Source organism: Magnetococcales bacterium (assembly GCA_015231755.1).
Lineage (GTDB): Bacteria > Pseudomonadota > Magnetococcia > Magnetococcales > Magnetaquicoccaceae > Magnetaquiglobus.
Genome location: JADGAZ010000015.1, coordinates 1 through 115343 on the forward strand (window position 1 = coordinate 1; position 115343 = coordinate 115343).

Annotated in this window: 105 protein-coding genes, 2 tRNA genes and 1 pseudogene (1 of these 108 running past the window's edge); 54 read left to right on the forward strand and 54 right to left on the reverse strand. The window is 59.3% G+C overall.

Annotated elements, in window-relative coordinates:
• Positions 1-333: 333 nt before the first annotated feature.
• The gene (locus HQL98_10750; GenBank protein ID MBF0272528.1) at positions 334-2739 is read right to left on the reverse strand and encodes a type IV pili methyl-accepting chemotaxis transducer N-terminal domain-containing protein; all 2406 of its coding nucleotides are present in this window, start codon (positions 2737-2739) and stop codon (positions 334-336) included.
• Positions 2740-2875: 136 nt separating this feature from the next.
• Here HQL98_10750 and HQL98_10755 point away from each other — a divergent pair, with 136 nt between their 5' ends.
• From HQL98_10755 to HQL98_10765, 3 genes are read left to right on the forward strand one after another with little or no spacing between them, the layout of a single operon-like run.
• Positions 2876-4168 (forward strand): paraquat-inducible protein A, encoded by a 1293-nt coding sequence (locus tag HQL98_10755; protein MBF0272529.1) that lies wholly within the window; start codon positions 2876-2878, stop codon positions 4166-4168.
• Positions 4158-5984: an MCE family protein gene (locus HQL98_10760; protein ID MBF0272530.1), complete on the forward strand. Its 1827-nt coding sequence runs from the start codon at positions 4158-4160 to the stop codon at positions 5982-5984. Before HQL98_10755 ends, HQL98_10760 begins: the two co-directional genes overlap by 11 nt.
• Positions 5984-6622, forward strand: coding sequence for a membrane integrity-associated transporter subunit PqiC (locus tag HQL98_10765; protein ID MBF0272531.1), 639 nt, complete (start codon positions 5984-5986; stop codon positions 6620-6622). Before HQL98_10760 ends, HQL98_10765 begins: the two co-directional genes overlap by 1 nt.
• A 28-nt stretch (positions 6623-6650) precedes the next feature.
• On the opposite strand, the gene HQL98_10770 is transcribed toward HQL98_10765, so the two are convergent.
• On the reverse strand, positions 6651-7940 hold the full coding sequence (locus HQL98_10770) for a DUF4910 domain-containing protein (protein ID MBF0272532.1): 1290 nt from the start codon (positions 7938-7940) through the stop codon (positions 6651-6653).
• A 41-nt stretch (positions 7941-7981) separates the two neighbouring features.
• Entirely contained in the window at positions 7982-8884 is a 903-nt protein-coding gene (locus tag HQL98_10775) for a class I SAM-dependent methyltransferase (protein MBF0272533.1), read from the reverse strand.
• 145 nt (positions 8885-9029) lie between these two features.
• On the opposite strand from HQL98_10775, the gene HQL98_10780 reads away from it, so the two are divergent.
• On the forward strand, positions 9030-9716 hold the full coding sequence (locus HQL98_10780; GenBank protein ID MBF0272534.1) for an N-acetylneuraminate synthase family protein: 687 nt from the start codon (positions 9030-9032) through the stop codon (positions 9714-9716).
• A gap of 60 nt (positions 9717-9776) precedes the next feature.
• Here the strand turns inward: HQL98_10780 and HQL98_10785 are convergent, their stop codons facing one another.
• The 4 genes from HQL98_10785 to HQL98_10800 all read right to left on the reverse strand — a co-directional run bounded on the left by HQL98_10785 (position 9777) and on the right by HQL98_10800 (position 15429).
• Positions 9777-10484, reverse strand: coding sequence for a glycosyltransferase family 2 protein (locus HQL98_10785; protein MBF0272535.1), 708 nt, complete (start codon positions 10482-10484; stop codon positions 9777-9779).
• Positions 10463-12223: a cytidylyltransferase gene (locus tag HQL98_10790; GenBank protein ID MBF0272536.1), complete on the reverse strand. Its 1761-nt coding sequence runs from the start codon at positions 12221-12223 to the stop codon at positions 10463-10465. The genes HQL98_10785 and HQL98_10790 overlap by 22 nt, the downstream gene beginning before the upstream one ends.
• A gap of 145 nt (positions 12224-12368) precedes the next feature.
• Positions 12369-13625 (reverse strand): class I SAM-dependent methyltransferase, encoded by a 1257-nt coding sequence (locus HQL98_10795; protein ID MBF0272537.1) that lies wholly within the window; start codon positions 13623-13625, stop codon positions 12369-12371.
• Positions 13618-15429: a carbamoyltransferase gene (locus tag HQL98_10800; GenBank protein ID MBF0272538.1), complete on the reverse strand. Its 1812-nt coding sequence runs from the start codon at positions 15427-15429 to the stop codon at positions 13618-13620. Before HQL98_10800 ends, HQL98_10795 begins: the two co-directional genes overlap by 8 nt.
• 360 nt (positions 15430-15789) lie before the next feature.
• On the opposite strand from HQL98_10800, the gene HQL98_10805 reads away from it, so the two are divergent.
• Genes HQL98_10805 through HQL98_10815 form a run of 3 tightly spaced genes read left to right on the forward strand, consistent with a single transcriptional unit; the run spans position 15790 to position 19262 of the window.
• Entirely contained in the window at positions 15790-16659 is an 870-nt protein-coding gene (locus HQL98_10805) for an ABC transporter permease (GenBank protein ID MBF0272539.1), read from the forward strand.
• Positions 16656-17897 carry an ABC transporter ATP-binding protein gene (locus HQL98_10810; protein ID MBF0272540.1) on the forward strand — a complete coding sequence of 414 codons (1242 nt, stop codon included), beginning with the start codon at positions 16656-16658 and terminating at the stop codon, positions 17895-17897. The genes HQL98_10805 and HQL98_10810 overlap by 4 nt, the downstream gene beginning before the upstream one ends.
• A gap of 39 nt (positions 17898-17936) precedes the next feature.
• Positions 17937-19262, forward strand: a complete 1326-nt coding sequence (locus HQL98_10815) for a hypothetical protein (protein MBF0272541.1) — start codon at positions 17937-17939, stop codon at positions 19260-19262.
• On the opposite strand, the gene mutM is transcribed toward HQL98_10815, so the two are convergent.
• From mutM to HQL98_10840, 5 genes are all read right to left on the reverse strand, one after another.
• Positions 19253-20095 carry a bifunctional DNA-formamidopyrimidine glycosylase/DNA-(apurinic or apyrimidinic site) lyase gene (mutM, locus tag HQL98_10820; GenBank protein MBF0272542.1) on the reverse strand — a complete coding sequence of 281 codons (843 nt, stop codon included), beginning with the start codon at positions 20093-20095 and terminating at the stop codon, positions 19253-19255. The two genes, HQL98_10815 and mutM, sit on opposite strands and share 10 nt — an antisense overlap.
• Positions 20096-20108: 13 nt before the next feature.
• Positions 20109-20585 carry a peroxiredoxin gene (locus tag HQL98_10825; GenBank protein ID MBF0272543.1) on the reverse strand — a complete coding sequence of 159 codons (477 nt, stop codon included), beginning with the start codon at positions 20583-20585 and terminating at the stop codon, positions 20109-20111.
• 63 nt (positions 20586-20648) lie between these two features.
• Positions 20649-21659 (reverse strand): Rpn family recombination-promoting nuclease/putative transposase, encoded by a 1011-nt coding sequence (locus tag HQL98_10830; GenBank protein MBF0272544.1) that lies wholly within the window; start codon positions 21657-21659, stop codon positions 20649-20651.
• A 297-nt stretch (positions 21660-21956) separates the two neighbouring features.
• Positions 21957-22032: transfer RNA gene (locus tag HQL98_10835), tRNA-Arg, on the reverse strand.
• 37 nt (positions 22033-22069) lie between these two features.
• Positions 22070-22146, reverse strand: a tRNA-Pro gene (locus HQL98_10840).
• Between the two features lie 199 nt (positions 22147-22345).
• Here HQL98_10840 and HQL98_10845 point away from each other — a divergent pair.
• Genes HQL98_10845 through hemL form a run of 4 tightly spaced genes read left to right on the forward strand, consistent with a single transcriptional unit; the run spans position 22346 to position 26572 of the window.
• On the forward strand, positions 22346-23611 hold the full coding sequence (locus tag HQL98_10845) for a glutamyl-tRNA reductase (GenBank protein MBF0272545.1): 1266 nt from the start codon (positions 22346-22348) through the stop codon (positions 23609-23611).
• Between the two features lie 4 nt (positions 23612-23615).
• The gene (gene prfA, locus HQL98_10850; protein ID MBF0272546.1) at positions 23616-24707 is read left to right on the forward strand and encodes a peptide chain release factor 1; all 1092 of its coding nucleotides are present in this window, start codon (positions 23616-23618) and stop codon (positions 24705-24707) included.
• 7 nt (positions 24708-24714) lie between these two features.
• Positions 24715-25242: a hypothetical protein gene (locus tag HQL98_10855; protein MBF0272547.1), complete on the forward strand. Its 528-nt coding sequence runs from the start codon at positions 24715-24717 to the stop codon at positions 25240-25242.
• Positions 25243-25285: 43 nt separating this feature from the next.
• The gene (gene hemL / locus HQL98_10860) at positions 25286-26572 is read left to right on the forward strand and encodes a glutamate-1-semialdehyde 2,1-aminomutase (protein MBF0272548.1); all 1287 of its coding nucleotides are present in this window, start codon (positions 25286-25288) and stop codon (positions 26570-26572) included.
• A 231-nt stretch (positions 26573-26803) separates the two neighbouring features.
• On the opposite strand, the gene HQL98_10865 is transcribed toward hemL, so the two are convergent.
• Positions 26804-27700: a metallophosphoesterase gene (locus tag HQL98_10865; GenBank protein MBF0272549.1), complete on the reverse strand. Its 897-nt coding sequence runs from the start codon at positions 27698-27700 to the stop codon at positions 26804-26806.
• A gap of 262 nt (positions 27701-27962) precedes the next feature.
• Here HQL98_10865 and HQL98_10870 point away from each other — a divergent pair, with 262 nt between their 5' ends.
• From HQL98_10870 to rpmE, 4 genes are all read left to right on the forward strand, one after another.
• Positions 27963-28754 (forward strand): prepilin peptidase, encoded by a 792-nt coding sequence (locus HQL98_10870; protein ID MBF0272550.1) that lies wholly within the window; start codon positions 27963-27965, stop codon positions 28752-28754.
• An 8-nt stretch (positions 28755-28762) separates the two neighbouring features.
• The gene (locus HQL98_10875) at positions 28763-29440 is read left to right on the forward strand and encodes a dephospho-CoA kinase (GenBank protein ID MBF0272551.1); all 678 of its coding nucleotides are present in this window, start codon (positions 28763-28765) and stop codon (positions 29438-29440) included.
• A 384-nt stretch (positions 29441-29824) separates the two neighbouring features.
• Positions 29825-31207 (forward strand): transcription termination factor Rho, encoded by a 1383-nt coding sequence (gene rho / locus HQL98_10880; GenBank protein ID MBF0272552.1) that lies wholly within the window; start codon positions 29825-29827, stop codon positions 31205-31207.
• Positions 31208-31226: 19 nt separating this feature from the next.
• Complete coding sequence (gene rpmE, locus HQL98_10885; GenBank protein ID MBF0272553.1) at positions 31227-31454, forward strand: 50S ribosomal protein L31; 228 nt, start codon at positions 31227-31229, stop codon at positions 31452-31454.
• Positions 31455-31541: 87 nt separating this feature from the next.
• On the opposite strand, the gene HQL98_10890 is transcribed toward rpmE, so the two are convergent.
• The 3 genes from HQL98_10890 to HQL98_10900 form a co-directional block, all read right to left on the reverse strand.
• A complete protein-coding gene (locus HQL98_10890; GenBank protein MBF0272554.1) occupies positions 31542-31877 on the reverse strand; it encodes a type II toxin-antitoxin system HicB family antitoxin in 336 nt (111 codons plus the stop codon).
• Between the two features lie 182 nt (positions 31878-32059).
• A complete protein-coding gene (locus tag HQL98_10895; GenBank protein MBF0272555.1) occupies positions 32060-33355 on the reverse strand; it encodes a cytochrome c family protein in 1296 nt (431 codons plus the stop codon).
• A gap of 347 nt (positions 33356-33702) precedes the next feature.
• Positions 33703-34911, reverse strand: a complete 1209-nt coding sequence (locus HQL98_10900) for an NnrS family protein (GenBank protein MBF0272556.1) — start codon at positions 34909-34911, stop codon at positions 33703-33705.
• A 345-nt stretch (positions 34912-35256) separates the two neighbouring features.
• On the opposite strand from HQL98_10900, the gene HQL98_10905 reads away from it, so the two are divergent.
• Positions 35257-35583 (forward strand): hypothetical protein, encoded by a 327-nt coding sequence (locus HQL98_10905; protein ID MBF0272557.1) that lies wholly within the window; start codon positions 35257-35259, stop codon positions 35581-35583.
• Between the two features lie 9 nt (positions 35584-35592).
• On the opposite strand, the gene HQL98_10910 is transcribed toward HQL98_10905, so the two are convergent.
• Positions 35593-36378 (reverse strand): prolipoprotein diacylglyceryl transferase, encoded by a 786-nt coding sequence (locus HQL98_10910; protein ID MBF0272558.1) that lies wholly within the window; start codon positions 36376-36378, stop codon positions 35593-35595.
• Between the two features lie 3 nt (positions 36379-36381).
• Complete coding sequence (locus tag HQL98_10915; protein MBF0272559.1) at positions 36382-37053, reverse strand: DUF2878 family protein; 672 nt, start codon at positions 37051-37053, stop codon at positions 36382-36384.
• A 265-nt stretch (positions 37054-37318) separates the two neighbouring features.
• Here HQL98_10915 and rpmH point away from each other — a divergent pair, with 265 nt between their 5' ends.
• From rpmH to HQL98_10970, 11 genes are all read left to right on the forward strand, one after another.
• Positions 37319-37453 carry a 50S ribosomal protein L34 gene (gene rpmH / locus HQL98_10920; protein ID MBF0272560.1) on the forward strand — a complete coding sequence of 45 codons (135 nt, stop codon included), beginning with the start codon at positions 37319-37321 and terminating at the stop codon, positions 37451-37453.
• Between the two features lie 3 nt (positions 37454-37456).
• Positions 37457-37822 (forward strand): ribonuclease P protein component, encoded by a 366-nt coding sequence (gene rnpA, locus HQL98_10925; protein MBF0272561.1) that lies wholly within the window; start codon positions 37457-37459, stop codon positions 37820-37822.
• A complete protein-coding gene (gene yidD / locus HQL98_10930) occupies positions 37819-38043 on the forward strand; it encodes a membrane protein insertion efficiency factor YidD (protein MBF0272562.1) in 225 nt (74 codons plus the stop codon). The genes rnpA and yidD overlap by 4 nt, the downstream gene beginning before the upstream one ends.
• 22 nt (positions 38044-38065) lie before the next feature.
• Positions 38066-39724 (forward strand): membrane protein insertase YidC, encoded by a 1659-nt coding sequence (gene yidC / locus HQL98_10935; protein ID MBF0272563.1) that lies wholly within the window; start codon positions 38066-38068, stop codon positions 39722-39724.
• A gap of 4 nt (positions 39725-39728) precedes the next feature.
• Positions 39729-41123 (forward strand): tRNA uridine-5-carboxymethylaminomethyl(34) synthesis GTPase MnmE, encoded by a 1395-nt coding sequence (gene mnmE, locus HQL98_10940; protein ID MBF0272564.1) that lies wholly within the window; start codon positions 39729-39731, stop codon positions 41121-41123.
• 325 nt (positions 41124-41448) lie between these two features.
• Complete coding sequence (locus tag HQL98_10945) at positions 41449-41685, forward strand: hypothetical protein (protein ID MBF0272565.1); 237 nt, start codon at positions 41449-41451, stop codon at positions 41683-41685.
• A gap of 48 nt (positions 41686-41733) precedes the next feature.
• Positions 41734-43590: a tRNA uridine-5-carboxymethylaminomethyl(34) synthesis enzyme MnmG gene (gene mnmG, locus HQL98_10950; GenBank protein ID MBF0272566.1), complete on the forward strand. Its 1857-nt coding sequence runs from the start codon at positions 41734-41736 to the stop codon at positions 43588-43590.
• A gap of 118 nt (positions 43591-43708) precedes the next feature.
• On the forward strand, positions 43709-44380 hold the full coding sequence (gene rsmG / locus HQL98_10955; GenBank protein MBF0272567.1) for a 16S rRNA (guanine(527)-N(7))-methyltransferase RsmG: 672 nt from the start codon (positions 43709-43711) through the stop codon (positions 44378-44380).
• Entirely contained in the window at positions 44377-45150 is a 774-nt protein-coding gene (locus HQL98_10960) for a ParA family protein (GenBank protein ID MBF0272568.1), read from the forward strand. Before rsmG ends, HQL98_10960 begins: the two co-directional genes overlap by 4 nt.
• A complete protein-coding gene (locus tag HQL98_10965; GenBank protein ID MBF0272569.1) occupies positions 45147-46067 on the forward strand; it encodes a ParB/RepB/Spo0J family partition protein in 921 nt (306 codons plus the stop codon). Before HQL98_10960 ends, HQL98_10965 begins: the two co-directional genes overlap by 4 nt.
• Before the next feature lie 29 nt (positions 46068-46096).
• Positions 46097-46933, forward strand: a complete 837-nt coding sequence (locus tag HQL98_10970; GenBank protein MBF0272570.1) for a hypothetical protein — start codon at positions 46097-46099, stop codon at positions 46931-46933.
• A 158-nt stretch (positions 46934-47091) separates the two neighbouring features.
• On the opposite strand, the gene folD is transcribed toward HQL98_10970, so the two are convergent.
• Positions 47092-47946 (reverse strand): bifunctional methylenetetrahydrofolate dehydrogenase/methenyltetrahydrofolate cyclohydrolase FolD, encoded by an 855-nt coding sequence (gene folD / locus HQL98_10975; protein ID MBF0272571.1) that lies wholly within the window; start codon positions 47944-47946, stop codon positions 47092-47094.
• 120 nt (positions 47947-48066) lie between these two features.
• On the opposite strand from folD, the pseudogene HQL98_10980 reads away from it, so the two are divergent.
• A pseudogene (locus HQL98_10980) lies at positions 48067-48156 on the forward strand (DUF255 domain-containing protein).
• A gap of 314 nt (positions 48157-48470) precedes the next feature.
• Here the strand turns inward: HQL98_10980 and HQL98_10985 are convergent.
• Positions 48471-48683 carry a CDGSH iron-sulfur domain-containing protein gene (locus HQL98_10985; GenBank protein MBF0272572.1) on the reverse strand — a complete coding sequence of 71 codons (213 nt, stop codon included), beginning with the start codon at positions 48681-48683 and terminating at the stop codon, positions 48471-48473.
• Between the two features lie 180 nt (positions 48684-48863).
• Between HQL98_10985 and HQL98_10990 the strand changes: the two genes are divergently transcribed.
• The 5 genes from HQL98_10990 to HQL98_11010 all read left to right on the forward strand — a co-directional run bounded on the left by HQL98_10990 (position 48864) and on the right by HQL98_11010 (position 55228).
• Complete coding sequence (locus tag HQL98_10990; protein MBF0272573.1) at positions 48864-49781, forward strand: LysR family transcriptional regulator; 918 nt, start codon at positions 48864-48866, stop codon at positions 49779-49781.
• Between the two features lie 355 nt (positions 49782-50136).
• Positions 50137-50508 carry an argininosuccinate lyase gene (locus HQL98_10995; protein ID MBF0272574.1) on the forward strand — a complete coding sequence of 124 codons (372 nt, stop codon included), beginning with the start codon at positions 50137-50139 and terminating at the stop codon, positions 50506-50508.
• Between the two features lie 370 nt (positions 50509-50878).
• Positions 50879-53146, forward strand: a complete 2268-nt coding sequence (gene dnaK / locus HQL98_11000; GenBank protein ID MBF0272575.1) for a molecular chaperone DnaK — start codon at positions 50879-50881, stop codon at positions 53144-53146.
• A gap of 83 nt (positions 53147-53229) precedes the next feature.
• Positions 53230-54711 carry a glycosyltransferase family protein gene (locus HQL98_11005; GenBank protein MBF0272576.1) on the forward strand — a complete coding sequence of 494 codons (1482 nt, stop codon included), beginning with the start codon at positions 53230-53232 and terminating at the stop codon, positions 54709-54711.
• Positions 54701-55228 carry a DUF721 domain-containing protein gene (locus tag HQL98_11010; GenBank protein ID MBF0272577.1) on the forward strand — a complete coding sequence of 176 codons (528 nt, stop codon included), beginning with the start codon at positions 54701-54703 and terminating at the stop codon, positions 55226-55228. Before HQL98_11005 ends, HQL98_11010 begins: the two co-directional genes overlap by 11 nt.
• On the opposite strand, the gene HQL98_11015 is transcribed toward HQL98_11010, so the two are convergent.
• The 3 genes from HQL98_11015 to HQL98_11025 all read right to left on the reverse strand — a co-directional run bounded on the left by HQL98_11015 (position 55158) and on the right by HQL98_11025 (position 58864).
• Complete coding sequence (locus HQL98_11015) at positions 55158-55817, reverse strand: methyltransferase (protein ID MBF0272578.1); 660 nt, start codon at positions 55815-55817, stop codon at positions 55158-55160. The genes HQL98_11010 and HQL98_11015 overlap by 71 nt on opposite strands.
• 294 nt (positions 55818-56111) lie before the next feature.
• Complete coding sequence (locus tag HQL98_11020) at positions 56112-58073, reverse strand: adenylate/guanylate cyclase domain-containing protein (protein ID MBF0272579.1); 1962 nt, start codon at positions 58071-58073, stop codon at positions 56112-56114.
• 5 nt (positions 58074-58078) lie between these two features.
• Complete coding sequence (locus tag HQL98_11025) at positions 58079-58864, reverse strand: hypothetical protein (protein ID MBF0272580.1); 786 nt, start codon at positions 58862-58864, stop codon at positions 58079-58081.
• A 263-nt stretch (positions 58865-59127) separates the two neighbouring features.
• On the opposite strand from HQL98_11025, the gene HQL98_11030 reads away from it, so the two are divergent.
• On the forward strand, positions 59128-60981 hold the full coding sequence (locus HQL98_11030; GenBank protein MBF0272581.1) for a TolC family protein: 1854 nt from the start codon (positions 59128-59130) through the stop codon (positions 60979-60981).
• 31 nt (positions 60982-61012) lie between these two features.
• Here the strand turns inward: HQL98_11030 and clcA are convergent, their stop codons facing one another.
• The 4 genes from clcA to HQL98_11050 form a co-directional block, all read right to left on the reverse strand.
• Complete coding sequence (gene clcA, locus HQL98_11035) at positions 61013-62332, reverse strand: H(+)/Cl(-) exchange transporter ClcA (GenBank protein MBF0272582.1); 1320 nt, start codon at positions 62330-62332, stop codon at positions 61013-61015.
• Positions 62333-62437: 105 nt separating this feature from the next.
• Positions 62438-63982: a sigma-54-dependent Fis family transcriptional regulator gene (locus HQL98_11040; GenBank protein MBF0272583.1), complete on the reverse strand. Its 1545-nt coding sequence runs from the start codon at positions 63980-63982 to the stop codon at positions 62438-62440.
• 118 nt (positions 63983-64100) lie between these two features.
• On the reverse strand, positions 64101-64448 hold the full coding sequence (locus tag HQL98_11045; GenBank protein MBF0272584.1) for a hypothetical protein: 348 nt from the start codon (positions 64446-64448) through the stop codon (positions 64101-64103).
• A gap of 25 nt (positions 64449-64473) precedes the next feature.
• Positions 64474-64746: a hypothetical protein gene (locus HQL98_11050; protein MBF0272585.1), complete on the reverse strand. Its 273-nt coding sequence runs from the start codon at positions 64744-64746 to the stop codon at positions 64474-64476.
• Between the two features lie 199 nt (positions 64747-64945).
• Here HQL98_11050 and HQL98_11055 point away from each other — a divergent pair, with 199 nt between their 5' ends.
• Positions 64946-65185 carry a hypothetical protein gene (locus tag HQL98_11055; GenBank protein ID MBF0272586.1) on the forward strand — a complete coding sequence of 80 codons (240 nt, stop codon included), beginning with the start codon at positions 64946-64948 and terminating at the stop codon, positions 65183-65185.
• 35 nt (positions 65186-65220) lie between these two features.
• Positions 65221-65943, forward strand: a complete 723-nt coding sequence (locus HQL98_11060; GenBank protein ID MBF0272587.1) for a Crp/Fnr family transcriptional regulator — start codon at positions 65221-65223, stop codon at positions 65941-65943.
• A gap of 42 nt (positions 65944-65985) precedes the next feature.
• On the opposite strand, the gene HQL98_11065 is transcribed toward HQL98_11060, so the two are convergent.
• The 6 genes from HQL98_11065 to lptF form a co-directional block, all read right to left on the reverse strand.
• Positions 65986-66420, reverse strand: coding sequence for a hypothetical protein (locus HQL98_11065; protein MBF0272588.1), 435 nt, complete (start codon positions 66418-66420; stop codon positions 65986-65988).
• A gap of 101 nt (positions 66421-66521) precedes the next feature.
• On the reverse strand, positions 66522-66971 hold the full coding sequence (locus HQL98_11070; GenBank protein MBF0272589.1) for a hypothetical protein: 450 nt from the start codon (positions 66969-66971) through the stop codon (positions 66522-66524).
• Between the two features lie 74 nt (positions 66972-67045).
• Entirely contained in the window at positions 67046-67339 is a 294-nt protein-coding gene (locus HQL98_11075; GenBank protein MBF0272590.1) for a hypothetical protein, read from the reverse strand.
• 40 nt (positions 67340-67379) lie between these two features.
• Complete coding sequence (locus HQL98_11080) at positions 67380-68117, reverse strand: hypothetical protein (protein ID MBF0272591.1); 738 nt, start codon at positions 68115-68117, stop codon at positions 67380-67382.
• Between the two features lie 246 nt (positions 68118-68363).
• Entirely contained in the window at positions 68364-69458 is a 1095-nt protein-coding gene (gene lptG, locus HQL98_11085; protein ID MBF0272592.1) for an LPS export ABC transporter permease LptG, read from the reverse strand.
• A 9-nt stretch (positions 69459-69467) separates the two neighbouring features.
• Positions 69468-70655, reverse strand: a complete 1188-nt coding sequence (lptF, locus tag HQL98_11090) for an LPS export ABC transporter permease LptF (protein MBF0272593.1) — start codon at positions 70653-70655, stop codon at positions 69468-69470.
• Between the two features lie 159 nt (positions 70656-70814).
• Here lptF and HQL98_11095 point away from each other — a divergent pair, with 159 nt between their 5' ends.
• From HQL98_11095 to HQL98_11110, 4 genes are all read left to right on the forward strand, one after another.
• A complete protein-coding gene (locus HQL98_11095) occupies positions 70815-72341 on the forward strand; it encodes a leucyl aminopeptidase (protein ID MBF0272594.1) in 1527 nt (508 codons plus the stop codon).
• Position 72342: 1 nt separating this feature from the next.
• Positions 72343-72804: a DNA polymerase III subunit chi gene (locus tag HQL98_11100; protein ID MBF0272595.1), complete on the forward strand. Its 462-nt coding sequence runs from the start codon at positions 72343-72345 to the stop codon at positions 72802-72804.
• A gap of 542 nt (positions 72805-73346) precedes the next feature.
• Complete coding sequence (locus tag HQL98_11105; protein MBF0272596.1) at positions 73347-73688, forward strand: DMT family protein; 342 nt, start codon at positions 73347-73349, stop codon at positions 73686-73688.
• Positions 73685-74338, forward strand: coding sequence for a hypothetical protein (locus HQL98_11110; GenBank protein MBF0272597.1), 654 nt, complete (start codon positions 73685-73687; stop codon positions 74336-74338). The genes HQL98_11105 and HQL98_11110 overlap by 4 nt, the downstream gene beginning before the upstream one ends.
• Here the strand turns inward: HQL98_11110 and HQL98_11115 are convergent.
• The 4 genes from HQL98_11115 to HQL98_11130 form a co-directional block, all read right to left on the reverse strand.
• Entirely contained in the window at positions 74323-74913 is a 591-nt protein-coding gene (locus tag HQL98_11115) for a hypothetical protein (protein ID MBF0272598.1), read from the reverse strand. The genes HQL98_11110 and HQL98_11115 overlap by 16 nt on opposite strands.
• Before the next feature lie 23 nt (positions 74914-74936).
• Positions 74937-75680, reverse strand: coding sequence for a hypothetical protein (locus HQL98_11120; protein MBF0272599.1), 744 nt, complete (start codon positions 75678-75680; stop codon positions 74937-74939).
• Between the two features lie 139 nt (positions 75681-75819).
• Positions 75820-77892 (reverse strand): adenylate/guanylate cyclase domain-containing protein, encoded by a 2073-nt coding sequence (locus tag HQL98_11125; protein MBF0272600.1) that lies wholly within the window; start codon positions 77890-77892, stop codon positions 75820-75822.
• Positions 77893-78042: 150 nt separating this feature from the next.
• Positions 78043-78999 carry a hypothetical protein gene (locus HQL98_11130; GenBank protein ID MBF0272601.1) on the reverse strand — a complete coding sequence of 319 codons (957 nt, stop codon included), beginning with the start codon at positions 78997-78999 and terminating at the stop codon, positions 78043-78045.
• Between the two features lie 383 nt (positions 79000-79382).
• Between HQL98_11130 and HQL98_11135 the strand changes: the two genes are divergently transcribed.
• Positions 79383-79688, forward strand: coding sequence for a hypothetical protein (locus HQL98_11135; protein ID MBF0272602.1), 306 nt, complete (start codon positions 79383-79385; stop codon positions 79686-79688).
• Positions 79689-79823: 135 nt separating this feature from the next.
• Here HQL98_11135 and HQL98_11140 read toward each other — a convergent pair whose 3' ends face one another.
• Both HQL98_11140 and murJ read right to left on the reverse strand, forming a co-directional pair.
• The gene (locus HQL98_11140; GenBank protein ID MBF0272603.1) at positions 79824-80705 is read right to left on the reverse strand and encodes a formylglycine-generating enzyme family protein; all 882 of its coding nucleotides are present in this window, start codon (positions 80703-80705) and stop codon (positions 79824-79826) included.
• Between the two features lie 11 nt (positions 80706-80716).
• The gene (gene murJ / locus HQL98_11145) at positions 80717-82318 is read right to left on the reverse strand and encodes a murein biosynthesis integral membrane protein MurJ (protein MBF0272604.1); all 1602 of its coding nucleotides are present in this window, start codon (positions 82316-82318) and stop codon (positions 80717-80719) included.
• 143 nt (positions 82319-82461) lie between these two features.
• On the opposite strand from murJ, the gene rpsT reads away from it, so the two are divergent.
• The 4 genes from rpsT (at position 82462) to HQL98_11165 (ending at position 88140) form a co-directional block, all read left to right on the forward strand.
• A complete protein-coding gene (gene rpsT, locus HQL98_11150; protein MBF0272605.1) occupies positions 82462-82743 on the forward strand; it encodes a 30S ribosomal protein S20 in 282 nt (93 codons plus the stop codon).
• A gap of 56 nt (positions 82744-82799) precedes the next feature.
• Positions 82800-84263: a DEAD/DEAH box helicase gene (locus tag HQL98_11155; protein ID MBF0272606.1), complete on the forward strand. Its 1464-nt coding sequence runs from the start codon at positions 82800-82802 to the stop codon at positions 84261-84263.
• A gap of 211 nt (positions 84264-84474) precedes the next feature.
• Positions 84475-87642: a response regulator gene (locus HQL98_11160; GenBank protein MBF0272607.1), complete on the forward strand. Its 3168-nt coding sequence runs from the start codon at positions 84475-84477 to the stop codon at positions 87640-87642.
• A gap of 186 nt (positions 87643-87828) precedes the next feature.
• On the forward strand, positions 87829-88140 hold the full coding sequence (locus HQL98_11165; protein ID MBF0272608.1) for an integration host factor subunit alpha: 312 nt from the start codon (positions 87829-87831) through the stop codon (positions 88138-88140).
• 203 nt (positions 88141-88343) lie between these two features.
• Here HQL98_11165 and smpB read toward each other — a convergent pair whose 3' ends face one another.
• From smpB to HQL98_11190, 5 genes are all read right to left on the reverse strand, one after another.
• Positions 88344-88793, reverse strand: coding sequence for an SsrA-binding protein SmpB (gene smpB / locus HQL98_11170; protein ID MBF0272609.1), 450 nt, complete (start codon positions 88791-88793; stop codon positions 88344-88346).
• Between the two features lie 4 nt (positions 88794-88797).
• The gene (locus HQL98_11175; protein MBF0272610.1) at positions 88798-89688 is read right to left on the reverse strand and encodes a 4-hydroxy-tetrahydrodipicolinate synthase; all 891 of its coding nucleotides are present in this window, start codon (positions 89686-89688) and stop codon (positions 88798-88800) included.
• A gap of 83 nt (positions 89689-89771) precedes the next feature.
• Positions 89772-90311 (reverse strand): 2-amino-4-hydroxy-6-hydroxymethyldihydropteridine diphosphokinase, encoded by a 540-nt coding sequence (folK, locus tag HQL98_11180; GenBank protein ID MBF0272611.1) that lies wholly within the window; start codon positions 90309-90311, stop codon positions 89772-89774.
• Positions 90308-90673 carry a dihydroneopterin aldolase gene (gene folB, locus HQL98_11185; protein MBF0272612.1) on the reverse strand — a complete coding sequence of 122 codons (366 nt, stop codon included), beginning with the start codon at positions 90671-90673 and terminating at the stop codon, positions 90308-90310. Before folB ends, folK begins: the two co-directional genes overlap by 4 nt.
• Before the next feature lie 59 nt (positions 90674-90732).
• Positions 90733-91974 carry an MFS transporter gene (locus HQL98_11190; protein ID MBF0272613.1) on the reverse strand — a complete coding sequence of 414 codons (1242 nt, stop codon included), beginning with the start codon at positions 91972-91974 and terminating at the stop codon, positions 90733-90735.
• Between the two features lie 285 nt (positions 91975-92259).
• Between HQL98_11190 and HQL98_11195 the strand changes: the two genes are divergently transcribed.
• Positions 92260-92826, forward strand: a complete 567-nt coding sequence (locus HQL98_11195; protein MBF0272614.1) for a DUF4351 domain-containing protein — start codon at positions 92260-92262, stop codon at positions 92824-92826.
• Between the two features lie 13 nt (positions 92827-92839).
• On the opposite strand, the gene HQL98_11200 is transcribed toward HQL98_11195, so the two are convergent.
• The 4 genes from HQL98_11200 to HQL98_11215 are packed head-to-tail and all read right to left on the reverse strand — an operon-like array spanning position 92840 to position 99045.
• Positions 92840-94402 (reverse strand): DUF3369 domain-containing protein, encoded by a 1563-nt coding sequence (locus HQL98_11200; protein ID MBF0272615.1) that lies wholly within the window; start codon positions 94400-94402, stop codon positions 92840-92842.
• A 17-nt stretch (positions 94403-94419) separates the two neighbouring features.
• Complete coding sequence (locus HQL98_11205) at positions 94420-97200, reverse strand: PAS domain-containing protein (protein ID MBF0272616.1); 2781 nt, start codon at positions 97198-97200, stop codon at positions 94420-94422.
• Positions 97201-97208: 8 nt separating this feature from the next.
• Entirely contained in the window at positions 97209-98237 is a 1029-nt protein-coding gene (locus HQL98_11210) for an ABC transporter substrate-binding protein (GenBank protein ID MBF0272617.1), read from the reverse strand.
• A gap of 46 nt (positions 98238-98283) precedes the next feature.
• A complete protein-coding gene (locus tag HQL98_11215) occupies positions 98284-99045 on the reverse strand; it encodes an SDR family oxidoreductase (GenBank protein MBF0272618.1) in 762 nt (253 codons plus the stop codon).
• A gap of 384 nt (positions 99046-99429) precedes the next feature.
• Between HQL98_11215 and HQL98_11220 the strand changes: the two genes are divergently transcribed.
• From HQL98_11220 to HQL98_11230, 3 genes are all read left to right on the forward strand, one after another.
• Complete coding sequence (locus tag HQL98_11220; GenBank protein ID MBF0272619.1) at positions 99430-99840, forward strand: hypothetical protein; 411 nt, start codon at positions 99430-99432, stop codon at positions 99838-99840.
• A 235-nt stretch (positions 99841-100075) separates the two neighbouring features.
• Positions 100076-101521 carry a catalase gene (locus HQL98_11225; GenBank protein ID MBF0272620.1) on the forward strand — a complete coding sequence of 482 codons (1446 nt, stop codon included), beginning with the start codon at positions 100076-100078 and terminating at the stop codon, positions 101519-101521.
• Positions 101522-101702: 181 nt separating this feature from the next.
• Positions 101703-103220, forward strand: coding sequence for an adenylyltransferase/cytidyltransferase family protein (locus HQL98_11230; protein MBF0272621.1), 1518 nt, complete (start codon positions 101703-101705; stop codon positions 103218-103220).
• Positions 103221-103328: 108 nt separating this feature from the next.
• Here the strand turns inward: HQL98_11230 and HQL98_11235 are convergent, their stop codons facing one another.
• The 4 genes from HQL98_11235 to HQL98_11250 are packed head-to-tail and all read right to left on the reverse strand — an operon-like array spanning position 103329 to position 108382.
• Positions 103329-103730 carry a HEPN domain-containing protein gene (locus HQL98_11235; protein MBF0272622.1) on the reverse strand — a complete coding sequence of 134 codons (402 nt, stop codon included), beginning with the start codon at positions 103728-103730 and terminating at the stop codon, positions 103329-103331.
• Complete coding sequence (locus HQL98_11240) at positions 103717-104052, reverse strand: nucleotidyltransferase domain-containing protein (protein ID MBF0272623.1); 336 nt, start codon at positions 104050-104052, stop codon at positions 103717-103719. The genes HQL98_11235 and HQL98_11240 overlap by 14 nt, the downstream gene beginning before the upstream one ends.
• A gap of 35 nt (positions 104053-104087) precedes the next feature.
• Positions 104088-105701, reverse strand: coding sequence for a Na/Pi cotransporter family protein (locus tag HQL98_11245; GenBank protein MBF0272624.1), 1614 nt, complete (start codon positions 105699-105701; stop codon positions 104088-104090).
• A complete protein-coding gene (locus HQL98_11250; GenBank protein MBF0272625.1) occupies positions 105698-108382 on the reverse strand; it encodes an ABC transporter ATP-binding protein in 2685 nt (894 codons plus the stop codon). Before HQL98_11250 ends, HQL98_11245 begins: the two co-directional genes overlap by 4 nt.
• A 205-nt stretch (positions 108383-108587) precedes the next feature.
• Between HQL98_11250 and HQL98_11255 the strand changes: the two genes are divergently transcribed.
• From HQL98_11255 to HQL98_11270, 4 genes are all read left to right on the forward strand, one after another.
• Positions 108588-108818, forward strand: coding sequence for a hypothetical protein (locus HQL98_11255; protein MBF0272626.1), 231 nt, complete (start codon positions 108588-108590; stop codon positions 108816-108818).
• A gap of 43 nt (positions 108819-108861) precedes the next feature.
• Positions 108862-109422, forward strand: a complete 561-nt coding sequence (gene rfbC / locus HQL98_11260) for a dTDP-4-dehydrorhamnose 3,5-epimerase (GenBank protein ID MBF0272627.1) — start codon at positions 108862-108864, stop codon at positions 109420-109422.
• A gap of 62 nt (positions 109423-109484) precedes the next feature.
• Positions 109485-110720 (forward strand): AAA family ATPase, encoded by a 1236-nt coding sequence (locus tag HQL98_11265; GenBank protein MBF0272628.1) that lies wholly within the window; start codon positions 109485-109487, stop codon positions 110718-110720.
• Positions 110721-110723: 3 nt separating this feature from the next.
• Positions 110724-111398 (forward strand): DUF4276 family protein, encoded by a 675-nt coding sequence (locus tag HQL98_11270; protein ID MBF0272629.1) that lies wholly within the window; start codon positions 110724-110726, stop codon positions 111396-111398.
• 78 nt (positions 111399-111476) lie between these two features.
• Here the strand turns inward: HQL98_11270 and HQL98_11275 are convergent, their stop codons facing one another.
• Both HQL98_11275 and HQL98_11280 read right to left on the reverse strand, forming a co-directional pair.
• Positions 111477-113576, reverse strand: a complete 2100-nt coding sequence (locus tag HQL98_11275; GenBank protein ID MBF0272630.1) for a glycine--tRNA ligase subunit beta — start codon at positions 113574-113576, stop codon at positions 111477-111479.
• On the reverse strand, positions 113573-114454 hold the full coding sequence (locus HQL98_11280) for a glycine--tRNA ligase subunit alpha (protein MBF0272631.1): 882 nt from the start codon (positions 114452-114454) through the stop codon (positions 113573-113575). Before HQL98_11280 ends, HQL98_11275 begins: the two co-directional genes overlap by 4 nt.
• 100 nt (positions 114455-114554) lie before the next feature.
• Here HQL98_11280 and HQL98_11285 point away from each other — a divergent pair, with 100 nt between their 5' ends.
• On the forward strand, positions 114555-115343 hold the 5' portion of the coding sequence (locus HQL98_11285; GenBank protein MBF0272632.1) for a M48 family metallopeptidase. 477 nt of this gene lie beyond the right edge of the window; only the first 789 of its 1266 coding nucleotides appear in the window; its start codon is at positions 114555-114557; its stop codon lies beyond the right edge, outside the window.

Sequence of the window (115343 nt, forward strand, 5' to 3'; positions counted from 1 at the left end):
AGGCTGTTTTGATGCTTCAGACCGCCTGAAGCGTTTTACTGGGCTGAACGGTTACCAAAAATCTGGATCTGGCACAAACGGATGTAAAATTTATACTGGTGATCCGTGGTCATCAGGATGCCTGGCTTCCGCCCCTGCAAGACGCATTAAAGAAGGCTTTGCAAGCGACGATCAAAACATGGTCGTTCTCTCAGCCTTCCGTCGTGGTCATCAACGATAGCGGCGCCAAGGCTGCGCGCTGCGCTTTTCAAAACAAAAGAAAAGGCAAAACCCTGGGAGAGGAATCTCCCAGACCCGCTCTTTTTTTTCAATTCTTTCAATAGGGTATCGAGGCTAGATTTCCGCGTCCCGCAACGACCGGATCACCGCGTTGGCCTCCTTGGACATGAACAGCTTGTCCAGTAACACAAACATCTGGGCGCGCAGGGTCTGGAAATCGTCCATTTCGGCAATGGCGGACTCTTTTTCGTGACGGGAAATCTTGGCGACAATGGAACGGGCGGTTTCGTGAACCCGCATGTGAACCTTGCCCAACTCCACGAACAAGGGAATGGCACCGAACCGGGCCGTGCCTTCGGAGTCGTACCATTTGCCGAAAGCGCATTCGTGACCGCTGGCCACCTCTTCCGGACGCAGTTTGGCCCGACCACGGATCACGTGTTCAAGCTTGCCAAGCCACTTGAGATGGGCGTTCTTGACCGCCTGCACATCGAACGCCGGGGAACTGTAGGAGAATCCCTCCTCCCACTGCTTGAGGGCTTCGCTGATCTCGTGGACCACGGTGGTCAGCATGGCGGCGTGATGGATCGAGCCGTTGAGATATTCCTGCAGATCCAAAGCCTGCAACACCTGTTTTTGCACATTGATCGAGGCGATATAGATCTCCTCGGAACCCATCTGCAAAGACGCGGTGCGCTCCTGGGCCATGGAACTCTCCTGGGCCACATTGGAAGCCCCCACCGCCACGTTGGAAGCGGCACGGGCGATCTCCGTGGTGCCGGCGGCGGCCTCGACAGCGGCGCGGGCCACCTCCTGGGAGGCCATGGCCAATTCCGAGGCGTTGCGGGTCACCTCGTCGGCGGCCTGGGTGACGCTGCGCATCGACTGGGCGATGTTGCCCACCGCCCGGGCCTGATCGTCCACGGAACGGGTGATCTCCAGATTGGTTTCGGTGATCTGCTCGATCAACGTGGTGACATCCCGGGTGACACTGGCGGCTTCCCGGGTCTTGTTCTGGATTTCCCGGGTCTTTTCGTGGATCATCCGGGTGGCGTCGGCGGTCTGACGGGCCAACTCCTTGACCTCGTTGGCCACCACGGCAAAGCCCTTGCCTGCCTCCCCGGCTCCCGCCGCCTCGATGGAGGCGTTCAAGGCGAGCATGTTGGTCTGATCGGCGATGGTCTTGATCATGCCCACCACCTTGCCGATCTCCCCGGCGGCCACCGCCAGCTTGTCCATCACCCCGAGGCTGGCGCGGGCGTTCTGGTTGGCTTTTTCCGAACGTTGATCCGCCAGTTGACACCGCTCCCGCACCGCCCCCAAAGAAGAAGTCAATTGGGTCATGGAGGCCGACACCGTGCTCACCGCCTGATTCACCTGTCCGAGACTGGTGTTGACGTTTTCGATGTTGGCGGTCATCTGCTCGGCGGCGGAGGCCATGGTGGTCACATTGACGCTCGCCTGCTCGGAAGCGGCGGCAATCGAGGAGACGTTGTTGGACAACTCGTGGGCCACTTCGTTGACGGAGTTGATGTTCTCCTTGACCTCGTCGATCTTGACCTTCAGCCCCTGGGTCTCCTGGTCCAGACTGTCGTTGAGCCGCAACACCTGTTTGGACAACGACACCGTGCCCTGGGAGTCCGCCGCCAGCAGTTCCCGCAACGGGATCAACTCGTTGACCACCGCCAGCACGCTTTCCGCCTGCAACCGCTGCTGACGCAACGAATGGGTGATCTGCTCGGTGACCAGATTGAACTTCTGACCGATGAACTCCAGTTCCGGGATATAGCCCTCCATGAAATGGACCTCCAGGTTGCCCTGGGCGTACTCTTCGAGCCGATTGGAAAAATCACCGATCTGATGGGTCAAAGACCAGTTGCGCCAAGTCAGAAACATCAAGCCCACCAGCACCAAAGCCAGATTGCTCCCCACCAGCAACCGGACCGCTCCGGTGACCCGATCCTGGGTGATGCGGGACTGGGCGGTCATGCGCTGGACAGCCTTGTCCATGTTGACCAGCAGGACCACGTTCTCCTCGATGACATGTTTCTTGATGGTTTCCAGATCTCCGGGTCCGGCCAGACCGGAGCGCACGTTGCGCTGAAAGGACTCCCAGCGATCCGCCACGGCCTGAAGATCCGCCAGCACTTCCGAAGAAGGGGTCAACATGGCCTCGAAGGTGGTCTGCTCCCGGTTGAGGGAGGAGGGGGCATTGCCGCCGGTCATCAGGGCTTTCAGAGTGAGATCAAAGATTTCCAGGCTCTCTTCGGACTGTTTCTTGATCCCCCGGTCCCCGGTGACCAGATAGATGAAAAACTCCTTGGTGGCTTTCTGGATCAACATGCGTTGCCGACCCGCCAGATTGATGGTGGCGGCGTCTTCGCTTTTGAGGCGGGAGGCGTAGTAGAGATTGCCCGCCGCCAGCAGGGCCAAAACCACCAAAAGCGCGCCAACGGTCTGCAACGACGCCTTGATGCCGATTTTTTGATCCCAGGCGTGGATGTTGATTTTTGACGTCATGGGGATTTCCTGGTAAATAAGAGAGACGGTTCGCCCCTGTTGATCCAATTCGCGAGCCAAAAAGCGCGCGTGCCCGAAATCCGGACACGAAAATCCTTGCACACGTGCATTATAGAACAGATGAACGGCGCGTCAAATGGAATGCCGACACACCCCTCGCGCAGAAAGCGTCACAGGGTCCATTCAGGATTCCTGGACCTTGTGTCACGACTGCCACGCTCCGTCCCGTCTGCCCCCACTGCCACCGGGTGGCGTGGCCCGGTGTCCCCGTTGCGGGGCGGAACTGGCCCGACGCGGCACCTCCTCTCCCGACGCTCCCCTGGCTCTGGCTTTGGCCGGATTGATCCTGTACCTCATGGCCAATGCCCAGCCCCTGTTGATTCTCAGGCTTGGCGGACGGCAACTGGGCAACACCCTGCTGGCGGGAGTCCTGGCCATGACCCGGGAAGGGATGTGGGATCTGGCGCTGCTGGTTTTTCTGACCAGCATGCTTTTTCCGGCCTTGATGCTCCTGGGACTGATCCATACCCTGTTGCCCCTGAAGTTGGGACATCAGCCCCGGCAAGGGATCAGGGTCTTCAAGATGGTGCTGGCGGTGACCCCCTGGTCCATGGTGGGAATCTATACCCTGGGACTGTTCGTGGCCTATGTCAAGTTGACCTCCATGGCCAGCGTGATGCCCGGCATGGCCCTGTACGCTTTTTTCGGTCTGCTGCTGGTCACGTCGGCGGCCCGGGCCACCCTGAATCCGGCCCAGGTCTGGGAACGGCTCGCCCCGGCGACCCCTCCCCCCCCTTCCGACGATCCCTGTCAGCGGGACCGGACCTTGTGTCACGTCTGCGCCCTGCCGGCGCGCCTGCCGGAAACCAAAAATTCCCATCCACCCCGCTGCCTTCGCTGTCACTCCCGGCTGCACCCCCGCAAAGCCGCCAGTTTGACCCGTACCTGGGCTTTGCTGTGGACCGCCACCTTTTTGTACATTCCGGCCAACCTCTATCCGGTGATGACCGTGATCAAAATGGGACGGGGAGAGCCGGATACCATTCTGAGCGGAGTCAAGCATCTGATCGAAAGCGGCATGTGGCCTTTGGCCCTGCTGGTCTTCATGGCCAGTATCGTGGTGCCGGTGATGAAAATCGTGATCCTGATGTTTCTGCTGATTTCCGTCAAACGCGGCTCGGTACTGCGCTGCCGGGACCGCACCACGCTTTACCGGGTACTGGAAACTTTCGGCCACTGGTCCATGGTGGATATCTTTCTGGTATCGATTCTCACCGCCCTGGTGGATTTTGGCTCCCTCGCCTTGATCAAGCCGGGGATCGGAGCCTCTTTTTTCGCAGCGGTGGTGGTCCTGACCCTGTTTGCGGCACGGGCGTTCGATCCCAGATTGATCTGGGATCCTTTAAACGAGAAACAGCATGAATCATGACTCCCCGCCCCAACCCCAACCGCTCGCCACGGAAACCCCCAACCCCTCTCCGGGGGAACCCTGGAACGATGCCCCGAACCCCTCTCCCACCGAAGCCCCGTGCCACCCCCAGACGACCGAATCCCCCGACCCTCTCCCTTCGGCCACGGTGGAAACCAAAGGATCCGGCGGATGGCAACTGGTCTGGTTCATTCCGCTGGTGGCGCTGTTGATCGGAGCCTGGCTGGTCTTCAAGACCTGGTCCGAGGCCGGTCCGGAAATCGTCCTGAACTTTAAAAGCGCCGAGGGCATCGAGGCGGGCAAAACCCGCATCAAGCACAAAGAGGTGGAAGTGGGTCTGGTGGAAACCGTCACCTTGAGTCCGGACTTCACCCATGTGCGGGTTCACGCGGCCCTGGTCAAGGGAACCGAACCCTTTCTCACCAGCGGCGCCAAATTCTGGGTGGTGCGACCCCGTTTGAGTCTGCGGGGCATTTCCGGACTGGGCACCCTGGTTTCCGGCGCCCACATCGAGATGGAACCGGGTCAAGGCTCTCCGCAACGCAATTTCAACGGCCTGGAAAATCCCCCCCAGGTACGGGTCGGCGCGCCGGGCAGTCGCTATCTCCTGGAGGCGCCCTCCCTCGGTTCCCTGGACGTGGGGGCGCCGGTCTATTACCGGGACATCCCCGTGGGGGAGGTGCTGGGTTATGAACTCAACAAGGACAAAAAAGGGGTCACCCTGCCCATCTTCGTGCAGGAGCCTTACAACGCCCTGATCCGGGATACCACCCGTTTCTGGGAGACCAGCGGTGTCGATCTGGTGGTGGATGCGGGAGGGTTCCGGTTGCGTTCCAGTTCGGTGAGTCGTCTGCTGATGGGGGGAGTCACCTTCAATACCCCGGAAACCCTGGAATCCGGCCAGTTCGCCCCGGAAAACAGTCGTTTCACCCTCTTCAAGAGCGAAACCGCCGTCGCCGAAGGCTCCTATACGCAAAAATTGTTGTTCGTGTTGTATTTCAAAGGATCGGTACGCGGTTTGAGCGTTGGCGCGCCGGTGGAATTCCGTGGCATTCAGGTGGGCAAGGTCACGGACATCCGGCTGGAATACGATTTCCAGGAGACCACCTTCCGCATTCCGGTCCTGGTTCAGATCGAGCCGGAACGGGTGATCGAAATTTCCGCCAACGGCATCAAGACCCTGCGGGGGGACTCTCCCCACGAGTTCCTGCAAACCCTGGTGAAACGGGGACTGCGGGCGCAACTCAAGACCGGCAGTTATCTCACCGGACAATTGTTCGTCGAATTGGATCTGCACCAGAACGCGCCTCTCACCCTGGTGGGAGGAACCCAGACCGTGCATCCGGAACTGCCCACCATTCCCACCAGTCTGGACGAGATCACCGCCTCGGTGACCCGTTTCCTGGACAAGATCCAGTCCTTGCCTCTGGAGGGGATCGGCAAGGAGCTGCATGAAACCCTGAAAGGGACCAACCGGGCCGCCAACGCCCCGGAAACCCTGGAGACCATCCGGGCCGCCCACGGAGCCTTGACCGAAGCCCGCAATCTTTTGAAAAATCTCAATCTGCAAGTCGAACCCATGGCCACGGGGGTCAAGGGGGTGAGTGGCGCGGCCACGGCCACCTTGAAGCAGCTCGAAGAGACCCTGGTCAAGGTGGATGGTCTAATCGGTCCCAAGGCGCCGTTGCATTACGGCATGGTGGAGGCGGTGCGGGAGTTGGCCGCCGCGGCCCGTTCGGTACGCAGTCTGATCGATCTGCTGGAACGCAAACCCGAATCCTTGATCTTTGGCAAGGAAAAGGAAGGAGTCCGCTGATGTCTTGTTTTCAGAAGGTTCACAGCCCCTTGTTTTTACTGGTCCTAACCCTGCTGTTGACCGCGGGATGCGCCGGACCGGCCTCGCCGCCGACCCGGTTTTTCCTGCTCACCTCCCTGCCCGTCCAGGAGGAGGCCGTCAAACCGGTGGCCAACCGGCAGCAAGGATTGGTGGTGGAGTTGGAACCGGTGGAGATTCCCCAGTATCTCAACCGTCCGGAGATGGTCACCCGCGCCGGTGGCAATCGTTTGCGGCTGGAGCGGTTGAATCAGTGGGCCGGGGATTTCAAGGAGGACATCGGGCGGGTCACCATGGAAAATCTTTCCCGCCTGTTGGGTTCGGATCGGGTGGTGATTCTGCCCAATCGGGCCGAAAGCGCGCCTCATTTCCGCATCGCCACCACCATCAACCGTTTCGAGCCGGATGAAGCGGGTCAGGTATCGCTCGACGCCCGTTGGACCCTGTTCGACGGCAAGGGAGGGGTGCTGCTCACCCGTCATACCCGTGTCACCGCCCTAGCCGACAAGGCCGAGGATCATGAATCGTTGGTGGGAGCCATGAGCAAGACTTTGGGCATGCTCAACCGGGAGATGGGCGAGGCGATCCTGGCCCAATCCGGCAAGGGAAAAGAAAAATAAACCCAACCCTTCAAACCAACGATCCGGTTCAGGACAAAACCATGGCGCGGGTCATGCTGTCGGGTTCCACGACCCGCAGCAGCCCCAATCCTTCCAGTTTCCGGGCCAATTCGGACAACTCCCAGACCGGTTTTTTAATGATTCCGGCGATGGCGAGCAGATCATTGGTACCATTCGCGTAGGCGAGCAGATTCCGCAACGCCGCCATGGAAAAAACGCCACGCTTGATGTTCAAGGTGGGATACAAGCCGTATTGGCCCAATTGGGGTTCTCCGAGGCAGGTGGCGCGATAGACCCGGTTCATCTCCGCCACTTCGATGCAGCGCTGCACATACCTAAATCCCCCGGCTAGCCCCTTGGGGGTGACCAGATCGAGATTGTCCAAAGAGGTGTGGTATTCCGGATAGGTGCCGTACTTGCTGCGACACACGGAGACCACAGGCAGATCCACGCCGGGGCTGCAATATTGCCGTTCGTCGCTGCCCCGTTCCAAAAACGAGTAAACCTGATGCCTTCCTTCCAGATGGGGCAGCACCTGGTTGACAATCCGATCCGCGAGCGTATTGGCATAGGGGGTGGACACGCAGGAATACAGGCGCTCGTCCCCGAGGCAGGAGAGATTGAAACCGGCGATCACCCGTTCTTTGAGTGTATCCAGATGTTGACTCAGATAGGCGAGGGAACCGATCGTCTCGGGAATGAAAAGCAACCGATACGAATAACGGCGCGGTTCCGACATCAGCCAGCGTCCGATCCAGGTCAGGATCACCGGACCGGACAGCTCATTGTTGGCCATGGAAGGATGACAAATATCGGTCGAGAGCAAAATTTCCTGTCGAGATTCCCCCGGCAGCAGGCATTCGCCATAGGTCAGGTATCCATCGGACAGATCGCTGTCGATCACCACCCGATACTGTCCGGGTTGCAGTTTGAGCCTTTCCCGATGCGCCAAGCAAAAGCCCCATCGTTCCGCATAGTAGGAGGTCACATACGGAATGGCCTCGGGTTGCTCTTCGAGGCTGTACAGGTGATCCTGCAACGCTTCCAGCGAAAACCAGGCATCCACCGGAACGGAATATCCGACCACGTGCAGATTGTTCTGTCGAAAGTCCACGATCCGCCGCCCATCGGCGGTGGCGATGAAGGCGTCGCGGATGTTCCACTCCCTGGGGATGGTCCAGTCGAACACTTTGGTTCCGGTCGGCAGTTCGGTCTGCCGGAGCGGAAGGTGATCCGCGATGATTCCAAGGGTCTCGCGGACGCCCTGACCGGTAAGGCTGCGACAGATTGGAAATAATTTTTGCAACAGGTCGTACATGGAAGCCTCTTCCGGCGTTCATGAACCTTGGAGATACCGGTTTATCCTCCCGCCTTGACGGCCTCCACGACAAACGCGGAGCACAGAAAATAGCCACGCCAGTTGGATGATTCGTGTTCCAGGGCCATGGCCTCTTCGCGGAACAGGCCCGGATTGTCGGCTGCCAGATAGGGCATGGCCGGGTGATAATGGTACCAACGCAATTGGATATCGATGAAGCCATGCCGTTTGAACTGTTCCACCACCTCGAAAGGGTTGTGGAACCTGGAAAGAATCTGATCGTATCCGGGGGCGTTTGAGCCTTCGACCTGTGTCCGCAGCGGTGGCATATCCATGCGCAGGCGGGATTCGAGTTCCTGGGCGACTTTTTGTTTGAGTTCTCCGGAGACGCCCGCGAGCAGATCGTTCAAGATGAACTCGTGGGTCAGTCGGTTGAGGGTGAACAGGGAAAACAGTTTGTTGCGGAATTCGACAAACACGCTTCCGCCCGGACGAATCATGGTGGCCATGTTTTCCAGCACGTTGTCATCATTGGCGACGTGGGGCATCACGCCCATGGCCATGAGTCCATCGAACAGTCCTTCCCGCAGAAAGTGGGCATAGGTCACCGGATCCTGAATATCGCCATAGCCGATGTGATCCGGATTCAGGTGATTTTCCCGCATGCGTTCCTTGGATTGTGCGACCATCTGCTCGGAGATGTCGAAGCCCCACACTTCCATTCCCGCCTTTGCCAGGGTTGCCAGGGGTGTTCCTTCCCCGACGCCCACTTCGATCACCCGTTTGAGTCCCTTGTTGATAAAAGCATTCAACAATAACTGTAAACGAAAATAATTGGCCGGATAACGCGCCTGGGGATCATGCAGAAAATCACGATTATACCTTGCCTGATACGCGGATGCAGTGGCATCATAATGCTGAGTAACCAATTGTGTTGGTTGCATATTTTTTCCTTTGGATCCGATTGCCCGACACCTGTGCCATAAAGCGCCTTTTCATTTTCCGATTCAGGAATGGTAAGGCTTAATCATAATGTTTGCAACCCGGGTCTTTTCCATTCATCCCTTCATTTTCGAGGTTCCTTGCACCATGATGTTCATCGCGGAAATCGGCATGAATCACAACGGTCACTTCGCGTTGGCCGGAGAGTTGATCCGTCAGGCGCAAATGGCGGGGGCGGATGTGGTCAAGATGCAGTTGGGCTGGCGGGACGGGGAGGGGGAGATCAACCGGTTGACTCCGGAGGTGATTGCCCAGTTGTATCGCCTTGCGGATTATTATGGCATCGAGTTGTTGTTTTCGGTCATCCGTCCGGACGCCTGGGAAACCTTGAAGCCGTTTCATCCCCGGCGGATCAAGATCGCCTCCCGCACGGTCAACGACTATCCGGAGTTGGTGCGTGAGGTGATTGCCACGGGTTTGCCGGTGATCATTTCTTTGGGCATGTGGCAAGGGGAGGGATTGCCTTTCGGGCAGCCGGCCAATGTGGAGTATTTATGGTGTCGTTCCAGTTATCCGGCTCACGCCTGGGATTTGACCGCGTTGCCCAAATCGTTCATCGGGACGCCTTATGCGGGCTACAGTGATCACTCTTTGGGGATTGAGGTTCCCTTGCTTGCCATTGCGCGGGGGGCGCGCATCATCGAGAAACATTTCACTTTGGACAAGTCCGACACCACCATTCGGGATCATGTGTTGAGTGCCACTCCGGAGGAGTTTGCACGGATGGTGGTTTTGGGACGGGGCATGCGACGCGCGATCCAGGCCGGCGTATAATCGACCCATTGAAGAAAAGAGGGGGTCTGGGAGATTCATCTACCAGACCCCCTCTTTTCTTCAATGGTTTGGAATCGATCCGTCCATCTCGCGCAACTTCTGATCGTAAACCGCCAGATCCTCATGATTGTGCGTGCGATTGGTGGCGTGATGACGGTATTTGTAAAACGGAAATTCCAATCGCCCAATGCGATACTTCTCCTCGAAACGCCGCCGCAACTCATGCCCCTCCCGCATCCGAAACTCCGGATTGTACAACCCGATGTCAAACAAACACTCCTTGCGAAACATGATCCCGCAAGCAATCTGATCCTCCATGCAATTGAAACGGCCCAACGCGTTTTCCAGATGATCCACCTTCACATAATCCACCGCCACCGCCTGATACTGACGGTTGACATCCAGAAACAATTTCATGATCTGCAAACAACTGCGATTCAAATAATCATCCGCATCCACCCGCACCACATACCGCCCCCTGGCCTGACGAATGGCATTGTTGAGCGCAACCGGCAACCCCTGGTTGATCTCATGCACCAACACGCGCAAATTCCGCACAATGGCCAGATTGCCCAACACCTCCTGGGTGTGATCCCCACTGCCGTCATCCACCACTAAAATCTCGAAAGTCCCCGGGGAAAGCCCCTCTTGATGATTGATGCTGCGCACACACCGCTCCACCCAGCGCCCCTGGTTGTAACAGGCGACAATCACCGAAATGTCAGGCAGATAAGAGGGATCCTTGCTCACACGCCGCCTCCCAGACAATCCCGCACCGCCGCCAACGCATACCGGGCCGCCTTCAACTCGGAATCCCGCGTCAACCCGGCGATGTGCGGCGTGATGACCAGATGATCGTTCCCATTGGCGTAACGAATCAACCGATGCCGCCGCTTGTCGGACAAGAATTCATCGGAAATCACATCCAGTCCCGCCGCGGCCAGATGACCATTGGCCAAATGAACCAGTAACGCCTCCTCGTCAATGATCTCCCCACGGGAGACATTGATGAAAATCGCCCCCGGCTTCATGGCGGCAAACCAGGCGTCATTCACCATGCCCGCCGTCGTGGCGTCCAGATGCACCGCGATCAACACGATGTCCGCCACAGCCAACACCGCCTCGTGACTGGCGCACGGCTCCACGCCGGGAGCGTCGATGGTCTTGTACGGATCGAAGGCCACCACCCGCATGCCGAACGGCTGGGCATACCGGGCCACATTGCCCCCGATGCGTCCAAATCCGATGATGCCCAAGGTGCGACCTTGAAACTCCACCGCCCGCAATTCATCCTCGATGTCGCGCCAATACCCCTGCTTGACCCGCTCCACCGCCTGAGGCAACTTGCGGACCGTGGCCATGATCAACGCCCAGGTGAACTCCGAAGAGGCGAAAATGGAATGAACGAAATCACTGTCCTTCAACCGGGAGACCACCACGCCATGCGCGGCACACCAGTCGAGATCAATATGGTTGGAACCCGTGGAAGGCGTGGCCAAAACCCGCAACCGACCCCGGGAAGCCTCCAGCAATCCCGCGTCGATGGTGTAGGTCGGACACGGCGAACAGATCCAGCCATCCACCTCCGGCAACAAACCCGCCACCTCGTCACGGCTGGCCCCGTGGGCCAAAATCACATCGGCGAAAGCCTGCAACTCCTCCCGGATCTCCGGCAAAAAATGGATCGGCGTGGTCACCAGCACCACAGGCCGTCCGCCGTGCAGCAACCGCTCCACCCCGGATTCCAGCACCGGCACCGGACGGTTGTTGCAAAACCCGTGACGCATCATGCACTCGGCCAACGGCAGATCCATGCGCTCGTCGATGTTGATGGAACGCTCCGGCTCCATGAGATAGGGACGACTGTCCGCCCCGTGCCGACTCCCCTCCTCCACGATCACCCGCCGGGTCATGGAATAAATGGCCCCATTGCGGATGTACGACGGGGGCTTCAGATCCTGACGCCGGGAACCGATGGCCGGTTCCGGATACTCTTGGGTGAAATCCACAATCTGATCATCGACGATGCGCTTCAAACGGATCGGATGTTTCTCCCCGGTATCCACCATGCTGATGACCGAATCCGCCCCGGTATCCAACAATTTCCGCAACGCCCCGTCGATGTCCCGCCCATCCCGCAACGGCGCCACACACGGCAGTTCCACCACCAGATCGTATTCGATCCCGAGGATCTTTTCGGTCTCCAACACCGCGAAACGCAACGAAGGCGCGGAAGCCACCAGATCCCCGGACAACTCCGCCGGTCGCAAAAACGGCGTCATGGCCCCGTAACGCCGGGCAATGGCGGCATAAACCGGACTGTCGGTGGAAACCACCACATGGGTCACCATCCGGGAATCCAAAGCCGCCCGGATGGAATAGGCCATCAGGGGATGCCCCAGAAGGGGATGAATGTTCTTGTCGGGAATCCCCTTGGAACCGCTTCTGGCCTGAATGACCGCCAGAACCTTGGGCCCAGTGGAGTCGGAAATGCCGGAATCGGACATGGCGCAAATCACCTGAAATGAGTGAAGGATAAAAATGGCGCGCTGCGCTTTTTTCGCAAAAGGCGCGCAGAAGTCAAAAGATTAAAGGATTGAAAGTCAAAATCCTGGGGAATGAATTCCCCAGACCCCTTCTTTTTTTCAATGGTCAAATCGTCGCGACGGATCCCGGCTCTTCACGATAGGCCACGAAAAAATTCAATCCCACTCCGTTGGCGCCCCGAAACAGATGCCGCGTGGCGGATAAAAAAGACGCCACCCGCTCCACATCCCCGGTGGCCAACACGTTGAACAGCTCCAGAACCTCCCCCAACAACGCCTCGGGCTGGTCCTCCTGGGGAAAGGTTCCCAATCCGGCCCGCACCCCCTCCAGCAACCGCTCCGACGCCGCCGCCAACGACCCCGGATCCACCCGGCTGGAAGCGGTGACATCCGCCGTCTGCCGAACCAGATCCTCCAGCAATGCGCTCAAACGCCGCGACCGCTCCAGCCACACCTCACCACTGCGGGCGTCGTCCACCCGATGGGTCAGCCATCGCAACTCCGCCCCCCCCGCCGCCGCCGGATCCATGGCCAACTGGTGCATCACCCCCTTGATGGGAGGATCCACCAGTTCCGCCGGCATCACCGGCGGCCAGGCCGAATAGACCCGCAAACCGCTCCTGGCAAACCACGCCATCACCTCGCCCGTACACGGACAGTCGATCTTGGGATTGACATAGGTATCCTGAATGATCGCCGCCCGGGAACGCCGCCCGAAACGCTCCGCCCGGTCGATGTTCTCCCGGAACAACCGCTCGGCCAAAGCGGGGATCTCCGCCTCCTCCCGGGCCAGGGAACGGATGACCAGTCGCTGCAAATCCCGCTGAAACATCCCGGCGCGGGTGCAGATGGCCAGGATCAGAAATCCACCCGGCTTCAGACAGGCTGCCAAACGCTCAAACCCTGCCTCCTTGGCCCCGGTATGATGCAACACCCCCTCGCAGGCCACGATATCGAACCGTTCTTCACCCGGATCATAGTCGAACAATGACCGCTCCACGAACCGATACCGGGCCTCCCGAGGCGCACGCAGGGCGAAAATCTTTCGCGCCCGCTCCAAAGCCAAAGGATTCATCTCCACCAGGGTGCAATCCGCCCCCCAGCGGCTGTAGAAAATGGCATGCTCCCCGGTCCCGCACCCCAGATCCAACAGACTGGCTCCGCGAAACAGCCGTGGCGGCAATTTCAGATAGTCCCGGAACAACAACACCCGTCGCCGTTCCTCTTCCCGCAGACGCTCATCCGACTCCAGAAAGCGTGTCGAAGGATTTTCCTCCTGGTAAACCCGCAACACCTCCCGCTCCACGCTCAGACGCTGCGCCTCCTCCACCCGCGACCCCTCTTGCGGCAGCCGATCAGCCATGACAGCCACCTTGAGAAGAGTCCCGGGCCGGCTTGCTCACCAGCCACGAACCGATCCACACATGGGAAAGCCCGGAACGAAGCCAAGTGCTGACCGCATCCTCCGGTCCGGCCACCATCGGCTCCCCGTGCAGATTGAAAGAGGTGTTCAACACCGTGCCCACGCCGGTGCGCTCCTGGAAGGCCGAAATCAAGGCATGATAGTCGGGATTCACCGCCCGGCTCACCACATGGGGACGGGAGGTGTGATCATACGGATGCAAACCGCTGATCATCTCCTTGCGCCCCAGAGGGGTGGAATCGAAGGCCAGGGTCATGTAGCGGGCATCCAGCCCCTTGGGATTGATGAAATAATCGTCGGCCCGCTCCTCCAACACGCTGGAGGCGAACGGCATCCAGAAATCCCGCTGCTTGATGATTTCGTTGATCTGACGCACCACGTGGGGATTGCGGGGATCCGCCAGGATCGAGCGGTTGCCCAAAGCCCGGGGACCGAACTCCCAACGACCGGCGCAACGGGCCACCACCTCTCCTTGGGCCAAAAGCTCCGCCACCTCTCCGGCTCCGGCCTGCCGCACCCGGCTCCCCTCGGGAATGCCGCCGGTCTCGATGGCCCGCAACGCCTGCTGGTCGGTGAAATCCTCCCCCAGATACGGGGTGGTGAAAGGCCGCAAATGCTCCACCTGCTCCGCTTTCACCGTGGGATGGGCGGCGGCGGCGATGCAGGCCGCGCCCACGGCAAGCGACTCGTCCCCGGCTCCCGGCGGCACGAACAAAGAGGTGACATCCGGCAATTCCCAGATCACCTTGTTGGCCTTGATGTTCATGGCCACCCCCCCGGACATCACCACATCCCCGATTCCGGTGGCTCCCACCCCGTTTTGCACCCATCGGGACAACAACTCCTCGGTGCGCCGCTGCACACCCCAGGCGATCCCGTCGAAACGCACCCCCTCCAGCCGCTCCTTGAACCAGAAGAAATGGTCCGCAGGCTGCGTGGTGTACGAAAATCCCAACCCGTGATTTTGCAGGGTTCCGGCATAGACCTCATAGGCCTGCCGCCCGTATTTTTCGTTGGCGTAAGGGGCCAGTCCCATGGTCTTGAAGGCGTGCTCGAATTGCTTCATGCCCAGCAGCAGCGTGGCGTAACGGTAGATCCGCCCGATGTTGCACTTGGCGTCCCGATGCAAAAGCCGCAAGGCTCCCCGGTCGCGCCCCTCCCAGACCGTGCCGTTGGCCCCATCCCCGCCCCCGTCCGTGGTGAACACCAACAGATCCCGATCCCGGTTCGGATGGGTCATGTAGGCGTACCAGGCGTGACAGGTGTGGTGATCGTGAACGCTGATGCGCTCCGCGGGCAGGCCGCTGTAAGCTTGGAGATGCTTCAGCCGGGCCTTGAGCATGCCTTCGGCGTCGTCTTCATGGGCGATGAGGCTTTCGTCGTAGATCCGGCGGGCCGGATCGATCCGATCCGCGAACACCTCCAGATAAGAAGGGGTGCCGGTGCCATCGAGACGGGGTTTCCAGTAGTGGGTCTGCTCCCGCCAGAAATCGGCGATGGAAAAGTTCTCCCGGGGCACGAAAAAATATTTCGGCGGCAGTCGCAAGGTGGAAAGGGCGATGTGATCCACATCCCCCATGGTCAGTCCCGCCAGAGCCAGCACCCGCTCCACCGACTGAAACGGAAATCCCGAACGGGTGGAAAAGCGTGTGGGCCGATCCTCGCTCATGGCCGCCACCAGCCGTCCGTCCACCAGCAAAGCCGCACTGGCCCCATGCCCGTCGTGAATGCCCAAAATGACCATAATCGCTCCCGCGCGCGCCTTTTCAAAAGGACAAATCCGATCCGCCAACCCGCCGCCATCCCACCCACGACGCGCCGATTCTTAAGAAAAATGAAAGATAGAGTGTAATCGCATTCTTGCGGATTGTTCAATCCATTTCGGCCTGGGAACACCGGAATCCACAAGAACTCACCCCTTTTTTGACACCACTCCCCCCTCTTGCCGAAGCAAACCCGGGACCACCGCAACGCTGACCACCACGGAAAACGTGCTTGACAATGCCTGAGAAAAATGGCGTCATGATCGATGTTGACCAAACGGTTTCAGCCGGATGGCATCCATCGCCCTCGAATTCATCACATTCCAGAGCCACACCCTCTCATGACGCCCGATCCGGATACCATCCCCCTCGCCGTGCGCACCTATTCGGCCCAATCGAGAATCCGCCATCCGGATGGCCTGTTCCTCGCCATGGTTCTGGATCTGTGGCGCTCCCGGGAACTGGCCTGGAGACTGTTCATCCGGGAAATCAGTCAACGCTACCGCCAATCGGTGCTTGGCATCCTGTGGGTGCTGGTGCCGCCGCTGGCCACCACCGCCATTTTCGTGGTACTCAACGCCCGCAAGATCCTCAACCTCGAACCCACCGAAATCCCCTATCCGGTCTACGTGCTGCTGGGCACGCTGCTTTGGCAGATCTTCTCCGAAAGCGTGCTGGCACCCCTCAAGGCCTTCGAGGGATGCGTGCCCATCATGATCAAGATCAACATGCCCCGGGAAGCCCCCATCCTCTCCGGCATGGCCCAGGTGCTCTTTCTGGCCGGCGTGCAACTGCTCCCGGCCCTGGGGGTGATGGTGTGGTCCGGAGTGGTTTTCACCCCCGCCATCCTGCTCGCCCCCTTCGCCATCCTGATGCTGGTGCTGCTCGGCACCGCCATCGGACTGTTCCTGGTTCCCCTCGGGGGACTCTACCGGGATATCGGCGAAGGCAGCGCCATGGCCCTCAAACTGGCCTTCTTCCTCACCCCCGTGGTCTATCCGCCCCCCCAGGAGTGGCCCTGGTCCCTGCTGGTCGCCTTGAACCCGGTGGTCCCCCTCCTCCAAGGAGCCCGGGATCTCATGTCCATCGGCACCATGCACGACCCGGCAGCCTTCTGGATTACCTGCGGCGGTACCCTCGTCGCCCTGCTGGCGGGCCTGCTCTTCTATCGCCTCGCCACCCCGCTGGTCCTGGAACGGATGGGAGCTTGACATCTCACGTGTCCAACGACCTGCTCATCGACGTGGAGTCCATCTCCAAAAAATTCTGCCGCAGCCTCAAACGCTCCTTGTGGTACGGCATCCACGACATCTCCCGGGAACTCACAGGACAAGATCGCTTCGCCACCTTGCGCAAGGATGAGTTCTGGGCCATCCGGGATTTGAGCCTCCAGGTGAAACGGGGCGACATCCTGGGCATCATCGGCTCCAACGGCTCGGGCAAAACCACCCTGCTGCGGCTGATCAACGGCCTGATCATGCCCGATTCCGGCCAGGTCACCATCCGGGGTCGGGTCGGTGCCCTCATTCAGCTCGGAGCCGGCTTCAGCCCGGTACTCAGCGGACGGGAAAACATCCTCATCAACGCCGCCGTCCTGGGCATCTCCAAACGCGAACTCGACTTGTGCCTCGATGAGATCATCGACTTCGCCAATCTGGGGGAGTTCCTCGACGCCCCGGTGCAAAGCTACAGCTCCGGCATGCGCGCCCGGCTGGGATTCGCCGTCGCCATCCACATGCGACCGGATATCCTGCTGGTGGACGAGGTGCTCTCCGTGGGGGATCTGGTGTTCCGCAACAAGGCCCTCGACCGCATGGACAAACTGGCCCACTCCGGCGTGGCGGTGATTTTCGTCTCCCACAACCTCGGACAGGTGGACCGACTCTGCTCCCGGGTGCTTTATCTGCAAAAGGGACAAACCGTGGCCCTGGGCCCCACCGCCGAGGTGATCTCCCGCTACGTGGGGGAAACCACCGCCCTCGACACCACCTTGCGCCACCATCCCGGCACCGAACACTCCTTCGTGGTGCGCTCGGTCAACCTGCGCGACGTCAACGATCAGCCGCTCCAACACCTGATCTGCGGAGAGTCCCTCCGGATCTCCCTGACCCTCGACGTGCGCCAACCCCTGAAATCCCCGATGTTCTGTTTCATGTGGGAACCCGAAGGACGCTCCATCATCCTGGCCTATACCCACCAGCCCCGGGAGGCGGAAGCGCGTCCCTCCCTGACTCCGGGTCAACACGTGATCGAAATCTCAATTCCCAAATTGCCCTTTCTTCCCGGACGCTATACACTGCGTTTATCGGTCTCCGGCACGATCGAGTCACAACTCCTGGGCAAGGTCGATCATCTGGCCACCCTGAACGTACTCCCCCGGCCCGGACAGTACATCATCACCAACGAAGCCGGATTCCTGGAACTGGACGCCAATTGGCGTTTTTCGTGAATTTTCGTCAATCAAGGACACGACCCGTTCAATCCCGACATGTCCAAGAAACTGCATCGCCTCATGCTTATGTCCGGCAGGGATCTCAAAGAAAATCCCTACCGGGAATTGATCATCAAGCGTCTGCTGGAACAGCGGGGCGTGGAGGTGAAACTGGTGGTGCCCGGTCGCGGAATCAACAAAGGCGCGTCGGCGGAACCGGTCCGGGATGATCCGATACTCACCAAAGAAGGCGCCATCCAGATCGACGGAGAATGGCACTTCCGTCAGGCCATGCGGGGCTGTCAGATCGTGGTGTTCAGCACCTGGCGCAGCTATCTCCCCCTCACCCGGCTGGCCCAGGCGGAAGGACGCCCCACCATCAATTTCTGCGCCACCTCCGGACTGGATCACTGGTCCCATGGGGTGGAACGCTGCCTGATCCGCAGCCAGTTCACCCACCGCATGTTGCGCTTCGAGCACGAAACCATGGGACTTCCCATGCCCCCGGATGATCAGATCCGCATCGTCGGCTCCATCCAGTACGAATACCCAAAAGACCATCAACCCCCCGCCTTCCCCAGCCGGGAACAATTCTGTCACCATTACGGCCTGGATCCCGCCCGCCCCATCGCGGTCCTGTTTCCCAAAGGCATCCAGTCGTTCCACAAAAAGGTGGCCGCTTGGTTTCCCCATTGGAATGCCCAACAGGTGGATCGGTATCATCAATGGTTCCTGGATCGCTACGCCCGTATCTGCGAACAGACCAGAAACGCCGGCTGCAACCTGTTGATCAAGATGCATCCCACCGCCTATGTGGGTTACAACTGCGATACCGCCTCGGAATCGGAATTCTGGCAACAGTTCCCCTGGACCAAAATCCTGGAAGCCCAACACACCATGGCCATGTTCCAGCACGCCGACGTGGGATTGGGAATCAACTCCCACGCCTCCCTGGACATGGGCTATTTCAACAAACCCTTCATCTATGTGGATTCCGACCTCATTCCGCTGCCGGATCTGCCCATTTTCAACGTCAACAAGCTGGTCCACCTGACGCCCGGCCCATCCACCCACTGGCACACCCAACCCATGGATATCAATCCCTGGTTCCGCTCCTGGCTGGGGGCCTTCAGCCGGGTCGAGGATCTGCCCGGATTGCTGATGGATCCGGCGCGCACCCTGCCCATCCAGCCTGGGGACCGGGAGGCCTTCATCACGGAATTCTGGGGCGTGGGGGACAATCAGGCATCGACGCGCATTGTCGATGAGATTCTGCAATTTGGCGAAGAGTCGCTTTCATCCTGGTCCCACCAACTCTCCTGGCCCCGCTGGCGGGGCAGGGTGGCGGATGGCATCCATCGATTGCGGGGCCGTCACCCCTGATCGTCAACCACCGGACCCGGCTGGCAGCATGGACAATAAAAGGCGGACCGCTGACCCAGACGCATCCGCCGGATCGGGGTTCCGCAACTCGGACAAGGCGCCCCATCCCGCCCGTAGACCCGCAAGGCCACCGCGAAATAACCGGGCCGTCCATCGCTTTGCCGATAATCCCGCAAGGTGGTGCCCCCCTGTTCGATGGCGGCCCGCAACACCCGTTGGACTACTTCCACCAGCTTGGCGCATTGGGAACGGGTCAAAGTCCCCGCCGGCAACGCCGGATGCAACCCCGCCAGAAACAACGACTCGGCAGCATAGATGTTCCCCACCCCGACCACCATATGGGCGTTCATGAGCCAGCTCTGAAGCGCCACCCGCCGATTGCGGCTCCGGTCGAACAGATGATCGGCGTGGAAATCCCCCTCCAGGGGTTCCGGTCCCAGTCCCGCCAGCAACGGATGCCGTTCCCAATCCCCCTCGATCCACAAAACCGCTCCGAAACGACGGGGATCGTTGAGACAGACCAAAGTGCCGTCGTCCAGGGTCCAGATCACATGATCATGGCGTTCCCGGGGTGCCAGGGGATCGGGGGTGAACAGGCGACCCGACATGCCCAGATGAATCAAGACATGACCCGTGCCGCAGGCCCACAGCAAATATTTGCCCCGCCGTGTCACGGAACGGATGGTCTGTCCCAGGATGGACAGTTCCAGTCGTTGGATGGGAATGGGCCAGCGCAGCGTCGGAGTATGGATCCGAAGCGATCGGATCACCCGGCCCGTCAGGCGGGGAGCCAGCCCGGCCCGGATGGTTTCGACTTCGGGAAGTTCAGGCATTCCAAGGGATCGATCAGGCCGCGCCGAGCCTGCGGGTCAACTCCGCCAGCACCGCCTCGGCGTGACCTTTGGTCTTGACGTTGGTGTAGACCTTGCGGACCACCCCTTCGGCATCCACCACGAAGGTGGAACGGACAATGCCCATGCTGGTCTTGCCGTACTGGGTTTTTTCTTGCCAGACGCCGAAAGCCTCGCACAACGCCCCATCCCCGTCGCTCAACAGGGTGAAGGCCAATCCGTATTTGGCGCAGAATCCGACGTGAGAGTTGACCGAATCCTTCGAGACACCAATCACCTCATGGCCCAGTGCGGCAAAGGCCGGACCCAGCGCCTGAAAATCATTGGCCTCCAGCGTGCAGCCCGGCGTATTGTCCTTGGGGTAGAAGTAGATGATCCCCCCTTTGGCTCCCAACCGGGCGCGCAGGGGCTTGGTCTGGTTGTGTTGATCCGGAGCGGAAAGGTCCGGAATGGTCGAACCGGGTTGCAACATGGCATGGCTCCTTTCAAAAGATTCACCGGACCACGCAAACCGTGACCCGGCGTGCAAGCGGAATCACTCGAACACCGCAGACAGGGATGGGGCGTCCAGGGTACGGTCGATCCAGGTTTCCAATGTGTCCAGATCGGCGGCAAGCACCCGCTCCCGCACATCCTCCGGAACCACCCCGAACTGACGACGCAACAAACGCATCAGCATCGAAGCCGCCTCCTCCCGCCGGCCTTCCTGACGGCCTTCCCAGCGGCCCTCCTGATGGCCTCCCTGCCACCACTCCTGACGACGCGCCTCTTTCCAGGTCTCTTTCCAGGCTTCGAAACGGGTTTGCATCATGGTTGTCACCTCCAACAGATCCACCGGGTGGGTCGGCGGCACCGGTCCATCGCCGCCCATCAGTTCCATGACATTGTACAGCATGATCGCCAGCACCGGCTTCAGGGCCGAAAACTCGGGACGCTGCGTAAACCACGCCAGCAGCTCTTTGGCCAGGGCGATCAGATCGTCCGGATCCTGGCACTGCTCGACCCGGAACACCAGCGCCGAGAGCGAATCCCGATCTTTTTTCAGATCTTCCGGCGCCAGATGGGTGGCGTCGATCAGAAAAAATCGTCCATCCGGCTGAAAGTGCCACAAGGGCGAACCATCCGGCAAGCCGATCTGATCCCGCAAACGCACCGGCATCAGCCAGGGGGAATCCCCATTGTAAAGCACCATCGGAAAGATCGGCGGCAAAGGGCCTGAAGCGGGAATCCGTTTTTCGTGCAGCAGTTGCAGCCACAGCAGACACTCGTAGATGACGACCCTCAGGGGCATCCAGCGTTCCACCGTGGACTGGAATTCCAGCAGCACCAACAGATACATCACCCCTCCGCCCCGCATGGGAACCTGCCAGACGATGTCGCTCTCCCGTTCCGGCAGGCCCGGTACCTGATAGCGGGTCTTGACCGGTTCCAAACGGGACAGATCCAGCTCCTGGACCCAAGGTTCGGTCACAAAACGCCTCAACAGATCGGCCATCATTTCCGGATGGGCGTACAATTGGTGATAGATACCGTCGTGATCGGTCATGTCGCCTCCTTGCAAGGAAACATTGTGACCGGCGCACCGTTGAAAATCCATCAAAAAAATCGTCCCCCGCCGCCGGGGTGGGCGCTACGATGGCTTGACAGGGATTCATGACCCATTCAACCATGGATGGCCCTCTTGAGCCTGTGATCGGCGGTCCTGTCTGGGCATGTGGATAGTCAAGCCCGGTTTGTTATACATATCATGGATGACTTGTATAAAAAATCCGATTTTCTATACAGGTCACCACGTCGTTTCAAGAAACACGAAGAGGAGACGACGTTGCAGACCGGAAGGGGATGGTGCGCCCGGCAGGACTCGAACCTGCAACCTACGGCTTAGAAGGCCGGTGCTCTATCCATTGAGCCACGAGCGCACGACAAAGAGGAAACGCCATGGGGAAGATTCAAAGATGGTCGGGGCGAGAGGATTCGAACCTCCGGCCCTCGGCTCCCAAAGCCGATGCGCTACCAGACTGCGCCACACCCCGACATCACCCAAAAATCCTAACCCAAAATCACCTCTCTGGGCAATAGCCGGAAAGAAAAAATCACAGCCGGTCAGACCCCATGGCATGGAAACTTGGTTTCCGGGCTTCATTCGGGCTATGATGACGCATTGCGGGACCACGCGCCACAGCAGTCTCATCCCAAAAACGGAGCGCCCGAATCGGGAATGATCGTCTCTCCATGAAGATCGTCATCGTCGGCTTGAGTCACAAAACCGCGCCCGTGGCCATTCGGGAACGTCTGGCGTTCACCGCAGAGGAGCTGCCGCGCTGTCTGAACGAACTGCGGACCACCCCGGTGGTGCGGGAAGCGGCGTTGCTGTCCACCTGCAATCGTGTGGAGATTTATGGGGCGGGCCAGAATCCGGAGCAGGTCGCCGAGGAGATCATGGGCTGGCTGACCACCGTGCGTGGTCTGGACAGGGATCTTCTGGAGTCCCATCTGTACCGCCTGACCGACCGGGACGCGGTGCGACACGGTTTCCGGGTGGCGGCGAGCCTGGACTCTTTGGTGGTGGGGGAGGCCCAGATCCTCGGTCAGATGAAACAGGCCTACCAACTGGCCGGAGAGGCGGGATCCTCGGGCACGGTTTTGGATAAATTCTTTCAGCACGCCTTTCACGCGGCCAAGCAGGTGCGCAACGATACCGGCATCGCGCGCAATCCGGTCTCCATCGCCTCGGCGGCGGTCTCCCTGGCCCAGCGGATCTTCGGCAACCTGAAAGGATGTCGCTGTCTGTTGATCGGCGCCGGGGAAATGTGCGAACTGGCGGCCCGTCATCTGGTTTCCGACGGGGTGGAAATCCTGGTGGCCAACCGGACGCTCTCCCGGGCCGTGGCCCTGGCGGAAACCTTCGGGGGGGAGGCGGTGGCCCTGGCCGAGCTGGAAAACAATCTGGACAAGGCCGACATCATTTTATCGTCCACCGGAGCCACCGGACATGTGGTCACGGCCCCCATGATCAAGACCGCCCTGAAAAAAAGGCGTCAGCGTCCCCAGTTTCTCATCGACATCGCGGTGCCCAGGGATCTGGATCCGGCCATCGCCCAACTGGACAACGCCTATCTGTACGACATCGACGATCTGTCCCGGATTGTCGAAAACAATCTCAAGGATCGGGGCAAGGAGGTGATCGCCGCCGAGGTGATCGTCGAAAAACGCAGTGACGAATTCATGCGCTGGCTGGAGACCCTGGAACTCTCCCCGGTGCTGGCCGCCCTGCGGGAAAAACTCGAAACCATCCGCGATCAGGAGGTGGCCAAAGTCGTGGGAACCTGGCCCAACATCTCCCCCGAAGAACAAAAAAGGGTGGAACAATTGGGTCGTCTGCTGGTCAATAAAATACTGCACGCCCCGTTGAGTCGTCTGAAACATCTGGCCGCGGAGCCGGATGGGGATCTCTACGTGGACGCGGCGCGACAACTGTTTCAACTGGATCAGGCGTGATGGCATGACCAACTCGTTTTTGCGTAAATTCGACACCATGCGGCGGCGCCACGCGGAGCTGGATGCCCTGCTGGGTCAATCCACCACCCAGGCGGACGCCTCCGAATACGCCCGCCTGAGCAAGGAATACGCCGACCTTGATCCCCTGGTGGAAGCCTGGATGGGATATCTCAAGCTCGAAGAGGAGATCCAGGAGACCGAAGCCCTGCTCGACGATCCGGACAGCGATCCGGAAATGAAACGCATGGTGCGCGACGAACTGGATCAACTCAAAACCCGGCTCGAAGAAAAAATCCCGGAACTGCAACTCCTGCTGGCTCCCCGGGATCCCCACGAGGGTCGCAACGTCATCCTGGAAATCCGCGCCGGCACCGGCGGCGAGGAGGCGGGACTGTTCGCGGCGGATCTGCTGCGCATGTATGGCCGTTTCACCGAGCAGAGCCGTTGGCGCCTGGAACCGTTGTCCAGCAGTCAGACCCAACTGGGTGGATTCAAGGAGGTGATCGCGATGATCTCCGGCAAGGGGGCGTGGTCGGCCTTCAAGTTCGAGTCCGGGGTGCATCGGGTGCAACGGGTTCCGGCCACCGAGGCAGGGGGACGGATTCACACCTCGGCGTGTACCGTGGCGGTGCTCCCGGAAGCCGACGAGGTGGAGGTGGCCATCAACGAACGCGATGACCTGCGCATCGACGTATTCCGCTCCTCGGGTCCGGGGGGACAGAGCGTCAACACCACCGATTCGGCGGTACGCATCACCCATCTGCCCACCGGCATCACCGTCAGTTGTCAAGACGAAAAGTCCCAGCACAAAAACAAGGCCCAGGCCATGAAGGTACTCAAGGCCCGCCTCCTGGACATGGAACAACGCGCCGCCCACGACGAACGCTCCCGTGACCGACGGGATCAGGTGGGTTCCGGAGATCGTTCCGAACGAATCCGCACCTACAACTTTCCCCAGAACCGGGTGACGGATCACCGGGTCAATCTCACCTTGCACAAGCTCGATCAGGTGATGGAAGGGGATCTGAAAGAGCTGATCACCACCCTGACCGCCCATCATCAGGCCGAACTGCTGGCCCGCCTGGGAGAGGAGTGAAAAAAACATGATCCCACCGTCCCGACATCGTATCCTCCGCACCTTTCCCGGATGGTCCGGGTTGGGAATGATGTGGATCCTGGCATGGGCCTGGCTTTGGCCGACGGGTGAAGCCCAGGCTTCAGTGGCCAAGAGTTACCGGCAACCGGCCTACATCAGCAACGCCTATTTTTCCGACAAAATGATCCGGAAGGGCGAAAACATGCAGCCCATGTCGGTGGTCAAGGCGCTGCGCGCCGGATCGGACAAGGTGGCGGGCTATTTTGTGCTGGATCTGGTGTTGATCAGCAACGGCACCCACCATGTCAAGGTGGATATCCTGGATCAGGCGGGCAATCTGGCCACACGGCTGGATTATCCGCCGATCAAAGCCGCCAAGGAGGATCATCTGCCCATGTACACGGCAGTCGGCACCATCGGAGGGAAACTGCCCCCCGGTTTATGGTTTTTCAAGGTATTCGATCAGCTCGACAAAAAGGGGTGGGAAACCCTGGGAACCCAGGCGATCCTGGTGGTGGCCCCCTCCAAAGAGTGATGTTCGTCTAGAAATCTTTCAGAATTGATAGGGAGATCAGGTCATGTCGCATTCGGAAGCGTTGTTTCTCAAGGCACAACAGGTGATTCCCGGCGGAGTCAACAGTCCGGTGCGCGCCTTCAAGTCGGTCGGGGGCACTCCCCCCTTCATCCGCTCGGGCAAGGGCGCCCTGATCACGGACGTGGATGGCAAAACCTATGTGGATTATGTCGGTTCCTGGGGTCCGTTGATCGTCGGTCATGCCCATCCGGCGGTGGTGGAGGCCATCTGCAAGGCGGCGGAAGGGGGGTGTTCCTTCGGCGCTCCCACCGAGGGGGAAATCCTGCTGGCGGATCGGATCATCGCCCGTTTTCCCGGCATGGAGATGGTGCGTCTGGTCAATTCCGGCACCGAGGCGGTGATGAGCGCGGTCCGTCTGGCCCGGGCGGCCACGGGTCGGGATCTGCTGGTGAAGTTCGAGGGGTGTTATCACGGTCACGCGGATGGATTGCTGGTAGCCGCCGGATCCGGAGCCGCCACCTTCGGAGTGCCCACCTCCCCGGGCATCACCCGTTCCACGGCCCGGGACACGCTGGTGCTGCCCTACAACGATCTGGAAGCCGTGGAGGCCATGTGGTCCTTGCGGGGCGAGGAGATCGCCGCCGTGATCGTGGAACCGGTGGCCGGCAACATGGGATGTGTGCTGCCGGCGCCGGATTTTCTGGCGTGTCTGCGTCGGGTGTGCGACGCCAGTGGATCGTTGTTGATTTTCGACGAGGTGATGACCGGTTTGCGGGTGGCCCATGGCGGCGCCCAGACCCTGTACGCCATTCAACCGGATCTCACCACCCTGGGGAAGGTGATCGGTGGCGGTCTGCCGGTGGGGGCCTACGGTGGACCCCGACGGCTCATGGAAATGATCGCTCCCTCGGGTCCGGTCTATCAGGCGGGAACGCTTTCCGGCAATCCTTTGGCCGTGGCCGCGGGTCTGGCCACCCTCGACCTGCTGGACGCGCCGGGAGTCTACGCCGCCCTGGAGTCCAAAACCCGTTACCTGACCAAAGGTCTCTCCCAGGTGATGTGCGCCCACAACATTCCCTGTGTGATCAATCAGGCGGGATCCATGTTCGGGCTGTTCTTCACCGACGCCCAGGCGGTCACCAACTATACCGACGCGACCCGATGCGATCTGAAGCGTTTCAACCAGTGGTTCCACGGCATGTTGCAAGAGGGGATCTATTTGGCTCCCAGCGCCTTTGAAGCCGGTTTCGTCTCTTTGGCCCACGACGAATCCCTGCTCGACCTCACCCTCACCATGGCGGAACGGGTCGCCGAAAGCCTGCGAGGCTGACCATTCAAACCCATCAAAAACCATTAAGAAAAAGAGCGGGTCTGGGAGATTCCTCTCCTTTAGGATTTTGACTTTCGCTTTTGCTTTCAAACGCGCTTTATAAACACGTTTTTTTCGCGCCGTTTGCGAAAAAATGCCGCGCACAGCCTTGTATCGGCCTCCGTTTTTCACCTTTTGAAAAACGGAGGTCGCGCCTTGCCAATCCCTGCCCCTTCCCCAACACCCGCCAACCTATCTCCCCACCCGACTCCGGTGCAACACCGCCCCCCGGTCGTCGAACATCGTCACCAACAGCTCCTGCCTGCCCACCTCCACCTGGGCGAACCCATACCGTCCTTGAAGGGCGAATTCCGAGCCGGGGAGGCGTTCTTTCACCCGGTAGAGCACATGCCCTCCGGCCCCGGAGATCACCTGCAACGGCTCGCCGGGCAGACGGATCACTTCCATGTGGTGATCATGCCCGCATAAGTAGGCGTCCGTGGCGGTGGATTGCAATACCGGCAACAAATCAGACAACAACGTTTTGCTGGAGCCGTGTTCGCCACTGGAACGCAACGGATAATGGGCCGCCACCACCCGCCAGAGGGGATTCCCGGATGACAGGGCGCCAGCGGCGAAACGGCTCTGTTCTGCCATCGGCAGGGTGGAATCCAACAAAACCAGCCGCAACAACGGCCCTCCCCCGGCAGCGACACCGAAATCCAAAGAGTCCTGACGGGCCCGCATGCGCCAGCGACCACTGCCCAGATGATCCCGACCATACAGCACCTGGGCCTCCGGATCGGAACGGATGTCGTGATTGCCCAGTACGGCCAGAAACGGGGTCTTGGCGAGAACGGTGCCGGTATAGATCGACTCGAACGCCGCAGACCACAAGGGATCGGTCACGGACAGCACCCCGTTGGGATAAAAATTGTCCCCCAGCAACACCACGAAATCCACCCCGCCACGGGCGGCGGCCACCTGTTCCATGGCCTCGGCCACCCGCTTTTGATGCGAACTCCCCGACCCCTGATCCCCCAGGGCAAAAAAGACCACCCGTTCCGGATCCCGCACCGGAATCGCCTCCGTGGCGGCCAGCAGTGGCCCGCACCACAGCAGCCAGATGATTCCGATCAACAGCCTCATGGTCCATGCTCCTTTCATTGGTGAAAACAAAGAAGGGGTCTGGGGGATTCCTCCCCCAGGGTTTTGACTTGAAATGTTAATCAAGATAGAATTTTTTTGTTTTTAACGATAAAAAAAGTAAATTCTTGGGGGATGAATCCCCCAGACCCCCTCTTTTTTTTCAAGAGTGGCGATATTTCACCCTGTTGAAGCGGCATTGTCAAATCCCCTGCCACCCTGTAACGTATCCCGAGTTCTTCCACCGAAATCAAGGAACACACACATGTCCTGGGATCTCATGGCCCTGTTGCTGCTGATCGGCGCGATCTGGGGCAGTTTTCTGAATGTTTGCATCCACCGCATCCCGCTGGAAGAAAGCGTGGTCCTGCCCAACTCCCGCTGTCCGGCCTGTCGCCACGTCATCGCCTGGTACGACAACATCCCGATCCTGAGCTGGTTTGTGCTGCGGGCCCGCTGCCGACATTGCCAGACCGCCATTTCGCCGGTCTATCCCATCATCGAATCCCTCACCGCCCTTCTCACCCTGTCCACCCTGCTCCACTTCGGCCTCACCCCCACGGGAATCGCCCTCACCGTGCTGGGATACGCCCTGATCACCCTGACGGTCATCGACTTTGAACACTACATTCTTCCCGATGTCATCACCCTGCCCGGAATCGTCATCGGCGTGATCTTGAGCCTGCTGCCATGGTTTTTCCCCCCCCTGGCCTCCTGGCAGAACGCCCTCATCGGAGTCACCGCCGGAGGGGGTGGATTGTGGCTGTTCGGCTGGCTGTTCCAACGCTTCACCGGAAAGGAAGGCATGGGACTGGGCGATGTCAAGCTCACCGCCCTGCTCGGCGCCTGGCTCGGCTGGCAGGCTCTGCCCTTCACCATTTTCGCCGCCGCCCTGATCGGCAGCTTCGTGGGACTGCTGTGGATCGCCGTGTCGGGCCGGGACCGCTCCCTGCCCATCCCCTTCGGACCCTATCTGGCCCTGGGGGCCTGGGGATATCTTTATTTCGGCCCGACGGTCTATGGATGGTATCTGGGCCGTCCCCTGATGATGTTCTGACCCGATCCATGCTCTTCATTCTGGGCATCACCGGCTCCATCGGCTGCGGCAAATCCACCGTCACCCGTCTTTTCGGACAGATGGGAGCCCGTACCCTGGATGCCGATCTCCTGGCCCGCAACGCCCTGGATCCCGGATCTCCGGCCCTGGCCGAAGTGACGAAAGCCTTCGGCGCCGACCTGCTCACCGGCGACGGTCCCCCCGCAACCCGTCGCCTCGACCGGTCCCTGCTGGCCCAACGGATCTTCTCCGATCCGGCCCGACGCCGCCAACTGGAAGCCATCGTCCATCCGGCGGTATTCCGCGCCATGGCCGCCACCCTGGCCGAATGGGACCGATCCACCCCCCCGGATACCCGAACCATCGCCGCACTGGAAATCCCCCTGCTGCTGGAAACCGGCTCCGCAGCCTTGTGCGATGGCATTGTGGTGGTGGCCTGCGGCGACCACCAGAACGAACGACTCGCCCAACGTCCCGGACTGTCGGAAACCACCCGACAACAGATCATCGCCCAGCAGCTGCCGGAAGCGGTCAAATGCCGACAGGCCCACTGGATCATCGACAACCGCCACGATCCCGCCGAACTTTCCACCCAATTGCTGCCGGTATGGGCCACCATTCTCGCCCAAAAATCCCCCATTCAACCGGCTTGGCCCCTGCAATGGCGCTCTTTCTTAAATTCCTGACATGATATTTTCAACTGTGGACGATTTTGTTATTGACTTTCACAAAATACCCGCATAAATTAACGCAAATCGACCTGCAACAAAATGTAAAATCATGCACGTGTCGGAACGTGCCAGATCGTGGATCGCCCCGAAGCCTCAAGATCTCCCGACACCCGATCAACCCAATTGATCCCGACTCAAATGACCGCGCAGCGAATGATCGCGCGTTTGAAACGAATTACCCGCTTTCATGCCCATGCCGTTCCCTGCCCGACCTTCCGAGTGCCTTGGAAAGACGTGCCTTGAACGGTTTTTGTTACTCAAATCCTTAAGACAACTTCCACCAGCATGCCAAAAAAACGTATACATCCCCAGAACGATCCCCTCGCCGACCCGGCGGATATGGCGCAACCTCCCTTTCCCGGAGACGACGACACTGCGCCACCCACACCCGCCCGCCGCGAACCGGCGACGACGGACCAACCCGCGACAGCCAGCAGCAAACCCGATCGACCCCCCATCACCCATTTAAGCGATCTGAAGGCCCTGCCGGTCACCACCCTGTCGGAGATGGCTTCTGCGCTCAACGTGGAAGGTCTCATGGGGATGCGCAAGCAGGAGTTGATCTACGCCATCCTCAAGGCCGAAAGCGCCAACAACAACGCGCAAATCTACGCCGAAGGGGTGCTGGAGGTGCTTCAGGACGGCTTTGGCTTTCTGCGCGCTCCGGATACCAACTATCTGCCCGGTCCGGACGACATCTACGTCTCCCCCTCGCAAATCCGCCGTTTCGGACTGCGCACCGGCGACGTGGTGGAAGGTCAGATCCGCTCCCCCAAAGAAAGCGAACGCTATTTCGCGCTGCTGCGGGTCGAAAAGATCAACTACGAAGATCCCATCAAGGCCCGCAACAAGATCAACTTCGACAACCTCACCCCCTTGTATCCGGACGAGCGGCTGATCATGGAACTGCCCGACTCCTCCGCCAACAAGGATGCGGGTACCCGGGTGATCGACCTGTTGTGTCCCATCGGCAAGGGGCAGCGGGGCCTGATCGTGGCCCAGCCCCGTACCGGCAAGACCATGCTCATGCAGAGCATCGCCCACTCCATCGCCGAAAACCATCCCGAAGTGATCCTCCAGGTGCTGCTCATCGACGAACGGCCCGAAGAGGTCACCGACATGAAACGGTCGGTCCGGGGCGAAGTGGTCTCCTCCACCTTCGACGAACCGGCCACCCGTCACGTCCAGGTGGCGGAAATGGTCATCGAAAAAGCCAAACGCCTGGTGGAACACAAACGCGACGTGGTGATCCTGCTGGACTCCATCACCCGTTTGGCCCGGGCCTACAACACCGTGGCTCCGTCTTCGGGCAAGGTGCTTTCCGGCGGTATCGACGCCAATGCCCTGCAACGCCCCAAACGGTTCTTCGGCGCCGCACGCAACATCGAAGAGGGCGGCTCCCTGACCATCATCGCCACGGCCTTGGTGGAAACCGGTTCCCGCATGGACGAGGTGATCTTCGAGGAGTTCAAAGGCACCGGCAACATGGAGGTGAGCCTCGATCGCAAACTGGTGGAACGCCGCATTTTCCCGGCCATCGACATCGCCCGCTCCGCCACCCGCAAAGAGGAACTCCTGATCGATAAAGACGATTTGAGCAAACTTTGGGTGCTGCGACGCATCCTCCTGCCCATGGGGGCCCAAGATTCCATGTCTTTCCTCCTGGACAAAATCAAGGCCACGAAGAATAATGAGGAATTTTTCGCCAGCATGAACAATTGACGGTCAAGGAATGACATCCATGAAAAACGATATCCATCCCCAGTACAAAGACGTAACCTACACCTGCATCGGTTGCAGCCACGTCTTCAAAACCCGCTCCACCGGTTCGGATCTCACTCTGGGCGTCTGCTCCGAGTGCCATCCCTTCTACACCGGCAAGCATAAGCTCGTGGACACCGCCGGTCGCGTGGAACGCTTCATGCAGAAGTACGGCAAACAGCAGTACGCCGCCAAGGGCGCCCGCTAAACCGCATCGCCCCGCCGCTTTACAAGCCGTTCGCCAGACACCTCAAGAGGCAGACAAGGTGTCTGGCGAACGGAACTCCACGAGTTTTCAGTCACTTCCCGGTTTCTTCGGTTTCGCTTCTCCGGTCTCAGGGCTTCCACGGCGATGCAAAAGGGTGTCGTCCATGGCGATATTCACATTGACCCATCGGGCAGGCGTCTCCCCCCCACCAACGTGCGCAAGACCTCCCACAACCTCCGGATCCGGTTCCATGGCGTCCAACGCCGAGGGGAGAGGGATGGCTTCGTCATCCCGGAACATGGCGGACAGATGAAGCTCCAGCGCCTTTCCCGCATTCAACAGGATTTCATCCAACCAATCCCCCGCCGAAACGCATCCTGACAGTCCGGAAAAAAGCGCTGAAACCCGACTCGCTCTGGAAATCTCCTACCGCAATGTCAAACCGCTTTGACGTTCGATGGATGGGATGGTTCCGATCAGGATGATTTTTCTGGGGTGAGGCAGGGTCATTTTTTCGGGCCGATCCGGATGGATGGTCTGAATTCCCGAGAGGGAAGCGTCGGCTTCCCTCTCGGTGGGACTGCGGGGATTGATCGTGTTCCAGACTACAAAACCGTCTCGGCCTGACCGACCAGGGCCGGTTTTTTCAGATCTTCCGGAAGCTGTTCGCCGATTTTTTCCAGCATCGGTTTGGTGACCAGATTGTAAAACAGTTCGGCGCGAATGGTCTTGACCCCGGCGGCGGGAACCGCATAGTGCAGTACCCGCTTTTCACCCGGTTTCAGACGGCTGTCGGCGCCGAGTTTGGTGGCCTGGGGCGGCATGACCGAATGGCCTTCGTTGTTGAGCAGCTTGAGGATCAGAAGGGATTGGGGATCCTCCTTGTCCGGATCCTCCTTGAAGTTGCTCCAGACCACCTCGCCCTTGTCGTTGAGGGCCGTGACCTTCAGCACCATGTTGCGAAACGGCGCGCTGCTGGGCATGGAGTGCAGAAGGGTGTTTTTCAGGATGATCGTGGCCTGAAGCTTGGAGCCTTTATCCTCGGCGTACATGGAAAGGGCCACGGACTTGCGCACCTTGGCCGGGTCATGCCCGCCGAGAATCTCATGACTGGCAAATCCGTTGAGTACCGGCATGTGACAGGATTGACAGGTGGGAGCAACCACATCCCGGGTCTCCTTGACATCCTTGCCCTTGACCTTGGTCTCCTTGACCTCCTTGCCCAACAGCAGATCACCGACCGTGCAGACCGCCACTTTCTGGGGATTGATCATGGTCTGGTGACAGCCCAGACAAATATCGGAAGTCTTGAACAGCTCCGAATTGGCCCGATGGGTGAAGGCGTTGACCTTGGGTTCATCTCCGCCACCCGGCGCCTTGACGGGTTGCTTGCCGTTGAAAACCCCTTCCGGCCCCCGCAGGTTGTCTTTGGAATATTCATAAGCCGAGGCGCCCAGAGTGGGTTTGCCCCCCTCTCCCACGACCCCCTTGAAGGCGGTCATGGTGTGACAGGCCACGCAGTTGACCCCTTCGGCGTACATGGGTTTGGCGTCGAGCTTGGTGGTTTTGTCCCGGGCGGCGATCGGGGCATGACATTGCAAGCAGGCCGGGAAGGCTTTGGTCACCTTGTGGGTCACCCCCTCTTCGGTCGGCTCACCGGCTTCCATCCGATAGACCGCGCCGTGAATCGGATCGGTCAAGGCCGTGCTTTTGGCATGCATGGAGCCTTGCCACTGACGATAGATCTCCTGATGACACTCGCCGCAATTGGCCGCAGGGACATGATTCAAAGGAGGACGGACACTCTCAGCCGGGGGGGAATCCGAAGCCCACAGCGTGGTGGCGATCAACAACGCCCCCAGCAGTCCCAATGCCAATCCCTGTTTTCCCAACACGGCCATTTCACGAACCTCCAGATCAAAAAGTGACAAAATCAGGCTCCCCCATGCCATGATATCAAACTGCGGCAACCGACACCATGCCATCAGAAAAGCACATGTCAGAATAAAGGAGTTCTTGCGAGGTGCGCAAGATCGTACAAGCGTTCCCGGGTCTGATTTTTTCGATTTTCGGCCACGTTCCGGCCTGGAAGCTGGAGAGGTCCGAGGGCCAAAACCGGCGATCAGACCTGTCACGCCGGAAGGATCCGGATCCACCCGACCCAGCCTGTCCCCTCCCGGCACCGGATCCATCCGCACGCAACACAGTCAAAAGACCATGGGCAACAACAGGCCCCCAAACCACACCCTCACTCCTTTTTGCCCCCCAGACTCACCGGCACCAGCTCGCTGATCTTGAACAGCCGATATCCGGTGCGCACGCCCCACACACCCAGCAGGGTGGCACCCGCCAGACTCATCCACAGGGTCCACCCTTCGTCCATGGGCCAGACCGGCGAGAAACTCCGGCTCCAGGCCACCACGGCCCACAATCCCACCAGATACGAGGTGGCCCGATCCGACAACACCGCTCCGGCGGAAAAAAAGCCCGTCACCCGCACCGTCACCCCCATGATCAAGGTGGTCAGGAAGGCGGCTCCCAGCAGATGCACCGCCACATCCAAGGATCCCGTTCCCAGCAGCAGCCAAAGCGCCCCGGCCACCCCGTGGAAAAATCCCAAAGACAAGGTGACGTTGATCGAGGCCCAACCGAATCCACGGGCCGCCGGAATGAATCCGGTGCCGTGGAGCAGCAGCAGCAGCGTCATCAGCCATCCGGCCCCCGCCAGACGCCAGGATCCCCACGGGGTGAAAGCCGCCCACGCCGAACAGATCCAGGCCACCCCGAGGGCCACGACAAAACGCCGCGCCCCACGATCCTGGAGCAAAGTCCCGCCCATGACGTTTTGAATCAATTGCTGGGCCGCCACCAAAGCCATGGTGATCGGTCCACACCACAACACGAACAACGCCACCCCCGGATCTTCCAAAGGCAACCAGGGAGCGATGGCCATCAGGGTCATGCCTGCGGCCAGCGGATATCCCCGGGGCAGACGCAGTTTCGGGTTGCCCTCAGAGGTGACCCGATACAAAAAGTATCCGGCCCCGCCATAGACCACGCTCACCACCAGATCCCCCAAGGTGGCCAACGGTGCGAAAGGAAACCCGGAAACCAGCAACCCGGCCCACAACAGATGACACAAATGCAACAGACTCCGGGAGGGCGGTGGTTTGCCTCCGGCCACGTGAGGTCCGGATTGCAGGGCGAAACCCAGCAGAAACGACCCCAAAAATCCCATGATCTGCATCCGGGCGTGCCACAGCTTGTAAAAAAAATAGTCACCGCTCACCGCCAGCACCCCGTGTTGCCACATCCACAGGGCAAAACCCAACGAAAACCCCGCCAATCCCGCCACCAGTCCCCCATACCAGAAGCGTTGCACCACGGGTTGACGGGTGAAGGTCATGGGCGAAAAGGTGGAATCGGAGGGGGTGAGAATCTGAATCAGGCGTTTCATGGTGATTTTTTCACTCCTGAAAGGTCTAAAGGATATTAAAGCCTGGGTGAAGGGATTCTCAAATGAGGAGGATCGGAGGGTCAAGGCTTGATGGGAAGATCAGGGGGAGAGGTGTAAAAAAAATTGCACCTGTAAAAATTTTTTACATTCTCATTCTATTGATAAAATTCAATTTTTCGCAAATTTCCCAAAACAGACCAATCATTCGCATGAATACTTAACAATCGCGACAGAAGCGATTTTGCAACCTATTGAATTTCATGGAAATAAAAAATTGTCATTCTGGCATGCAATCTGCTCTTTTGTTAATTGAAATTGATCGATTCATCAAAGCGGAGGAGTACGATGAAGAATTGCTGGGAGAAAAACCAATGTGGCCGCGAGCCTGGAGGCTCCAAGGAGACCAAGCTGGGAACCTGCCCGGTAGCGACATTCGCATTGGCGGACGGCTTTCTGGGAGGCAAAAACGGGGGACGGGCCTGTATTTTCATTGTCGGCACCCTGGCTCCCACGGACCGGGTCAACTCCTGCGAATCCCTGGCCAACCGCAGCAAGCGGGACTGTTTTCAATGTGATTTTTTCCAGACCTTGAAGAAAAAATACAAAAAGGCGTTCAATCTGGAGGTGTTCAACCGTTACATCGAAAATTCCGCCACCCTGACTTTGGATTGATTTCCGGAATCAAGGCGCCCGGAAACGGGAACGCCACAGAGAAATCCTCCAAAGCAGCATCCCCAGCAGGGTGAGGGCGCCAGAGAAGAGCTGACTGGTCTCCAGTCCCCACAGCAGCACGGAGCCTTTCAGGTCTGCGCGCCAGAAGGTGACCAGGAAATAGACCCCGAACAAAGCCACGATGGCCAGACCGGTGAGGCTGCCGGGGGCATCTTTCAGGCGCAGGCGTTGACCGAGCAACCATCGGCTCGACGCGATGGCCGCCAATCCCATATACAATTGAGTTGGATGAACCTTGAGTCCCGGCGGCGGACCGCCCCAAGGGGTGGTTCCAAAAATCACGCCCCAGGGCATTTCCGTGGCCACGCCATGGCAGCATCCCGCGGAAAAACAGCCGAAAGTCCGTTGCAGGCCATAGCCCAGAATGAAATAGGGCATGAGAAAATCCAGCACCCGCCAAAACGGCAACCCCTTCCAGAGACAATATCCCCACAGCGACACCGTGAACGCCCCGGTGATGGCCATGGTGCCCAGATTTTGCAACCGTGTGGGATCCAGGTTGGCCCGCAGGGTGGACCAGGAGAGATCGGGGGCAAACGCCATGGAGAGCAATCCCCCGCCGAACCAGATGGAAAAAACCACCAAAAAACTGATATCCCCCAGATGGGTCCGTTCCAGCAGTTCCGGATCCCGTCCCCGGACCGCCAGAAAGTGGACCAGAAACAAGGAGACCATCATCACGAAGCCGTAAGTGTAAAAGGTCAGATCCCCCAGTCGACCCAGAATCGGATACATGGTTCAGGCAGCTCCCCGGGTACGATTTTCGGCGATGCGGTGAATGATGACCGTGCTCAAGCCCCAATCCATGGCCAGGGTGATGTCCACCCCCAAAGACTGAAAATAGGGATTGTAATAGTGCCAGTATCCCAGTTGCACACAGGTGTACTCCCCCAGGGTGCCCAAAAGCGCCCCGATGACAAAGTGCAACAGATCCCGTTCTTCACGCCAGTATCCGGCCATGGTGATGAGAAATCCAGCGTAAAGCAGATAGACGAGGGGCATTTTGTTCATCAAGGCCAGGGTGGCGAAGGCGTACAGGGCCACCAGAAGAGCCAAAAAATCAAAAAACCGGTCGCGACTGGATCCGTGAGCGGGAATCGCGGCATGAATGACCCGTCCGAGACGGCGGTAAAGGGCAAAAAGATTGGCCCAGATGAGAGGAATCCAAACCGGCAGCCCCAGAATCAGGTTGGGGCCGTGATAGATCCATTCACCCAGATGGACGCTGACCGCTTCGGCGGGAGTGCCCAGAAGGGCGGCGGCGAGCATGGCCCGACGGTCGTTGGGGTGGGGATCGAAACGGGATTGGGCATAAAGAATGACCAGCAGCAGCAAGGTGGTCAGCCAGGGCCAGTTCCAGGTCAGCACCACCGAGGCGAACAACGCACCCCCGATCCCGGCGCAAAACATCCAATGCGTGATCATCCCGCCCTGTTGAAAAAAAAAGAGGAGGTCTGGAGGATTCATCCTCCAGGGTTTTGCTTTGAGTCCTTCAAAACCAAAAATCACAATAAATTTATTTTAAAGTCAAAACCCTGGGGGAAGAATCCCTCAAACCCCCGCTTTTTTTTCAATCCATTAAAACAATCCATGCGACAGACTTGACCCGTCACGCAGAGTATCGCATAATGGATGGTCCGTTCAATACAAATCATGGAAAGAAGGATTCCCACCAGTGAAAAGAACCTATCAACCCAGCAAAATCCGTCGCAATCGCACCCACGGGTTCCGTGCCCGCATGGCCACCCACGATGGCCGCGCGGTGCTGTCCCGCCGTCGCGCCAAGGGACGTCACAAACTGATCCCGTAACGCATGCCGACTCCCGCAGATTTCCGGTTTCCGAAATCGGCGAGGCTTCTGACTTCCCGGGAATTTCAACAGGTTTCGTCCCGGGGACGCCGATTCACTTCGCGCTATTTCATTCTGCTGACCCGTGATGTCCCACTCGAACCCACCCGCATGGGCATCACGGTCAGTCGCAAGGTGGGTAACGCGGTACAGCGCAACCGGGTGAAGCGGATCATTCGCGAAATGTTCCGACTCCGCAGACCCATGCTGAAACCCGGCCTGGAGTGTATCGTCATCGCCAAACCCCTGGCGGGTCAAACGGTCAACGCGGATCTGAGCCTCAATCTGCGGGAACTGCTCGCCCATCACGAAGTACGCGTACCTGTTTGATAAAGATCATCATGCACAAACTACTGCTCGGCATCATCCGTTTCTACCAGCTGGTGATTTCACCCGTGCTGCCGAGCAGTTGCCGCTTTTACCCGACTTGCTCCCACTACGCCGCCGAAGCCGTGACACGATACGGGGCGATGAAGGGAAGCTGGCTCACCCTGCGTCGATTGGGCAAATGCCATCCATTCCACCCTGGCGGACTCGACCCCGTCCCTTGAATCGGTTACTAGGATAATCGCCATGGACCAGCGCACTCTCCTGGCCATCACCTTGTCATTCATTCTTCTGATCGCTTTTCAGACGTTCTCGGATATCTATCTGCCCCCGCCCCAACCAACCGTGGAGCAGGGCAAAGAGAACAAAGACAGCAAAGAAAACAAGGAGACCCAATCCGTCGAGAAAAAGGTCCAGGAACAGGCCAACGTGGAGGCCGCCAAGCCCCCGCAAGCCCTGCACGCCCAGACCATCCCCGGATCCACACCCAATGCCAACGAACAACGCTTCGCGTTTGAAAACGGTGTGATGGCTGGTCATGTTTCCAATGTGGGGGCGTCGCTTTCCCAGGTGAGCTTCCTGAAATACCTGGATCATCTCCCCCCGGAAGGCAAACCCATCGAATTCATGTCTCCCGCCGGAGCCCATCTGTTCTTTGAGGAGAGTGGCTATCTGGGCGAGGTGGGGGTGGAACTCCCCACCCGCAAGAGTGTCTGGACCCGTTCCGGCAGTGGTCCCGTCGGCCCCAACGCCCCCCTCACCCTGGAGTGGGATAATGGCAAAGGTCTGAAATTCGAGAAAAAATTCTCCTTTGAAGCCGGTTCCTACCTGGTCACCACCACCGACCGGGTGATCAATACCACGGACAAACCGGTCTCGTTGTTTCACTTTGCCCACTTTGCCCGTATCGAACCCAAGCTCGATGACAAACAGGCCATGGCGGTATCCGACTTCCAGGGGCCCATGGGTTATCTGGACTCGGTGCGCGTGCAGCATGTGTACGAGGAACTCAAAAAACAGGATCAGCGCGTCAATGCCCAAGAGGGTTGGGCAGGCTTCAGCGATAAATATTTCCTGGCCGCCCTGGTGCCCGATCAGTCCGGTGGCATGAAGAAATTCTATTTCGATTACGACGAACCCACCCATCGCATCGGTGTCGTGGCCAGCAAACAGGAGTTGCAGGCCGGCGGTTCTTTGGAAAAATCCACCCGTCTGTTCATCGGTCCCAAGGAGGTGCGTACCCTGGAAGCCTCCGGTCTGAAACTGGAGCGGTCCATCGATTATGGCTGGTTCCATTTCCTGGCGGTGCCCCTGGTCAAGGTTTTGTTGTTCTTCAACGACTTCATTCATAACTACGGCATGGCGATCATTCTGTTGACGGTGATCATCAAGCTGCTGTTCTTCCCCTTGGCCACCAAGAGCTACCGCTCGATGAACGCCATGAAGAAGCTCGCCCCCAAGATGGAGGAGTTGAAAAAGCTTTACGCCCACGACAAGGCCATGTTGCAGCAAGAGACCATGCGTCTGTATCAAGACAACAAGGTCAACCCGCTGGGTGGATGTTTGCCGATCATTGTGCAGATTCCGGTCTTTTTCGCCTTGTACAAGGTGTTGTTTCTCTCCATCGAGATGCGGCACGCCCCATTGGTTTTCTGGATTCACGATCTGTCGGTGATGGATCCTTATTACGTCCTGCCGATCCTCATGGGCATCTCCATGATGATTCAGACCAAATTGAACCCGGCCCCGCCGGATCCGATCCAGGCCAAGGTGATGCTCTTTTTGCCGGTGATTTTCACGGTGATGTTTTTGAGTTTCCCGGCTGGACTGGTGCTGTATTGGCTGGTCAACAATGTGCTGTCCATTGCCCAGCAGGGGTACATCATGAAGTTGGAGTCCAAATGACCCGATGATGGGTTCTTGCGTGTTGTTCGACGACGAGCCGATCGCGGCGTTGGCCACGCCGCCCGGCACGTCGGCGGTTGCGATCATCCGTATGAGCGGAGCCGGTTTGATTTCCCGATTGTTGCCTTTGTTGAGGCGTCCGGGGGGGCGATCGGTGGCTTTGGAGGATCTCAAGCCGCGACAGCTCAGACGCTTGGATGTGGTGGACGATCCGGAACCGGTGCTTCTGGATCAGGTGATGATGGTCTGGTTTCCCGCTCCCCACTCCTACACGGGTGAGGATGTGGTGGAATTGCAGGGACATGGGTCTCCGGTGGTGGTTCAACGCATCCTGGAGCGTCTGAGCGCCGCCGGAATCCGTCCCGCCAGACCTGGGGAGTTCACCCGACGGGCCTGTTTGAACGGCAAGATGGATCTCACCCAGGCCGAAGCCATTGCCGCCTTGATCAACGCCTCCTCGTTGCGTTCGGCACGGGAGGCGGTGCGTCAAATGGAGGGATCCCTCTCCGAACGAATTAATCATGCACGCGACCAATTGCTTACCGTTTTAGCCCATCTGGAAGCCAGTCTGGATTTCTCCGACGAAGATGTTGTCCCCCTGCCCTCTGCTGGCTTGTTGAAAGAAATCAGTGAAGTCTCCGAGTTGTTGGGGAGTCTCCTTCGGGGGGCGTCGATGGGGATTCGCTTACAGGATGGATTTCATCTGATCATCATCGGTCGCCCCAATGTGGGCAAATCCAGTTTATTCAATCGGATGTTGGGTCGAAAACGGGCGATCGTCTCGCCGGTGCCGGGGACCACACGGGATTGCATTGACAGTCATGTGGAGATTCGGGGATTCCCGGTGACCTTGCTGGATACGGCGGGGTTGCGGGTGACGGACGAACCGGTGGAGGCGGAGGGGATTCAATTGACCCGTGAGCAGATGGTGCGGGCGGATGGGGTATTATTGGTTTTGGATGCTGAGGTTGGATGGACCGATGAGGATCGTGTGTTGGTTCAGGGTTTGGGGCAGGATTCTCTGATCATTTGGAACAAGATGGATCTGTACGCCGGGGAGCATGCGTTGGTCTGCCCTGGTGATTGGCCGATGGTGCGTGTCAGTTCCGTCACGGGTGACGGGATGGAGGTTTTGGAGGGTATGATTGCCGAGCGGTTATTGCCGATGCCATTGGATGGTGAAGGTGCGGTGATCATGGTGGTGCGTCAGAAAGAGGCGTTGGCGCGTGCGGTGAAGGCGTTGGCTGAGTGTGAGGCTTGGATCATTCACGGCAAGCCGGGTGAGGTCACGTCGCTTCCATTGAGGGTTGCTTTGGAGGCATTAGGTGAATTGGTTGGGCATGTTACACAGGAAGATCTATTGGATCGCATTTTCTCCACTTTTTGCATTGGCAAATAGATTTCTCAAATCAAACTATTGAAAAAAAAGAGAGGGTCTGGGGGATTCTTCCCCCAGGACTTTGACTTTCTTCTTTTGACTTTAGCGCGCTTTTACAAAAGCTTTTTTCGCACAGCGAAAAAAGCGCAGCGCGCTCTCAGCCCTCCCCCAGCGACAACGCCTCAATCGATCCCTCTTCTTGCCCATTCAAATCCAGTACTCACCTTGTAAAATCAACACATACTTTCCAATTCGCCCATTCAAATCCAGTGCTCACCTTGTAAAATCAACACATTTTCCAAAAGACGAAAACAATTCACAGCCATTCTCACTCACATAAAAACGAGTGAAAATTGGCCACGCGCTTGCGCTTTTTTCTCAAAAGGCAAATCAAAAAGATCAAATGCATTTCCTTGATGCGCGCTTGCGCTTTTTTCTCAAAAAACGAGAAAAAAGCTTTTTTGAAAAGCGCGTCAAAGGCAAAACAAGAAAGTCAAAAGCTCAAAGTCAAAACCCTGGGGGAGGAATCCCCCAGACCCTCTCTTTTTTTTTAATAGTTATTGCGAGCCTTGCTGGCTTTTGATAGTATCTGTGAAACTGTTTCACGTGAAACCTCTCACCATCCAATACCATGCCCGCCACCCATCACTTCGATATCATCATTGTCGGCGGCGGCCACGCCGGCTGCGAGGCCGCCTACGCAGCCGCACGCATGGGCGCACAGACGCTCCTGCTGACCCAAAACCTCGATACCATCGGCCAAATGTCCTGTAATCCCGCCATCGGCGGCTTGGGCAAAGGCCACCTAGTGCGCGAAATCGATGCCCTCGGCGGCCTCATGGCAACCCTGGCAGACCGCGCAGGTATCCACTTTCGCATCCTCAACCGCAGCAAAGGCCCCGCCGTACACGGCCCACGCGCCCAAATGGATAAACTGGACTATCGACGCGAAACCCGAACCAGCCTGGAATCTCTCCCAAACCTCACCCTCCGCCAGGGCGAAGCCGTCAGCCTCATCATCGAAAACCAAACCGTATGCGGCATCACCACCGATTGGGGCTATGACTGCCGTGCGTCCGCCGTCGTCCTCACCACTGGAACCTTCCTGCAAGGACTCGCCCATATCGGTGAACGCACCTTCCCCGCCGGACGCCTGGGAGATGCACCCAGCATGACCCTCAGCAACTCCCTGCGGGAACTGGGACTGGAAATCCATCGCCTGAAAACCGGAACCCCCCCCAGACTCGATGGCCGCTCCATCGATTGGTCACGACTGGAACCCCAACCCGGCGAAAATCCACCAGTCCCCTTCTCCTTCATGACTCCCTCCATCCAACGCCCACAGGTGGTGTGCCATATCACCTTCACCAGCGAAAAAACCCATGAACTGATTCTTGATAATCTTCACCGCGCCCCACTCTACTCGGGACAAATCAAAGGAATCGGACCCCGCTATTGCCCGTCCATCGAAGACAAAGTCGTGCGCTTCAAAGAACGTGAACGACACCAGATCTTCCTGGAACCGGAAGGATGGCGCACCAAAGAAATCTATCCCAATGGCATCTCCACCAGCCTGCCTATCGATGTCCAACTCGATATGATCCACTCCATGGAAGGACTGGAACAGGCCGTGATCCTGCGACCGGGATACGCTATCGAATACGATATGGTGGATCCCACCCAACTCAATGACGCCCTCGCCGTCAAAGGGGTGAAAGGACTATATCTGGCAGGACAAATCAATGGCACCACCGGCTACGAAGAAGCCGCCGCCCAAGGACTGGTGGCCGGAATCCAAGCCGTGCGCCACCACCGCAATCTCCCCCCGATCCGCTTCGATCGCTCCGAAAGCTATATCGGCGTCATGATCGATGACCTGGTGACCAAAGGGGTCGATGAACCCTATCGCATGTTCACCTCCCGCGCCGAATTCCGCCTACTACTGCGCTCGGATAACGCCGATACCCGATTGACCCCGCTGGGACGAAAAATTGGATTGGTGGATGAGGCGCGATGGGTCAAATTTCAGAAAAAACAGGATACGCTCCACGAAGCACGAAACATGCTTCGCGCTATCAAGATCCACGCCAGTGAAACAGGATTGACAAACGGAAAAGACCGCAAAACCGCCTGGGATTGGCTCCGGGGCGAAGAGATAAGCTCGGAAGATGTCTTCCAAAAAGCAGGCCTGGGAACTGCCGCTGACGAAATCAAAGGAATCCTGAATGCCGAAGCTGGATACGAAGGCTACTTGACCCGACAACAAGAAGAAATCAACCGCTTTCGCAAAGCGGAATCCATGGAACTGCCGGAAGATTTCGATTGGATGGCCGTGCCCGGATTGTCCACAGAAATGAAACAAAAATGGATGAAGATCAAACCCCGTACACTCGGACAAGCCTACCGGGTCCCCGGATCCACACCGGCCTCCCTGTCGGTGCTGATGATCCACTTGAAAACCCATCCCCCCACCCCCTCCAAACGCTGAAGGCCATGAAAATTGAGGGTTGAGATGAAATTGTGATTTTGAAAAAGAGAACCCTGGGGGATGAATCCCCCAGACCCCCTCTTTTTTTTTAATTGTTAAAAACAGGAATGACGGCACTATGGATTATGATTGGGAAGGTTGCTTCAATAGCATTCAACTGGTTCTTGGATACCCTTTGAATGATAGGGTCCAACAACAATTGCAACGCTATACCCAATACCTGCTGGAATGGAATCGAACCTATAACCTAATCGGACCTGCGGCGGTCCATGACCTGCTTTCCCGACATATTCTGGATTCGGTCTCCCTGATCCCCCTCCTCCCGGAAACAGCCAAAATCGCTGACATGGGATCCGGTGCCGGTCTTCCCGGATTGATCCTCGCCATGCTCTCACCACCTTCCCGACAATTTCATCTCTACGAGGCCAATCAAAAAAAAAGCCGATTTCTTAACTATATCGCCACAGAACTGCAACTGATCGATCGCGCCCACATCCACAAGCAACGCGTCGAAGAATTACACCCGGATTCACATACCTACGACATCACCACCTGCCGCGCCCTGGCCAGCCTGGAAATCATTGCCAAACTTTCACGATCCCTCCTGAAACCCGATGGCGTCTGCCTTGCCATGAAAGGCCGTAACGCCCCGGATGAAATCCATATTTTCAAAAATTCCAAACTCGAAAAATATTTCACATCACCCACCATCCATCCCATACCCCACAACCCGGAGGGTATGATCATCCAGATGCGGATGGTTTCACGTGAAACAGGTATGCACCCATGAATCGGATTATCGCCATCGTCAACCGCAAGGGAGGAGTGGGCAAAACTACCACGGCGGTCAATCTGGCCGCCACAGCCGCCGCCTCTGGCAAGAAAACCCTGTTGGTGGATTTCGATCCTCAAGGCAATGCCACCACCGGCTATGGCATCCCAAAAGAAAATGGTCAACCCACCATCTACGATGTCATCACCGGACAAGGAACCATACGGGAAGCCACCCGCAGCATCCTGGGCGCCACGCACCTGGGGGTCATTCCTTCGACCGCCGACTTGAGCGGAGCCGAGATAGAATTGGTCAATACCCGCAACCGGGAATTCCGCCTGCGAGAACGCCTCAAACACATCGAACAGGAATACGACTGGATTCTCATCGATTGTCCCCCCTCGTTGGGCCTGCTGACCGTGAACGCTCTGGCCGCCGCCCATGGGGTTTTAATTCCGCTGCAATGCGAATTCTACGCCATGGAAGGATTGAGCCAAGTGCTCAAGACCATCGAAATCATCAAAAAAAATATCAATAAATCGCTGGAAGTGGATGGCATTCTCCTCACCATGCACGAACCACATAACCAGCACAACCTGGAAATCGAAAAAGAAATTCGCGCTCATCTCGGGGCCTTGACCCTGGAGACGGTCATTCCCCGCGACCCCATTCTCAATATGGCACCACGCTTTGGACGACCGGGAGTCTGGTATCATCCCTGGTCGCCTGGTGCCTTGGCCTATCAAAATTTAACGCTGGAACTGCTTCAGAAGGAAATGCAATCATGAAAAATACCCAATCCGGCATGGGACAAGGACTGGCTGCCTTGCTGGGGGACGCGGCACACACCATCCCCTTGCAAGAAAAGGTGCTGCTGATTCCCATCGACCAGATTCAACCCAATCCCAATCAACCCCGTCAAAATTTCTCGGAAGAGTCCCTGCGTGAACTGGAACTCTCCATTCGGGAACAGGGCATCCTGTTGCCCATTCTCGTGCGGCCCAAACGGGGATTCGATGAGGTGTATCAACTGGTCGCCGGAGAACGCCGCTGGCGGGCCGCCAAAATGGCTGGACTTCTGGAAGTCCCGGCTTTGCTGCGCAACTGGAATGACCGGCAGGCACTCGAAGCCTCCATCCTCGAAAACGTGCAACGGGAAGATCTCAACCCCGTGGAAGTCGCCAGAGGATGTTCGGAGTTGATCGAAAAGTTCGGATACAGTCATAAAAAAGCTGCCCAGCGTATCGGCAAAAGCCGCGAAACCATCACCAATCTGTTGCGTCTGCTGCGCCTGCCGGAGTCGATTCTGGGACTGATCGAGTCCGGAACCCTCTCCACAGGTCATGCCCGCGCTTTATTGCGCCTGGAAGAAAAACCGGAACTCATGGAACGTCTGGCCTCCGAAGTGTTGGCCAAGGAGTTATCCGTCCGACAAACGGAAACCATGGCCCGGGCCATGGAAACAGAAAGCGCGGCAGAGCAGGCAAATGAGTCCGAAACGACCGAAGAGGTGGAAGTGACCCCATCCAATCGGGGACGCAAAAAGGATCCAATGATCTTGTCCATTGAAAGTCGATTGACCGAGACCCTGGGCGCTCAGGTGGCCATCACCCATTTGCGCGGCAAGGGCAAAGTGATCGTGGAATATTCCAGCCTGGATGAGTTGGAAGCCTTGGCCGATAAACTGCTGAAAGGTCAATTGTGAGGGCAGGAAAAAAATCCACTTCCGGATGGATGGTCCGCGCACTGCCGCTGATCAATCTGCCCTTGATTGCCTTGTTGGCCTGGGAGTTGGCTGACTGGACCTGGCGGGGAATCCAGGGAGAATGGAGCCGTATCGATCCGGCTGTTGAAAGTCGGGCAGGGGGGATAGCCACACCATCCGGGGAAAAGTCGGGCAGGGGGGAAATGCAGGGCTTGGCGGGTCTGTTTGGCCAGGCCAAACCCGATGCGCTTGTCGTCCCGCAAAAGGTCACGAATGCACCAGTCACCCGTCTGGAGGCCAAGCTGTTGGGGATCTTGTCCGCGACGGACAATTCGGTCGTGCCACGGGCCATGATCGCAGGCACGAATATTCCCGAAGGGGCTTATGGGGTGGGGGATGAGGTGGGACCGGCGTTGATTCGCGGAATCGAATGGGATCGTGTGGTCTTGGACAATCACGGCAAGTTGGAAACCTTGCGATTGCCCAAGTTGGGCAGCGAGGGGAATGCCAAGGCGGAAGAACCGGCGGCCCAGAGCAAAGTTTCGGCGGAAACACAGGCGTTGATTGGTAAACTGTGGGGGCAGTTCGAGTCCAGACCGGAAAGCATTCTGGAAAATATACGCATCGAGCCGGTATTTGTGAAAGGGCAATTCAATGGGGTACAGTTGTTTCCGGGATCGGATCCGAAGTTTCTGGAACAATTCGGGGTTCAGGCCGGGGATGTCGTGAATTGGGTGAACGGGGTGGAGTTGACCGATCCCATGAAGGGCATGGAAGTCCTGGGAAAACTCGGAACGGCTGAGACCATGCAGTTCCGGGTCACCCGGGGATCCGAATCTCTCGCATTCGAGTTCCGCCGCCAATAAACCATTTAAAAAAAAGAAGGGGTCTGGGGGATTCATCCCCCAGGGTTTTGAATTTTTTGTCTTTTAAAAATAAAAATTAAATATTGTTATTCTAAAAGATTAAAACTCTGGGGGATGAATCCCCCAGACCCCCTCTTTGTTTTTAATAGTAACGACCATTACAGCCCGTGGGTGCGTCTCAGGCTTTTGACGGTGTTTTGCAACAACATCGCAATCGTCATCGGTCCCACGCCTCCCGGTGACGGGGTGATGTAAGAGGCCCGTTCCGCCGCGGCAGCAAAATCCACATCCCCGCACAACGAGCCATCCGCCAGACGATTGGTACCCACATCGATCACCACCGCCCCTTCCCGGATCCACTCTCCCGGAATCATGCGGGGTCTGCCCACTGCAGCCACCAGAATATCCGCCGAACGAACCAATCCTGGCAAATCCACGCTGCGGGAATGGCAAACCGTCACCGTGGCATCCGCCGCCAGCATCAGCAAAGCCATGGGCTTGCCCACGATATTGGAACGTCCCACCACCACCACATGACGGGATTTGGGATCAATCCCTTCGACGCGCAGCAACTCCATCACCCCGAATGGAGTACAAGGGGGAAACATTGGCTTGCCAATGGACAACAGACCCACATTATAGGGATGAAAGCCATCCACATCCTTGAACGGAGAGATGGTTTCCAAAACCGCCCGTTCCGAAATGTGCCCCGGCAACGGCAATTGGGTGAGAATGCCATGTACGGCGGGGTCGGCGTTGAGTCGATGAATCAAATCCAACAAAGCCCCTTCCGACACGTCGCCAGGCAGTTCATGATGAAACGAAGCGATTCCGGCATTTTCGCAGGCTTGGCGTTTCATGCGGACATAAACCTTGGAAGCCGGATCGTCACCCACAATGATCACAGCCAGACCGGGCACCAGACCGCGCTGCTCCCGCAACCACTGGACCTCCTGACGCAAGGTTTCCCGAATTTCGGCGGCAATCCGTTTGCCGTCAATAATGTGAGCCATGATCACGCCTCCCGTGGAACGAAGATGTACACCCAATGATCGAAAGAACCAAAACATAGCAGAAATTTTTGTCCGCTGCGACCGGATTTCTCAACCTTAGATTCATGCTGGAGCCAATCCATGACCAACCCTCCCAACCGGTTGATCCACGAGACCAGTCCCTATTTGCTGCAACACGCCCACAACCCGGTTGACTGGTTTCCCTGGGGAAAAGGTACCCAATGGCAATAAAATCGTCATCACATTTCGAGATCATGTTGTACGACAACGTCTTGCTGGCGTGGGTCTATCTGGAGGCTTGGCAGTTGACCGGAGAGACGGGTCATGCCCAGGTGGTACGGAGAATTCTGGATGATCTGCTGGAACGGTTTCGTTTGCCGGATGGAGCGTTTCTTTCCTCGTTGGACGCGGACAGCGCGGGGGAGGAGGCAGCTTTTACATTTTGTTTCGTGTTGGTTCAGAAGTTTCGATTGGTTCAAGACCCCTGGCCATCCGGTTGTGGCCAGGGGTGTCCCGAAGCCGTTTCAGCCCTTGTGGGATCCATCGCAAAATGGCGCCTTGCCGCTGCGGGTGCAGGAACAGACGGCCACCCGACCCGCCTCGTTCATCACCACATGACGCGGGGCGCGATCACTGCCTTGATGCGAACCATCACAATAGGGGGCGTTGCCGGACTTTCCACAGACGCAGATGTAATGCTCTCCGGCGGGCAGATCCAGGATGATCGGGGTTTGCATGGTGTTCCTCTCCTTGAGGTTTCAAGTCGGTGCCGGGTTGATTAAGATCCTGGGGTTGGGTGCGGTGCGTCTTGATGACCTTCCAGGTGACACACAGCATAGTTGACCCATGATTCCTTTACAATATCCCTTTCTGTAATATTATTGTTCACGAATCGTTGACAAATGCGGGAGGGCGGAATGGATCGTCTGGCGCTGATGGAGAGTTTCGTGCGGGTGGTGGAGAGCGGCAGCTTTGCGGAGGCGGCCCGCAAGGGGCGGGTGTCCCGGGCAGCGGTCAGCAAACATGTGGAGACGTTGGAAGAGTATTTGGGAGTCCATCTGCTCAACCGTACCACGCGGCGTATGCATCTGACGGTCGAAGGCGAGGTTTTTTTTCGACGCTGTCGCGCCATCCTGGAGGAGGTGACCGAGGCGGAACAAGAGGCGACCCAACTGCATGCGGCACCACGGGGGCAATTGCGGGTGAATGCCCCCATGTCTTTCGGGGTTCATCATCTGGCCCCGGCGGCTGCGGCCTTTTTGTCGGAATATCCGGGCATCGAAATGGAACTGGTACTCAACGATCGCATCGTGGATCTGGTGGAAGAGGGATTCGATGTGGGGGTGCGTATCGGCGTACTGGAGGATTCGACCCTGATGGTCCGTCGTCTGGCCTGGGCGCAACTGGTCTTGTGCGCCAGTCCGGAATATGTGGCGCGACGGGGAATCCCCGCTCAACCCGAAGACCTGACCACTCACGCCTGCCTGATTTACAGTTATACCCAATCCCCGAACCTGTGGCGTTTCCGGCAAGGGGACGCGACGTTCACCGTGCGTGTGGCCGGCCCTCTCTGCGCCAATAACGGCGATGTGCTGCGGGTCGCGGCATTGGCGGGTCTGGGGGTGGCGATTCTGCCGGTGTTTCTCGTCAGCCGGGAGCTGGACGCCGGAACCCTGATCCCTTTGCTGCCCGCATACACCCTGCCTTGCCTCGGCATCTACGCGGTCACCCCTTCCAATCGCCATCTGTCGGCCAAGGTGCGGCGGTTGATCGATTTTCTGGCCAGCCGCTTCGGCAGCCAGACGAATGGCTCCAGGTTTGGCCGGTCTGACTGATTGGGGAAGGGTCCATCGGCTTGGGTTCTTCCGACTTTCGGGTCTGGTATTTCCAAGGAAGCCCAACCCCATCATCAAAAGATACCGTTGACACGACAAGGGATCACAGGTTCAAATCTCATACTGTGCGCCATTTGCAAAGCCTTGCGCAGGAATGGAGAGTCGCTTATTTTATCTGGTCGTTTTTTGGGGGGAGTTCAAGCTGTCGTTTTGATTGGTTCCAAGACCGGGAGTTTGGAATCGCAGATCGCAGCGCAGTGGAGCGTGTTTTCAGGGAGTCGGGAGCGTTGCCAGGGAAGGCTAAAGAGGGTTTATCGGAAAATCAACGTCTGTAAGGTCGGGTAAGGAGCGAATCATGAAGCATCTTCTTTCTGCAGCGGTTTTGTTGTCCTCTCAATTGTTGTTGGCCGGTTCCGTTCTGGCGGGTCCGAATCAGGATTTCACGCTGATCAACAAAACCGGTTATGTCATCGACAAGGTCTTCGTCTCTCCTTCCCACTCCGAAGACTGGGAAGAGGATGTGCTGGGTCGTGACACCATGCCCGATGGCGAGACCGTGCCCATCCACTTCTCCCGTGGCACCACCACCTGCGAATGGGATCTGAAAGTGGTTTACGAGATCGACAATTCGTCGGCGGTTTGGCACGACATCGACCTGTGTTCGGTTTCCAAGATCTCCATCTTCTGGAATCAAAGCTCGGGAAAAACCACGGCCAAATACGAATAAGCCGTTTGGTCGCTTGATAGAGAGGGTGACAACCCCGGTTTCCACCATGCCACGGCTGTGGGAATGGATCGGGACCGGGGTTGACCTCTTTGTTGTGGATCCTGCCGTCAATTCCCCTTTCGCCGTTCTTCCAAATCAGGCTTTCCCGGATGGTTCGGGCAGAGTTTGCCGCCGTTCCTGTTGACACCCCACTCTTTTTTCCTCTTTGACAGGCATCTCACTGGCTTGAAATGTCTATGGGAATGCTTTGGCATTTTTGTTGCAGCTTTCCATAACGCGCCGCACGTCGCTTGACTGTGCGGCTCCGATGAGATGTGATCCGTACCGCAAAACTTTATGTGACTAAAGATGGATGAAGGATGGAGAGCCAATGAGCAGAATTATCGGCATCGATCTGGGCACCACCAACTCCTGCGTCAGTGTGCTGGAGAATGGGGAGGTCATGGTTCTGGCGAACATGGAAGGTGGTCGCACCACCCCCTCGATGGTGGCCTATTCTGCCGATGGCGAACGCCGGGTGGGACAGACCGCCAAGCGTCAGATGGTGGTCAATCCGGAAAACACCCTGTTCGCCATCAAGCGGCTCATGGGTCGGCGTTTCAACGATCCGATCATCCAGCGGGAAAGACGCATGCTGGCCTACAGGCTGGTGGCCCTGGAAAACGGGGATGCGGGGGTGGAGGTGTGGGGTCAGAAGATGGCTCCGGCGGAGGTGTCGGCCATCATCTTGCAAAAAATGAAGAAAATCGCCGAGGAAAACCTCGGGGAACCGGTCCGGGACGCGGTGATCACCGTACCGGCCTATTTCACCGAGTCCCAGCGTCAGGCCACACGGGACGCGGGCCGGATCGCCGGACTCAACGTGATGCGCATCATCAACGAACCGACCGCCGCCGCGTTGGCCTATGGTCTGGAAAAAGAGTCGGGCAAGACCATTGCGGTTTTCGATCTGGGGGGAGGCACCTTCGATATTTCCATTCTGGAGATCGGGGAGGGGGTGTTTCAGGTCAAGGCGACCAATGGGGACACCTTTCTGGGCGGGGAGGATTTTGATCAGTGCGTGATCAATCATCTGGCGGAAACCTTTTTGGAGCAGCACGGTCTGGATCCCCGTCTGGAAAAAGAGTCGTTGCAGCGCCTCAAGGAGGCGGCGGAAGTGGCCCGCATCGAGCTTTCCACGGGTTTGCGCACCGAGATTCATCTGCCGTTTTTATGTTTCGACGCCAAAGGTCCCAGGAATCTGCACCTGACCTTGACCCGCGCCAAGCTGGAAGAGTTGGTGGATGGTCTGATTCAGCGCACCATCATTCCCTGCGTGATCGCCCTGAAGGATGCGGGCATCACCGTGGAGGGGATCGATGAGGTGATCCTGGCCGGAGGCATGACCCGCATGCCCAAAATCCGTCAGACCGTGGCCAAGTTTTTTGGCCGGGAACCCCGCTCCGGGGTCAATCCCGACGAGATCGTGGCCATGGGAGCGGCCATTCAGGCGGGGGTGCTGGGGGGGGAGATTCGTGATGTCTTGCTGCTGGATGTCACGCCGTTGTCCCTGGGTATCGAGACCAAGGGGGGGATTTTCAATGTGCTGATCCCCAAGAACGAAACCATTCCCTGTCTGTTCACCAAGACCTTTTCCACGGTGATGGACAACCAAAAATTCGCCACCGTGCGGGTGGCCCAGGGGGAACGGGGTATTTTCAACGCCAACCATTTTCTGGGGGAGTTCACCCTGGATGGCCTGCCCCCCGCTCTCAGGGGTGTGCCCCGCATCGAAGTGTCGTTTGTGGTGGATGCGGATGGCATGGTCAAGGCTTCGGCCATCGACAAGACCACCGGTCGTGCCCAGTCGATCCGGGTCAAGGTCTCCGGCGGGCTGGAAGAGCTGGAAATTCAACGGATGGTCCGTGAAGCGGAACTCCATGCCGAAGAGGATGCCCGGCAACAGTGGATGGTACGGGTGATCAATCAGGCGGATGGCACCTTGTATCGGGTGAAACAGTTCACCGTGTTTCACGGCAAGGCTTTGGAGTCCACCCGGCGGGAGGCGTTGAACGACGCGGCCCGGGAACTGCAAAAGGTGGTGGAGGCGGGACAGGATCTTTCCGCCATCACCGAGTTGACCCGTCTGCTTGACGAACTGTTGCTGCACACCCCGGATCCGAGGATGGAAAAGGAAAGCCTGTCGGCTGACCAGGGCAGGGACCGGGAGTCGTCGGAGGCGCGTCACGGTGACGGAAGGTCATGGGATGGGATGGCTCCGGTGCTGGATCTGGAGGAGGGGGAGGAACTGGAAGGCTTCGAGGCTTCGGGGGGAGCCGATGAGCTGGATCAGGAGTTCGAGACCATCGGCGCCTTGGAAAATGATGCCGCGTTCGATGTGGAAGAGGCGTTGGATGAGGCGCGGTTTACGGTCAGGGCGGATCATCGGGATCTGGAGGCCATGTTCCACATGGGCGTTGTGGTGGACGATGAGCGTCCTGCGGGAATTGGGTCGAAAGGGGATGTCAGGTCCGAGGGGATCGGCATCAGCCGGATGATGGACCTTCCCCCGCCGGGACATCCGGTGGTCGGGATCCCTGGATCCATCGTGGCCAGGGAACCGGGCGCCTCTCCGGGTTGGATGGCTTTGGCCAGTTGAGCGCAGGCGGGTACGATCGGGAGGGATCCGTCTGTTTCGGGATCTCGCGTATGTTTTGATTGATCACTATTTTTGGAGCAGCCATGAATGCACCCCATACTCCGTCCGGCCAAGCCCCGGACCGCAATCACCTGATGGCCTTGATGCGCGCACTGGAGTGGCTGAAAGCCAAGGAGTTCACCCGTGCCGAGGGAATCGGGCTGCGGGTGGCCGAGGCCGATCCCAACAATGCCGATGCTCATTTCGTTTCCGCGGTGGCGGCCTACGAGCTGGGCAATCACCGGGTGGCCCTGTCCCGGCTTGATGTGGCCATCGATCTTCAGCCCAAGGCTCCGGAATTTTATTCCCAACGGGGGGTGGTGCTCAGCGCCATGGATTGTCGCGAGGCGGCAGTGGGAGAGTTTTGCCGTTCGTTGGAGTTGAATCCGTCGGATGTGCCCACTTTGGCCAATCTGGCCCGGTTGCTGTTGAAAATGGGCGATCCCCATCAGGCCTATCGTCCCATGCGTCGCGCCTTGGCTTTGCAACCCGACGATCCGGAGTTGCTCGGAGACATGGCGGTGATTCTGGTGGCCTGTCGTCAGCCCAGCGCGGCTTTGCCCCTTTACGAACAGGCCATCCGTCTGGTTCCCGGAGACGCGGAGCTGCATTGCAATTACAGTCGCGCCCTGCTCATGCTGGGACAGTACACCCAGGGCTGGCGGGAAAATGAATGGCGTTGGCATTCCAACCACTACCGCAAGTCCGGCTCCAACCTGCCCGCCCCGGAGTGGGATGGCAGCCCGGTGGAGAGCAAAACCATCCTGATCGTGTGTGAACAGGGATTCGGTGATGCGTTGCAATTCATCCGTTACGTTCCCTGGATGCGTCAGCAGGGGGCCACGGTGCTGGTGCAGTGCCGTCCGGAGCTGGCGCGGCTGTTTCAGGCGGTTCAGGGGGTGGAGCGGGTCATTCCCATGGGAGAACCGTTGCCGGAGATCGATCTGGCGATTCCGATGCTGAGTCTGCCTTTGGTTCACGGTACCCGCATCGATACCATTCCTGCGGCCCGATGCCTGAGTCTGCCCGCCGAACCCGCTCCCCCGTTGCCGATCCGCAAGGGGAATATGCCCGTTCGGGTGGGTCTGGTGTGGTCCGGCAACAATCAGCGCACCATGTGTTTCGAGGATCTGGCCCCGTTGCTGAAGATTTCCGGCATCGAGTTCCATTCCCTGCAACTGGGTCCGGAATCTCAAAAAGCCAGGGATCGCGGATTGATCGACTGGTCCGGATGGCTGACCGATTTCGCCTCCACCGCCGCCGTCATGAGCCGTCTGGATCTGGTGATCACCATCGATACCTCCACCGCCCATCTGGCGGGCAGTTTGGGGATTCCGGCCTGGGTTTTGATCCACGCCACCGCCGATTGGCGTTGGGGCGCGACCGGAGAGCGTACCCCCTGGTATCCCGACGTGCGACTGTTCCGTCAGGAGCAGCCGGGTCAATGGGCCGGGCTGATCGGTCGGGTGTCCAGAGCCTTGCAGCGGCAAGCGGTTTTATATCGGGAGGAGAGACGTGCCGGATGAATCCGGGCCGTCCGGACCATTGGCCCATCTGATTCAGGCCGTGGCCGGGCGGCTGCTGGAACACCCTTCCGGCAAGGCTTCCCGACTGAGCCGGGATTGGCGTCAGGCTGTGGGTCCGCTGCTGGCGGCCCATACCGAACCGGTCCGGTTGCAAAACGGCACCCTCACGGTACGGGTGGATTCGTCGGCGTGGCTGACCGAGTTGACCTTTCTGACCCCGGAACTGCTTGCTCGTTTGCAGGAACGTCTGCCTCCGGGGGCGCTCACCGGATTGCGTTTCAAGCAGGAGTCGTTGCGTCAAGTGCCGGTGGTGGCCGCGAAAACCCCGCCTCCCCCCCGGCCTCATCTTCCCGAGGAGGAAGAGCGGGCCATGGCTTTGACGGTGGGAATCACCGATCCGGTCTTGAGGCGGGCGGTGAGCGGTTTTTTCATCGCCGATATGGTGTTCAAGCGTCTGGGAGTACAATCGGGGGGGCCAGGGTCATCGACTGGCCGCCGTTTCCCTTCCGGGCGTTGACCAGTACCAGAATCGTCGCGCTTTCGGGCCGGGGCTGGACCGGAATCAGTCGAAGGGGTTGCAGACCGTGGGTCACGCAATTCCTTAAGATTTCCGGCAGGCGCTCGGGACGGTGGATCAGATCGAACTCTCCTTCTGACTGCAACAATCTGGCTCCGGCCTGAATGAAATCCCCAACCCCGCCCATCAGTTCAAAGCGGGCGGCGGCCCTGCTGGCATCCGGTGGCAGTCGTCCCGCCTGGGGGGAGAAGAATGGCGGATTGCAGAAAACCCGGGCATAGTGGCCGGCGGGCATGCAGGCGGGAAGAAAACGCAGATCCCCGGTCACCACCCGTACCCGGGCATTGAGCCCGTGGTGGTCGATCAGTTGTCGCGCCTGGTCGCACAGTTCGGTGCGGACTTCCAGGGCATCCACCGTCACTCCCGGATTGCTCAAGGCCACCCGGATGGATACTTCCCCACAGCCGCAACCCAGTTCGGCCATGCGTTCTCCGGGTTTTCCCTGGATTCTCGCGGCGAGCAGTCTGCCTTCCACCCCGCCCCCGACCCGACGACACAGCCCTTCCGGCACACCTTGAAAATGGCTCATGAAATTATTTTTCAGTTCAAGTCGCGGGGCTCTGCCTAAGCCCCCGCCAGGGCGGTAACCGCCCTGGACCCGTCATGGTCTGCCACTATTGAAAAAAAAGAGAGGGTCTGGGAGATTCATCTCCCAGGGTTCTGCTTTTTTTTATTTTCCAAGTCGCGGGGCTCTGCCTAAGCCCCCGCCAGGGCGGGAACCGCCCTGGACCCGTCATGGTCTGCCACTATTGAAAAAAAAGAGAGGGTCTGGGAGATTCATCTCCCAGGGTTTTGCTTTGGTGTGCTGGCGCTTTTTCCTCAACTATTTCGACTCCATGCGCATGGTCACATCCCGGGCGCCTTTTTGGATGCGGTCCAGATGGAAACCGGCGCAGGGATCCGTTGCGGCCAGGGAGCGGAAGAGGGGTTCGGCCTGTTCGGGGTGACCGGCGGCCAGGAGGGCGTGGGCCTCTTGATAGCGGAGCATGGCCGGGGAACGGGCCTGTTCCGGGGTCAGGGGTTCGAGGACCGCGATGGGATGGCTTTTGCCTTTCAGCACCACCGAGGCCACCGGTCGGGCCGGCAGATGGGGACAACGGGAGGTGGTCTCTCCGGAGATGGCGACCCGTGCGCCGGTGAATTTGTTCAATCCTTCCAGCCGGGCGGCGGTGTTGACCGCGTCGCCCAAGGAGGTGTACTGAAAACGCACCTCGGAACCCATGTTGCCGATGGCGGCGAAACCGGTATGCACCCCGATACGGGTGACGCCGAAGGGAATATGGTTGTGTTCGGCCTCCAGGCGGAAGGCTTCGGCGAAGGTATCGAGTTCCAGGGCGCAGGCCATGGCGCGACAGGGGTGATCGTCTTGATGGGCCGGGGCGCCGAACAGGGCGAATACCGCATCCCCCATGAAATTGATCACCGTGCCTTCATGTTTGAGGATCACCTGACACAGCCCGTCGAGATAGCGGTTGAGCAGTTGGGTCAGGGCGGTGGCTTCCAGGGCTTCGGAAAAGGAGGTGAATTCCGCCACGTCCGTGAACAGGAAGGTCATTTCCCGTCGTTCTCCCCCCAGGCGCAGGGCGTGACGGTTGTTGAGCAGTTGTTCCACCACCGCCGGAGCGAGATAGCGGCTGAAGGCGTTTTTGATAAATTTGCGTTGTTCCCGCTCTTCCCGCCCCAGATAGAGTTCTCCGGCGGCCAGGGCCAGGGCGAAGGTCAGGGTGGGAGACAGCAGGGGCAGCAGGGGTCCCCCGTAGTGGAACAATTGAAATCCCGCCACCCAGAAGAGCAGCAAGGCTCCCACCGCCAGAAACAGACGGGTGCCCAGGGTCAGCGGGAGGGTACTCCACACCGCGCCCAGCAAGGCGGTGGTCAACAGCAGGATGGCCCGGCCCAGATCTCCCGGCTCCGGGGAGTCCTGACACCTCAGCAATTGGGCCACCGCATGGGCGTGGACCACCACGCCGGGAGTGCCGGACTCGTAAAGTCCCCGGACCGTGTGGGAGATGGCGGAAAGAGGGGTGCGGTGCCGGTCGGTGAGGGAGAGATCCGCCCCGATCAGGATGATCTTGTCGGCGAACCAGTCTTTGGGCAACACGGGGACCATGTGGGCGGGAAAGATTCTGAAGGGTTCGGTGGTCGCGTCGGGTCGGCCCCGCCAAGTCATGGGAACGGTCTCTTGGGGGGGATCGATCCCCAGACGGGAGACCAGCAGAGCCGCCACGCCGGGCAGATGTCCCTGACCGGGAATGGTCCCGCCCGGATAGATCCAGCGTACCGTGTTGTCGAAACGGTCCTTGATGAGGTTGGCCAGTCCCCGCTGTTCGACGGGAACGAAGTCGTCCAGGAAGGTGGATTGTTTATCGGTCAGGAAGTTGGCGCCGTGAATGTAGCTCACCACCGTGGGAACCCGCATCTGGCGCAAGGTGGTGCGCAGGGTTTGATCTTTTTCCGGTTCGGTGGGCTGGTCCAGGAGAATGTCGAGAAAAATGGCCCGGGCCTGACGCTGTTCCAGCTCCCGCAACAGATCGCTGAGGAACTGCCGGTCGATGGGAGCCCGATAGGGAAACTGTTCCAGGGTTTCTTCGGTGATGGCCACCACGATGATCTGGGGATGTTGCGGCTCGGGGGGTTGCAGCACCGCCACCCGCAGATCCCCCACCCACTGTTCCACCATGCGCAGGATCGACAGATGTTCCACCCCGAACCATCCCGACATGGCCGCAAGCAGCACGAACACGGTCAGGATTCCGTGTTCCTTGGCTGCTTTGCGGCTGTACATTCCGATCATCGGGCCGAAGTGGCCGGGACCGGCGGATCGGCTTTGGCCAGGGAACGTACCAGCGCCAGGGATTGGACTTCACATCCGCTCTCTTTCATCCACGCGGCCTGTACCGGGGCGGAGGTCACCTGTTCCGGGATCAGGATCAGGGTCAGATCGGATTTGGTTTTGTCCAGAGTGATCTGATAGACCGCATCCTCTTTCAAGGGGAGGTTGAGAGGCGGAGCCAGCTTGTCCGTGCCCGCGGGCCAGCGGGTGGAGGCTTTCCAGGTGTTGCCCAGGGTGGTCAGACGGATTTCCGACTCCCGGTTTTTGTCGGGACGCCAGAAGATCACCGGTTCCCCCTCCCGCTGACAGTGACGGCCGGAACGGGTGACGTTGATCAACCATGGATCGGGCAGCCATCCTTTTCCCCCGTCCTTGAGAACCGCCTCCGTGGAACGGGTCACCCCCATGTGATTGGGATCCGCGGCGCTTCCGGTGACCATGGCCTGAAGGGCGGCGGTCAATTTTTCCCCCTTGTCGGCTTCGTTTGGGGCCGGGGGTTGATCATGGGGTCCTTTCAACCGGATCACCCGGCCATTGGCGCCGATCAGCTCCACGGACTGGCCCTGGGTCAGTCGCAGGGGCTGGGTGCCGGAGACGGTTTGACCCGGCGTCAGGAAGATGCCGGTGGCTTTGAAGACCACCAGATTTTCGGCGACGCTGGTGGTGGTCAAAAGCAGCCAAGCCGAAACGGTCAGCAGTCCAAGGGCAGGTCGGGTCGAAAGGAAGCGTGTGAGGCGGTGCATGGCATGCCCTCCACTCGGTCGGAAGTTAAGATGGATTTACTCAATGAAAGTGCAAAGGCAGGACCATTTTTAATCATTAATTTTTCTATTGGTTCTTCAATGGGTTGACTCCATGATACCACGAAGGGTCACCCTGCGGGTTTGTTTATTTTTTTGTCCATGTAAAAAAAATTGGCATCCGGAGTGCAGATCCTTCAGGTCAGCCGTTGGCGATCATGCGGGGCGCGCTGCCTTGAAAACGGGATGCAAGAAGATTGACTGAAATGATCAATTTTACAAAGATCGCGTGTGCGTTTTGGATCGTGACCGCTCTGGGCGGATGCGTTTTCAATCCCATTCCTTTGACTCCCGAGGAACGCGAAAAGCGTATCCGTCTGGATCAGGAGGCGATTTTCGCCACCGGCACCCCCCTTGCGCCCGGTCCCGTGACTCTGGAAATGGCCATGGCCCGGGCGGTGCGGGATCATCTGGCCACCCGCGTCAAGTCCATGGAGGTGGCGGTGGCCCAGGGCTTGACGGATGTGGCCTCCTATCGTCAATTGCCCACCCTGGCGGTGGCCGCCGGTTACGAGACCCGTGACCGTCCCACCACCGAATCCCTCGATCAATACGAAAGCACCTATGCCCTGTCGGTCGCCTGGAACGTGCTTGATTTCGGCGTGAGTTATTTGAATGCCCGTCAGCAGGCGGATCGGGCCTGGATCGCCGCCGAGTTGCGTCGCAAGGCGGCTCATACCCTGATTCAGGAAGTGCAGACCGCCTATTGGCGCGCCTGGGCGGCGCAACGGTTGCAGGCGCGCCTGGATCCCCTGTTGGAACGGGTGCGGGGGGCGTTGCGCAACGCCCGGGAGGCGGAAACCCAACGGTTGCAGCCGCCGATGCAGATTCTGGACTATCAGAAGAGCATGCTGAAGACTTGGCAGCAGTTGCAGGAGAGTTGGCGTGGACTGTCCGGGGCCAGGGTGACCTTGGCGGAATTGATGAACGTCCATCCCGGCACCCCTTTGGAGCTGGCCGCTCCCCCGGAGACCCCTCCCATGGATCTGGAGCGTTTTCCGCCTTTGGTCCGGCTGGAACTGGTGGCCCTGCGGCAGCGCCCCGAGTTGCGGGAAAAAGATTATCAGGCCCGCATTCAGGCGTTGGAGACCCGCAAGGAGCTGTTGCGCCTGTTGCCGGGCATCGAGTTCAAGAGCGGTCGGGATTACAACAGCGGCCATGCCTATGGGAACCATGTCTGGGCGGAATCCGGGATCAAGCTGGTGTGGAATCTGTTGAATCTGCTCTCCGCGCCGTCGCAGATCGCCTTGTCCAGTTCCCAGGAGGAGCATCAGGAGTGGTTGCGTCGCGCCTTGAGCATGAGCGTTTTGGCTCAGGTGCAGGTGGGATACCGGCGTTTGAGCCAGTCCATGGAGGAGTATGAAACGGCCCGCGCCTTGAGCGAGGTCAACGAACGGATTTTCCAGCACGCCTCGGCGGGCCGGGAGGCTACATCCATGAACGAGCAGGAATTGATTCAACGGGAGGCGGAACGTCTCATTTCCGAGACCCGTCGGGACATGGCCCATGCGGAGCTGCGCAACGCCACCGCCGCCTTGTTTGTCACCCTGGGGGCGGATCTGCTCCCGGATACCGGGAAGGAGCTGCCTCCCCCCGCAATCCTGGAATCCCGTATCGCCCAGGGGTTGGCGGCGTGGGAAAAAGGTGAGCTTCCCGGCCTCGACAATACGCCGGAAGCGGATTCCTCCACCGGGCCGGTTTCCGATGTGGCGCAGGTGGGATGGCGGGTTCAGGTGATTCCCGACTCCTTCTGGCAGGATGTGGCCCGTCCCGAGTGGATCGTCGAGCCGGGTGACGCGGGAACCGGTGATGAACCCGTGGATAAAAAAATCGATGGCAAGCCTGGCGGAAAAATCGGTGGAACCAGTGGCGGAAACTGGGAAACCGGTGGAACCGGCAAGAGTGATGGCAAGAGTGGCGTCACTGGAAAGCCTGCCCCGGACGGGGTGGCCCGTCCCGAGTGGGTGGTGGAAAGCCAGGACAAGGCCCCTTTGGTGGAAGAGGGCATCGCCCGACCCGAATGGATCATCGAAAGCGCAGGGGATGGGAAGGGAAAATGAGTGGAGATGGAAAACGGGCTGGACCGTTCTTTCATTGTGGTCTGGTTCGTTTTGACAAATCCTTTTGCAATAACGCTTCGTAAATCGGCTTGTTCGAGAAAAATTCAGGGATGCTGTAGGACACGATGGAAACGATCATGAGCGGCAACAGTAGTTCGTAGCTGCTGGTCATTTCCAGGATCAGAATGGTTCCGGTGATCGGAGCCCGTACCACCGCAGAAAAATATCCCGCCATCCCCAATATGCCCCAAACGGAAAGATCGGTAAGATTGGGATAGACCAGTTGCGTCAGATAGCCAAAAAACGTTCCGGACAGGACGCCCAGCAACAACATGGGCGTGAAAATGCCTCCGGGTGCCCCTGTGTTGTAGCTGAAAATTGTGAAAACGAATCTCAAGAAGAAAAACAGAGCCAGTTTGTCGATTCCCATCGTATGGTTCAGGATGTTCATTGTCAGCTCGGCACCTGTCCCCAGACATTCTGGAAAAATCAGACCTGTCCCGCCCAGGACGATTCCGACCAATCCTCCCAAGAGGATTTTTTTCGACAATGAAAAATGTTGGGTGTGCATGGACGACGCCAACAGGAGTTTATTGAACAACAGCCCCAGGAAACCAATGAAAATCCCGAAAACCAATAAGAGGGGCAGCAGGTTGATTTCAGGAGCGGTGTGAAGGTCGACCTTTAATACCGGAGTGGTGCCGATCATGACATGACAGACAATGTCTGCCGTGATGCACGATACAAACGCGGCAACCAGCGTCGCCTGGTTGAAATCTTTGTACAACTCTTCCAGAACAAAAAAGACGCCGGCCAAAGGGGCGTTGAACGCGGCGGACAGTCCGGCCCCGGCTCCTGCGGAAACGAGTATTTTATGTTCGGTTTGGTTGGACGATACATAATCCCCGGATATTTTTCCAATGGCCGCCCCCATTTGAACGGTTGGTCCTTCTCTTCCAAGGGCGAGACAACTGCCGATTCCAACAATCCCCCCTATGAATTTCACCAACAGAATCCTCCAGGCCCGGAATCTGTTGAACCCTTCGAGATATCCCTTCAGATGGGGAATGCCGCTTCCGCTGGAGTCGGGTTCGATCTTGAGGGTGACATAAATCACGAGGATGGTGGTCAGTCCGCACAAGATCGAAGGGATGACAAGAAAAGGAGGGTCCATGGAAGAGATGGAAAGCAGAAACGAATTTCGCCATTTTTCAGCGGCTTCCAGTGACAAACGGAAGCTGATGGCCATCAATCCGGAAACGATTCCGATCCAGAAACATTTTAATAGTAATTTTCTTCTTTTTATTAATACTTTTTCTTGTTTTCTTGGAATGAGCACGTTGGTCGGCATGTTTGAACCCAAGACAGACGATTTTGATTGGTCAAATGGAATCGGAACCGTTTCAAAGAGTACACCAGGATCCTCGGTTTGACAAATTCAAACGTTTGGAACGGCTCACTCTTCCACGATCTGGTATTGCCGGATTTTGTTGTGCAGGGATTGGCGGGTGATTTCCAGCAGTTCGGCGGCCCGCACCTTGTTGCCGTGGGATTTTTTCAAGGCTTGTTGAATGAGGTCGATTTCCAGCCGTCTGCGCTGGCTGGGCAGGGAGAGGGTATCCCCGGAGATGGCGTAGGACGGGGAAAGGGTACGGGACTCCAGCAGGTGGGGGGAGCAGTGTTGCGTGGTGATGGTTTCGCCATCCGGGGTCAGGGCCACCAGGCGTTCCACCTCGTGTTCCAGTTGACGCACGTTGCCGGGCCAGGGATAAGACTCGAACAAGGCCACCAGATCCGAGGCGAACGTCTTGGGTTTCTTTTTGAAGCGTTCGCTGACCTGCTCTAAAAAGAGCAGCATCAAGGGCAGGATCTCCTCCTGGCGTTCCCGCAACGGGGGCAGGCGGATGTCGATGGAAAAGAGCCGGAAAAACAGATCCTCCCGGAATCGTCCCGCCTTGACCTCATCCCGCAGATCCCGGCTCGACGCGCTGATGATGCGGAAATTGTAGCGGTGAGTCTTGTTGCCCCCCAGTCGCACCCCTTCCATCTCCTGGATGGCCCGCAGAAAACGGGGCTGAATGGACAAGGGCATTTCGGCGATTTCGTCGAGAAACAGGGTTCCCCCGGTGGCCTCTTCGAACCGTCCCATGCGGCTGGTGGACGCGCCGGTGAACGCTCCCTTCTCGTGACCGAAGAATTCGCTTTCCATCAGGGTTTCCGGGATCGCCGAACAGTTGACCGCCACAAAAGGACGGGTTCGCCGTTCGTCGGGCTGATTGTGGATCAACCGGGCGATCACCTCCTTGCCCGAGCCGCTCTCCCCGGTGATGAATACATTCACCGGCAACGGCCCGATCTGCTGCACCAAAGCGAAAATGCGACGCATGGCCATGCTTTCGGCCACATAGCGTTCCTGGCCAAACGGTTCCACCGCCCGGGCGATCTCCTGATGCATGCCGCGGGTGATTTCGATGATCTCTTCGGTGACGGTGTTGTGTTCGATGGACAAGGCCAGATATTTGACCAACTGGGTGAGCCAGGATTCGTCTTCCGGGGTGAAACCGGTCTGGTCTCGCTTGTTGAGGAGTTCCACTGCGCCGATGGTGTAATTCCCCGCCAGACTGCGGATGGGAACACACAGCAGATTGCGTGTGGTGAAGTCGGTTTTCTTGTCGGCGATGGCGTGAAAGCCGCTGCTGTGTTCCAGATTGTCCCGGGTCACGGTGCGGCCCGTGGAGATGGCTTCCCCCACGACACTGCCTTTCATGGGGGCGATGATGGATTTTTCCGTGAGTCCGGTGCCGAATTTCAGCCAGATGTTGTCCGTGGTCTGGTCCACCACAAACACGCTGCAACGTTCCGCGTGGGTGAGACGGGGGAGAACTTCGACGAAAAAACGCATCAGGGCTTCAAAGTCGGCTGGTCCCCAGGAACGGTGAATCCGTTCCAGCAGCGACTTGAGGGTTTCCAGACGTCGGTTCAGCTCCGTGGGCCGGTGCATCGTATCCCCATGACCAAAATAACGAAATCAAAAGATTGCGCACCTCCGCATGGCGAAGGTTCGCAAGGTATGTTTCGTCACAATGGGGACAAATGTTTATCGAAAAAGCGTGGCGGCATCACCCGGCGGCCCGACGGCGCAATCCTTTGCTGCCCCGGGATACCCCGGCGGGAGCCGGAGTGAAGCGCGCCAGCAACTGAAACACCTCCGACACCGTGGTGGCGGGCAGATGCAGCTCTTTGGCGGTTTGTTCGATGTTGTCTCCGGCCAAGGCCCGTTCGATGACGCGGCGCATCTCCGTGGGCAGGCGTTCCAGCCCCGCCTCTCCCGGAGGACGGACGATGAAAATCCGTCGGGCACACTGGGTGTCCTGGCACAGATAACGTTGTTTGCCGTTGGGCTGAACCCCGTATTTCACCACGTTCAGCCCATGGCAATCCGGGCAGCGTACATCCATGACCGCCATGGCCTCGATTCCTTGCGCTTGAGATTTAAAGAGAAGCCACCTTGAAGAGCGGACGCGCCGCCTCCAGCGTGGCGGCACGCGCCGACCGGGAGGCGATGGTTTGGGTCTCTCCGGGGAGCAAAGAGGACAAAACCGGATGGGAAAGGGCGCAACGATGGGCCTTTTCCAGATCCCGGGAGCAGTCCATCCCGTTGAACAGCACCATCCGACCCGACAGGGCCGGGGAGCTTTCCAGTGGGTTTTTGGACCCTCGGGGGGAGGAGAGTGGCAGGGTGTTGCGGGTGATGATCATGGCCATGGGGCATGCTCCTGGTATTCACACACATTCGTGGGAGTTCCATTAATGAACTGCGAAAAGCGTGCCATCTATTTATGGTTGTGATTCCGGGTGAGTCTTTGTAAATTCACTCCTTGTGGGGGGGAATAAATTGCCTGATCTCCATTCACGGGAAAAAATTGCCCGGCACGTCAGCAAGGGTTGGTATCGAGGAAGGCTCATGCCCAGGGATAAAAAAAAATCGGTCACTCTCATCCTGGCCCCTCTTGGCAAGAGCGTGGACAAGCTTTGGCGCATCGAGAAAAAAATGATGGCGGCTTTCCGGCGTGGCAAGTCCGAAGAGTGGTCCTTTGGCCTGAATCTGGGCAGCGTGCCCGATGTTTTCCGACGGGCCGAAACCGCGCGTCAGATCGCACGACGCGCCATCAAACGTAAACGTCGTTTGCTTGCCGACGGCTGAGTCGGACGGTTTCTTTGGATCGAAAGGGCAATGGCATGAGCGTGGCGGGTCGGGACATGATCGGCAGAATTTTTCGTGACACCACCTTGTTCGGTGCCATGTCCGAAACCCAGGTTCTGCGGGTGCAGCGCACCATGCGGCAGATTCATCTGGAAGAAAACCAAGCACTCTTCAATGCCCAGGAGGTGGCGGATCGGTTTTTCGTCATCGTCAAGGGGCGGGTCAAGCTGTTTCATCTGTCGGTCAGCGGGTCGGAAAAGGTGTTGCGGATCCTGGGACCGGGGGACTCCATCGCTTTGGCGGTGATGTTCATGGAGCAGCAGAACTATCCGGTTTTCGCCACGGCCCTGACCGTGGCCGAGGTCTTGACCTTCGACAACAAAACGTTCCTCAATATCCTGCGGGAGTCCCCGGAGACCTGTTTCCGGATGATGGCCGAAATGAGCAAGCGGCTCCATGGGCAACTGTCGGAAATCCGCAACCTGAGCATGCAAAGCGCGCCGGTGCGCCTGGCCCGTTATCTGCTGGCCAACAAAAGTCCCGGTCTGGGGCCGGATACCAATATGGTACGTCTGGATGCCTCCAAACGGGTGGTGGCATCCCGGCTTTCCATTCAGCCGGAAACCTTTTCACGCATCCTGGGACGCTTGACCCGACTCAATCTCATCGAGGTCAAAGGGCGGACCATCGTGATTCCCGATGTGCTGGCACTCCAGGCGTTCATCGATGAAGAGCAACAAGGTTCCGATCGCTCCTGAATGATCCCCAATCCATCTTGACCGGCTCCATCCCGACTGGAATCAATCCCGTTTGGTGGGGACGGCGGGAATGATCATCTCCCGGGTTTCCATGGTGGGCAACGGCGCCTGAATGACCGTGGGCAGCGGATTTTCCACGTAAAGATAGGCAGGTTGGGTGAGAATCGGCACGGTGGGAGGAATGACCATGGGCCGATTGGCAAACGCCCCGGTATTCTGGTAATCGTAAAAAGAGCGGGCGGTGTCCGGGTAGTAGATGTGTCCGGAGCCTCGGGGCGGGGGTTTCGGCGCGGAGGCATTTCGATTGTTGGTGGTGGTCGTGGTGGTGGTTGTGGTGGTGGTGCCGTTGGCGCCATTGCCGTTGGTCCCGGAGTTTCCCGCGTCACCCGTGGCGCTCCAGGCGGCGATGACCAGGGCACAAAACAGAACCCCGAGGCGTTGGGTGGTCGGAGAGCAAGAGCGTGGGGTGGCGTCCATGAGGGGTGTGCATCCTTTTGAGCAGATGGCCCGGCAATCGAGGGTGAATCGTTGCCGGGCACGGTCAATTCATGACAAAAGTTTAATCTTGTCAGGATTGGTTAAAACCCCCGTCCATCGGGTGTGCCCATCTGCACCGGGGGAGTCGGTACGGCGTAATAGGCCACGGGAGCCGTCACCACCTGAACCACCTTTTGGGGTTGGGGCGCGACCGGTTGGCTTTGGGCCACCGGGGAGACCGATGAATAGATCACGGCGCTGTTGCTGTACGGAGGGGAAATCGCCGCGTAGGGTTGGGTGACGTAGGGCGGGGGAACGCCGGGGTCGGTGGCGGAGGCTTTGGCCGGGGCGGTACCGGAACGGGGGGTCATGAAATAAACCCCCAGGGCCACGGCGCCGCTGACCGCGGCCACGGCGGTGAGGGTCGGTTCGGCCTTGGCCGGAGCCGGGGCGCCGAGGGTGACGGTCAACAAGGCGGCGGAAAGCCAAAGCGGAACCAGTGTGCCACCAGGCACGGTTTTGGCGGTCAGGGTTTTGGGTTCAGGGTTCATGGCGGATCCTTTTGATTCGGATTAAATACGGTTCGTTGGGAAGATCGTCAGGGAAGGGTGAGCCGGTCACCCGTTCACCGCAAGGGACGGTTGGTGATCGGAATGGCTCCCGCCTGTTCTCCGGTTGGGGGCGCCTCCAGCTTGATGGGTTGGTAGAGATGGTCCACCGGGGTGAAGTAGTCCCATGTCCCCTGACTGGAAGGATCTTTCTGCCACCAGTAATCCGACGGATGGGCGTAACGGTCGGGCCGCACGTGCAACGCAACCGTGTCACCGGGTTGATGGGGCACGATGAGTTCACCGGCCTGCAAAGTGGCGGAATCGACGATCAGGGTCAGCAGGGCAAGCAGCAGGAACAGGTTCTTCACGGGTCGAACTCCTTTCCAGGTTCACGGCAGAGACGGTCGATCACTTCGGCGGCAGATCCTTGGAGGGTGCCTGGGATTTCCGCGGAGGTTTGGGGGCCGGTTTGGCCTTTTTCGCGGGTTTGACTGGTTTTTTGGCGGCTTCGGGTTTCGCGGCGGGCTGTTCCTGCACCGTGGGAGCCGGGCTGGGAGGCGCCACTTTGGGTTCCGGGGCCGGTTTGGTATCCACCACGGTGGGGGTGCCGGGCTGGGCGAGTTGAAAGCCCACTTTGGGAGGATAGACCACAAAGGAGGGCTGTTCCACGGTGATCGGAGCCTGTTGCATCACCACCGGGGGTTGGGGAATGGCCACCGGGGGATTGCCCACCCAGACCGGGGGTTGATTGACCACGATGGAGGGGCGTTCGATGGTGATCGGAGACTGACGCACCACCGTGGCACCGGCGGGATGGCCCTGGGCGTCGGTGGTGGGAGTCTGGATCGTCGGGGTCGGGAGTTGAACCGGTGCCGGCGTGCTGATGACGGGAACCGAGGGGCTGCTGACCGGGTAGCTGGCGTAGGCGTTGGCGGTGGCGCTGCCGGGGGTGGGCTGCCAGGAGGTGGTGGGGGTGAGGGTGGCCGGAGAGGTCTGCACCACGATGGCGGCGGGCATCTCATAGGTGGTCATCGCAGCCTGGGTGGGGTCGATGGTGTGGCCACAGGCCATCATCAGGGGGGCCACTCCGGCGATGAGTACCAGTTTGCCGCTCTGTTTTCCGACTGTTGCAAGCAATCCCTTCATGACTTCGTCTCCCTCGCCCGTATCGGGTGAAATTTCTTGATATGGATATTGAAACCAATGAGATGTTTCTCTAGTAGATGAGATGATCTATCGGTCAGGAAACAGGGATTGATTAGCGGATTCTCGTTTCGAGGCGCGTGGTGCGGGTGGGGTGAACAGGTTTCGGAAAGGCGGGAGGACGGGGCGGAAATCCGGTGACGGGAGACGGAGGGGTGGCGGAGCGGGTGGTGGTTTTCGAGGCGCGGGTCAGGCGCGGTGGGCGCGTTTCGGGGAGGACAGGTGCAGGAGCAGGAATCCGGCAAGGCCGCAGAAGAACAGTACCGGCGCCCAGGCGGCCAGCGCCGGGGGCAGACGACCGCCCATGCCCAGCGCGGTGGCCAGATCCGCCAGCACGAACATGGCGAAGCCGATCATCAGGCCCAGGAGTGTGGAGCGCAGCGCGCCGCCGGAGCGGGGCAGTCGCAGGGCGAAGGGGAAGGCCAGCAGGATGGCCGCCAGGGTGAAGGCCGGGGTGGCGAGGCGTCGGTGGAGGATCACCTGGTAGCGGGTGGTATCGTGTCCGTCGTGCTGAAGTTGTTCCGAGAGGGCGTGGAGTTCCAGCAGGGTGAGCATTTCCGGTGGGGGTGTTTCCACGGAGAGGCGTTGGGGGTCCAGGGAGACATCCCATGGGCGTTGCTGGAAGGTTTCGACGGCGATCTGGGGCAGAAAGCGGTAGTCGATCCCCTGGTTGAGTTGCCAGCCTTTTTCGTGGTAGACCGCGGTGTTGGCTTCCAGTCGGGCCGACAGGTGATTGTCGGAGTCGAAGGTGAAGACCGTCACCTCGTGGAGGGTGTTGGCCTTGGGATCGACCCGTTGGGCATGGATGATCCGGGCGCCTTCCCGGACCCAGACTTCGCCGGTCTGGGAGAGGGGCGCGAGCTGGTGATCCAGGATGCGGTCTCTGATTTGTTGGGCGATCTGGTTGGTATGGGGGGCGATCTGGCCGATCAGCAGCATGTGGAACAAGGCGATGATCAGTCCCCCCGCCAGAAAGGGGCTGAGAATCCCGGGCAGGGAGAGGCCACTGGCCCGCATGACGGTGATTTCGTTTTGACGGATCAGTCGTGCCACTCCCATCAGGGTGGTCAGCAGCACCATGGAGGGGGTGAGCATGCCCAGAAAGTTGGGAATGCGGCTGGCCAGCAGCAAGGAGAGATCCAGAATGTTGAAATGGGGTTTTTGCGAGAAGCGGCGGATGCCCTCGATGCCGTCGATCAGCAGGAACAGACCGATGAAGACGCCGATCATCTTCAGGAAACCGGTGAGAAAAAAGCGCAGCAGGTAGCCGAAGAGAATGGGCATGGATCGTTTTTACCGCTGGCCGGTGGGTGTGGAGGAGGAGTCGGTGTTGGACCGGAAGCGGGCGGGGATGGGCCACCAGGAGCCGGGCCAGCGGAATTCGGGCAGGGTATGCCCCTGGGCGGTGAACCGGAAAACCCATGCGGTCAGCAGGGCCATGAACAGGTTGGGTAGCCAGAATCCCGTCATGGGGGTGATGAGTTTTTTGCCCGCCAAGGCCTCTCCGGAGGCCAGCAGCAGAAAATGGAGGATCAGGATCAGCAGGGCGGCGACAAAGCCATAGCTTTTGCCGGTGCGATGGGATTGTTGCGCCCCCAGGGGGAGGGCGAGCAGTCCCATGATCAGGGTGGCCACCGGAAAGGCCAGTCGGCGATGCCACTCCATGCGGGCCGCGTGTTGGCGTTGGGGGGTACCGTTTTGGATCGCGTTGTGGAGTTCGGCGGGATCCATTTCATCGACTTCTTCTTTTTTGTGTTGCGGCACCAGTCCCAGCACCACATCCAGACCCAGGTCGAAGCGGGTGAACTGCATGTGCCGGTAGTGACCTCCCGGCGTGGTCCAGTGGCGGCTGCCGTCTTCCAGGAACAAGGCCGCCTTGTGATCCGACCGGGTATGGGGATGGGCGCGGCGGGCGGTGATGGTGACGGTTTCGTTGGGGATGCGTTGATCGTGGACCAGTACCCCTTCCAGGATTCCGGTCATGGGATCTTGGTGATTGATATAGATGGTCAATCCCGGAATGCTGCGGTTGAAGGTACGGGATTGCATGGTCAGGGCGGTATTGGAGGAGAGCAGGGCTTTTTTCAGCACCGAAAATTCATAGTAGGCTTTCGGAACCCAGATCCAGTTGAGCAGCAGGGAGAGGGTGGTGAACAGCAGCACCAGCATTCCCACCGGACGGGTCATTTGCCACAGGCTGATTCCACTGGCTTTGATGATCACCAGTTCGCTGTCCCGTGCCATGCGTCCGAGGGTCAAAAGAATGCCGCTCAGCAGTGCCATGGGCAGGGTTCCCACCATGAACTGGGGAATGGCGTACTGGATCATTTGACGCAGCACCGTGAACGATGCCCCCTTGTTGATCCAGACATCTACCAGCAGCAGCACCTGGGGAAGCATGATCAGAAAGGTCAGGGTTCCCAGGGCCATCAGCGAGGTCTGGGCGCAATCCAGAAACAGGTAGCGGGAGATGCGGTTCATGGCGGAGTGCGCGGTTCTCGTCTTTTATTTTGGCTGCTCTTGTGGTAACTCTTCCCTGGTGTCATGTGCTTCATTTTTCATGCCAACGCAAGGCTTGAGCCGGGTGGGCATGGTGGAGTGTTTTTTGGCTGTCGCAAGATTGGACGAGGAAAGATCACGATGCCGGAATCTCATTTGAAGATGGATGTGGTGGTGGGTGATTTCGTTACCCGCGAGACGGACGTATGGGTGATTGGTGTTTATCAGGGGGGCGAGCCGCAGGCGGCGCTTTCTCGGTGTGGTGAAGTGGTGGAGCGGGAGGTCCGACGGGTCTTGAAGTCCGGCTGGATGCGTGGCGAATCCGGGGAGCAGTTGTTTTTGCCGGTTCCTGGTGGTTGTGGTTTGGCGGTGGAGCGGTTGTTGCTGGTTGGTTTGGGCAAGCGGGAGTCGTTGACCGTGGAGAGTTTTCGCGGGTTGGGGGCTTCGGTGGTCAAGGCGTGCGAGAAGGGCGGGGTGGATCGGGTGACGTGTGTGTTGACTTTGGACAGTCATCAGGGGATCGCCCCGAATCGGGTGATGGAGGCCATGGCCGAGGGGGCATGGTTGGGGAGTTATCGTTTTGATCGTTTGCAGAGTGTCAGCAAGAAGGAGGCTCCCCGTCATCGTTTGAAGCGGATGGAGTTTCCGTTGTCCGGCGCCAAGGCCGAGGGGGAGCGCAAGCGGTTGGTTCAGGTGGAGCGGATTGTCCGCGGGGTGAACATGGCGCGGGATCTGGCCAATTTGCCGGGCAATCTGTTGTATCCGGATCTGTTGGCCAAGAAGGCCCGGGAGTTGGCCGAGCGGTTGCCCATCAAGACCACGATTCTTTCCGATTCGGTGTTGATGCAAAAGGGGATGAACGGGATTCTGGCGGTGGGTCAGGGGAGTGCCAATCCGCCGTGTCTGATTGTCATGGAGTATCGCAAGGGGGGGGATCGACCCACTTTGGCGGTTGTGGGCAAGGCGGTCACGTTTGATTCCGGGGGAATCTCCTTGAAGCCCGGCGCCAAGATGGAAGAGATGAAGTTTGACATGAGCGGCGGGGCGGCGGTGTTTGGTTTCATGCAGGCCATTGCCGAGATGAATTTGCCCATCAATGTGGTGGGGGTGGTGCCGGCGGCGGAGAACATGCCTTCGGGCACGGCCCAGCGTCCTGGAGATGTCATCAAGACCGCCAAGGGGTTGTATGTCGAGGTGATCAATACCGACGCCGAGGGGCGGTTGATTCTGGCGGATGCGTTGCATCATGCGGCTTCGTTCGATCCGGATGTGATCATTGATCTGGCCACCTTGACGGGTGCGTGTGTGGTGGCTTTGGGGGAGCATGCCACGGGGTTGATGGGCAACAACGAGGCGTTGCAGAAAAAACTGCAAAAAGCCGGGGAGTATTGTGGCGAGCGGTTATGGCCCTTGCCCATGTTTCCGGAGTATCAGGAGCAGATCAAGTCGGTGGTGGCGGACATCAAGAATGTGGGTGGGCGTGAAGCGGGGACCATTACCGCGGCGTGTTTCCTGTCTCGTTTTGTGGATGATTCCCGTGCCTGGGCACATTTGGACATTGCGGGTACGGCTTATGATGGTTCCGGCACTCGTGCCCACATGCCCAAGGGGGCGGTGGGGATCGGGGTGAGGTTGTTGTGTCGTTATGTGTTGGCGGAGCGGATGTGACATGGCGAGGGTTCGGGAGGGGAGGCCGGTGGCGCGATTTTATCAGGTTGCCGCCTCCTCTCCGGAGGTTGTGATGGTTGGTTTGTTGTTCAAGTTGGTGGATCAGGGGATGCGGGTGTGTGTGTTGGCGGCGGATGGGGGGCAGGTGCGTCATTTGGATGATCAATTGTGGCGTTATCCGGCGGAGCGGTTTTTGCCGCATGGGGTTTGGGATGGTGTGGATGTGGAGCGGCAACCGGTTTTGATTGCGATGCGTCCGGATGATCGGAATGGGGCGACGGTGGTGATTGTGGCGGGTGCGCAGGTGGTGGATGAGTCGGTGGCGTTTGATGTGGTCGTGGATTTTGTCGATGTGCGGGATCCGGTGCCGGCCCGGGGGCGGTATCGGCAGTATCAGGCGCGGGGATATCAGATGGAGTATTGGATTCAGTCTCCGGAGGGGCGTTGGAACAAGCAAGGCTGAATGTGAGACTATTGAAAAAAAAGAGGGGGTCTGGGGGATTCATCCCCCAGGACTTTGCCTTTGATTTTTTGATTCTTTGCCTTTGCGCGCTTTCACAGAAAGCTTTTTTCGCGTCTTTTGCGAAAAAAGCGCAGCGCACGCTCCGCCCTCCGCATCTCATGATGGAAGTCTGAGAACGGTTTTGTTTTTGTCTGAAGTCTGAGAACGGTTTTGCTTTTGTCTGAAGTCTGAGAACGGTTTTGCTTTTGTCTTGTGATCCGAGGCTGAATGGCCGTGATCCGAGTGAGCCAGCGGGCGCGCATGGCTTAAAATTCGGGCATGGATTAAACTCTCGGTGTGTGTCCGCACGCTTGCGCTTTTTTTCGCAAAAGGCGCGAAAAAAAGCTTCTGCGAAAAGCGCGCGAAAGTCAAAAGATTGAAAGTCAACGGATTGAAAGGCTGAAAGGCAAAGTCCTGGGGGATGAATCCCCCAGACCCCTTCTTTTTTTTCAATGGTTTCGATCGATTGGGCTGATTGAGCTGAAATGAGGATAGGATCAAAGATGAAACCGACATTGATCACGGTCTTTTTGTTGATCTGCTCCAACGTCTTCATGACGTTCGCTTGGTACGGCCACCTGAAACACATGCAGGAACGAACCTGGTATATCGCCGCCCTGGCAAGCTGGGGCATCGCCTTGTTTGAATACCTGCTCCAGGTTCCGGCCAACCGCATCGGCTTCACCGTGCTGTCCGTCTCCCAACTGAAAATCATCCAAGAGGTCATCACCCTCCTGGTCTTCATCCCCTTCGCCGTCTTCTATATGGGCCAACCCCTCAAACTGGATTACCTCTGGGCCGGCTGCTGCCTCGTCGGCGCGGTCTACTTCATTTTCCGCACATGACATACCCGCTGATCGCCCTCTTCAGCCTCTATGCCCTCTGCGCCATCCAACCGGCCAGCTTCTTTCTGCTGATCCTGCTCACCACCCGTTACGCCACCCATGACCACCTGCGACGTCACAAGCTTCATAATAAAACTTATTTTGGTGCAACCCATCCCCAACTCAGACCCCATGACCATGCCTGGATCTGGTACCAACTCCTTCTCGTCTCCGGCTATGGCTATGTCCTCGCCTGCCGTCTGCCATCCATCATCGGGACAACTTTGCTGGTGGTGACCTTGACCCTCACCCTGCGTACCCGCCTTTCCGACCCCTTCGCCCAACGCCGCTTTCTGTATTACGGCTCCATTCTCATCGGACTCGGCTACTCGGTGATCACCCTGCTCGCGGGCCGGATTCCAACCTCATCCGCCCTGTGGACCCTGCTGGGGGGATGGATGGGTCAGTCGCTGGTCTGTGGTCTCGTCCAACTCTTCGACGCCTTCAACGCCTTGACCGATGCCATGATCCGCCTGCTGCCCTTCCCCTTCGACCTGCTGCTCACCCCCCTGAATCTCAATCTCCTTTTCGGTCCCCTGGTCACCGGCTCGGTACTCGGGATCCTCAAGGCCGAAAACCAAATCGAAACCTGGCGTCACAGAGCCTGCTGAAACACCGTTCGCTCTCCACCGTCCGCCAGAATGGCCTCCACCCGCTGACGCCACAACCGCCCGAACTCCACCCGCTGCTCCGGGGTGGCCCGCTCGCTCAAGACCAAAGGCATCAACTCACCCATTCGACCCGCGGGAACAATCGCCGCCGGAGAGTAGGTCAACCCCACCTCCGCGCCCGTGGACATCCGCAGAAACCGGAATGGCCCCGAAGGATCCCCCCGTTCCTGAAAACGCAACAGGTTCATACGGTTGTATCGTCCCGCCAATCCCTTGAAACCGTTCGGACCCGCCGCGCCGCTCACCAGAGTGAAAATTTGCGTGATGGGACCGGTCACTCCCTCGTCCACCCGACCGGGGACCGTGATGGCCACATCCCCCCGCTCGGGCAAAGAGTCGGGATACAAGACCATCAAGGCCCGCCGAATCAGCAAAAAGGCCCCGGCCACCGTGGGACAGGCATGCCCGGCCAATCGCACCGCGTCGTTGAACGTGTAAACGAATGACGCATCCCCCGCGCCCAACAACTCGGCCAAAGGATCCCGCAGGGTGATGCTCGGTGTGTCGGAGAACATGGCTGTCCTTTGAGTGGATCGGGTTATTTGGCGGCAAAAGGACGCTTGGCCATGGCGGTCACGTTTTCCTGACTCCAGGGATCCCCGCCGGTTTCGGTCTGGGGGGTGGCCAGATAATCCATGGGCTGCTGGAACAAGAACAACAATTGCCGGGTGGCCAACTCGGTCAACAACTCCAAAGGCTGTCCCGCATCGGGAGGCGAGGATTGGCCCATGGCATAGGTTCCGGCCACGGTTCCCATGCTGCTCAACGGGTTGGTGATCAATGCCCCGGTGGCCGCCAAGACCGAACCGGCAACCGTGGCCCGTTCCAGACCATCGGTCTTGCGATCCGGCTGGGACTCGACCCGCAACCGCACCGTGCGCAACAAACGCCCCTTGGAGATCAGATAGACATCCCAATCCACCAGCCCCGAAGTGGTGGCGGAACTGTTGCGGGTTTCCCGGGGGGAGATCCACAGCACTGCGGGCCATCCGGAACGTTGACTCAACGCCAAAGCCCCCTCCAGATGATAGGCCGGAGTCCACTCGGGAATCAGTTGCTCCGCCAGTTGCCCGGGAAGCAGTTGCCGGAAAATGGTGCGGCTCATGTCCACCCACACCTCGGGCTGTCCGGCGACCTGACGGGCGATGGGCAAAAGATGCAGCTTGGGATAGGGTACCGGCAACTCCGCGGCCTGATCCTCGGCCAACGCATCCCAACAAACACTGACACCCTGATAAGGCGTTTCACAAGCCTTGCGATGCATGGCCGCTTCGCCAGCCATGGGTGCGCTTGCCATTCCAATCGCGACCAGTAAGGACGCTTGCCAGTTCTTCATGTTCGTTTCCCCTTGCAGGTTATTGCATTGTGATTCGCAATAGCTTCTCAAGCAAAGAGCATGCCGTCATGAAAAGTGAGGCGTGTCACCCCTTGGAGGTCAGTTGGAACACCCCATCCCAGTCCGCGGGGGGCGGATTGTCCAGATATTCCTTGCAACGCTCCACATAGGTGCGGGAGGGACCATCCTCCGGATCCACCCCCAAAGCGGCCTCGAACTGGACGATGGCCTCCGCGTAGGCGCGCTTGCGGTACAGTTCCAGACCCGCCAGATACAAGTCCAACAGTTTTTGCTGTGCGGCGGTCAGGGCGCCCTTGTGGGCCAGGAGTTGATAGATCGGGACCGGTTCCTTTTTGCCCACCACCCGCACCACGTCCAGTGGCCGGGCCTCGACCCGTTCCTTGGCCTGTTCGTAGGTGGCCCCGGAAACCATGATATCAGACGCATAAAACTTGTTGGCCCCCTCCAGACGGGCGGCCAGATTGACCGCGTCCCCCATGATGGTGTAGTCCATGCGCTGTTTGGAACCCATGTTGCCCACCACCATGGGTCCGGAGTTCAAGCCCATGCGCACGGTCATTCTTGGACGGCCTTCCGCCAGCAGACGTTCCCGCATCTTGACCATATGCGCCCCCATGTCCACGGCGGCGCAACAGGCCAGGGCCGCATGATCGGGTTGATCCAGCGGTGCGCCCCAGAAGGCGATGATGGCATCCCCTTCAAACTTGTCCACCGTGCCGTCGTACCGGGAGATGATGTCGCACATGGCGGTCAGGTACTCGTTGAGCAATTGCACCAGCTCCTGAGGGGTCAATTTTTCCGAGATGGTGGAAAATCCCGCCACATCGGAAAAAAAGGCCGTCATTTCCCGCTGCTCGCCACCCAGGGAGAGTTTGCTGGGATCTTTCACCAGGATGTCCACCACCTTGGGTGACAAATATTGCCCGAAGGCTCCCTTGATCATCCGTTTCTGACTCATTTCCAAGGCGTAATAGCGGATGGTGATGGCCAGGAATCCAAACAGCCCCGCCACCAGGGGATAACTCATGGACAGCACCATGTCCAGATGCACATGGGCCAGAATCGCCCCCGCCACATACACCCCGAGGATTCCCACGGCGAACAGGGTGCGTTTCAGGGGATTTTGCATGGTGCCGGAGATCAGTACCGCCACCATGAACAGCATCATCACCACGATTTCCACCGGCGTGGAGGCGGGACGCAGAGGGGCCCCTTTCATCAAGGTGCTGATGATGTCGGCGATGATTTCCACCCCGTAGACCATGCCCACCGGGGTGTCGAACCAGTCGTGGGAGACCTCCGAGGTGTCGCCGACCAAAACCAGCTTGCCTTTGACCCACATGGAAAGTTCTTCCCGTTCGTCTGCGTCCAGGTCGTCGATGTTGAGGAACTCCAACGCCGACAGACCGGTCTGGCTCAGGAAACGGGTTCCGTCCGGCAGCTGGGGAAAGTCGATGTACAGTTCGTTGGTCTGGTTGAGGGGAATGGCCAGACGGTCCCCCAGATGCAGGATGTTGTTTTCGAGCCGGGGTTCCACCCCCCAGTACATGGCCAGGGCCATGATGGCATAGGGCCAGCCATTTTCCTTTCGGGCGATTTCCGGATAGATCTTCAGACGGGACAGACTGGTGATGATGGCGCTCGGGGAGCTGATGTTGGTGTAGCCGTTTTTGGTCACCTCCGCCAGTTTGGCCGTGGCCCGGTTCAGGCGGAAGAATTGTCCATCCTTGAAATCCGCCTGGGCCACCAGCAGCACATTGCCCGCCTCTTTCAGGGCCTTGGCCGTGGGTTCGTCCTCCTGATAGGAGCTGGGGAAGTCCATCAGCACGTCCAGCGCCACCACTTTGGCCCCGAGGGCGGTCAGATTGGTGGCGATCCGGCCCAGATCCGTGCGTCGCAGGGGGAAACTGCCGTATTTGTCAAAAAATTTCTCGTCGGTGTTGACCAGGAAAATATCCTTGGAAAAACGGGTCTTCTCCGGTTTGGCCAGACTCATGCGCAACAACTGGCGCATGGAGATGGTCTGTTCTTCCAGCAGGGCGAAGGTTTCGTGGTATTCCGCCGGGATCATGAGCAAAAACAGGATCACGGTGGCCATGATGTCGTAACGGATCAGGAATTTTCCCACATTGTTCATGCGTGCTTCCCCGGCGCGGCTGCTGATTGGGTATAAACAAAAGCGTCCGCCCGTAAAAATTTCGGGCGGACGCTTGCTTTTGGGGCATGAGGATCGACTATCACCTCGGGCGGTTTTTTTCAAGACCGCTCATCGAAGCGTGCGGATGAATCACTCCTGTTCGGAGAGCATTTTCTGGTACTGGACGGCCTCGTTTTTTTGCAGATCCTTCAAGTTGAGGTCGTGATAGGTCTTGATGAGCATGGGCCGCATGTCCACATCAGCGGGATTGTCCTTGAAATATTTGCGGTACATGTCCATGGCCGCCACCGTGAAACCCCGGTCTTCCAGGAACGCGCCCATCATGAAATCGTCACCCGGGGCCAGGGCCTGGAGATCCTTCATGCCTTTTTCCACCGGCTTGAGGGCATCGCCATCCACCCAATTGATGGTGCTGGGTTTTTTCGGGGCGTAGACCTCATGGCCGTTTTGCAGCACCCGCACCAGATAGTCGTGTTTGCCCGGGGTCAGACCCGCGACTTTGTAGCGGACCATCTCGCCGGAGGCGGCGGGCACGGGAATCGGTTTTTCGCCGATGATCAGCTCATAGGTGAACTCGGAGCCCAGATTGGACCAGGCCAGTTCCGGAAATTTCGGGGAGAGGGAAATTTCCTTGATGGTGTCGAGCTTGACGTTTTTGCCTTTTTCGCCTTTGTCCACACTGCGGCGCACCGTGGTGTAGCGTTGGGCCTTGGCAAAGCGTTTGTCGAGGCTTTCCAGCAGATCGGTGGCGCTCTTGTCCGGTTCCGAGAGGGTGCCGGAGACCTTTTCGACGCCATTGGCGGTAATTTTGAGCACCGTGCTGGCGCCCATGTCCTGGACCGTGCCGGTGATCTGGTTGATCACCTTGGCGGAACCGTCGGCGGCGCTGCGCAGCTGTTCCCCTTCGGAGAGCAGTTTGTTGCGGGTGACGGCTTTCCATTTTTCACCGTCTTTGCTGTATTCCACATTGCCTTGGGCCTGACTGACCATGGCGACGGGGTTCATTTCGGCCCTGGCCTGACCGGTCATGCCCGTGGTGGCCAACAAGACCGCCAGAACAAAGAGTTTGATACGCTGGATCGTCATGGTGCATCTCCTTCTAGGGTACGAAAGGGTCAGGGTCAAAGCAGGCGAATCCCGCCGCCGTCACGTCTTCGCGCATGGTGGCGAAAGGAGACATGGGAGATTCCACGCCTGTTATGACAACTCACGGCGCCGATAAAGTCAAGCAAATAGCATCGATCAAGCCAGGGATTGACCATTTGTTACAGATGCGGGGCGGATTGTTTGGGAAGGGGATCTGCTGTGTAACAAAACTTATCGGAAAAGTGAGTGTTTTCAAATTGACCCCTTGTGGAGTCCGGATCGAGGACGTCACCAAGATTGTGCTCAAGTTTGACCGGAGGCCAACCGATCCATATGGCAATGGATGACTTCTTTAACACGGATTGCGAGGTAGAGAAATGGACATGGCACTGATTGCGCCGGAATCCGCTTCAATCCAAAGAACGGTCATGGATGGCCGGGTTTCAGGCGGGGCTTCAGCCCTGTTGGCCGCGCGGGAGATGCCGGCCTCAGGTCGCGGCGAGACGAAGACAGCGTACAAGGGGGGAGACGTGGTGGATGTGGCCGGTCTGGATGCGATCGGTGAAGCCATTCGTCAGTTCCGAGGTCAGGAGGCGCTGCCCATCCCGGAATCGGTGGGCAAGGCGATTCGTTCCCTGGTCCGGGAGGTCCTGGATGGACTGCCCCAAGGTGGTGTCACGGTGGCGTGAAATTCGCCCGCATGCGATTGCATGGCTTGAAACCCACTTGACAATTGCCCCCGCGCATGACGGATCGTTGTCGATCCTCATGCGCGGGGTGCGAATCCCGAACTTTTTTGCCTTTCACTGCGCCGCGTTGGCGTTTCATTTCACGGGGGGATTGCCCGCCAGTCGGAATCCCAGCAAGGCGTTTTTGCGATCCGGCCAGAGATTGGCCCGGTTCGTGGCTTTGAGAAATCCCGTTCCCGACAGTACCCCTCCCCCACGGAATACCTTGGATGTACCGCTTTCCGGTCCGGTCGGATTGTTGCTCGACGTGTTCTGGTAAGCGTTTTCGTCATACCAGTCCCCGACCCACTCCCAGACATTGCCGTTCATGTCGTGCAGACCCAGGCCGTTGGCCAGACGTTCCCCCACCGGATGCAGGGTCACGCCGCTCCCCTGATGCCAGGAGTAGGGGGTGGGATCGTCGTTGGTGCCGCAGTAGCGCAGAGACTGACCCCGGTTGCGGCAGGCGTACTCCCATTCCGCCTCGGTGGGCAGGCGGAAGTGACCCTGCCCTTTGCTGTTGAGCCGCTGGATGAAGCGTTCCACGTCGTTCCAGGTGACATTTTCCACCGGCAATCCGGCTCCCGGAACGGTTTGTCCCGGCAGGGTCTCCATGATCCGTTGCCATTGTTCCTGGGTGGTCTCGTGGGTGGCGAGCCAGAAGTCGTCGAGACAGACGTTATGGGCCGGGCGTTCATGGGGTTTGCCCTGGTTGTCCCCCATGATGAAACAGCCACCGGCGATCCGGGTCAGGGTGATGCCGGTGACGGGATCTTTCCAGAGGGTGGGGGTCTGGGCCGCAGGCACGGGAGCCAGGGTGCCGAGACGCCAAGTGGCTTGAATCCTCAGGGTCTCTTCCGGGGGAGGGTCGTCGTCCGGGGAGAGCAGGGGGGGTGTGGGCCAGGGGCAACCCCCCAGGAGCCAGGCGGGCAGCAGCAGCGCGAGACGAGAAAAACGGCGACGGCGGAATGCGTTCATGGTCAGTCGGATCACCTGATTTCGGTTTCCCGTTTGCGTTGGACGAGTTGCAGCAGAAAACGGGTCTCGCGCATGCCGAGCAGCCACGCGCTTGCCACATAGACCATTCCCGCGCCGGTCAGCATCAGCAGGACCGTGATCCCCTGCCACCAGTCCGACAGGGCGCGACTCCAGTAGAGTTCACGGATCGTATACAGAAAAATCCCCATCACCGCCGATGCCGCCATCGCCTTGAACAGGGTGATCATCAGTTCACGGCTTACGGTGATGCCCATGCGTTTCCGCAAGGCCCGCAGCAGCAGACCGGCATTGAGGAATCCCCCCAGGGAGGTGGCCAGGGCCAATCCGGCGTGGTGCAGGGGGAACATCAGGATCAGGTTCATCACCATGTTGGCCACCATGCAGATGATGGCGATGCGTACCGGGGTACGGGTGTCCTTCATGGCGTAGAAGGCCGGGGCGGTCACCTTGACCGTGGCCAGGGCCGGCAGTCCCACCCCGTAGGCCAGCAGGGCGTAGGCGGTGAGGCGGGTGGTTTCCGGGGCGAAGGCGCCGCGCTCGAAGAGCAGGGCGAGCATGGGTTCTCCCACCACCATCAACGCCACGGTGGCGGGCAGGGTGAGAAAGGCCACCACCCGCAAGGCGGTTTCCAGATTGCTTTTGAAGCCCGCCTCATCCCCCCGGGCCGCCTTGGCGGAGAGCATGGGGAGAATGGCGGTGCTCAAGGCGATGGCGATCAGTCCCAGGGGGAATTCCAGCAGCCGGTCGGCGTAATACAGATAGGAGATGGAGCCTTCCGGCAGCCACGAGGCCAAAAACAGATCCAGCAATAAATTGATCTGGGCCACCGATACCCCCAGCACCGAAGGTCCCATGAGGGTGAGGATGCGTTTGATCGAGGGGTGTTTGGGATCCCAGCGGAACCGGAAGCCCAGCCCCAGCCGGTGGAGGGCCGGGAGTTGAAACGCCAGTTGCAGGATGCCTCCCAGGGTGACGCCGATGGCCAGACCCATCACCGGGGGGTCGAAGTGTCGGGTCAGCACCGTGGCGCCCAGGATCATGCTGGCGTTGAGCAGGATCGGGGTGGCGGCGGGAATGGCGAATTTCTTGTGGCTGTTGAGGATGCCGGCGGCCAGGGCGGTGAGGGAGATGAAGAAAATATAAGGAAAAGTCACCCGGGAAAGCAGCACCGCCAGATCGAACTTGCCCGGATCGTCGATGAATCCCGGGGCGGCCACCAGCACCAGGGCGGGCATGATCACCTGACCGACTGCCACCACCACCATCAACCACAAGGCCAGATGGGTGAAGACCGCGTGGACCGCGTTTTTGGTCTCTTCCGGATCCCCCTTGGCCAGGTGATCGGCGAACACCGGCACGAAGGCGGTGCTGAAGGCCCCTTCGGCAAAGAGCCGACGGAGAAAATTGGGCAGTTTCTGCGCCACGAAAAAGGCGTCGGCCCCCATGCCGGCCCCGAAGGCCCGGGCGATGATCATGTCGCGGACAAATCCGGTGATGCGCGACAACAGGGTGAAAAAACCGATGATGGCCGTCGAACGGAGCAACTGTCCCTGTTCGGAGCGTTCCTGGTGGGGGGGCCGATGGGAGGGTATATTGGGCAAAGTGAAAAAACCTTTGACGAAAGGGGGTGAAATGGGATTCAATATTCAATTGCGTCCGTGAAATTTCGCACGGGCGGCCAGGGTCATTGAAGGCCCTCTTTAGACGACGATCAAGGATAGGGAGTTTTTTCGCGGTGGCCAATATTAAATCTTCCATGAAGAGCATTCGCACCTCTGCCAAGGACAACAGCCGCAACCGGTCGGCCAAGTCCCGCATGCGGACCTTTATCAAAAATGTCGTGCAGGCTGCGGCTGCGGGTGATCTTCCCCTGGCCTCGGAAGCCTTTCGCAAGGCCACGTCGGTCCTGGCGGTCACGGCCCGCAAAGGGATGATCCATCCCAATACCGCCGCCCGTCAAACCCGGCGTTTGAACGCCCGTGTACGGGCTTTGGCGCTTCAGTCCGCCGCCTCCTGACCCCTTGAAAGAGCGGGCTGCGGCTTGTCGCCCATGCCGCACCCGCATGAGAGTTGATGCAGTTCACCGATCTTGCCATTCCCGAATCCGTGATGGCCGGGATCCACGCTTGTGGATTCACGGAATGCACACCCATCCAGGCCCAGACCCTGCCCCTGACCCTCGCGGGACGGGATGTGGCGGGTCAGGCCCAGACCGGAACCGGCAAAACCGCCGCGTTTCTCATCGCGGCGTTTTGCCGGCTGTTGCGTGAGGGAGGAGGGGCGGTCAAAGAGGATCCGGGGGGGCCGAGCCGCCCCCGCGCCCTGATCATCGCCCCCACCCGGGAACTCGCCTTTCAGATCGAAAACGATGCCTTGCGGCTCGGCGCCCATCTGGATCTCAAAATCGCCGCGGTCTACGGCGGCGTGGACTACGAAAAGCAGCGTCTCACCCTGGAAGAAGGACGGGTGGATCTGCTCATCGGCACACCGGGTCGGCTGATCGATTATTTCAAGCAGAAAGTCTATCGGGTCTCCGACGTGGAGGTGCTGGTCATCGACGAGGCGGACCGCATGTTCGACATGGGGTTCATCGAGGATCTGCGCTTTTTGCTGCGTCGTCTGCCTCCGTATGATCGACGGCTCTCCATGCTGTTTTCCGCCACCCTTTCCTATCGGGCCCAGGAACTCTCCTACGAGTACATGGACTCCCCGGAGGTGATCTCCACCACCGTGGACAATCGGGCGGTTTCCCAGGTGACCCAGCGGCTTTATCATGTCGAGGGACGACGCAAGATCAGTCTGCTGGTGGGGCTGTTGCGGCGGGATCTGGCCGTGGGAGACGCGGACGTTCCGGCGGGTCGGGCCATGGTGTTCGTCAATACCAAGCGCATGGGGGAGCGGCTCAAGGAGTGGTTGCGGGGCAATGGCATTCATGCGGGATATCTCTCCGGCGACGTGCCCCAGACCAAGCGTTTGCATACCTTGCAGCGTTTCCAGGAGGGCTTGGTGCCGGTGCTGATCGCCACCGATGTGGCGGGTCGGGGATTGCACATCGAAGGGGTGACCCATGTGGTCAATTTCGATCTGCCGGACAATCCCGAAGATTATGTCCATCGCATCGGGCGTACCGCCCGGGCGGGGGCTACCGGGGATGCCATCTCCTTGGTGGATGAGGATGGGGCCTACAATCTGGAGGCCATTCTGGCGTATCTGGGCATGGACCTGTCTCCCGAATGGCCGGAAAATGAGCTGTTCGTATCGTTGACCCGGCCTCCCCCTGTGGCGGAAGGGAGCGGAGATGCCCCTTCCCGTTTCCGGAGCGGGGGAGGGGGTGGGCGCAGCGGAAGTGGTGGTGGTGGCCGTTCTGCCCCCCCGCGGCGGCGCAGCGCGGCTTCGACCGCAACTCCGGCTCCGGTGGTGGAGACGGTTTCCGCTCCCGTGGCGGCAGAGGCGGCCCCGGCGGGTGCGTCGGCCCCCCGCAGACGGCGCCGCAGAAAACCTGCTTCCGGGTCTTCGGCTCCGGCGACCGGAGAGTGACACAAAGCCTCTGCCCATCGGTCTTCGCCTGAATTTATCGAAATTATTGAAAAAAAAGAGGGGGCCTGGGGGATTCATCCCCCAGGGTTTTGATTTTTCTTCTTTCAAAATAATCATTTATTAATTTTCAAGGTCAAAATCCTGGGGAATGAATTCCCCAGACCCCTTCTTTTCTTTTAATAGTTTAAAAATTATTATTTGGGAGAGATTGGTGGAAAAGATCCTGTTGGTGGAGAGTTCCAAAAGTTTCTCTGCGCTGCTGCGACACCGCATCGAGTCGGAGCTGCATTTCCAGGTGTTCTGGGCCTCCACCATGGCCGCGGCCAAGGAGATCGTCCACCGGGAAGGCACCGAATTTTTTCTCGGCATCCTCGGACTCTATCTGGCGGACGCCCCCAACGGGGAAATCGTCGATTACATCCTGTCTTTGAACATCCCCTCGGTGGTGTTCACCGGCGAAATCAAGGACGACGTGCGGGAAACCGTGGTCTCCAAGCGGGTGCTCGACTATTTCATCAAAGACAACGCCAGCAGCATCGACGCGGTACTGTATTTCATCGACCGTCTGCGCAAGAACGCCACCGTGAAAGCCATGGTGGTCGATGACTCCAAAAGCTCCCGCTTTCACATCCGCCAGTTCCTGAAACGCTGCAACTTCGACGTGCTGGAGGCCGCGGATGGCCCTTCGGCCCTGGAACAGCTCCAGACCCATACCGATGTGCGCCTGATCATCGTGGATTACGAAATGCCGGGCATGAACGGCTTTCAACTGATCAAACGCATCCGGCCACGTTTTTCCCGGGATCGCACCGCCATCATCGGTCTTTCGTCCCACGGGACCGGGGATCTGGCCGCCCAGTTTCTCAAGGCCGGCGCCAACGACTTTCTGGCCAAACCCTTCCGGGATGAAGAGCTGTTTTGTCGCGTCTCCCAGAATATCGAAATCATCGAAAAAAACGTCCACTTTGAAAATCTGGTGGCCGAACGGACCAATCGTCTGGTGCAGGCCCACGAACAACTCAAAAGCCGGGAAAAACGGCTCGGCTCGATTCTGTCCTCCGCCCTGGACGCCATCATCACCTCGGATGCCCAGGGACGGGTGACGGGCTTCAATCCCGCCGCCGAAAAGCTGTTCGGCTACACCCGCGAACAGGCCATCGGTCGCACCGTGTCGGAATTGATCATCCCTCCGGAAGGCCGGGACAACCATGTGGCGGCCATCCACCGGCTGCAAGACGCCAAAAACGAAAACGGCGTACTCAGTCGGCGCATCGAGGCTCCGGCCATGCGGGCGGATGGGGCCATCATCGATATGGAAATGGCCCTCACCTCGGATGTGCTGGATGGGGAACCGATTTTCACCGCGTTTCTCCACGACATCACCGATCGCAAACAACTGCTCAAATCCCTGGAAGAGACGCTCCAGGTGGCGGAATCCTCCAACCGGGCCAAAAGCGAATTCCTGGCCAACATGAGCCATGAAATCCGCAGCCCGATGAATGCCATCATCGGCATGACCGATCTGGTGCTGGGCACGGAGTTGACCGAAGTGCAACGGGACAATCTGGTGATTGTCCAGAACGCCTCCCAAAGCCTGCTGGACCTGATCAACTCCATTCTGGATCTTTCCAAGATCGAGGCGGGCAAGTTCCGGCTGGAAAACATCCCCTTCGACGTGCATGGCCGCATCGGCGCGGCCTGCGAAACCATGGCGATCCGCGCCCATCAAAAACGGGTGGATTTCTATTGCCAGATCGCTCCGGATCTGCCGGAAACCCTGGTGGGGGATCCGTTGCGGTTGGCCCAGGTGTTGATCAATCTCATCAGCAACGCCATCAAGTTCACGGAAAAAGGGGATGTGATCCTGCGGGTGGAACGGCTGCCCTGTCCGCAGGAAGAGGGAGAGAGTGTCGTGCTGGGATTTTCGGTGTCGGACAGCGGCATCGGCATTCCGGCGGACCGTCTGGAACAGATTTTCGACCGTTTCACCCAGGTGGATGGCTCCACCACCCGCAAATACGGGGGCACGGGACTGGGCTTGACCATCTGCCGCAGCATCACCCACATGATGGGAGGCGACATCCGGGTGGAAAGCGTGCTGGGGGAGGGGAGCGTTTTTCATTTCACGGCCCGTTTCGCGGTGGGGAGTCGCGCCCCGGCGGGACAGGAGGCGGTGATGGAGGCCCGAGGCGGCGCGGCCCCCGAAGCCCCCATGGCCGGATTGCGGGTGGCGGCGGCCTATGGCAATCCCACGGGACGCACCATCTTGGACACTCTGCTGCGTCACGGGGGGGCGGTGGCCCAGGTGGTGGAGGATTTGACCACCCTGCAACCGCTTTTGCGGCAGGCCCACGAGGCGGGTCAACCCTTCGATCTGCTGATCATCGATTATCACCTGTTGCAGGCCATGGAAATCCCCTTGCCCGAGCTGGCCCGGCGGGAAGGGTGGAAGAATCGCCCGGTGCTCACCTCTCCTCCCGCCAAACGGATGGAAGGAACCGCCATGGCCGAGGAGTTCTTCGACGCGGTGCAGTTGGCCGAACCGGTGTTGCGTTTTCCGTTGCTGCGGGCGGTCAACCGCGCCTTGGGACGGGTGGCGGCTTCGGCCCCCTTGCGGCGCAGCGGAGGCCGGCGTCATGTGGCCTTGCGCATCCTGGTGGTGGATGACCTGGTGAACAATCAAAAACTGGCCCTCAACATTCTGGAACAGGCCGGTCACGAGGTGACCCTGGCCAACCATGGCCGGGAAGCCTGGACCATCCTGCAATCCAGACGCTTCGACGCGGTGTTGATGGATCTGCAAATGCCGGAACTGGATGGCTACGAAGCCACCCAGAAGATCCGCCAGTCCGATCCGGATCTGTTTCCCAACACCAAGATTCCCATCATCGCCTGTACGGCCCATGCCCTGGAAACGGATCGGCAGCGGTGTCTGGATGCGGGCATGAACGGCTTTTTGCGCAAGCCCTACCGGGCCGAGGAGTTGCTGGAGGCTTTGGATCCGTTCATCCGCAAGCTTGCGCCACCGGTGGAAAAACAGGCCGCCCCGGTCGGGAACGCCGCTGTGCTCAAGGCGGTGGAGGGGGATCCGGCGGAGGTGGAAAAGCAGCGTCGTTCCTTTCTGGAACTGTACCCGGAGCAGTCGCAACGGCTGCGCAAGGCGTTGGGGGCGGATGATTTTCTTCAGGCCCAGGACGGCGTGGAGTGGTTCAAACTGTTTTCGGACCGGATCGGCGCCTATCGGGTGAAATGGCAGGCCATGCGCCTGCGGGGTCAGGTGGAGTTGAAAAACCGTGCCCAGGCCCTCACCCAGATGGATGCCCTGGAAGAGGATTGTCGCAAGATCCGGGAGGCGTTGGATGGGCCGGTTGCGGGTTGACGGGTCGATTTTTTAAAACCGTACTGTGAGAAGTGATAATGACTCTTGCCAATTCAGTGTGTTGAAGGGCATACTGAGTGGGTTGCCCCGTGGGACGCCCCCGGCCCGGATCGGTTCGGAACTTCCCCGGTCGGGCGTGAATGGGCAAACAGCAAAGACTCCATGACGATGTTCGGATTTTAGGGGATGGATATGGCGACTACCACCAAAGCGGATCTGGTTGAAGCGGTTTATGAGCGTATCGGGCTTTCCCGGCCCAAGTCAACCGCCATCGTGGAGCAGGTGTTCGAGATGATCACCCAACGGCTTGAACAGGCGGAAACCGTGAAACTATCCGGATTCGGGGTTTTTTCGGTGCGGGGCAAACGGGCCCGTCCGGGACGCAATCCCAAAACCGGTGAACCCATCGAAATCACCAGTCGCAAGGTGGTGACCTATCGGGCCAGTCCTTTGGTGCTGGCTTCCCAGGGCGGTGACGAGGAAGACGACGAGGCTTGAGATTCCAAGCCTTCCCGACCCCTTTCCCCCCCCCCGTGCCTTTTCTGCGCTTTCGGGGCCGGGGTGCAAAAAAATAAGGTGGCATGCAACGGAAATTGATAGACAACCGGGGGGTCGGTCTGCACAGGGGGAGATGAAACCAGGGAAACTGTGAAACCGGTCTGCGCCAACGGTTGCCGCGTGCGTAAACCGGGAAACGGGGTTCAATCCCCCTTGAGAATCCGTCCTTTTTCCCGGGACCACTCCCGTTCCCGGACGGTCTGTCGTTTGTCGTAGAGCTTTTTGCCGCGACCCACACCGATTTCCAGCTTCACCCGTCCATCCTTCCAATAGGCTTTCAGGGGCACCAGGGTCAATCCTTTTTCCTTGGTGACGCCGATGAGCCGTCTGATCTCATACCGATGCACCAGCAGCTTGCGGGTGCGCAGCGGATCGTGATTGTTGAGATTGCCGTGGGTGTAGACCGCGATGTTGGCGTTCAGCCAAGTCAACTCCATGCGCTGGATCACCGCGAAGGAGTCGTTGAGATTGATCTTGCCGGCCCGCATGGATTTGACTTCGGTGCCGGTCAGGACCACCCCGGCCTCGAAGCTTTCCAGGATTTCGTAGTTGAACCGCCCTTTGCGGTTTTCGGTGATCGGTTTGATGCCCATGTCGTTATGAGTCCGGGAGCAATCCCAGCCGGTTCAGGGTGGTGCGCAGCATCGCCTGATTGGGTTCGGCCAGCCAAGTCAAAGGCAGACGGATTTCCGGCTGGCAGAGTCCGAGCATGGATGCGGCCGCTTTGACCGGAATCGGATTGGTTTCGCAAAACAGTTGTTGATTGAGGTCGAGGAGGATTTCGTGGAGCTTCAGGGCTTTGGCGGTATCCCCTTTCTGCCAGGCGCGGTACAGTTCCACCATTTGGGCCGGGGCGACGTTGGAAGAGACCGAGATTACCCCTTTGCCTCCCACCGCCAGGAAGGGCAAAAAGGTGGCGTCGTCACCGGACAGCAGGGTAATGGCGTTGCCGCACATTTTGTGGATGGTGGAGGCCCGCTCCAGATTGGCGGTGGCTTCCTTGAGACCCACGATGGTATCGATGTTGGCCAGTCGCGCCACGGTGGCGGGGAGCAGATCCACCCCGGTCCGCCCCGGCACATTGTACAGCACCAGAGGAATCTTGACGTTTTCCGCCACGGCGCGGTAGTGCTGATACAGACCTTCCTGCCCCGGTTTGTTGTAGTACGGGGTGATGAGCAGGGCGGCGTCGGCTCCCACCTGCTGGGCGAAGCGGGTGAGTTCGATGGTTTCGGCGGTGGAGTTGGAACCGGCCCCGGCGATGATCTTGACCCGTCCCGCCGCCGCCATCACACATTGGCGAATCACCTCCTTGTGCTCTTCGTGGCTCAAGGTGGCGGATTCGCCGGTGGTACCGCAGGGAACGATGCCGCTGACGCCATTGGCGATCTGGAACTCCACCAGGTGTCGCAGGGCCTCGCCATCGACCTGGTGGTTGCGAAACGGGGTGATCAGGGCCGTGAAGACACCTTCAAAAAGGGTGGACATCCTGGCGAACGCTCCAAGGGGGTTGGATCCAAGGGGGTTTATTGAAATATGGATTCAATATCTATACCGGAATCGTCACCGGGTCACAAGGGGATAATGGCCCGGAGGCGTGCGGTGGCGGCTGGATCGGGGTGGAAGGCCTCCGGGTCTGGAGGGAACCGTTGTGCGAGGGTGCGCAGGCTCAGACGCAAGGTGGGATGGATCAGGTTCGGCGCCAGTTCCGCCAGGGGAAGGGTCAGAAAAGCCCGTTCGGGAATGTCCGGATCCGGGATGGTCAATTCCGGGGTGTGAAGCTGAAGGGATCCCATCAGGGCGATATCCAGATCCAGGGGACGGGGCGCCCAGCCGGGCTGACGGGGTTGGCGTCCCAGTTCTTGTTCGATGGATTTCAGCCGTGCCCGGAGGGTGGCCGGATGCCAATCCCCCTGGATCCGAAGGGCGCCGTTGAGAAAATCCGGCAGGTGGAGGTCGGGAGGGGCGTCGGATCCCGCCACGGCCTTGGTGCGATAGACGGTGGAGATGGCGCTCACGCCGCAGATCGCGTGCAATCGGGCCACGCCCAGAGCCAGATTGCGCTCCGGATCGATGTTGGCGCCGAAGGCGATGAGAATCGGCGTGTTCACGGGGGGGATTTGGAGCGTCGAATGGAAACCCCCACCGATCGGGCAAAGCGCAAGGCGCCCGGTTTTTCCACCGTGACCCTCACCCCCTGAACCAGTGGATGGTCCAGACACAGGCGGCTGATCTGTTCCGCCAGGGCTTCCACCAGAAAACAGGCGGAATGTTCCGTGTGGGCGATGATCTGCTTGGTGAGGGTTTTGTAGTTGACGGTATCGTCGATCCGGTCGCTTTGGCCGGCCTGGGTGGTATCGGTGTCGAGTTCCAGATTGATCAGCACCTCCTGGCGGGTGTGGCGTTCCCACTCCTGGATGCCGATGATGCACGACACCTGAAGGTCGCGGATGAGGATCTGGTCTGAATCCATGTCGATTGACCGTGGTTGTGAGCAGGGAAAAGGAGCCTTTTGATCCATTATAGCGGAAATCATGTCGGTTCGCCATGTTTCCGATGGGGATTTCGGTTGCCCTGGTGACGGTGCAGCCAGAGGAGGGCCAATGCGGTGATGCCGGTGGCAGGCAAGGCGCCCTGGTTCAAGCCCTCCCATCCGCTTTGATTGGCGATCATTCCGGAAGACAGGGCGGTCATGGTCTGGACACTGAAGATCATCAGGTCATTGAACCCTTGGGCCATGGCTTTTTCTTCGGGTTGACAGGTTGTGATCAACAGGGAACTCCCTCCCACATACAGAAAATTCCAGGCCACGCCCAACAGCAGCAGCGCCCACCAGAAATGGGACAGGGATTGTCCGGAGAGGGCGACGGCGTTGCAGCCGAACATCAGCGCCACCCCGACGAGCAGAATCCGGGATACCCCGAAACGGTGAATCAGGGAGCCGGTGAAAAACGAGGGGACAAACATGCCCAGCACATGCCATTCCAGCACGAAGGCCGCATCGTCGAACGGCAGGTGACAGGATTGCATCACCAGCGGGGTGGCGGACATCAGCAGATTCATCACCCCGTAGCCGGTGGTGGCGGCCAGCACCGCCACCAGATAAACGGGTCGGGTCAGGATGGGCCAGAAGGGGCCGGTTGGGGTTTTGGGTGTGGTGGAGGGCGTGGGGGGTGGAGGATGCAGACGCCCCAGCACGCCCCAGGCCAACAGGGTGAACAGGGTCAGGGAGCCGTAGGAGGCCACGAACAGGGGTTCCAGGAGATCCCGGGTCCATTTGCCCAGTTCCGGTCCGGCGACTCCTCCCAGAATGCCTCCGGCCAGAGTCAGGGAGATGGCGCGGCTTTGCCACTCCGGGTGGACGGCATCGGCGGCGGCGAAGCGGTATTGCTGTCCGAAGGCGTTGTAGAAACCGCTCATCAGGCTGCCCAGACACAACAGGAGAAAATCCTGACGGATCGATCCGGCCAGCGCCAGCAATCCGCCACCCAGGCCCAATACCGCCCCCAGCCTGAACCCCGCCCGTCGCCCGTGTCGCTGCATGAAAAACGAGGCCGGCAGGGTGGCCAGGGCCGACCCGGCGACAAACGCCGCCACCGGCAGGGTGGCCAGGGATTTGTCGCGGGCCAGGGCCAGCCCTTGCAGACCATTGATGGCGATGAGGGTGACATTGTTGAGGGTCAACAGACCCTGGGCCAGGGCCAGCACCACGAGGTTGGGTTGGATGGTCATGGGGATGGGTTGGAACACTTTCGGATGCGGGGTGGTGGCCACCGGGTTTGGGAGCCTTTGGGGGGACCATAACGGAAATCACTGGACCTTGTCACCATTCCTTGGCATCTACCTTTTTATGTACACAGTGGGTCCACCAACCAGACGGGAGGGCGGGCAGGATGCTCCATGACGACCTTGACAGCGGGCCGGATGAGTACGACTCCTTGTGGAAGGAGATCCTGAAAGGCTATTTCCGCGAGTTTCTGGCCTTTTTTCTGCCCATCGCCCACGATGGCATCGACTGGTCCCGGGGGCATGAGTTTCTGGATCAGGAGCCCTTTTGCCGTGGTCACCTGGGCCCACTTGAGCGCCAGACAGACCCGCAAACGTCCGCACGAGCGATATCTGCAAAAGACCCGCATCACCCGGAGTCTGTATCGACGCGGTTTCAGCCGCCAGGAGGTGATCGACCTGTTCCGGTTTATCGATTGGGTGCTGCGTCTGCCCTCAGAGATTGATGAACGGTTTAAAATCGAAACCATGGCCTTCGAGGAGCGCGAGGAAATGCCTTACATCACGAGTGTGGAGCGGAGTGGAAGAGAGCAGGGGTTCCGGGAGGGGGTTTTGTTTGGCGAGCAAAGAGGGATCCAGCTTGGCGAGCAAAGAGGGATCCAGCTTGGCGAGCAGAGAGGGATCCAGCTTGGCGAGCAGAGGGGCGAGCAGAGAGGGGAACAACGCGGTGAACGGAACCGGGCCGTGCAAACCCTGCTGCGTCTGTTGACCCGGCGGTTCGGACCGTTGTCCGGGGAGCTGGATGAAAAAATTCGGGGTGCGGAGCTGCCGGAGCTGGAGCTTTGGACCGACCGGCTGTTGGAGGTCGCTTCGGTGGAGGCGGTGTTCGCGGACTCCTGAAAAGGCGAGAAGATCACTCGAAGGCCTGTTGAATCTCCAGGAAATGCTGGACGTTTTCCAAGAACAGATCCACCAGTCGGGGATCGAAGTGGGTGCCCCGATCCTTTCGGATCTGTTCCAGGGCTTTTTCCACGCTCCAGGCGGGTTTGTAGGTGCGTTTGTGGGTCAGGGCGTCGAACACGTCGATCAAGGAGGTGATCCGGGCGAAGATGTGGATCTGTTCTCCGGCCAATCGATGGGGATAGCCGGTGCCGTCCCATTTTTCGTGGTGCTGGGCGCAGATGAGGGCGCCGGTTTGAATGATCTCCTGATCCGTGGTTCCGAGCACCTGCTGACCGATCTGTGTGTGGGAACGCATGATGGCCCACTCTTCATCCGTCAAGGGTCCGGCCTTGTTGAGAATGGCGTCCGGAATGCCGATTTTCCCCAGATCGTGCATGGGCGAGGCCATGCGCAACAGTTCGCATGCGTCGTGGGAGAGTCCCGCCAGTTGGGCCAGCAGGCGTGAATTCTCCGCCACGCGCCGCACATGTTGACCCGCCTCCCCGGATCGGGTTTCGATCACCTCCCCCAGGGTGAAGGTCACATCTTTTTGGGTCTTGACGATCTCCCGATGGAGCAGCAACTGCTCGAAGGCGGTGGCGATGTTGGCGCTGAAGACATCGATCAGGTCGATATCCACCTCGTTCAAGCGGCGGTGGGCATCCAGATAGATCAGGTTTTCCATGCCGTTGCGGGCGTGGAAATAGCCGATGAATTCGTGATCCGTGAACTGGTGGGTTTGTTCCCGCAAGGCCCGCCATGTCAGCCCCACCACCGACGAGGAGAGTACCTCGTCCACCGCCTGTCCCAAGAGTCCGGCGTATACCCCCGAGGCGGCGTGAATCCGGATCATGCCATGTTTCACGGCGGCGGCGAAGGCGTCGGGAGTGGGGGCGGTGGGTTCCGGATTGAGCAGTTGTCCGAACTGGGTGAGAATCGACTGGGCCAATTGGCTGACCGAATGAAATTCATACAGATTCCGGGATGCGGCGATGATACGGCGCAGTCCTTGGCGGGTGGAGTCGATGGTGTTCAGCAGCTTGAAGGTGCGCAGTCCGGCGGTGACGGCGGTGATCAGACCTTGATGGCTTAAATTGACCTTGTCCTTGTAATCGTTGATGTCATACGCGGCGATCACTTCGGCTTCCGGGGCGAGGCCGGGTTGACCGGTGCGCAGAATGATCCGCAACCAGGGATTGTTCAAGGTTTGGCGGATGTAACGGACCACCTCCAGCCCTTCCCGATCGCTTTCCATCACCACGTCGAGCAGAATCACCGCGGTATCCGGATGTTGTTGCAGCAGTTGCCGGGCGTCTGCGCCGGAGTAGCCGTGGATGAAACTCATGGGCCGTCCATCGAACACCAGATCCTTGAGTACCAGACGGGTCAGGGGATGCAGATCCGGATCGTCGTCGATCACCATGATTTTCCAGGCCCCGTCCGGATGAATCGGGACTCGGGGCGAAAGGGGCGCAAGGGGATCGGTCCGGGGGGTCGGAAACAGCAGATCCGATGGGCGGGGTGGAATGGGCATGGGGTGAGCACTCCTGGTCAGGCTGGGAATTGGATCCGGAAATCCGTGCCTTGTTCCGGCGCGCTTTTGGCTTCGATGGTGCCATCGAGTCGCTGTGTCACCAGATTGTAGACGATATGCATGCCAAGTCCACTGCCGCCTTGATTGCGGTTGGTGGTGAAGAAGGGCTCGTAGATCTGTTTGAGGGTGGCAGCCTCCATGCCCCGGCCATTGTCCCGGTAGCGCAGAAAGACGGTTTTGTCGTCGGTGCGGCCCGCCTGAATGGTGATCTCTCCTTCCGCGTCGGGGGCAAAGGCGTGGGTGAGGGAGTTGAGGATGAAATTGGCCACGATCTGGGAAATGGCCCCCGGAAAACTGTGCAAGACCAGATCCGGCTGGCAATCCACCGTGACCCGGTGCCGGGTGTTTTTGAGTTTGGGGCGCAGGGTGAAGACGGTCTCTTCCAGGTACTCCTGAAGATCGAAGCGGCGTTTTTCCTGACTGGTCTGGTCTACCGCCACCTGTTTGAAACTCAGGATCAGGTCCGAAGCCCGTTTCAGGTTGGCCTTGATCAGCCGGGTGGCTTCGCTGACATTTTCCAAGAAGCGGTCGAGATCCTCGCGGCGGGTCTGGCCCTGCTGATAGATGGCGAGAAATTTGACCATTTCGCTTTCCAGGAAGGTCACCGCCGTGAAACTGGTGCCCACCGGGGTTTTGATCTCGTGGGAGATGCCGGCCACCAGTCCCCCCAGGGCGGCCAGGCGTTCCGACTGGATCAACTGGTTTTGGGTGTTTTTCAAGGTGGTGAGGTGGTCGTGCAGTTCCGCGGTGCGTTCCCGCACTTTTTCTTCCAGGAAGCTGTTCTGATATTGCAGGGACTCTTCCAGGTTTTTGCGTTCGATCATGCTGCCCAGGGTATGGCACATGGCCATCAGCAGGCTTGCCTCTTCCGGGGAATGGGTTTGACCGGGACTCAAGTACAAAGTCAGGATTCCCAGAAGCCTTTCCCCGGAAACGATGGGCGCCACGTAGTGGCCATGGGGTTCCATGTGGGGCAGGGTAATGTCGTGGCGGTGGTCCACGCAGTCGGCATGCAACAGGGTGCGGCTCTGGGCCACCCGACCGCATAGACAATGACCATGGGGCACCTCGCGGCATAAGGTCAGCAGGGAGTCGTCGAGTCCGGTGTGGGCGGTCAGGCGCAGGGTCTGTTTGCCCGGCTGATCGAGAAAGATCGCCCCTTTGGCCTGAATGGCCAGCCAGGGTATCGACAGAATCAGGGTCAGGGCCTGTTCGAGCTGCTCTTGCAGCGGAATGTGACGGTAGGAGATTTCGTGCAGACCGTTGAGAATCCGTTGATAGGTCAGATAGTCCCGGGCCTGCTGTTCGGCGCGGATCCGTTCCGAGATGTCCCGGAACACCACCACCGCTCCGAGAATGGTGTTCTGGTCGATGATCGGGGTGGAGGTGTATTCCACCGGGAACGAGGTGCCATCCTGACGCCAGAAGAGTTCATCCCGGACCTGTTGGGTTTCGCCCCGCCGGATCGCGGCGAAGACCCGGCATGCGGCCCGGGGATAGGGGGTGTGGTCGGCGCAGGTGTGATGCACCAGATCGTGCAGGGAACGTCCGATGATGGCTTCGGGTTCCCAGCCGATCATGCGGGCGGCGGCGGGATTGATGAAGGTGGTGAGTCCCGCGGTGTCCAGGCCGTAGATCCCTTCCCCGGCGGCTTCCAGCAGGAGGGCGTTGTGGGTGCTGATGCGTTGCAGATCCGCCTGGGCGGTTTTGCGTTCGTTGAGTTCCCGGGTGATGGACTCCTGGGCCATGGCCATGGCGTCGGCCACGGCGCTCACCTCGTCCCGGTCCTTGTCCCGGGCGGTGTCCAGGGCTTCCCGGATGGCGGGGGTGAGATCGAATCCTTTGGAAAACTCCTGCGCCACCCAACCCAGCGTATTGATGCGTCGGGTGATCTGGATCATCCAGGCTCCGAGGGTTTTCCAGAAGAGTCCGGAGATCAGGGCGAACAGGGTCGCGCTGGCCAGCAGGATATCCGCCACCGAAAACAGAGGCGAGGCGTGATGGCGGATCACCAGTCGGGGGGAGTCGGGTTTGCCATTGGGTTCCCAGGGCAGGGAAAGCTGGTCGAGGCGCTGGTTGCCCTGCCAGAAGGTGCCGTCCCGCAGGGTTTCCGGATCGACGAGGATGCTGCCCAGGGAACTGGCCACCACCCGGTTGTCGTGCAGCAGGAACAAGTCGGTGTAAGGCAGGGTGCTGCGGAAGAGCAGACCGTTTTCGATGGGCACCAAGACGATCAGTTCTCCTTGTCCGAAGGGGCCGAGCCACAGGGACAAGGCCACCCAGCGATGCAGGATGCCGGTGGCCGGAGAGACGAACCAGCCGTGTTCGCCGGAGCGGTCGAAGGCGTGGGGCGGGTCCAGGGACTGGTTGGTGTGGGTGAAGATCACCCGCCGGCTGCCGTCGGTGACGATGACCCCTGAAAACAAGGAGATGGACTCTTGCTGCAAGGCGGTGCGCAGCAACTCCCACGGGGGGGCCTGGGAGGTGAACAGATTGAGCATTTCGATGCGGTTGTGCAGGTGGATGGCCTGTTCCTGCCACTCCTGATCCATCAGGTTCATTTTTTCCGCGTGGAAACGTTCCAGGGTGGTCAGCACCTGACGGGCGGCCCGGTTCATGGCGGCGTGTTGGACCCACAAGGCCAGTACGGCGATCAGGGCGACCAGCAGCAAGGTGATGATCGTGACCCGTCGCACCGCCTGATGGGACAGGGTTTCCTTCCTCGCCCGTGGTGGCAAAGGGAGCGTCACTCCTTGCGGCCCGCCCACCGGTCGTTGATGAGATTCTCCATCCGAATGGATGGGGCTTCGGGGGTGCTGGCGTGGAAGAAGCGGTTGGTTTCCTGGATCTGCCGGTTGGAGAAGGCGCCATCCTTGCTGAAGAGACGGGGATATTTTCTCAAGCAGAGCAGAAGCTGGGCCCGTTCGTCCGGGTGGATGACGTTCAGGCGGTCGGTCAGCTCTTCCGGGGAGTGTTCGGCGATCCAGCGCAAGGCGCGGCCCAGGGCCTTGACCAGTCGTCTGACCTTTTCCGGGTCATTGGCCACCACATCGGGTCGGGTGGCCAGGGCGGCGTGGAGAACCTGGGCTCCGGGAATATGGGCGGTGGTTTGGGGTTCGGCGAGATTGACGAGAAAAAACACCTTGCCTTCGGTCAGCATGGTGGAGGCGAAGGGCTCTTCGGCGACGATGGCGTCCACCTGACCGGAATCCAGCATGGTGATGCGTTTGTTCCACTCCTGTCCGGTGGAGATCACCCGGGCATCCCGGGGTTGCAGCCCGTCGGAGCGCAGCAGCAGTTCCAGGAGTTGCTGGGCCACGGTTTTGGCGTTGACCGCGCTGGTGTGGACTCCGACGATGCGTCCTTTGAGATCGGCGATGCGGCGCACCTGGTTTTCCAGCGCCTTGCGCACGATCAGCACGAACTGGGGCACGTCGGAGACGGCGGCCACCCCCACCAGATCCCCCCCATGGGCCTTGAGGGACATGAGGGCCGGAAAACCCACCACCGTGAAATCGCTGTTGCGGGAGATCATTTCCTTGATGGCCAGTCCGCCGCCATCGACGTGTTTCAAGGAGACCTCCAACCCTTCCTCCCGGTCGGCGCCGATCAGGGGCATGAGGTCGATGGGCAGATAGGAGAGATTGCGGGGACCAACGACACTCACCACGGTTTTCATGGAGGGGATATCGTGGGGGCCGCCGTGGGCCGGGGCGGCGATCAGCAGCCACAACAGCAACGCAGGAAACATCCAGTCGCGCCGGAAAGGGGTCATGGGTGGGTCTCGCAGTTTTCCAGGGGTGTTATCATGTTGTCATATATTAGCGCAAATGCTCCCCACCGTCCACGCGAATCAATTCACCGGTGATGAAGTCGTGTCGGATCAGAAACAGGAGCGCGGCAACGATGTCGTCGGGGCTGCCGACCCGGCCCGCCGGCGTGGCGGCGCCGATGGTCTTGAAGCGTTCCGGGGAGTCTCCCGGGGCCGGCAGAATCGGACCCGGGCCGATGGCGTTGACCCGGATGGCGGGAGCCAGTTCCAGGGCGGCCTGACGGGTCAGGGTCCAGAGGGCGGATTTGGCTGCCGAATAGGCGGCGTAATCGGCGCGGGGCTGGTGGGCGTGACGGTCGATGATCTGGATGATCTGGCCGGTTTGTCCCGGGGGCAGACGTTGGGCGAAATCCCGGGTCAGCAGAAACGGGGCGGTGAGATTGATGGCCAGATGACGGTTCCATTGACCGACGGTAGTGTGACGGACGGATCCCCGCTCGAAAATGGCGGCATTGTTGACCAGCAGGGTGACGGGTTTCCCGAAAGCCGCCTCGGCCCGCTGGATCAGGGTTTCGGTCTGTCCGCTGTCCGCCAGATCGGCCTGGAGGGTATGGGCGGTGCCGCCCTGGGCGATGATGGCGGCGGCCAACTCCCTGGCGGCGGCCTCCGAGCCGTGATGATGGATGGCGACCGTCATGCCTTCCCGGGCCAGGGCGCGGACGCAGGCCGCTCCGAGGCGGCGGGCGCCTCCGGTGACCAGCGCGGTGGTGGAATGGCAAGGCATGGGACTCTCCCTTTTTTGCCGGATCATGAAACCGTTCCGGCCAATGGTGTCGATGGGAACCGGTTTGTTATCCGGGGTTGCCGGCCGGCTGTCAAGAGGTCGGATGGTGCAACTTTTCTTGCGGGGGCAACTTTTTGGACAGTCGGACAGCGTGTTGAAAAACAGGTCTTTTTTTGCGGATGTTCGGTGTGGGCCCCGGAAGGTGTCGGTTTTCGGGCAGAAGGCGCTACCGGTGCGGGGATGAGGATTGGATTGATTTCTTGGGGGGTTGCAAGATCGTTACTTATTGGTATGATAATTGCAATTTTTCTTTGCAAATGTTTCGTAAATGTCTTTCTCGTGAATGGTCGAGAATCTGAAACCATACAGTGGGTATACGGTATTGGCATTCATGCACAAGGAATTAAGACGATGAGACTCCAGGAACGGGCTTTGCGGACCCATGACGAGGGTCGGGTGGTACGGTTCGTTCCTCCTGCCGAGTTCAGGCGGGAGGCGAGCGTGTGGATGACGGATGTGAGCGATCAACTGGAACTGGTGAAACGTCGGGGAGGTGATGCGGTTTTGACGGATCACATTTCCCGCTCCATGGGAGAGTTTCGCCGCATGGCCGCTCTGCGGGGATTGAACGAAGTGGCCGAACTGGCCGGGAGCGTCTCCCGAGCCTTGGAACACACCCCATCCAAAAACGAAACCGCCCGTTCGGTGGTGGCCTTGTCTTTGGCGGCGGTGAGTCAGATCCAGTGGCTGCTCAACCCTTCGGTGGAAGGGGCGGGACGGAATGCCCGGCGCATCGTCCAGGGCCTGCTGCAACAGTGGTGATTTTTTTCGTTGTTTGTGAACAATCAAAGGCAAGGTTCATGCTCCGGAACTTGGTGCTTCACGGACAATAGGGACAGATTATACATACCATATTTATAATGGTATTGGAATTGAGTTGCATTATGGTTTATCGTGACCTTCACGCCATGGTGCAATGGACCCTTTCCCGGGCTGTTGGCCGTGCGCTTTCGGTAAGTCTTGCGTACCGTCCCTCGATCTTCAACCCCCCGGAGAAATGGTCATGAATAAACCGTATCTTTCCGCCGCCAACGGTCATCCCATCGCCGACAATCAGAATACCGTCACGGCGGGCCGGCGCGGTCCCGCCTTGCTTCAGGACTGGTGGCTGATTGAAAAGCTGGCCCATTTCGTGCGCGAACGCATCCCGGAACGGGTGGTCCATGCCAAAGGGTCCGGAGCCTTCGGAACCTTGACCATCACCCATGACATTACCCGTTTCAGCAAGGCTGCGGTTTTTGCCAGCGTCGGCAAGCAGACTCCCGCCTTTTTGCGTTTTTCCACGGTGGCCGGAGAACGGGGAGCCGCTGACGCCGAACGGGATGTGCGGGGATTTGCCCTGAAGTTTTATACCGACGAGGGCAACTGGGATGTGGTGGGCAACAACACTCCGGTCTTTTTCATCCGGGATCCGTTGAAATTCCCAGACTTCATCCACAGCCAAAAACGTGACCCCAAAACCAATCTGCGCTCCAACGTGGCCGCCTGGGATTTTTGGACCCGTCATCCCGAAGCGCTGCATCAGGTGACGATTCTGATGTCGGATCGGGGGATCCCGCAGAATTTTCGTCACATTCATGGATTTGGAAGTCATACCTACAGCTTTATCAATGCCGCCAACGAGCGGTTCTGGGTCAAATTCCACTTCAAGTCCATGCAAGGGATCGCCAACTGGACCGATGCAGAGGCGGCCCAGGTGGTGGCCAACGATCGGGAATCGGCGCAACGGGATCTGTTCGAGGCCATCGCCCGGGGGGATTATCCCAGGTGGCGTTTTTGCGTGCAGGTGATGCCCGAAGCCGAGGCGCTCACCTATCGCATCAATCCGTTTGACCTGACCAAAGTCTGGCCCCACGCGGATTATCCTTTGATCGAGGTGGGCATCCTCGAACTGAACCGCAACCCGGAAAACTATTTCGCCGATGTGGAGCAGGTGGCCTTCAGTCCGGCCAATCTGGCTCCAGGCATCGCCGCCTCCCCGGACCGCATGCTGCAGGGACGACTGTTTTCCTATGGTGATGCCCACCGCTATCGCCTGGGAATCAACCATCATCAAATTCCGGTCAACGCTCCCCGCTGTCCGTTTGCCCGGGTGTTCCATCGGGACGGGGCCGGACGGGTGGATGGCAATCTGGGGGATATGGTGAACCATCAACCCAACCGGTTCGGGGCGTTTCCCGAAGCCCCCGAAGCCGCCGAACCGCCGCTCCCCCTGTCCGGAGACGCGGACCGATACAATCATCGCGAGGACGCGGATTATTACAGTCAGGCCGGCGCGCTGTTCCGGTTGATGCTCCCGGCGCAACAACAGGCCTTGTGCGGCAATATCGCGCGTCACATCCGGGGCGTGCCCCAGGAGATCGTGGATCAGGCGTTGGAGATGTTCCGGCAGGCGGATCCCGACTATGCCGCCGGGGTGGCCGAGGCGATCCGGAGCTTGTGACACCCGTCGATCGATGATGGCAAACCCGGGAGGATCTGGAGGATTTCTCTTCCAGACCCTCCCCCCTCCCCGGTTTCCAGAGCTTCCGGGGTTGGGTCCGAGCAAATTGGTATTCAATCTGCATAATTTTTTCCAGGGTTAACGCCAAAGGCCATCGCGCCCGGGAACGAACACGAAAACCATGGAAAAAATTCAAACCATCGAGGCGCTGGCCGAAACGGTCGCCGCCCTCAAGCGTGCGGGTAAGCGGGTGGTCCACTGTCATGGCTGCTTCGACCTGCTGCACATCGGTCATTTGCGTCATTTTCAGCAGGCCCGCGCCCTGGGGGATGCGTTGATCGTCACCTTGACCCCGGATCGCTTCGTGGACAAGGGGGCCAACCGTCCCGCCTTTCCGGAAGCCCTGCGGGCCGAGGCCCTCTCCGCGTTGGCCTGCGTGGATTACGTGGCCATCAACGCCTGGCCCACCGCCGTGGAAACCTTGCATCTTTTGCAACCGGCTTACTACGTCAAGGGGGTGGAGTTCCGCGATACCGGCGAGGATTTTACCGGTAAAATGGGCGTCGAGGCGGAGGTGGCCCGCTCCCTCGGGGTGGAACTGCGTTTCACCGGGGATATCGTTTTCAGTTCCACGACGTTGATCAATCGCCATTTGTCCAGTTTTTCCGAGGATGTGCGCAACTATCTGCAATTGTTCCGGGGACGCTTCTCCCTGGACACGGTGCTCGGGGTGCTGGACCGGATGCGGGATCTCAAGGTGCTGGTGATCGGTGATGCCATCATCGACGATTATCATTATGTCACCGCCATCGGCAAATCCTCGAAGGATCCGATCCTCGCCTTGAAACACATCTCCAGCGACCAGTTCGCCGGGGGAACCGTGGCCATCGCCAATCAGGTGGCCTGTTTCGCCGGAGAGGTGGAACTGCTCACGGTGCTGGGCACCCAGGAGAGCCACGAACCTTTTTTGCGCGGTTGTCTGGCCAAGAATCTCACGCCCCGATTTTTCATGCATCCGGGGGTGCCCACCCTGGTCAAGCGGCGTTTTCTGGAAAGTTACGCCCTGACCAAACTGTTCGAGGTGTATGTCGAAGGGGATGCCCCGCTGCCCCATCCGGTGGAAGCCGACATGCGTGCTTGGCTGGCGGGAAATCTCTCCCGGTTCGATCTGGTGATCGTGGCTGATTACGGCCATGGCGCCATCACCGCACCGTTGGTGGCGGATCTGGTGGCCTCCCGGGCCTATCTGGCGGTCAACACCCAGGCCAACGCCGGCAATCGGGGCTATCATACCATTTCCCGTTACGAGCGGGCCGATTACGTCTGTCTGGCGGAGCCTGAGGTGCGACTGGAACGCCGCTGCATCTCCGGAGAGATCCATCCCCTGGTCTCCGAGGTGGCCAACTCCCTCCACTGTCGTAAAATTTCCGTCACCCGTGGCAAACACGGCTCCATCGTGGGGGACGCCTCCGGGGAGAGCGTGGATGTGCCGGCGTTTGTCTTCAACGCGGTGGATCGGGTTGGGGCCGGAGACGCCTATCTCTCCGTCACCGCACCCGCCGCCTTCCTCGACGCCCCTAACGAGGTGATCGGCCTGATCGGCAACGCCTTGGGATCCATGGCCGTGGAGATCATCGGCAATCAGCGGGCCGTGGATGCGCTGGCGCTGAAAAAACATATCACGTCGATCTTGAAGTGAGGGGAGAGGGGGGTTGCGTTTCTGAAAGTGGGATTGTTTGGGCTGGTTGGTATCGTTTTTCTGATCGCGTCTGAGATTGTTTGAGAGTCTGAAAAAAGACTTATCCGTTTATGATTCTTTCGTCACAGCCGTTCTCAGCGTTTCCACCTGCGTCACCAACTCCCGCACCTGCGTCAAGATTGTTTGGTAGTCGAGATCAGCGCCCAGTTCATCGAAGGATTCGTATCGGAACTGGACGGCAAATGGGGACAGTTCGGCGAGATCCCACAACGCCTCCACATCGATGCCGTTTTGTTCCAGCGACACGATCAGGGAACGCAGACTGTGGGTTTTGGGCGGTTCGTGGCCCAGGATCGCCAGCCATGCCTTGAGAGTCTTTTCCACCGCCTGTTGGGCGTGAAAACCGAACGCTTCTTCCGGAGCATGGGCCACGGATGACAGAATTTCAAGCACCTGGAGATCCTTGCCCGCCATGGTCATCAGGATGCGGGCGGTTTCAAGGTCGCGCATACAACACCCGGCCTTCCTTCAACGCCTTGTGAACCAGATGATGGGTCGCATGTCTGAAGCGTTCGATCTCCTCCCGGCTGTAGACCAGAATGTCCGTGGCTGCGGGAAACCGTCCCATGGCCCGTTCCAGTCGTGCCATCTCCCGGAAGCGGCTGCGCGTCGGCCCGAACGGCTCTGACTCCACCACCAGCAGATCCAGGTCGGAATCGTCCCGCCCCTCGCCTCGGGCATGAGATCCGAAGAGAATCACCTGTTCCGGGTCCGCCGCCTCGACGAGGATCCGGGTCGCCTCTGTCAACAAGATCTGAGTCACCTGGGTCATGATGGCCCTCCCTTCGATCGGATCGTGGGACCGACTCACGCCCCCGCCACCACCTTGGCGATGCGTTTGGCGTGGTAAAAAATGCGCTTGAAATTTTCGTAAAGATCCATTTGCAGGGTATAGAGGGTAAAATCTGCCGCTCCGCTGCGCAGGACCCGCATCTGTTCCAGGCGGTTTTGGGTGTCCATGGTGGAAATCGACTCCTTGCGGGCCATCACCTCACGGGCCAACGTGGGATCGTCGGTCAAAAAGGCGTCGGCGGCCTGACGGAACGCCGCCCGCACGGCGTGATGATAGTCGGTGAGAGCGGTGCGGATTTCGGGGGGGAAGTCGGGTCGCTGGTCGAGGCGGGTTTCGGTGAGGTGGCCCAGATTGTTTTCGATGATGTCGCCGATGGCTTCTAGTTCATTGGCCACGGTCATGGCGGCCATGAGTTCGCCGGCGGCCTGGGGCGTAAGGTTGGCGCCGCCGATTCCCGCCAGATAGCGGGTGACGGCCCGGTGGATTTCGTCCACCCGGTCATCCATCTTGCGCATGCGGGCGATCACCTGGGGATCGGCGGTGAAAAGCGCCTCGGGTACCAAGGTGAGCATCTCTTCGACCATGGCGGCGATCAGTCCCACCTCGCGACGGGCCATGGCCAAAGCCAGGGTGGGGGTGTCCAGGAGATCGTCATCCAGGTAGCGGGGCCAGTAGCGTTCGGTGAAGTCCAGTTCTTGCACCTCGGTTCCGTAGGGATCCGGCAGCAGACGATGGGCCAGATCTGTCAGGGGGCGCAGCAGGGGCAGTCCCGCCAGGGAGACCAGACCATTGAAAAACAGATGGAAAATCACCAATCTCCACCCGTCGGTCACCGGCAGCCAGTTCAGCGCCGCACCGGCCTGGGGCAGCCACCAAGCCACCAGCAGCACCCCTGTGCCCTGAAAGATCAAATGAGCCATGAACAGCCGTTTGATCTGGGCGCTTTGTTCCTGGAGCAGCGCGGAGAAGGGCAGGGCGGCGCCGAGATTGGCGGCCAGGCTCATGGCCAGGGCGGCGGGCAGGGACAGGAGTCCGGATCCGGTCAAGACCAGCAGCAGTCCGATCACGGCGTGGGAGGAACCCAGTATGGTCGCGGCCACCAGGGTCGCGACCAGGGGAATCCAGGGATGGGTCAGGAGCGCCCCCAGGAACGAGGCGTGACGCATGGTCTCTTCCAGCGTGGCGAGCCCCAGAAAAAGCAGTCCCACCCCGAGCAACAGATGGCCGATGAAACGCAGTTCCGCACGGGTGGTGGCGTACAGCAGCATCGGTCCCACCGCCAGGGGCAGGACCGCCAGATAAGACGGAATCGCGGCCAGCAACAGCACCAGCAGGGAGGTCCCCGCCAGACTGCCCAAAAGCAGCAGCAGGGTCTGTCGACAGGCCAGTAGATTGCTGGCGGCCAGGGTTCCCAGCAGTTCCAGGATGGTCCGGTTGGACAGCAGCAGCGCACCGGCGCCACTGCCGGCCAGCCAGCCCCGCAGATCGAAAGAGTCGATGGCCCCGAGCCGTTTGGTGATGGACTCCCCGTGGAGGTTGGAAAGGGCGAACAGGGTTTTTTCCAGCCCGTACAGGTAGAGGGTCGCGCCGGTGATCCCCTGGGCGATGGCGGGCCAGGAGGCGCTCATGGGGGATCGGACTCCCGACCCCCGGTGGACAGATCCAGGGCGGCGGCCAGCAGGCGTTGGGTATAGGGATGACGGGGGGAGTCGAACAGTTCACGGGTGGGACCGGACTCCACCACCCGACCGTTTTGCATCACCATCACCTCGTGGGCCATGGCCCGGATCACCCGCAGATCGTGGGAGATGAACAGATAGGCCAAACCGTGATCCTGTTGCAGTTTTTTCAGCAGTTTCAGGATTTGGGCCTGCACCGACAGATCCAGGGCGCTGGTGGGTTCGTCGAGTACCAGCAGTTCGGGCTTGAGGATCATGGCCCGGGCAATGGCGATGCGCTGTCTTTGACCCCCGGAAAATTGATGGGGATAACGGTCCAGGGTATCGGTATCCAGTCCCACCTCGGCGAGAATCTCCTGGACCCGGGCCCGTCGTTGCGCCGGATCGGGTTCCAGACCGTGGATGAGCAATCCCTCTTCGAGGATTTCGCCGATGGTCAGGCGGGGCGAAAGCGAGGAGAAGGGATCCTGAAATACCACCTGCATGCGGCGGCGGCGCAGACGTTGGGTGTTGCGGTCTCCGGAGCGCAGATCCAGGTCCGAGAAGCGGATCTCTCCCTGGCTGCTGTTGAGCTGCAAGATCGCCTCACCCAGAGTGGTCTTGCCGCTGCCGGACTCTCCCACCACCCCCAGGGTTTCCCCTTTGCGCAACTGGAACGACACCTCGTCCACCGCCTTGATCCAGCCCACGGTCCGCTTGAACAGCCCCCGCTTGATGGGAAAATGACAGCGCAGGTTGTTGGCGGTCAACAGCACCGGGGCGTTGGCGGGGCGGCGGGGGGGATGGGTGTCCGGTAGGGCCGCCAGCAGGGTGCGGGTGTAGGGGTGGCGCGGGTTGCTGAACAGGGTCTGGGTGGGCGCGGTTTCCACGATTCGGCCCTGACGCATCACATAGACCCGATCGGCGCATTTGCGCACCATGGGGAGGTCATGGGTGATCAGCAGCATGGCCATGTTGAGTTCCCGGCGCAGCCGGGTGAGCAGTTCGAGGATTTGCGCCTGGATGGTGACATCCAGGGCGGTGGTGGGTTCGTCGGCGATCAGCAGGGAGGGGTGACGCGCCAGGGCCATGGCGATCAACACCCGTTGCCGTTGTCCCCCGGAAAGCTGATGGGGAAAGGAGTCCAGCCGGGATTCGGGATCCGGAATCCCGGTCCAGTCGAGGAGTTCGGCGGCTCGGTGGCGCAGGGAGCGGGGATCGACGCTGGGATCTTGCTGGAGGGCTTCGATCAGTTGACGTCCGATGGGATAGACCGGATTCAAGGCGGTCATGGGTTCCTGGAACACCATGGCCATTTCCGCGCCCCGCAGTTTGCGCAGGGGTTCCGGATCCAAGGTGGTGGTCTGGCGTCCCCGGTAATAGATGCCTTCGGCGGTGACGATGGCCGAAGGGGGGAGCAGACGCAGCAAGGAGAGGGCCGCGACGCTTTTGCCGCTGCCGGACTCCCCCACCAGGGCCACGGTTTCGCCGGGGGCGATGAAAAAGGAGATGCCCTGGACCGCGTCCACGGTCCCCATTTCCCCCTGAAAGCGTACCCAGAGGTTTTCCACCGACAGCAGGGGTTTGAGGGGGGTGGGGGCGTTCATTCCTTGCGGGGATCCATGGCGTCGCGCAGTGCCTCGCCGATGAAGTTGAGCAACAGCAGCATCACCACCAGGGTGACGAAGGCGGAAAGCGACAGCCACCAGGCTTCGATGTTGCCTTTGCCCTGGCGGAGTAGTTCTCCCAGACTCGGGGTGGTGGGGGGTACCCCCAGGCCCAGAAAGTCCAGGCTGGTCAAGGCGAGGATCGCCCCGGAGACCCGGAACGGCAGAAAGGTGATCACCGGGGTCATGGCGTTGGGCAGCAGATGGCGAAACATGATGGACCGATCCGACGCCCCCATGGCCCGAGCCGCCTTGACGTAGACCAGATTGCGGGCCCGCAGGAACTCGGCGCGCACGTAGTCGGCGAGGCTCATCCAGCCGAAGAGGGACAACAGGATCAGCAACAGCGGGATGCCGGGATTGAAGATGCCGGCGAAGATGATCAGCAGATACAGTTCCGGCATGCTGCCCCAGATCTCCATGAAGCGTTGCAGCCACAGGTCCACCCGTCCGCCGAAGTAGCCCTGGATGGCACCGGCCACGATGCCCACCGCCACCCCGACGAGGGTGAGGCTCAAGGCGAACAGCACCGACAGTCGAAAGCCGTAGATGAGGCGTGCCAGCACGTCGCGGGCGCGATCGTCGGTGCCGAGCAGATGGCCGTCGCCGGGCCGGGCCGGGGCTGGGCGGGTGGCGTGCAGATCGATGGTGGCATAGCCGTGGGGATTGGGGGGAAAGATTACCCAGTTGTTGCCCTTGCGGAGATTTTTGAGGATTTCCGGATCTTTGTAGTCGGTTTCGGTGATGAATTCCCCGCCGAAGGTGGTTTCCGGATAGCTGGTGACCAGGGGAAAGTAGAAGCTCCCTTCGTAGCGGAGGATCAAAGGCTTGTCGTTGGAGATCACCTCGGCGCCCAGGGAGAGCAGGAACAGGATGGAAAAAATCCACAAGGAGACGCGGCCACGGGGATTGGCCTGGAAGCGGCGCCAGCGACGAAGCAGGAGCGGAGAGGGGTGAAGGAACCTCGGCATGGCTGAAGAGCATACCCGATCCTTCGGTTTTCGGCAAGGGTGGGGACCGGGGGTGGGAAAAGGGTGTTCCTGGCTTGGCCCGCAAGTTGCGAAACGCTGGATGGCGCGATGGAATTTTTTTGGGTGTGCCTTGTTGGGTGTGCGGCATGGGGTCGCGCGTTGGGATATTCGGGTTCGCGGACGAGCCCACTACTTAAGAAAAGAAAGAGGCGTGGCGCATGGAAGGTGTTCACGAGAGGTGGGAAGAGTTTCCCCGGGTCCGGACCGTCATGCCGCAAGGATCCGGGAGCGATGGGACGATGGCCGGGTGCGGCTGTGGCTTCGGGAGCGGCGCCGGTGTGGAGGACGAACCGATCTCCCCGCGGCCTCCTTTGTCCCCGTTGAACCTCGACACGGTTTTGACGGTGGAGGATTTGCGGCGTCTTTTGAAGATCGTCGCTTACAGTTGAGTGGTCCGTTTGGGGCCGTGATGGCGGGAATCCGGGTGGCGTGATGCGGATTGTGAACCGATTGTTGAACGATGTCTTGTTGCTGGAACTGCCTGTCATCGAAGAGGGGTCGGCCCGGCGGATGGTGTTGGACCGGGAGGCGTTGATCCGGGTGGGGATTGACGCCCCTTTTGTGCAGGACAACCATTCGCGTTCGGTTCGCAACGTATTGCGTGGTCTGCATTATCAAAGCCTTCATCCCCAGGGCAAGCTGGTGCGGGTGATCGAGGGGGGGATTTTTGACGTGATGGTGGATCTGCGTCGCGCTTCCGCCACCTTTGGCCAGTCGGCCTGGGTGACCCTCGCCGCCGGAACGGGTCAACTGCTCTGGATTCCGCCGGGATTCGCCCACGGCTTTCAGGTGTTGAGCGAGCGGGTGGATTTTTTGTACAGCGTCACCGACTACCGCTATCCGGAACACGAACGGATTCTGCTGTGGTCGGATCCCGCCCTGGCTATCCCCTGGCCCCTGAACGGCGCTTCCCCGATCCTTTCTGCCCGGGATCAGGCGGGCATCCCGTTCGCCGATACGGTGGGGTTGCTGGCAGGGTGGGGAGCGGTCTAGAGGAGGTTTGCTGTCTGTTTTCCTGCGGGTGGCGATCATCATCGAAGTGGGAGGCGGGGCTTGTGGCCATTATTGAGGGATTCAGAATTCAGAATTATCGAGCCTTGAGAAATATCTCCATGGGGCGGATCGGGACGGATCAGGATTTGAAGCAGGTTGCTCCTCTGACTCCTTTGACTGTTGTGATTGGAAAAAATGGAGCCGGAAAAAGTTCGATTTTTGATGCGTTGGGGTTTCTGGCCGACTGCATGGATACGGATATTGAAACCGCATGCAACGCCAGGGGACGAGGAGGGTTTGATAAACTCGTTTCTCACGAAACCAATGAAACCATTTCTTTTACGATTTATTATAGAGAATCAAAGAATGACAGGCCAATCACCTATGAGGTTTCGATTGGGAAGAGCCAAAAGGACGGCCTGCCGATCGTTTTATCAGAAAGATTGCGACAACGACGGAAGAACAATTCAAGCGGTCGTCCTCTTTCTTTTTTGAGATTGGAGAAAGGGAGTGGCAGTGTCTGGATCGGTGATGAGAGCCTGGAAGGCGATGAGTTTTCGGAAAAGCGAATTAAATTGTCTCCTGAAACCTTTGCTATCGTATCGCTTGCTGAACTCATTGAAGAAAATCCTCGTATCAGCAGATTCAAAGCCTTCATCAAGAGTTGGTATTTGAGTTATTTCACCCCTGATGCTGCGCGTCAGATTCCCCAGGCAGGAATACAGAAGCATTTGAATCTGCATGGTGACAATTTTAGCAATGTTGTTCAGTATTTGCATCGAAATCATCCCAATGTTTTGAAAAGAATCCTGGAGAAAATTTCTCAAAAAATTCCAGGCATTGGTACCGTTGCGCCTTATCGTGACAAGATTACCAATAACTTGTATTTATTGTTTCAGGATAAAGGTTTCTCTAAGCCGTTCACTCAGCAACAGATGTCTGATGGAACGCTGAAGATGTTTTGTTATCTTTTGTTGCTGGAAGATCCGTCTCCGCCGCCTTTCTTGTGTATCGAAGAGCCGGAAAATGGGTTGTATCATAAACTGTTGGAAATTCTGGCCCAGGAATTCAGAGATCATGCGACAGGGCGCAAGGGTGGATCGCAGATCTTTATCACGACACATCAACCCTATTTTGTGGATGCGCTCACTCCTGAAGAGGTCTGGGTTCTTGAAAAAATGGCGGATGGTTTTTCGTGTATTACCCGCGCCAGTGAAATCCGTTACATAAAAAGCATGGTGGAAGAAGGGCAACCCTTGGGATCCTTATGGTACAGCGATTATTTGGACGTGAGGTAGACCATGCACTTCGAGATCCTCGTGGAAGGACAAGCCGAACTGACGGTGCTGTCCATTCTGATGGCCCAAATTGTCGGTCCCTATCAGGAACCACATACCTGGAGGATTCATAAACATCGCGGCCTTGGCAAATTGCCCGACGCTTCCAGATCTCCGGTCAACCCGAAAGATGCGACCTTGCTGCATAATCTTCCGGAAAAATTGAGAGCCTATGGAAGGGATATGAGTGATGATGAAATGGTCGTTGTCCTGGTTGATCTGGATGATCGACCGGATTGTTATGCTTTCAAAAAAGAACTGGTCAATCTTTTATCGGCCTGCCCAAAACCGCCACCGTGTTTGTTCCGTATTGCCGTGGAAGAACTGGAGGCTTGGTTTTTGGGAGACGCTGCTGCCATTCGATCGGCTTTTCCTGGTGCCAGTCAGGCGGCGTTGGAATCCTATGTGCAAGATTCTCAGTGTGGAACCTGGGAAAAATTGGCCGAAGTCATCCATCCCGGTGGCATGGCGGCGTTGACCGCTTTGGGTGGCAGAATCGGCAAACGATCGCCCGTCGCGTTACAACAAAAACATCGATGGGCCAAAGAAATGGCCATGGAAATGGATGTCGAGCGGAATGTCTCGCCGAGTTTCCAATGTTTCCGGGATGGTTTGCGTGGGGTCTTTAAACCGCAATGAACCTGCTGAAGCGGGTTCTTGTCCAAACACACCAAAGCGCCGACCCGTCACCATCACGGGTCGGCGCTTTGCTTTGATTTATCCTTCGGGCAGGGCCAGTTTGCTGAAGTCGGCGATGCGGCTGAAGCTCTCCCGGATCGATCCCAGCAGCGCCAGACGGTTGCGGCGTATCGCCGTGTCCGGATCCATCACCAGCAGATCGTCGAAAAAGCGGTCGATGGGGGCGCGCAGCGTGGCGAGGGTCTCCAGGGTGGCGCCGTAACGCCGTTCGGCCAGCAGCGGGGTGGTGGTGGTCACGGCCTGGTTCAAGGCGGTGAACAGATCGGCTTCGGCGGGTTGATGCAGCCCTTGCGGATTGACCGGGGTGCCGGTGTCGGAGGACGGAGCCTTGCCCAGAATGTTGGCGATGCGCTTGTTGGCCGCCACCAGAGCGCCAAAGGCGTCGCTCTTTTTGAAAGCCTCCAGGGCCGCCACCCGGGCCGCCACGTCGGTCAGGTCGTCCAGACGCAACGCCTGCACCGCGTCGATCAGATCATGGGTGAAGTCGTGGCGCAAATGGACCTCCAGGCGGCCATGGATGAACTCCAGCACCGCCTCGCCGGTGGTGTGGGCATCCTGGTCCAGCACGCCCGGGGCGTAGGCCCCATGGGCCAGGATGAGAAGTTCCCGCAGGCCCAGGGTCAATCCCCCCCCGTCCAGAATCATCCGGATCACCCCCAACGCCGCCCGTCGCAGCCCGAAGGGATCCTTGGTGCCGGTGGGGGTCAGGCCGATGCCGAAACAGCCCACCAGCGTGTCCAACTTGTCCGCCAGCGACACCATCCGTCCCAAAGACGAACCGGGCAGGGCATCCCCGGCCCCTTGCGGGCGATAGTGTTCCTGAATGGCCAAAGCCACCCCCGCCTCCTCGCCGGCGTGACGGGCGTAATACCCTCCCATCACCCCCTGCAACTCCGGAAACTCTCCGACCATGCCGGTCACCAGATCGCATTTGGCCAGCAGCGCCGCCCGGGCCGCCTGGGGGGCGGAAGCCGGATCGAGACGGGTCGCCAGGGCTTCGGCCAGGATGGAGATTCGTTTTGCCTTGGCCCCCACCGTGCCCAGCCGGGCCTGAAACACCACCTTGTCCAAAGCGGGCAGACGTTCCGGCAGCGGCAGGCGTCGATCCTCCCGCCAGTAGAAGGCCGCATCCTCCAGACGGGCCTTGAGCACCCGTTCGTAACCCCGTACCAGCACCGCCGGATCCGGCGCCTCCAGGTTGGCCACCGCCACGAAACAGGGCTTCAAGCCTCCGTCCGGACCTTTGACCGGAAAATATTTCTGATGATACTTCATGGAGGTGGCCAGCACCTCCGGGGGGATCTCCAGATAGCCTGGATCGAAGCGACCGGTCATGGGGACCGGCCATTCGGTCAGTCCGGCGTTTTCGATCACCAATCCTTCGTCCAGCACCGCCGATCCCCCCTCCAGGGAGGAGAGCCGGGTCACCCCTTCCCGGATCACCTGCGCCCGTTCGTCCAGGGAGAGCATCACCCGGTTGGCCGCCAGGGTCGTCAGATACTCTTGCGCGTTTCGCACCGGAAACCGACCCGGCGCCATGAAACGGTGTCCACGGGTCTCGTGACCCCCGGAGACGCTCTCCGAGGCCCGGGCGGGCAGTTCCATCCCGTCCAGCAGGGCCACCATCCAGCGGATGGGACGCACGAAACGGGTCTGTCCGCTGCCCCAGCGCATGGACTTGGGCCAGGGAAAGGCCGCCAGCAGATCCGCCATCAGACCCGGCAGGATGGCCTGGGCGTCGCTGCCCGGGGTGCGCAGGGTGCAGGCCAGATAGGTTCCCTTGGGGGTTTCGAGCCGCTCCAGGGCCGCCACCGTGGTGCCGCAGGCGTGGGCAAACCCTTCGGTGGCCTTGGTGGGCCGACCCTCGGCATCGAAGGCCCGTTCCAGCGCCGGACCCTTGCGGGTCTCGGAGCGGTCCGCCTGACGTTGGGGAATCCCCTCCACCGCCAACGCCAGTCGTCGGGGGGTGGCGTGACACCATTTCAGGCGGGTGTCGGTGGTCGTCAATCCAGCCCCTTCCAGGGTGGTCATCATGGCCGTGCCGAAGTGACGAATCGCTTCGGTCAACATCCGCGACGGAATCTCTTCGCAGCCGATCTCCCACAACAATTCACTCATGTCCGTTCTCCCCGCTGGATGAGCGGATGTCCCAATGCCGCACGTTGCGCTACGAATCCTTCCGCCGTCACCTTGGCCATGGCCCGTACCCGACCGATGAACCGGGCCCGCTCCGTGACGCTGATGGCGCCACGGGCATCCAGCAGATTGAAGACGTGGGAGCCGTGAATCACCTGTTCATAAGCGGGTCCCGGCAGTTGACGGGCCGCCAGGGCCAGGGCTTCCGCCTCGAACATGTCGAAGAGCTTGAAGAGATTCTCCACGTTGGCGGCGGTGAAGTTGTAGCCGGAAAAATCCGCCTCCTCCTGCTGGTGGACATCCCCGTAGGTGATGCCCGGAGTCCAGATCAGGTCATAGACGTTCTCCTTGCCCTGGATGTACATGGCCAGCCGTTCCAGGCCATAGGTCAACTCCCCGGAAACCAGGGGCAGATCGATTCCCCCCACCTGTTGGAAATAGGTGAACTGGGTTACTTCCATGCCGTCGAGCCACACTTCCCAGCCCAGACCCCAGGCCCCTAGCGTGGGACTTTCCCAGTCGTCTTCCACGAAGCGGATGTCGTGGGCCTTGGGATCGATGCCGATGGCAGCCAGGGATTCCAGATACAGATCCTGAATCTCGTCTGGCGACGGCTTGAGAATCACCTGAAATTGATAATAGCGTTGCAACCGGTTGGGATTTTCTCCGTAGCGTCCATCCGTGGGGCGGCGGGAGGGCTGCACATAGGCCACATTCCAGGGTTCCGGTCCCAAAGAACGCAGAAAGGTCGCCGGATGAAAAGTCCCGGCACCCATCTCCATGTCGTGGGGTTGCAGGAGAACACAGCCCCGTTTGGACCAGTAGGTCTGCAAGGAAAGAATGAGTTCTTGAAATGTCACGGTCCACTCCTTGTGGCGCGTTCCGGAATGAGAGATGATCTAGGATGAAGGGGTATGTACCCGTTCGCGATCATCTCTTCAAGGAGATTTCGTTCAAGCCATGTCCATTTACGGTCTGATCATCCTGTCTGCCCTGGTGTTGGGGTTTTTGCTGGATGCCCTGGTGGTGTTTCTCAACATACGGGCCTTGGGCGTCCGTCCGTCCGAAAAGGTGGCCGCGGTCACCGATCTTCCCACCTGGGAGAAAACCATGGCCCACGCCAGAGCCAAGGCCATCCTGGATATCGTGGCTTCGGGGAGCAAAGTGGTGGCCTTGCTGATCTGGTGGTTCGCGGGAGGCTTTCCGTGGCTGGACCGGATCGTCGCCTCCTGGGCGTTGGGACCATTGGGGGGGGCGGTGGTCTATGTGGTACTGCTGCTGTTGCTGTTCAAGCTGTTTTCCCAGCCATTCAAGCTCTACCACACCTTTGTGCTGGAGACCCGTTTCGGGTTCAATCGCACCTCGGTCACCACCTTCTTGGAGGATCGGGCCAAGGGATTCCTGTTGGCTTTGGTGGTGGGTGGACCGTTTCTGGTGGTGGTGTTGTTCTTTTTTCATTTCAAGGGGGAGTGGGTTTGGTTGTATTTCTGGGGGACCGCTGCGGCCTTTGTGGTGTTGGTGCAGTATCTCGCCCCGGTGGTGTTGATGCCCCTGTTCAACCGTTTCACCCCCATGCCCGACGGTTCCACCCGGCAGGCCATCCAGGGGTATCTGGACCGGATCGGTTTGCCGTTTTCCGGGATTTTCACCATGGATGGCTCCCGTCGTTCCACCCGGACCAACGCCTTTTTGACCGGTCTGGGGCGTGGGCGGCGCATCGTGCTGTTCGACACCCTGCTGGCGCGTCAT

What these genes read in the sequence shown, in the direction of transcription:
- HQL98_10750 (MBF0272528.1), bottom strand. Translation starts at nt 2,739, where the DNA reads ATGACGTCAAAAATCAACATCCACGCCTGGGATCAAAAAATCGGCATC.
- HQL98_10755 (MBF0272529.1), top strand. Translation starts at nt 2,876, where the DNA reads ATGGAATGCCGACACACCCCTCGCGCAGAAAGCGTCACAGGGTCCATT.
- HQL98_10760 (MBF0272530.1), top strand. Translation starts at nt 4,158, where the DNA reads ATGAATCATGACTCCCCGCCCCAACCCCAACCGCTCGCCACGGAAACC.
- HQL98_10765 (MBF0272531.1), top strand. Translation starts at nt 5,984, where the DNA reads ATGTCTTGTTTTCAGAAGGTTCACAGCCCCTTGTTTTTACTGGTCCTA.
- HQL98_10770 (MBF0272532.1), bottom strand. Translation starts at nt 7,940, where the DNA reads ATGTACGACCTGTTGCAAAAATTATTTCCAATCTGTCGCAGCCTTACC.
- HQL98_10775 (MBF0272533.1), bottom strand. Translation starts at nt 8,884, where the DNA reads ATGCAACCAACACAATTGGTTACTCAGCATTATGATGCCACTGCATCC.
- HQL98_10780 (MBF0272534.1), top strand. Translation starts at nt 9,030, where the DNA reads ATGATGTTCATCGCGGAAATCGGCATGAATCACAACGGTCACTTCGCG.
- HQL98_10790 (MBF0272536.1), bottom strand. Translation starts at nt 12,223, where the DNA reads ATGTCCGATTCCGGCATTTCCGACTCCACTGGGCCCAAGGTTCTGGCG.
- HQL98_10795 (MBF0272537.1), bottom strand. Translation starts at nt 13,625, where the DNA reads ATGGCTGATCGGCTGCCGCAAGAGGGGTCGCGGGTGGAGGAGGCGCAG.
- HQL98_10800 (MBF0272538.1), bottom strand. Translation starts at nt 15,429, where the DNA reads ATGGTCATTTTGGGCATTCACGACGGGCATGGGGCCAGTGCGGCTTTG.
- HQL98_10805 (MBF0272539.1), top strand. Translation starts at nt 15,790, where the DNA reads ATGACGCCCGATCCGGATACCATCCCCCTCGCCGTGCGCACCTATTCG.
- HQL98_10815 (MBF0272541.1), top strand. Translation starts at nt 17,937, where the DNA reads ATGTCCAAGAAACTGCATCGCCTCATGCTTATGTCCGGCAGGGATCTC.
- mutM (MBF0272542.1), bottom strand. Translation starts at nt 20,095, where the DNA reads ATGCCTGAACTTCCCGAAGTCGAAACCATCCGGGCCGGGCTGGCTCCC.
- HQL98_10825 (MBF0272543.1), bottom strand. Translation starts at nt 20,585, where the DNA reads ATGTTGCAACCCGGTTCGACCATTCCGGACCTTTCCGCTCCGGATCAA.
- HQL98_10830 (MBF0272544.1), bottom strand. Translation starts at nt 21,659, where the DNA reads ATGACCGATCACGACGGTATCTATCACCAATTGTACGCCCATCCGGAA.
- HQL98_10845 (MBF0272545.1), top strand. Translation starts at nt 22,346, where the DNA reads ATGAAGATCGTCATCGTCGGCTTGAGTCACAAAACCGCGCCCGTGGCC.
- prfA (MBF0272546.1), top strand. Translation starts at nt 23,616, where the DNA reads ATGACCAACTCGTTTTTGCGTAAATTCGACACCATGCGGCGGCGCCAC.
- HQL98_10855 (MBF0272547.1), top strand. Translation starts at nt 24,715, where the DNA reads ATGATCCCACCGTCCCGACATCGTATCCTCCGCACCTTTCCCGGATGG.
- hemL (MBF0272548.1), top strand. Translation starts at nt 25,286, where the DNA reads ATGTCGCATTCGGAAGCGTTGTTTCTCAAGGCACAACAGGTGATTCCC.
- HQL98_10865 (MBF0272549.1), bottom strand. Translation starts at nt 27,700, where the DNA reads ATGAGGCTGTTGATCGGAATCATCTGGCTGCTGTGGTGCGGGCCACTG.
- HQL98_10870 (MBF0272550.1), top strand. Translation starts at nt 27,963, where the DNA reads ATGTCCTGGGATCTCATGGCCCTGTTGCTGCTGATCGGCGCGATCTGG.
- HQL98_10875 (MBF0272551.1), top strand. Translation starts at nt 28,763, where the DNA reads ATGCTCTTCATTCTGGGCATCACCGGCTCCATCGGCTGCGGCAAATCC.
- rho (MBF0272552.1), top strand. Translation starts at nt 29,825, where the DNA reads ATGGCGCAACCTCCCTTTCCCGGAGACGACGACACTGCGCCACCCACA.
- rpmE (MBF0272553.1), top strand. Translation starts at nt 31,227, where the DNA reads ATGAAAAACGATATCCATCCCCAGTACAAAGACGTAACCTACACCTGC.
- HQL98_10895 (MBF0272555.1), bottom strand. Translation starts at nt 33,355, where the DNA reads ATGGCCGTGTTGGGAAAACAGGGATTGGCATTGGGACTGCTGGGGGCG.
- HQL98_10900 (MBF0272556.1), bottom strand. Translation starts at nt 34,911, where the DNA reads ATGAAACGCCTGATTCAGATTCTCACCCCCTCCGATTCCACCTTTTCG.
- HQL98_10905 (MBF0272557.1), top strand. Translation starts at nt 35,257, where the DNA reads ATGAAGAATTGCTGGGAGAAAAACCAATGTGGCCGCGAGCCTGGAGGC.
- HQL98_10910 (MBF0272558.1), bottom strand. Translation starts at nt 36,378, where the DNA reads ATGTATCCGATTCTGGGTCGACTGGGGGATCTGACCTTTTACACTTAC.
- HQL98_10915 (MBF0272559.1), bottom strand. Translation starts at nt 37,053, where the DNA reads ATGTTTTGCGCCGGGATCGGGGGTGCGTTGTTCGCCTCGGTGGTGCTG.
- rnpA (MBF0272561.1), top strand. Translation starts at nt 37,457, where the DNA reads ATGCCGACTCCCGCAGATTTCCGGTTTCCGAAATCGGCGAGGCTTCTG.
- yidC (MBF0272563.1), top strand. Translation starts at nt 38,066, where the DNA reads ATGGACCAGCGCACTCTCCTGGCCATCACCTTGTCATTCATTCTTCTG.
- mnmE (MBF0272564.1), top strand. Translation starts at nt 39,729, where the DNA reads ATGATGGGTTCTTGCGTGTTGTTCGACGACGAGCCGATCGCGGCGTTG.
- mnmG (MBF0272566.1), top strand. Translation starts at nt 41,734, where the DNA reads ATGCCCGCCACCCATCACTTCGATATCATCATTGTCGGCGGCGGCCAC.
- rsmG (MBF0272567.1), top strand. Translation starts at nt 43,709, where the DNA reads ATGGATTATGATTGGGAAGGTTGCTTCAATAGCATTCAACTGGTTCTT.
- HQL98_10960 (MBF0272568.1), top strand. Translation starts at nt 44,377, where the DNA reads ATGAATCGGATTATCGCCATCGTCAACCGCAAGGGAGGAGTGGGCAAA.
- HQL98_10965 (MBF0272569.1), top strand. Translation starts at nt 45,147, where the DNA reads ATGAAAAATACCCAATCCGGCATGGGACAAGGACTGGCTGCCTTGCTG.
- HQL98_10970 (MBF0272570.1), top strand. Translation starts at nt 46,097, where the DNA reads ATGGTCCGCGCACTGCCGCTGATCAATCTGCCCTTGATTGCCTTGTTG.
- folD (MBF0272571.1), bottom strand. Translation starts at nt 47,946, where the DNA reads ATGGCTCACATTATTGACGGCAAACGGATTGCCGCCGAAATTCGGGAA.
- HQL98_10985 (MBF0272572.1), bottom strand. Translation starts at nt 48,683, where the DNA reads ATGCAAACCCCGATCATCCTGGATCTGCCCGCCGGAGAGCATTACATC.
- HQL98_10990 (MBF0272573.1), top strand. Translation starts at nt 48,864, where the DNA reads ATGGATCGTCTGGCGCTGATGGAGAGTTTCGTGCGGGTGGTGGAGAGC.
- HQL98_10995 (MBF0272574.1), top strand. Translation starts at nt 50,137, where the DNA reads ATGAAGCATCTTCTTTCTGCAGCGGTTTTGTTGTCCTCTCAATTGTTG.
- dnaK (MBF0272575.1), top strand. Translation starts at nt 50,879, where the DNA reads ATGAGCAGAATTATCGGCATCGATCTGGGCACCACCAACTCCTGCGTC.
- HQL98_11005 (MBF0272576.1), top strand. Translation starts at nt 53,230, where the DNA reads ATGAATGCACCCCATACTCCGTCCGGCCAAGCCCCGGACCGCAATCAC.
- HQL98_11015 (MBF0272578.1), bottom strand. Translation starts at nt 55,817, where the DNA reads ATGAGCCATTTTCAAGGTGTGCCGGAAGGGCTGTGTCGTCGGGTCGGG.
- HQL98_11020 (MBF0272579.1), bottom strand. Translation starts at nt 58,073, where the DNA reads ATGTACAGCCGCAAAGCAGCCAAGGAACACGGAATCCTGACCGTGTTC.
- HQL98_11025 (MBF0272580.1), bottom strand. Translation starts at nt 58,864, where the DNA reads ATGCACCGCCTCACACGCTTCCTTTCGACCCGACCTGCCCTTGGACTG.
- HQL98_11030 (MBF0272581.1), top strand. Translation starts at nt 59,128, where the DNA reads ATGATCAATTTTACAAAGATCGCGTGTGCGTTTTGGATCGTGACCGCT.
- clcA (MBF0272582.1), bottom strand. Translation starts at nt 62,332, where the DNA reads ATGCCGACCAACGTGCTCATTCCAAGAAAACAAGAAAAAGTATTAATA.
- HQL98_11040 (MBF0272583.1), bottom strand. Translation starts at nt 63,982, where the DNA reads ATGCACCGGCCCACGGAGCTGAACCGACGTCTGGAAACCCTCAAGTCG.
- HQL98_11045 (MBF0272584.1), bottom strand. Translation starts at nt 64,448, where the DNA reads ATGGCGGTCATGGATGTACGCTGCCCGGATTGCCATGGGCTGAACGTG.
- HQL98_11050 (MBF0272585.1), bottom strand. Translation starts at nt 64,746, where the DNA reads ATGGCCATGATCATCACCCGCAACACCCTGCCACTCTCCTCCCCCCGA.
- HQL98_11055 (MBF0272586.1), top strand. Translation starts at nt 64,946, where the DNA reads ATGCCCAGGGATAAAAAAAAATCGGTCACTCTCATCCTGGCCCCTCTT.
- HQL98_11060 (MBF0272587.1), top strand. Translation starts at nt 65,221, where the DNA reads ATGAGCGTGGCGGGTCGGGACATGATCGGCAGAATTTTTCGTGACACC.
- HQL98_11065 (MBF0272588.1), bottom strand. Translation starts at nt 66,420, where the DNA reads ATGGACGCCACCCCACGCTCTTGCTCTCCGACCACCCAACGCCTCGGG.
- HQL98_11070 (MBF0272589.1), bottom strand. Translation starts at nt 66,971, where the DNA reads ATGAACCCTGAACCCAAAACCCTGACCGCCAAAACCGTGCCTGGTGGC.
- HQL98_11080 (MBF0272591.1), bottom strand. Translation starts at nt 68,117, where the DNA reads ATGAAGGGATTGCTTGCAACAGTCGGAAAACAGAGCGGCAAACTGGTA.
- lptG (MBF0272592.1), bottom strand. Translation starts at nt 69,458, where the DNA reads ATGCCCATTCTCTTCGGCTACCTGCTGCGCTTTTTTCTCACCGGTTTC.
- lptF (MBF0272593.1), bottom strand. Translation starts at nt 70,655, where the DNA reads ATGAACCGCATCTCCCGCTACCTGTTTCTGGATTGCGCCCAGACCTCG.
- HQL98_11095 (MBF0272594.1), top strand. Translation starts at nt 70,815, where the DNA reads ATGCCGGAATCTCATTTGAAGATGGATGTGGTGGTGGGTGATTTCGTT.
- HQL98_11100 (MBF0272595.1), top strand. Translation starts at nt 72,343, where the DNA reads ATGGCGAGGGTTCGGGAGGGGAGGCCGGTGGCGCGATTTTATCAGGTT.
- HQL98_11105 (MBF0272596.1), top strand. Translation starts at nt 73,347, where the DNA reads ATGAAACCGACATTGATCACGGTCTTTTTGTTGATCTGCTCCAACGTC.
- HQL98_11110 (MBF0272597.1), top strand. Translation starts at nt 73,685, where the DNA reads ATGACATACCCGCTGATCGCCCTCTTCAGCCTCTATGCCCTCTGCGCC.
- HQL98_11115 (MBF0272598.1), bottom strand. Translation starts at nt 74,913, where the DNA reads ATGTTCTCCGACACACCGAGCATCACCCTGCGGGATCCTTTGGCCGAG.
- HQL98_11120 (MBF0272599.1), bottom strand. Translation starts at nt 75,680, where the DNA reads ATGGCTGGCGAAGCGGCCATGCATCGCAAGGCTTGTGAAACGCCTTAT.
- HQL98_11125 (MBF0272600.1), bottom strand. Translation starts at nt 77,892, where the DNA reads ATGAACAATGTGGGAAAATTCCTGATCCGTTACGACATCATGGCCACC.
- HQL98_11130 (MBF0272601.1), bottom strand. Translation starts at nt 78,999, where the DNA reads ATGACGATCCAGCGTATCAAACTCTTTGTTCTGGCGGTCTTGTTGGCC.
- HQL98_11135 (MBF0272602.1), top strand. Translation starts at nt 79,383, where the DNA reads ATGGCACTGATTGCGCCGGAATCCGCTTCAATCCAAAGAACGGTCATG.
- HQL98_11140 (MBF0272603.1), bottom strand. Translation starts at nt 80,705, where the DNA reads ATGAACGCATTCCGCCGTCGCCGTTTTTCTCGTCTCGCGCTGCTGCTG.
- HQL98_11155 (MBF0272606.1), top strand. Translation starts at nt 82,800, where the DNA reads ATGCAGTTCACCGATCTTGCCATTCCCGAATCCGTGATGGCCGGGATC.
- HQL98_11165 (MBF0272608.1), top strand. Translation starts at nt 87,829, where the DNA reads ATGGATATGGCGACTACCACCAAAGCGGATCTGGTTGAAGCGGTTTAT.
- smpB (MBF0272609.1), bottom strand. Translation starts at nt 88,793, where the DNA reads ATGGGCATCAAACCGATCACCGAAAACCGCAAAGGGCGGTTCAACTAC.
- HQL98_11175 (MBF0272610.1), bottom strand. Translation starts at nt 89,688, where the DNA reads ATGTCCACCCTTTTTGAAGGTGTCTTCACGGCCCTGATCACCCCGTTT.
- folB (MBF0272612.1), bottom strand. Translation starts at nt 90,673, where the DNA reads ATGGATTCAGACCAGATCCTCATCCGCGACCTTCAGGTGTCGTGCATC.
- HQL98_11200 (MBF0272615.1), bottom strand. Translation starts at nt 94,402, where the DNA reads ATGCCCATTCCACCCCGCCCATCGGATCTGCTGTTTCCGACCCCCCGG.
- HQL98_11210 (MBF0272617.1), bottom strand. Translation starts at nt 98,237, where the DNA reads ATGACCCCTTTCCGGCGCGACTGGATGTTTCCTGCGTTGCTGTTGTGG.
- HQL98_11215 (MBF0272618.1), bottom strand. Translation starts at nt 99,045, where the DNA reads ATGATCCGGCAAAAAAGGGAGAGTCCCATGCCTTGCCATTCCACCACC.
- HQL98_11220 (MBF0272619.1), top strand. Translation starts at nt 99,430, where the DNA reads ATGAGACTCCAGGAACGGGCTTTGCGGACCCATGACGAGGGTCGGGTG.
- HQL98_11225 (MBF0272620.1), top strand. Translation starts at nt 100,076, where the DNA reads ATGGTCATGAATAAACCGTATCTTTCCGCCGCCAACGGTCATCCCATC.
- HQL98_11230 (MBF0272621.1), top strand. Translation starts at nt 101,703, where the DNA reads ATGGAAAAAATTCAAACCATCGAGGCGCTGGCCGAAACGGTCGCCGCC.
- HQL98_11235 (MBF0272622.1), bottom strand. Translation starts at nt 103,730, where the DNA reads ATGCGCGACCTTGAAACCGCCCGCATCCTGATGACCATGGCGGGCAAG.
- HQL98_11240 (MBF0272623.1), bottom strand. Translation starts at nt 104,052, where the DNA reads ATGACCCAGGTGACTCAGATCTTGTTGACAGAGGCGACCCGGATCCTC.
- HQL98_11245 (MBF0272624.1), bottom strand. Translation starts at nt 105,701, where the DNA reads ATGAGCGCCTCCTGGCCCGCCATCGCCCAGGGGATCACCGGCGCGACC.
- HQL98_11250 (MBF0272625.1), bottom strand. Translation starts at nt 108,382, where the DNA reads ATGCTCTTCAGCCATGCCGAGGTTCCTTCACCCCTCTCCGCTCCTGCT.
- HQL98_11255 (MBF0272626.1), top strand. Translation starts at nt 108,588, where the DNA reads ATGGAAGGTGTTCACGAGAGGTGGGAAGAGTTTCCCCGGGTCCGGACC.
- rfbC (MBF0272627.1), top strand. Translation starts at nt 108,862, where the DNA reads ATGCGGATTGTGAACCGATTGTTGAACGATGTCTTGTTGCTGGAACTG.
- HQL98_11270 (MBF0272629.1), top strand. Translation starts at nt 110,724, where the DNA reads ATGCACTTCGAGATCCTCGTGGAAGGACAAGCCGAACTGACGGTGCTG.
- HQL98_11275 (MBF0272630.1), bottom strand. Translation starts at nt 113,576, where the DNA reads ATGAGTGAATTGTTGTGGGAGATCGGCTGCGAAGAGATTCCGTCGCGG.